Origin of the sequence: Agromyces allii (assembly GCF_009749385.1) — a bacterium.
Classification (GTDB): domain Bacteria; phylum Actinomycetota; class Actinomycetes; order Actinomycetales; family Microbacteriaceae; genus Agromyces; species Agromyces allii.
In genome coordinates this window covers 1-112,062 of record NZ_WBIN01000016.1, presented here as the reverse complement: position 1 = coordinate 112,062, position 112,062 = coordinate 1, and the positions used below count along the sequence as shown (strand labels likewise).

Annotated in this window: 104 protein-coding genes, 1 rRNA gene and 1 pseudogene; 56 read left to right on the top strand and 50 right to left on the bottom strand. The window is 71.4% G+C overall.

Annotated features, from left to right (window positions below):
• From rrf to GQR16_RS18185, 4 genes are all read left to right on the top strand, one after another.
• Window positions 1-117: ribosomal RNA gene (rrf, locus tag GQR16_RS18200) — 5S ribosomal RNA — on the top strand.
• 171 nt (window positions 118-288) lie between these two features.
• Window positions 289-843 carry a TetR/AcrR family transcriptional regulator gene (locus GQR16_RS18195; protein WP_157416581.1) on the top strand — a complete coding sequence of 185 codons (555 nt, stop codon included), beginning with the start codon at window positions 289-291 and terminating at the stop codon, window positions 841-843.
• Between the two features lie 196 nt (window positions 844-1,039).
• Window positions 1,040-2,551, top strand: a complete 1,512-nt coding sequence (locus tag GQR16_RS18190; RefSeq protein ID WP_157416580.1) for an APC family permease — start codon at window positions 1,040-1,042, stop codon at window positions 2,549-2,551.
• Window positions 2,552-2,626: 75 nt separating this feature from the next.
• The gene (locus GQR16_RS18185) at window positions 2,627-3,949 is read left to right on the top strand and encodes a flavin monoamine oxidase family protein (protein WP_157416579.1); all 1,323 of its coding nucleotides are present in this window, start codon (window positions 2,627-2,629) and stop codon (window positions 3,947-3,949) included.
• A gap of 4 nt (window positions 3,950-3,953) precedes the next feature.
• Here GQR16_RS18185 and GQR16_RS18180 read toward each other — a convergent pair whose 3' ends face one another.
• From GQR16_RS18180 to GQR16_RS18160, 5 genes are all read right to left on the bottom strand, one after another.
• Window positions 3,954-5,072, bottom strand: a complete 1,119-nt coding sequence (locus GQR16_RS18180; protein WP_157416578.1) for a beta-eliminating lyase-related protein — start codon at window positions 5,070-5,072, stop codon at window positions 3,954-3,956.
• 95 nt (window positions 5,073-5,167) lie between these two features.
• Window positions 5,168-7,270, bottom strand: coding sequence for an alkaline phosphatase family protein (locus tag GQR16_RS18175; RefSeq protein ID WP_246200923.1), 2,103 nt, complete (start codon window positions 7,268-7,270; stop codon window positions 5,168-5,170).
• Window positions 7,271-7,575: 305 nt separating this feature from the next.
• Window positions 7,576-8,679, bottom strand: a complete 1,104-nt coding sequence (locus GQR16_RS18170; protein ID WP_157416577.1) for an ABC transporter permease — start codon at window positions 8,677-8,679, stop codon at window positions 7,576-7,578.
• Entirely contained in the window at window positions 8,676-9,560 is an 885-nt protein-coding gene (locus GQR16_RS18165) for an ABC transporter ATP-binding protein (RefSeq protein ID WP_157416589.1), read from the bottom strand. The genes GQR16_RS18170 and GQR16_RS18165 overlap by 4 nt, the downstream gene beginning before the upstream one ends.
• Window positions 9,561-9,723: 163 nt before the next feature.
• Window positions 9,724-10,734 (bottom strand): Lrp/AsnC family transcriptional regulator, encoded by a 1,011-nt coding sequence (locus GQR16_RS18160; RefSeq protein ID WP_157416576.1) that lies wholly within the window; start codon window positions 10,732-10,734, stop codon window positions 9,724-9,726.
• A gap of 96 nt (window positions 10,735-10,830) precedes the next feature.
• On the opposite strand from GQR16_RS18160, the gene GQR16_RS18155 reads away from it, so the two are divergent.
• The 3 genes from GQR16_RS18155 to GQR16_RS18145 all read left to right on the top strand — a co-directional run bounded on the left by GQR16_RS18155 (window position 10,831) and on the right by GQR16_RS18145 (window position 15,096).
• A complete protein-coding gene (locus GQR16_RS18155; protein ID WP_170298566.1) occupies window positions 10,831-12,324 on the top strand; it encodes an MFS transporter in 1,494 nt (497 codons plus the stop codon).
• On the top strand, window positions 12,321-13,571 hold the full coding sequence (locus GQR16_RS18150; protein WP_157416574.1) for an amidohydrolase: 1,251 nt from the start codon (window positions 12,321-12,323) through the stop codon (window positions 13,569-13,571). Before GQR16_RS18155 ends, GQR16_RS18150 begins: the two co-directional genes overlap by 4 nt.
• A gap of 154 nt (window positions 13,572-13,725) precedes the next feature.
• Window positions 13,726-15,096, top strand: a complete 1,371-nt coding sequence (locus GQR16_RS18145) for an MFS transporter (RefSeq protein ID WP_157416588.1) — start codon at window positions 13,726-13,728, stop codon at window positions 15,094-15,096.
• On the opposite strand, the gene GQR16_RS18140 is transcribed toward GQR16_RS18145, so the two are convergent.
• The 6 genes from GQR16_RS18140 to GQR16_RS19795 all read right to left on the bottom strand — a co-directional run bounded on the left by GQR16_RS18140 (window position 15,081) and on the right by GQR16_RS19795 (window position 19,486).
• Window positions 15,081-15,659, bottom strand: a complete 579-nt coding sequence (locus GQR16_RS18140) for a dihydrofolate reductase family protein (RefSeq protein ID WP_157416573.1) — start codon at window positions 15,657-15,659, stop codon at window positions 15,081-15,083. The genes GQR16_RS18145 and GQR16_RS18140 overlap by 16 nt on opposite strands.
• The gene (locus GQR16_RS18135; protein ID WP_157416572.1) at window positions 15,659-16,132 is read right to left on the bottom strand and encodes an SRPBCC family protein; all 474 of its coding nucleotides are present in this window, start codon (window positions 16,130-16,132) and stop codon (window positions 15,659-15,661) included. The genes GQR16_RS18140 and GQR16_RS18135 overlap by 1 nt, the downstream gene beginning before the upstream one ends.
• Window positions 16,125-16,466, bottom strand: coding sequence for an ArsR/SmtB family transcription factor (locus tag GQR16_RS18130; RefSeq protein WP_157416571.1), 342 nt, complete (start codon window positions 16,464-16,466; stop codon window positions 16,125-16,127). The genes GQR16_RS18135 and GQR16_RS18130 overlap by 8 nt, the downstream gene beginning before the upstream one ends.
• A 150-nt stretch (window positions 16,467-16,616) precedes the next feature.
• Entirely contained in the window at window positions 16,617-17,219 is a 603-nt protein-coding gene (locus GQR16_RS18125; protein WP_157416570.1) for a class I SAM-dependent methyltransferase, read from the bottom strand.
• An 84-nt stretch (window positions 17,220-17,303) separates the two neighbouring features.
• Window positions 17,304-18,056, bottom strand: coding sequence for a response regulator (locus GQR16_RS19800; protein WP_157416569.1), 753 nt, complete (start codon window positions 18,054-18,056; stop codon window positions 17,304-17,306).
• Window positions 18,053-19,486 (bottom strand): sensor histidine kinase, encoded by a 1,434-nt coding sequence (locus tag GQR16_RS19795; RefSeq protein WP_157416568.1) that lies wholly within the window; start codon window positions 19,484-19,486, stop codon window positions 18,053-18,055. Before GQR16_RS19795 ends, GQR16_RS19800 begins: the two co-directional genes overlap by 4 nt.
• 102 nt (window positions 19,487-19,588) lie before the next feature.
• On the opposite strand from GQR16_RS19795, the gene GQR16_RS18110 reads away from it, so the two are divergent.
• Together GQR16_RS18110 and GQR16_RS18105 are read left to right on the top strand one after the other, a co-directional pair.
• Window positions 19,589-20,170, top strand: a complete 582-nt coding sequence (locus GQR16_RS18110; RefSeq protein WP_157416567.1) for an EXPERA domain-containing protein — start codon at window positions 19,589-19,591, stop codon at window positions 20,168-20,170.
• A 46-nt stretch (window positions 20,171-20,216) separates the two neighbouring features.
• Complete coding sequence (locus GQR16_RS18105) at window positions 20,217-21,656, top strand: FAD-binding oxidoreductase (protein ID WP_157416566.1); 1,440 nt, start codon at window positions 20,217-20,219, stop codon at window positions 21,654-21,656.
• A 41-nt stretch (window positions 21,657-21,697) separates the two neighbouring features.
• On the opposite strand, the gene GQR16_RS18100 is transcribed toward GQR16_RS18105, so the two are convergent.
• Both GQR16_RS18100 and GQR16_RS18095 read right to left on the bottom strand, forming a co-directional pair.
• Window positions 21,698-22,513: an alpha/beta fold hydrolase gene (locus GQR16_RS18100; protein ID WP_157416565.1), complete on the bottom strand. Its 816-nt coding sequence runs from the start codon at window positions 22,511-22,513 to the stop codon at window positions 21,698-21,700.
• 155 nt (window positions 22,514-22,668) lie between these two features.
• Window positions 22,669-23,514 (bottom strand): PIG-L deacetylase family protein, encoded by an 846-nt coding sequence (locus tag GQR16_RS18095; RefSeq protein ID WP_170298564.1) that lies wholly within the window; start codon window positions 23,512-23,514, stop codon window positions 22,669-22,671.
• Between the two features lie 189 nt (window positions 23,515-23,703).
• Between GQR16_RS18095 and GQR16_RS18090 the strand changes: the two genes are divergently transcribed.
• Window positions 23,704-25,065, top strand: a complete 1,362-nt coding sequence (locus tag GQR16_RS18090) for an MFS transporter (RefSeq protein ID WP_157416563.1) — start codon at window positions 23,704-23,706, stop codon at window positions 25,063-25,065.
• Window positions 25,066-25,157: 92 nt separating this feature from the next.
• Here the strand turns inward: GQR16_RS18090 and GQR16_RS19680 are convergent, their stop codons facing one another.
• On the bottom strand, window positions 25,158-25,541 hold the full coding sequence (locus tag GQR16_RS19680) for a phage holin family protein (RefSeq protein ID WP_170298563.1): 384 nt from the start codon (window positions 25,539-25,541) through the stop codon (window positions 25,158-25,160).
• Between the two features lie 106 nt (window positions 25,542-25,647).
• Here GQR16_RS19680 and GQR16_RS18080 point away from each other — a divergent pair, with 106 nt between their 5' ends.
• Window positions 25,648-26,706 carry a hypothetical protein gene (locus GQR16_RS18080; protein WP_170298562.1) on the top strand — a complete coding sequence of 353 codons (1,059 nt, stop codon included), beginning with the start codon at window positions 25,648-25,650 and terminating at the stop codon, window positions 26,704-26,706.
• A 127-nt stretch (window positions 26,707-26,833) separates the two neighbouring features.
• On the top strand, window positions 26,834-27,406 hold the full coding sequence (locus GQR16_RS18075; RefSeq protein ID WP_157416560.1) for a hypothetical protein: 573 nt from the start codon (window positions 26,834-26,836) through the stop codon (window positions 27,404-27,406).
• Here the strand turns inward: GQR16_RS18075 and GQR16_RS18070 are convergent.
• Window positions 27,403-28,263 carry an alpha/beta fold hydrolase gene (locus tag GQR16_RS18070; protein ID WP_157416559.1) on the bottom strand — a complete coding sequence of 287 codons (861 nt, stop codon included), beginning with the start codon at window positions 28,261-28,263 and terminating at the stop codon, window positions 27,403-27,405. The genes GQR16_RS18075 and GQR16_RS18070 overlap by 4 nt on opposite strands.
• A gap of 24 nt (window positions 28,264-28,287) precedes the next feature.
• On the opposite strand from GQR16_RS18070, the gene GQR16_RS18065 reads away from it, so the two are divergent.
• Window positions 28,288-28,971 carry a TetR/AcrR family transcriptional regulator gene (locus GQR16_RS18065; RefSeq protein WP_157416558.1) on the top strand — a complete coding sequence of 228 codons (684 nt, stop codon included), beginning with the start codon at window positions 28,288-28,290 and terminating at the stop codon, window positions 28,969-28,971.
• A 51-nt stretch (window positions 28,972-29,022) separates the two neighbouring features.
• Here GQR16_RS18065 and GQR16_RS18060 read toward each other — a convergent pair whose 3' ends face one another.
• Both GQR16_RS18060 and GQR16_RS18055 read right to left on the bottom strand, forming a co-directional pair.
• Entirely contained in the window at window positions 29,023-29,697 is a 675-nt protein-coding gene (locus GQR16_RS18060; RefSeq protein ID WP_157416557.1) for an SDR family NAD(P)-dependent oxidoreductase, read from the bottom strand.
• 109 nt (window positions 29,698-29,806) lie between these two features.
• Window positions 29,807-31,273 (bottom strand): DUF6421 family protein, encoded by a 1,467-nt coding sequence (locus GQR16_RS18055; protein WP_157416556.1) that lies wholly within the window; start codon window positions 31,271-31,273, stop codon window positions 29,807-29,809.
• Between the two features lie 213 nt (window positions 31,274-31,486).
• On the opposite strand from GQR16_RS18055, the gene GQR16_RS18050 reads away from it, so the two are divergent.
• Entirely contained in the window at window positions 31,487-32,293 is an 807-nt protein-coding gene (locus GQR16_RS18050) for a DNA alkylation repair protein (protein ID WP_157416555.1), read from the top strand.
• Window positions 32,294-32,303: 10 nt separating this feature from the next.
• Here GQR16_RS18050 and GQR16_RS18045 read toward each other — a convergent pair whose 3' ends face one another.
• Window positions 32,304-32,933: a TetR/AcrR family transcriptional regulator gene (locus GQR16_RS18045; RefSeq protein WP_170298561.1), complete on the bottom strand. Its 630-nt coding sequence runs from the start codon at window positions 32,931-32,933 to the stop codon at window positions 32,304-32,306.
• A gap of 88 nt (window positions 32,934-33,021) precedes the next feature.
• Between GQR16_RS18045 and GQR16_RS18040 the strand changes: the two genes are divergently transcribed.
• Window positions 33,022-34,524: an MFS transporter gene (locus GQR16_RS18040; RefSeq protein ID WP_157416553.1), complete on the top strand. Its 1,503-nt coding sequence runs from the start codon at window positions 33,022-33,024 to the stop codon at window positions 34,522-34,524.
• 161 nt (window positions 34,525-34,685) lie between these two features.
• On the opposite strand, the gene GQR16_RS18035 is transcribed toward GQR16_RS18040, so the two are convergent.
• The 7 genes from GQR16_RS18035 to GQR16_RS19675 form a co-directional block, all read right to left on the bottom strand.
• Window positions 34,686-34,979, bottom strand: coding sequence for a DUF4190 domain-containing protein (locus GQR16_RS18035; protein ID WP_157416552.1), 294 nt, complete (start codon window positions 34,977-34,979; stop codon window positions 34,686-34,688).
• A 131-nt stretch (window positions 34,980-35,110) separates the two neighbouring features.
• Complete coding sequence (gene acs / locus GQR16_RS18030; RefSeq protein ID WP_157416587.1) at window positions 35,111-37,129, bottom strand: acetate--CoA ligase; 2,019 nt, start codon at window positions 37,127-37,129, stop codon at window positions 35,111-35,113.
• A 53-nt stretch (window positions 37,130-37,182) separates the two neighbouring features.
• Window positions 37,183-38,148 (bottom strand): ABC transporter permease, encoded by a 966-nt coding sequence (locus GQR16_RS18025; protein ID WP_211373578.1) that lies wholly within the window; start codon window positions 38,146-38,148, stop codon window positions 37,183-37,185.
• A 9-nt stretch (window positions 38,149-38,157) separates the two neighbouring features.
• Complete coding sequence (locus GQR16_RS18020; protein ID WP_157416551.1) at window positions 38,158-39,195, bottom strand: aliphatic sulfonate ABC transporter substrate-binding protein; 1,038 nt, start codon at window positions 39,193-39,195, stop codon at window positions 38,158-38,160.
• A 121-nt stretch (window positions 39,196-39,316) separates the two neighbouring features.
• Window positions 39,317-40,207: an ABC transporter ATP-binding protein gene (locus GQR16_RS18015; protein WP_211373577.1), complete on the bottom strand. Its 891-nt coding sequence runs from the start codon at window positions 40,205-40,207 to the stop codon at window positions 39,317-39,319.
• A 151-nt stretch (window positions 40,208-40,358) separates the two neighbouring features.
• Window positions 40,359-41,693, bottom strand: a complete 1,335-nt coding sequence (locus tag GQR16_RS18010) for an RNA polymerase sigma factor (RefSeq protein ID WP_157416550.1) — start codon at window positions 41,691-41,693, stop codon at window positions 40,359-40,361.
• 57 nt (window positions 41,694-41,750) lie between these two features.
• A complete protein-coding gene (locus tag GQR16_RS19675) occupies window positions 41,751-42,104 on the bottom strand; it encodes a YciI family protein (RefSeq protein WP_170298560.1) in 354 nt (117 codons plus the stop codon).
• Window positions 42,105-42,299: 195 nt separating this feature from the next.
• Here GQR16_RS19675 and GQR16_RS18000 point away from each other — a divergent pair, with 195 nt between their 5' ends.
• Window positions 42,300-43,016, top strand: coding sequence for a DUF998 domain-containing protein (locus tag GQR16_RS18000; RefSeq protein WP_157416548.1), 717 nt, complete (start codon window positions 42,300-42,302; stop codon window positions 43,014-43,016).
• Window positions 43,017-43,056: 40 nt separating this feature from the next.
• On the opposite strand, the gene GQR16_RS17995 is transcribed toward GQR16_RS18000, so the two are convergent.
• From GQR16_RS17995 to GQR16_RS17985, 3 genes are all read right to left on the bottom strand, one after another.
• Complete coding sequence (locus GQR16_RS17995; protein WP_157416547.1) at window positions 43,057-43,656, bottom strand: GNAT family N-acetyltransferase; 600 nt, start codon at window positions 43,654-43,656, stop codon at window positions 43,057-43,059.
• Between the two features lie 179 nt (window positions 43,657-43,835).
• Entirely contained in the window at window positions 43,836-44,555 is a 720-nt protein-coding gene (locus GQR16_RS17990) for an NAD(P)H-dependent oxidoreductase (protein ID WP_157416546.1), read from the bottom strand.
• A 3-nt stretch (window positions 44,556-44,558) separates the two neighbouring features.
• Complete coding sequence (locus GQR16_RS17985) at window positions 44,559-45,032, bottom strand: MarR family winged helix-turn-helix transcriptional regulator (RefSeq protein WP_157416545.1); 474 nt, start codon at window positions 45,030-45,032, stop codon at window positions 44,559-44,561.
• 112 nt (window positions 45,033-45,144) lie between these two features.
• Between GQR16_RS17985 and GQR16_RS17980 the strand changes: the two genes are divergently transcribed.
• A complete protein-coding gene (locus GQR16_RS17980) occupies window positions 45,145-45,984 on the top strand; it encodes an SDR family oxidoreductase (RefSeq protein WP_157416544.1) in 840 nt (279 codons plus the stop codon).
• A 184-nt stretch (window positions 45,985-46,168) separates the two neighbouring features.
• Here GQR16_RS17980 and GQR16_RS17975 read toward each other — a convergent pair whose 3' ends face one another.
• From GQR16_RS17975 to GQR16_RS17945, 7 genes are all read right to left on the bottom strand, one after another.
• Window positions 46,169-46,651, bottom strand: coding sequence for a GNAT family N-acetyltransferase (locus GQR16_RS17975; protein WP_170298559.1), 483 nt, complete (start codon window positions 46,649-46,651; stop codon window positions 46,169-46,171).
• A 70-nt stretch (window positions 46,652-46,721) separates the two neighbouring features.
• The gene (locus tag GQR16_RS17970) at window positions 46,722-47,174 is read right to left on the bottom strand and encodes a hypothetical protein (RefSeq protein WP_157416542.1); all 453 of its coding nucleotides are present in this window, start codon (window positions 47,172-47,174) and stop codon (window positions 46,722-46,724) included.
• Window positions 47,171-48,478 (bottom strand): serine/threonine-protein kinase, encoded by a 1,308-nt coding sequence (locus GQR16_RS17965; protein ID WP_157416541.1) that lies wholly within the window; start codon window positions 48,476-48,478, stop codon window positions 47,171-47,173. Before GQR16_RS17965 ends, GQR16_RS17970 begins: the two co-directional genes overlap by 4 nt.
• Before the next feature lie 88 nt (window positions 48,479-48,566).
• Complete coding sequence (locus tag GQR16_RS17960) at window positions 48,567-50,150, bottom strand: hypothetical protein (protein WP_157416540.1); 1,584 nt, start codon at window positions 50,148-50,150, stop codon at window positions 48,567-48,569.
• Window positions 50,151-50,160: 10 nt separating this feature from the next.
• Complete coding sequence (locus GQR16_RS17955; protein WP_157416539.1) at window positions 50,161-51,003, bottom strand: exodeoxyribonuclease III; 843 nt, start codon at window positions 51,001-51,003, stop codon at window positions 50,161-50,163.
• 85 nt (window positions 51,004-51,088) lie between these two features.
• Complete coding sequence (locus GQR16_RS17950; RefSeq protein WP_157416538.1) at window positions 51,089-51,595, bottom strand: DUF6328 family protein; 507 nt, start codon at window positions 51,593-51,595, stop codon at window positions 51,089-51,091.
• 70 nt (window positions 51,596-51,665) lie between these two features.
• Complete coding sequence (locus tag GQR16_RS17945) at window positions 51,666-52,145, bottom strand: DUF6264 family protein (RefSeq protein ID WP_246200926.1); 480 nt, start codon at window positions 52,143-52,145, stop codon at window positions 51,666-51,668.
• An 11-nt stretch (window positions 52,146-52,156) separates the two neighbouring features.
• Here GQR16_RS17945 and cofE point away from each other — a divergent pair, with 11 nt between their 5' ends.
• From cofE to GQR16_RS17910, 7 genes are all read left to right on the top strand, one after another.
• Window positions 52,157-52,936: a coenzyme F420-0:L-glutamate ligase gene (cofE, locus tag GQR16_RS17940; protein ID WP_157416537.1), complete on the top strand. Its 780-nt coding sequence runs from the start codon at window positions 52,157-52,159 to the stop codon at window positions 52,934-52,936.
• Window positions 52,937-53,010: 74 nt separating this feature from the next.
• Window positions 53,011-53,793: a GntR family transcriptional regulator gene (locus GQR16_RS17935; protein WP_157416536.1), complete on the top strand. Its 783-nt coding sequence runs from the start codon at window positions 53,011-53,013 to the stop codon at window positions 53,791-53,793.
• A gap of 285 nt (window positions 53,794-54,078) precedes the next feature.
• Window positions 54,079-55,077 carry a TIGR03557 family F420-dependent LLM class oxidoreductase gene (locus tag GQR16_RS17930; RefSeq protein ID WP_281351406.1) on the top strand — a complete coding sequence of 333 codons (999 nt, stop codon included), beginning with the start codon at window positions 54,079-54,081 and terminating at the stop codon, window positions 55,075-55,077.
• Window positions 55,074-56,048 (top strand): coenzyme F420-0:L-glutamate ligase, encoded by a 975-nt coding sequence (locus GQR16_RS17925; protein WP_157416535.1) that lies wholly within the window; start codon window positions 55,074-55,076, stop codon window positions 56,046-56,048. The genes GQR16_RS17930 and GQR16_RS17925 overlap by 4 nt, the downstream gene beginning before the upstream one ends.
• A complete protein-coding gene (cofC, locus tag GQR16_RS17920; protein WP_157416534.1) occupies window positions 56,042-56,821 on the top strand; it encodes a 2-phospho-L-lactate guanylyltransferase in 780 nt (259 codons plus the stop codon). The genes GQR16_RS17925 and cofC overlap by 7 nt, the downstream gene beginning before the upstream one ends.
• Window positions 56,818-57,852 carry a glucose-6-phosphate dehydrogenase (coenzyme-F420) gene (fgd, locus tag GQR16_RS17915; protein ID WP_157416533.1) on the top strand — a complete coding sequence of 345 codons (1,035 nt, stop codon included), beginning with the start codon at window positions 56,818-56,820 and terminating at the stop codon, window positions 57,850-57,852. Before cofC ends, fgd begins: the two co-directional genes overlap by 4 nt.
• A gap of 142 nt (window positions 57,853-57,994) precedes the next feature.
• Window positions 57,995-58,912 carry an NAD(P)-dependent oxidoreductase gene (locus GQR16_RS17910; protein WP_157416532.1) on the top strand — a complete coding sequence of 306 codons (918 nt, stop codon included), beginning with the start codon at window positions 57,995-57,997 and terminating at the stop codon, window positions 58,910-58,912.
• Between the two features lie 40 nt (window positions 58,913-58,952).
• Here GQR16_RS17910 and GQR16_RS17905 read toward each other — a convergent pair whose 3' ends face one another.
• The 4 genes from GQR16_RS17905 to GQR16_RS17890 are packed head-to-tail and all read right to left on the bottom strand — an operon-like array spanning window position 58,953 to window position 62,772.
• Window positions 58,953-59,726, bottom strand: a complete 774-nt coding sequence (locus tag GQR16_RS17905; protein WP_157416531.1) for a hypothetical protein — start codon at window positions 59,724-59,726, stop codon at window positions 58,953-58,955.
• 60 nt (window positions 59,727-59,786) lie between these two features.
• Window positions 59,787-60,632 (bottom strand): ABC transporter ATP-binding protein, encoded by an 846-nt coding sequence (locus GQR16_RS17900; protein WP_157416530.1) that lies wholly within the window; start codon window positions 60,630-60,632, stop codon window positions 59,787-59,789.
• Window positions 60,629-61,795 carry a putative F420-0 ABC transporter permease subunit gene (locus tag GQR16_RS17895; RefSeq protein ID WP_157416529.1) on the bottom strand — a complete coding sequence of 389 codons (1,167 nt, stop codon included), beginning with the start codon at window positions 61,793-61,795 and terminating at the stop codon, window positions 60,629-60,631. Before GQR16_RS17895 ends, GQR16_RS17900 begins: the two co-directional genes overlap by 4 nt.
• Window positions 61,795-62,772 carry a putative F420-0 ABC transporter substrate-binding protein gene (locus GQR16_RS17890; protein WP_246200922.1) on the bottom strand — a complete coding sequence of 326 codons (978 nt, stop codon included), beginning with the start codon at window positions 62,770-62,772 and terminating at the stop codon, window positions 61,795-61,797. The genes GQR16_RS17895 and GQR16_RS17890 overlap by 1 nt, the downstream gene beginning before the upstream one ends.
• Window positions 62,773-63,074: 302 nt before the next feature.
• Between GQR16_RS17890 and GQR16_RS17885 the strand changes: the two genes are divergently transcribed.
• The 8 genes from GQR16_RS17885 (at window position 63,075) to GQR16_RS19670 (ending at window position 69,860) form a co-directional block, all read left to right on the top strand.
• The gene (locus GQR16_RS17885) at window positions 63,075-64,025 is read left to right on the top strand and encodes an alpha/beta hydrolase (protein ID WP_157416527.1); all 951 of its coding nucleotides are present in this window, start codon (window positions 63,075-63,077) and stop codon (window positions 64,023-64,025) included.
• Window positions 64,022-65,434 (top strand): dihydroorotase, encoded by a 1,413-nt coding sequence (locus GQR16_RS17880; protein WP_157416526.1) that lies wholly within the window; start codon window positions 64,022-64,024, stop codon window positions 65,432-65,434. The genes GQR16_RS17885 and GQR16_RS17880 overlap by 4 nt, the downstream gene beginning before the upstream one ends.
• A 2-nt stretch (window positions 65,435-65,436) precedes the next feature.
• Window positions 65,437-66,429 carry an LLM class flavin-dependent oxidoreductase gene (locus GQR16_RS17875; RefSeq protein ID WP_157416525.1) on the top strand — a complete coding sequence of 331 codons (993 nt, stop codon included), beginning with the start codon at window positions 65,437-65,439 and terminating at the stop codon, window positions 66,427-66,429.
• A 173-nt stretch (window positions 66,430-66,602) separates the two neighbouring features.
• Window positions 66,603-67,448: an ABC transporter ATP-binding protein gene (locus tag GQR16_RS17870; RefSeq protein WP_157416524.1), complete on the top strand. Its 846-nt coding sequence runs from the start codon at window positions 66,603-66,605 to the stop codon at window positions 67,446-67,448.
• Window positions 67,445-68,281, top strand: a complete 837-nt coding sequence (locus GQR16_RS17865; RefSeq protein WP_157416523.1) for an ABC transporter permease — start codon at window positions 67,445-67,447, stop codon at window positions 68,279-68,281. The genes GQR16_RS17870 and GQR16_RS17865 overlap by 4 nt, the downstream gene beginning before the upstream one ends.
• On the top strand, window positions 68,278-69,114 hold the full coding sequence (locus GQR16_RS17860) for an ABC transporter permease (RefSeq protein WP_157416522.1): 837 nt from the start codon (window positions 68,278-68,280) through the stop codon (window positions 69,112-69,114). The genes GQR16_RS17865 and GQR16_RS17860 overlap by 4 nt, the downstream gene beginning before the upstream one ends.
• Entirely contained in the window at window positions 69,114-69,587 is a 474-nt protein-coding gene (locus tag GQR16_RS17855) for a RidA family protein (RefSeq protein WP_157416521.1), read from the top strand. Before GQR16_RS17860 ends, GQR16_RS17855 begins: the two co-directional genes overlap by 1 nt.
• Window positions 69,588-69,716: 129 nt before the next feature.
• Window positions 69,717-69,860: a hypothetical protein gene (locus GQR16_RS19670; RefSeq protein ID WP_170298558.1), complete on the top strand. Its 144-nt coding sequence runs from the start codon at window positions 69,717-69,719 to the stop codon at window positions 69,858-69,860.
• Window positions 69,861-70,009: 149 nt separating this feature from the next.
• On the opposite strand, the gene GQR16_RS17850 is transcribed toward GQR16_RS19670, so the two are convergent.
• Window positions 70,010-70,852: a helix-turn-helix transcriptional regulator gene (locus GQR16_RS17850; protein WP_157416520.1), complete on the bottom strand. Its 843-nt coding sequence runs from the start codon at window positions 70,850-70,852 to the stop codon at window positions 70,010-70,012.
• A 144-nt stretch (window positions 70,853-70,996) separates the two neighbouring features.
• Here GQR16_RS17850 and GQR16_RS17845 point away from each other — a divergent pair, with 144 nt between their 5' ends.
• A complete protein-coding gene (locus tag GQR16_RS17845; RefSeq protein WP_157416519.1) occupies window positions 70,997-71,941 on the top strand; it encodes an SDR family oxidoreductase in 945 nt (314 codons plus the stop codon).
• Between the two features lie 96 nt (window positions 71,942-72,037).
• Here the strand turns inward: GQR16_RS17845 and GQR16_RS17840 are convergent, their stop codons facing one another.
• Entirely contained in the window at window positions 72,038-73,120 is a 1,083-nt protein-coding gene (locus GQR16_RS17840) for an ABC transporter substrate-binding protein (protein ID WP_157416518.1), read from the bottom strand.
• Window positions 73,121-73,419: 299 nt separating this feature from the next.
• Between GQR16_RS17840 and GQR16_RS17835 the strand changes: the two genes are divergently transcribed.
• From GQR16_RS17835 to GQR16_RS17815, 5 genes are read left to right on the top strand one after another with little or no spacing between them, the layout of a single operon-like run.
• A complete protein-coding gene (locus GQR16_RS17835) occupies window positions 73,420-74,424 on the top strand; it encodes an alcohol dehydrogenase catalytic domain-containing protein (protein WP_170298557.1) in 1,005 nt (334 codons plus the stop codon).
• Between the two features lie 51 nt (window positions 74,425-74,475).
• Window positions 74,476-75,732, top strand: a complete 1,257-nt coding sequence (locus GQR16_RS17830; protein ID WP_157416516.1) for a CaiB/BaiF CoA transferase family protein — start codon at window positions 74,476-74,478, stop codon at window positions 75,730-75,732.
• Complete coding sequence (locus GQR16_RS17825) at window positions 75,729-76,592, top strand: amidohydrolase family protein (RefSeq protein WP_157416515.1); 864 nt, start codon at window positions 75,729-75,731, stop codon at window positions 76,590-76,592. Before GQR16_RS17830 ends, GQR16_RS17825 begins: the two co-directional genes overlap by 4 nt.
• 41 nt (window positions 76,593-76,633) lie before the next feature.
• A complete protein-coding gene (locus GQR16_RS17820) occupies window positions 76,634-77,479 on the top strand; it encodes a DODA-type extradiol aromatic ring-opening family dioxygenase (RefSeq protein ID WP_157416514.1) in 846 nt (281 codons plus the stop codon).
• The gene (locus GQR16_RS17815) at window positions 77,476-77,823 is read left to right on the top strand and encodes a hypothetical protein (RefSeq protein ID WP_157416513.1); all 348 of its coding nucleotides are present in this window, start codon (window positions 77,476-77,478) and stop codon (window positions 77,821-77,823) included. The genes GQR16_RS17820 and GQR16_RS17815 overlap by 4 nt, the downstream gene beginning before the upstream one ends.
• A gap of 43 nt (window positions 77,824-77,866) precedes the next feature.
• On the opposite strand, the gene GQR16_RS17810 is transcribed toward GQR16_RS17815, so the two are convergent.
• Genes GQR16_RS17810 through cofD form a run of 3 tightly spaced genes read right to left on the bottom strand, consistent with a single transcriptional unit; the run spans window position 77,867 to window position 79,961 of the window.
• Window positions 77,867-78,430, bottom strand: coding sequence for a GNAT family N-acetyltransferase (locus GQR16_RS17810; protein WP_157416512.1), 564 nt, complete (start codon window positions 78,428-78,430; stop codon window positions 77,867-77,869).
• Between the two features lie 2 nt (window positions 78,431-78,432).
• Complete coding sequence (locus GQR16_RS17805; protein ID WP_157416511.1) at window positions 78,433-78,906, bottom strand: nucleoside/nucleotide kinase family protein; 474 nt, start codon at window positions 78,904-78,906, stop codon at window positions 78,433-78,435.
• A 17-nt stretch (window positions 78,907-78,923) separates the two neighbouring features.
• Window positions 78,924-79,961 (bottom strand): 2-phospho-L-lactate transferase, encoded by a 1,038-nt coding sequence (gene cofD, locus GQR16_RS17800; RefSeq protein WP_157416510.1) that lies wholly within the window; start codon window positions 79,959-79,961, stop codon window positions 78,924-78,926.
• Window positions 79,962-80,151: 190 nt separating this feature from the next.
• Here cofD and GQR16_RS17795 point away from each other — a divergent pair, with 190 nt between their 5' ends.
• A complete protein-coding gene (locus GQR16_RS17795) occupies window positions 80,152-84,435 on the top strand; it encodes an HYR domain-containing protein (RefSeq protein WP_157416509.1) in 4,284 nt (1,427 codons plus the stop codon).
• Between the two features lie 6 nt (window positions 84,436-84,441).
• On the opposite strand, the gene GQR16_RS17790 is transcribed toward GQR16_RS17795, so the two are convergent.
• Together GQR16_RS17790 and GQR16_RS17785 are read right to left on the bottom strand one after the other, a co-directional pair.
• Window positions 84,442-86,634 carry a bifunctional lysylphosphatidylglycerol flippase/synthetase MprF gene (locus GQR16_RS17790; RefSeq protein ID WP_157416508.1) on the bottom strand — a complete coding sequence of 731 codons (2,193 nt, stop codon included), beginning with the start codon at window positions 86,632-86,634 and terminating at the stop codon, window positions 84,442-84,444.
• 63 nt (window positions 86,635-86,697) lie between these two features.
• Window positions 86,698-88,107, bottom strand: a complete 1,410-nt coding sequence (locus tag GQR16_RS17785; protein ID WP_246200921.1) for an aminotransferase-like domain-containing protein — start codon at window positions 88,105-88,107, stop codon at window positions 86,698-86,700.
• A 260-nt stretch (window positions 88,108-88,367) separates the two neighbouring features.
• On the opposite strand from GQR16_RS17785, the gene GQR16_RS17780 reads away from it, so the two are divergent.
• The 9 genes from GQR16_RS17780 to GQR16_RS17740 all read left to right on the top strand — a co-directional run bounded on the left by GQR16_RS17780 (window position 88,368) and on the right by GQR16_RS17740 (window position 98,600).
• Window positions 88,368-89,216 carry a nitrilase-related carbon-nitrogen hydrolase gene (locus GQR16_RS17780; RefSeq protein WP_157416506.1) on the top strand — a complete coding sequence of 283 codons (849 nt, stop codon included), beginning with the start codon at window positions 88,368-88,370 and terminating at the stop codon, window positions 89,214-89,216.
• An 11-nt stretch (window positions 89,217-89,227) separates the two neighbouring features.
• Window positions 89,228-90,670, top strand: a complete 1,443-nt coding sequence (hydA, locus tag GQR16_RS17775; RefSeq protein WP_157416505.1) for a dihydropyrimidinase — start codon at window positions 89,228-89,230, stop codon at window positions 90,668-90,670.
• 47 nt (window positions 90,671-90,717) lie between these two features.
• Window positions 90,718-91,734, top strand: coding sequence for a TIGR03842 family LLM class F420-dependent oxidoreductase (locus GQR16_RS17770; RefSeq protein WP_157416504.1), 1,017 nt, complete (start codon window positions 90,718-90,720; stop codon window positions 91,732-91,734).
• Window positions 91,731-92,720: an ABC transporter permease gene (locus GQR16_RS17765; RefSeq protein WP_157416503.1), complete on the top strand. Its 990-nt coding sequence runs from the start codon at window positions 91,731-91,733 to the stop codon at window positions 92,718-92,720. Before GQR16_RS17770 ends, GQR16_RS17765 begins: the two co-directional genes overlap by 4 nt.
• A complete protein-coding gene (locus GQR16_RS17760) occupies window positions 92,717-93,607 on the top strand; it encodes an ABC transporter ATP-binding protein (RefSeq protein WP_157416502.1) in 891 nt (296 codons plus the stop codon). Before GQR16_RS17765 ends, GQR16_RS17760 begins: the two co-directional genes overlap by 4 nt.
• Window positions 93,607-94,461, top strand: coding sequence for an ABC transporter permease (locus tag GQR16_RS17755; protein ID WP_157416501.1), 855 nt, complete (start codon window positions 93,607-93,609; stop codon window positions 94,459-94,461). Before GQR16_RS17760 ends, GQR16_RS17755 begins: the two co-directional genes overlap by 1 nt.
• A gap of 48 nt (window positions 94,462-94,509) precedes the next feature.
• Window positions 94,510-95,661 carry an ABC transporter substrate-binding protein gene (locus GQR16_RS17750; RefSeq protein WP_157416500.1) on the top strand — a complete coding sequence of 384 codons (1,152 nt, stop codon included), beginning with the start codon at window positions 94,510-94,512 and terminating at the stop codon, window positions 95,659-95,661.
• Window positions 95,662-95,763: 102 nt separating this feature from the next.
• Entirely contained in the window at window positions 95,764-97,104 is a 1,341-nt protein-coding gene (locus tag GQR16_RS17745) for an aspartate aminotransferase family protein (protein WP_157416499.1), read from the top strand.
• A 2-nt stretch (window positions 97,105-97,106) separates the two neighbouring features.
• A complete protein-coding gene (locus GQR16_RS17740) occupies window positions 97,107-98,600 on the top strand; it encodes a CoA-acylating methylmalonate-semialdehyde dehydrogenase (RefSeq protein ID WP_170298556.1) in 1,494 nt (497 codons plus the stop codon).
• A gap of 133 nt (window positions 98,601-98,733) precedes the next feature.
• Here GQR16_RS17740 and GQR16_RS17735 read toward each other — a convergent pair whose 3' ends face one another.
• Both GQR16_RS17735 and GQR16_RS17730 read right to left on the bottom strand, forming a co-directional pair.
• A complete protein-coding gene (locus GQR16_RS17735; RefSeq protein WP_157416498.1) occupies window positions 98,734-99,519 on the bottom strand; it encodes an enoyl-CoA hydratase/isomerase family protein in 786 nt (261 codons plus the stop codon).
• Window positions 99,520-99,575: 56 nt separating this feature from the next.
• Window positions 99,576-101,942 carry an arylsulfatase gene (locus GQR16_RS17730; protein WP_157416497.1) on the bottom strand — a complete coding sequence of 789 codons (2,367 nt, stop codon included), beginning with the start codon at window positions 101,940-101,942 and terminating at the stop codon, window positions 99,576-99,578.
• A gap of 183 nt (window positions 101,943-102,125) precedes the next feature.
• Here GQR16_RS17730 and GQR16_RS17725 point away from each other — a divergent pair, with 183 nt between their 5' ends.
• From GQR16_RS17725 to GQR16_RS17720, 3 genes are all read left to right on the top strand, one after another.
• Window positions 102,126-102,599 (top strand): DUF6325 family protein, encoded by a 474-nt coding sequence (locus GQR16_RS17725; protein ID WP_157416496.1) that lies wholly within the window; start codon window positions 102,126-102,128, stop codon window positions 102,597-102,599.
• A gap of 1 nt (window position 102,600) precedes the next feature.
• The gene (locus GQR16_RS19665) at window positions 102,601-102,762 is read left to right on the top strand and encodes a hypothetical protein (protein WP_170298555.1); all 162 of its coding nucleotides are present in this window, start codon (window positions 102,601-102,603) and stop codon (window positions 102,760-102,762) included.
• A gap of 64 nt (window positions 102,763-102,826) precedes the next feature.
• Entirely contained in the window at window positions 102,827-103,045 is a 219-nt protein-coding gene (locus GQR16_RS17720; protein WP_157416495.1) for a hypothetical protein, read from the top strand.
• Here GQR16_RS17720 and GQR16_RS17715 read toward each other — a convergent pair.
• Window positions 103,017-105,677 (bottom strand): winged helix-turn-helix domain-containing protein, encoded by a 2,661-nt coding sequence (locus GQR16_RS17715; RefSeq protein WP_157416494.1) that lies wholly within the window; start codon window positions 105,675-105,677, stop codon window positions 103,017-103,019. The genes GQR16_RS17720 and GQR16_RS17715 overlap by 29 nt on opposite strands.
• A 329-nt stretch (window positions 105,678-106,006) precedes the next feature.
• Here GQR16_RS17715 and GQR16_RS17710 point away from each other — a divergent pair, with 329 nt between their 5' ends.
• On the top strand, window positions 106,007-106,402 hold the full coding sequence (locus GQR16_RS17710) for an SHOCT domain-containing protein (RefSeq protein WP_157416493.1): 396 nt from the start codon (window positions 106,007-106,009) through the stop codon (window positions 106,400-106,402).
• Between the two features lie 148 nt (window positions 106,403-106,550).
• Here the strand turns inward: GQR16_RS17710 and GQR16_RS17705 are convergent, their stop codons facing one another.
• Window positions 106,551-107,492 (bottom strand): LysR family transcriptional regulator, encoded by a 942-nt coding sequence (locus GQR16_RS17705; RefSeq protein ID WP_157416492.1) that lies wholly within the window; start codon window positions 107,490-107,492, stop codon window positions 106,551-106,553.
• A gap of 20 nt (window positions 107,493-107,512) precedes the next feature.
• Between GQR16_RS17705 and GQR16_RS17700 the strand changes: the two genes are divergently transcribed.
• The 4 genes and pseudogenes from GQR16_RS17700 to GQR16_RS17685 all read left to right on the top strand — a co-directional run.
• Complete coding sequence (locus GQR16_RS17700) at window positions 107,513-107,752, top strand: hypothetical protein (protein WP_157416491.1); 240 nt, start codon at window positions 107,513-107,515, stop codon at window positions 107,750-107,752.
• A 249-nt stretch (window positions 107,753-108,001) separates the two neighbouring features.
• Window positions 108,002-109,399, top strand: coding sequence for a threonine/serine exporter family protein (locus GQR16_RS17695; protein WP_157416490.1), 1,398 nt, complete (start codon window positions 108,002-108,004; stop codon window positions 109,397-109,399).
• Between the two features lie 51 nt (window positions 109,400-109,450).
• Complete coding sequence (gene pyrE / locus GQR16_RS17690) at window positions 109,451-110,023, top strand: orotate phosphoribosyltransferase (RefSeq protein WP_157416489.1); 573 nt, start codon at window positions 109,451-109,453, stop codon at window positions 110,021-110,023.
• Window positions 110,023-112,062: pseudogene (locus GQR16_RS17685) on the top strand (hypothetical protein); the annotation flags it as partial. The gene pyrE and the pseudogene GQR16_RS17685, both read left to right, overlap by 1 nt.

Here is a 112,062-nt window from a genome sequence, read left to right as displayed (position 1 = left end):
TTCGGCGGCCATAGCGCGAGGGAAACGCCCGGACACATTCCGAACCCGGAAGCTAAGACTCGCAGCGCCGATGGTACTGCAGGGGGGACCCTGTGGGAGAGTAGGACACCGCCGGACAACCATTACCAGGAAGGCCACCCCAGAGGGGTGGCCTTCCTGCATTTAACGCCACGTACGCGAACGCCGGGCCCCTCGAGGGCTTCGCGACGTGCACGCCGAAGGCCGCCCGATGGGCGGCCTTTCCTCGTTGAGGCGGCACGGCGCCTGCGCGCCTCGTACGATGGCCAGATGATCACCGTCGAGGGGCCGGCCGGCCGCGTGCTCACCGCCTACACGGATCTCCTGGTGGAGCGCGGCATCCGCGATGCGACCCTCGAGAGCGTGGCGCGTCGGGCCGGCCTGTCGAAGTCCGGTGCGCTGCACCACTTCTCGTCGGTGAGCGCCCTGCGCTCGGCGCTTTTCGTCGAGCTCCGGGCCCAAGCGCGCCGCGACGCCGAGATGATGCGCTCCACGCCGGAGGGGGCGGTCCGCTACTACCTCACCTCCTCGCTCGATCGCGACAGCGAGCTCGAGCGGCTCTTCGATGCCGCCTACCGCATCGCCCAGACCGGCGATGAGGGCGCCCTCGAGGTGCTGCGCGCGTGCCGCGACGACTGGTTCGAGGTGCTCGTGGCGGCGACGAACGATCCGGGGCTCGCGCGCCTCGTGCTCTTCGCCGGCGACGGCATGAACTACAACGCGCTCATGAGCCGCCCGGAGGGCGACGACCTCCTCACGGCCGACCACGTCGGCGCCCTCGTCGGCACGCTCGAGGGCTTGCAGGGCGGCGGTCCCGCGGCCTGATTCCCGGGCCCCCTCCGCATCCGTGCGGCCACGCCAGGGCGGCGCCGCACCCGGAGTGCACCGGATGAGATCCACTCGCCGCGGAGCCATTCGTCCCGCGTACCGACCGACTAGTCGGTCGGGCGTGTAGAGTGTTGCGACAGCATCTCCCGGATTTCCCCGAGAAGCACCGCACTCGACGGCGAGAAGGTACCCGATGAGCACTCCAACGGCTGGCGCCGCGGCATCCACCGATCCGACGCCCACGAAGGGACTGGCGATCGACAAGCTCGGGCTCTGGGGCTCGACGGTCATCGGCATCGCCTCGACGGCCCCGCTCTTCTCGCTCGCGGCCACACTCGGCTACGTCATCATCGCGGTCGGCGCGCAGGCGCCCGTCGCGTTCATCCTGGCGTTCGTGCCGATGCTGTTCACCGCGTTCGCCTACCGGGAGCTCAACAACGACGTGCCCGACTGCGGCACCGTGTTCACGTGGGCGGCGAAGGCGTTCGGTCCGCGCACGGGCTGGCTGGCCGGCTGGAGCATCGCGGTCGCGGGCGTGCTCGTCATGGCGAACCTCGCCGAGATCGCCTCGGTCTACCTGCTCAGCCTGATCGGCGACGGATCGCTCTCGGACAACCGCTTCATCGTCACGGCCTTCGGCTGCGTGATCATCGCGGCCATGACGTGGATCTCGCTCCGCGGCGTCGAGATCGGCGAGCGGATGCAGCAGGTGCTGCTCGCGATCCAGTACCTCGCGATGGCCGCGTTCGTCGGCGGATGCCTCATCGGCTACTTCAGCGGCAACGCCCCCGATCCGACCCCGGTCTCGCTCGACTGGTTCAACCCGTTCCTCGCCGACGGCACCGGCATGGTGCAGGCGATCCTGCTCGCGCTCTTCATTTACTGGGGCTGGGACACCTGCCTCGCGCTCACCGAGGAGACGAAGGATCCCCGGCGTACGCCCGGGCGAGCGGCGACGCTCTCGACGCTCGTGCTGCTCATCACCTACGTGGGCGTGACCGTCGTCGCGATGATGTACGCCGGACTCGGCGACACGGGCACCGGACTCGCGAACGAGGCGCACGCCGACGACGTGTTCTCGGGCCTCGCCGGCATGGCGATGGGCCCGCTCGGGTGGTTCCTCGTGATCGCCGTCGCGATCTCGGCGCTCTCGTCGTCGCAGACGACGATCCTGCCGACGGCGCGCGGCACCTTCGCCATGGGCGTCTACAAGGCGCTTCCGGCCCGGTTCGCGAAGGTGCACTCGGTGTCGAAGACGCCGACCTTCTCGACCACGCTCATCGGCGTCATCGCCATCATCTACTACGCGGGCATGAACGCGATCTCGACGAGCGTGCTCGCCGACTCGGTGCTCTCGATCGGCCTCGCCATCGCGTTCTTCTACGGCATCGCGAGCTTCGCGTGCATCTGGTACTTCCGGCGCAACCTCTTCGACAGCTGGCGGAACGCGTTCTACCGCTTCGTGTTCCCGCTGCTCGGCGGCGTATTCATGGCCTGGGCCTTCGTGCAGTCGGCGATCGACATGGCGAACCCCGACTACGGGTACTCCCAGCTCGCCGGCATCGGCAGTGCGTTCCTCATCGGCGTGGGCTCGCTCGTGCTCGGCGTCGTGCTCATGTTCGTGTGGGCGCTGTTCCCGAACTCGCGCGACTACTTCGAGAAGCGCTCGCTCAACCGCGACACCGAGGTGCTCGCACCCGATTGAGCGCGAGTGCACGCCGGCGGGCCACGCCGGGTACCGGACTTCCCCATCTCCTCTGAACCGAAGGACCCGAATCCCATGTTCGACACCGTCATCGTCGGAGCTGGCGTCGCCGGCCTCACCGCGGCCCGCCTGCTTCACGCGGCCGGCCAGCGCGTCGTCGTCGTCGAGGCGCGCGACCGCATCGGCGGCCGCACGTGGACCGACCGCTCTCCGGGCTTCAGCGTCGACCGAGGGGCCTCGTGGATCCACGGCCTCGACGGCAACCCGCTCACCGACCTCGTCGAGGCGTTCGGCATGGAGACCGCGGAGTTCACCGTCGGCAGCTTCCAGGCCGGCGGTCGCCCGATCGCGAACTACGACGAGTCGCACGCCGAACTCGACGCGCTCGCGACCGATCGATGGGTCGCGGATGTCGCGGCCGCCGACGAGCGCCTCGCGACCGTGGTCGCCGAGACGGAGCACGGCGAGAGCTACGCGCAGGTCGCCGAGCGCGCACTCGCCGGTCTCGGGTGGGACGCCGCGCGCACGGAGCGGGTGCGCGGGTTCTACCGTCACCGCACCGAGGAGCAGTGCGGCGCGGACAACGAGGAGGTCGACGCCCACGGCCTCGACGAGGACGCGATCGACGGCGACGAGGTCGTGTTCCCGGGCGGCTACGACGCGCTCGCGACCGGGCTGGCCCGCGGGCTCGACATCCGGCTCGAGCAGCGGGTCACCGCGGTGACGTGGTCGGCATCCGGGGTTCGGGTCGTCACGGACTCGGAGGAGTTCGAGGCGGCGCAGGTTGTCGTCACCGTGCCCCTCGGGGTGCTCAAGGCGGGCGCGATCGCGTTCGAGCCGGCGCTTCCGGAGACGGCGGCCGGGCCCATCGAGCGGCTCGGCATGGGCACGTTCGACAAGGTGTTCCTGCAGTTCCCCGAGCGCTTCTGGCAGGAGGACGCCTACGCGATCCGCCAGCTCGGCCCCGAGGGCGTTCCGTGGCACTCCTGGTACGACGTCTCCGCCGTGAGCGGCACGCCGATGCTGCTGACCTTCGCGGGCGGCGAGTGGGCGCGGCGCATCGAGGAGATGGACGACGACGAGATCGTCGGCTCGGTGCTCGAGGCGCTCCGGCGCAACTACGGCGACGCGGTCGGGGAGCCGACCGGGCACTGGATCACCCGGTGGGGAATCGACCCCTTCAGTCTCGGGTCGTACTCCTACGTGGCGCGCGGCGCCTCGCACGACGACCACGACGCGATGTCCACGCCGATCGGGGGCGTGCTCCACCTCGCCGGAGAGGCGACCTGGAGCACCGACCCCGCGACCGTGCACGGTGCGCTGCTCTCGGGGCACCGCGCGGCCGAGCGGATCCTCGGCGTCGCGATCCCGATCGAGCGCATCGCCGACCCGAGCTGAGACGCTAGGCGGCCGCGAGCTCCTCGCGGATGCCGGCGACGAACGCGTCGATGTCGGCCTCGCTCGTGTCGAACGAGCACATCCAGCGCACCTCGCCCTTCGCGGCATCCCAGTCGTAGAACTTGAATCCGCGGTCGCGCAGGCGGTCGGCGACGCCGAGGGGCAGCACGGCGAACACGCCGTTGGACTGGGTGGGCTGGCTGAAGCCGAGCCCGGGCAGCTCGCCCGCGGCGATGCCGGCGTCGAGGGCGTCGCGAAGGCGCCTGGCCATGGCATTGGCGTGCGAGGCGCTCTCGATCCACAGGTCGCCCTCGAGCAGCGCGATGAGCTGCGCCGACACGAAGCGCATCTTCGAGGCGAGCTGCATGTTGAGCTTGCGCAGGTACTTGAGTCCTTCGGATGCCGCGGGGTTCAGCACGACGATGGCCTCGGCGCCGAGCGCGCCGTTCTTGGTGCCGCCGAAGCTCAGCACGTCGACGCCGGCATCGCGCGTGAACGCGCGCAACGGCAGGTCGAGCGATGCGGCGGCGTTCGAGAGGCGGGCGCCGTCCATGTGGAGGAACATGCCGCGCTCGTGGGCGTGGTCGGCGATCGCGCGCACCTCGTCGGGCGTGTACAGCGTGCCGAGCTCGGAGGTCTGCGTGATCGACACGACGAGCGGCTGCGCGCGGTGCTCGTCGCCCCAGCCCCACGCCTCTTCGTCGATGAGTTCGGGGGTGAGCTTGCCGTCGGGCGCGACGACCGTGAGCAGCTTCATGCCGCCGACGCGCTCGGGCGCACCGCCCTCATCGGAGTTGATGTGCGCCGTCTTCGCCGAGATCACGGCGCCCCAGCGCGGCAGCATCGACTGCAGGCCGGTCACGTTCGCGCCCGTGCCGTTGAAGACCGGGAACGCCTCGACGCCCTCGCCGAAGTGGTGCGCGAACACCTGCTGCAGGCGCTCGGTGTACGCGTCTTCGCCGTAGGCGATCTGGTGTCCGCCGTTGGCCGCAGCGATCGCGGCCAGGACCTCGGGGTGCACGCCCGAGTAGTTGTCGGAGGCGAAACCACGAATGGTGGTGTCATGCAGGGGGCTGTTCTCGAGGCTCACCGAACCATCCTGCCACTTGCGTCCCGGCGGCATCGTGTCGGCGGCGCACGGAACGCGCGTCGGCCGCGCAGCACGCGCACGGATGCCGCGGGCAGCCGCCCGCGGCATCCGCTCGCCGTGCTCGAGGGTCAGCCGAGCAGCGTGAACCCGACCGTGCGGGTGTTGCCGGCGACGTCGTGCACGACGAGGGTGTTCGCGCCTGCGATCGCGCCGAAGACGCCCGGCTTCACGAAGTTGAGGTCGGACCAGGCGTTGTCCGTCAGGTCCTTGACCACGCCGTTGAGCTCGACCTTGTCGATCTTGCCGGCGTCGAAGAGCTTGAAGCTGACCTTCTCGTAGGTGCCGTCGGCGCCGACCGTCTCACCGGCGCCCGTCTTCACGGTCGCGGTCGGCGCGGTCGCGTCGATCGTGAACGCGGACGTGCCCGTCTTCGCGATGTTGCCCGCGAGGTCCTCGGCGTTGAACTTCACGGTGTACGCGCCGTCGGGGAGCGTCACGGTCGCACGGTGGGTGCCGCTCGTCGCGCCGCCGACCGGGGTCTGCGTGCTCTTGACGAGGGTGCCGTCGCGGTAGACGTTCGCCACGATGCGCTTCAGGCCGCGGTCGTCGGTCGCGTCGACCTGCACGTCGAACGCGCGGAACGGCCCGCCCGTGGTCGGGGTCACGAGCGTCGCGACGGGCTTCGTCGTGTCGGGTGCGACGGGTGCCGCAGCCTGCTCGAACGCCACGCGGTCGACCGTCCAGAAGGCGCTGTTCGTGCCCGTGTAGTGGAAGCGGAACTGCGCGGTGCGGGCGCCGGCCGGCACGTCGAAGGCGAGACGCTCGTTCGCGTTGGCGTTCACCGAGTACGACTTCAGCGACTGCGGCGCACCGCCGTCGAAGCTCACCGACACCTCGGCCGACTGCGGGCCGTCGATGAAGTAGTTCGTCGCGTACGCGAGGGTCGCGGTCGCGGCGCCGGTCAGCGCGTACGCCGGGCTCACGAGGGTGGAGTCGAACTGGCCCGCGGCGTGCGACTTGTCGTCCCACTCGTCGGAGTCGGCGACGGCGAACACGTTTCGGCTGCGCACGCTCGTCTCACGACGCTGGCCGAGTTCGACGTTGGTCCAGAAGTCGTCGGTCGCGAACGACCATCCGGCCCACTCGGTGACGCCGCCGGCGGGCATCTTCGAGTTGTCGATGCTCCAGCCCTCGGGCGTCGCATGCGTCCAGCCGACCGTGCCCGCGGCGGGACGCGTCTCGTCGACCTTGCCCTGCAGCACGGGACGGAGCGAGTCGAAGTCGTCGGCCTTCAGATCGCCGAGGGCCGTGCCGTCGAGCTTCCAGGAGGCGTCGGCGGCGATGCCGGCGGCGGCGAGCACGGTCGGCGCGATGTCGGAGATCTTGACGTCGTCGCGCACCGAGCCGGCGGCGATGCCGGGGCCCGCAGCGATGACGAAGACCTTGCGCTCGGCGGGCGAGCTGCCGCCGTGACCGCCGGTCGGGGTGTGGCCGTGGTCGGCCGTGACGATGATCGTCCAGTCCTCGGCGGCCCGGGTGGGGCGGGCCTCGACGGCGGCGAGGATCTCGCCGAGCTGGGCGTCGGCGCGCTTCAGCGCCGCGCCGTACGCGGCGCCGTTGGTGCCGACCGAGTGCCCGGCGCCGTCGACCTCGTCGAGGTGCACGAACACGTCGTCGGGGTTGCCGGTGGAGAGGGCCGCCACGGTCCTCGCGGTGGTGCCCACGTCGTTGCCGCCCGCGATGCGCTGGTCGACCTTCGGGCCGAAGATGGTCCCCGGGATCGGGCCCCAGGTGCCGATGACGAGCGTCGAGCGCTCGGGCTTCGCGGTCTCGATGCGCGTGAGGTAGTCGGGGTACTCGCCGTAGTTCGGGTTGCTGAAGTTGTTGTCGGGAACCCGGTGCTTGTCGGGCCAGACGCCCGTGGCGATGGTCGACCAGCCCGCGCCCGAGACGGTGCCCGCCATCGGCTGCGCGTAGAGGTTGCTCGCCGCGGTCAACCCCGCGGAGCGGAGCGAGTCGAGGTTCGGCATCTCGGCCGCCTCGAGGAAGTCGAAGCTCGCACCGTCGATGCCGACCACGAGGGTCTTCGCGGTGCGGGAGCCGTCGGCGGCGGGTGCGGCGGGTGCGGCCGGTGCGGCCGAGGCGGCCTGCGCGCAGATGGGCGCCGCGACGAGGGCGGCGGCGAGGAACGTGGTCGAGACGGCGCGGATCGCGCGGTTCGGCGATGGCATGAAAGCTGGGCCTTCCGGTGGGTGTCGCGGCGACGGATGCCGCCGCGAGCCCAGTCTTCGGCAGCCGCGATGGCCGGGCACCGGGATTCGGAAGTTGTCGAGACATGTTCGCCGCCGATTCACGCGGTCCGCCCGCGACCCGCCCGCTTCGCGGTGAAAGGCAGGTGAACACGAGCGCCGAGCGGGCAATCGCTGTCGATACAACATCCGGTGCGCCGGGTCGGCGAACCGCTGCCCGATACGACGCACGGATGCCGCGGGCCCCCGCCCGCGGCATCCGCTCGCGCTGTTCGTGCTCGGTGCGCTCAGCCGCGCAGCGCGTCGCCGAGCTTCACGCGGGCACCCGTCTTGAGGAGCGAGTTGCGGTAGATGCGCTCGCCGATGAGCACGGCGGCGATCGTGGTGGCCAGCAGGATCGCGAGCGAGACGATCGGCTCCCACCACTCGGCCGTGCCGAGGAACACGCGCATGGGCATGCCGACCGGCGCCGAGAACGGCACGTAGCTCATGATCGCGAGCACCGTGGGGTTGTCGTTGAAGAAGATGACGAGGAAGTACGGCAGCATCACGAGCATCGTCACGGGGGTCGTGACGGAACCGATGTCCTCGGCGCGCGAGACCATCGCCGCCGTCGCCGCGAAGAGCGCCGCGAGCATCACGAAGCCGATCGCGAAGAACACGATGAACCAGACCACCGACGTGCCGAGACCGCCGAGCAGCACCTTCTGGCCGGTCAGCATGAGCCCGAGCAGGGCGATGACCGCGATCGCGAGGATCTGCCCGAACGCGAGCACGCTGTTGCCGACGACCTTGCCCGTGAGCAGCGCCCGCGCCGAGACGGTCGAGAGCAGGATCTCGACCACGCGGGTCTGCTTCTCCTCGACGACCGACTGGGCGATGGTCGATCCGAACGTCAGCGCCGACATGAAGAACACGATGCCGAAGCCGAAGGCGACGAAGTACGCGAGCATCGGGTCGACCGCGGCCGGCTCGAGCAGCTCGACGCTCGGGTAGACGGCGAGGGCCGAGGCGACGCCGCTCGGGGTCTGGTCGAGCCCGATCACGGTGATGCCCAGCGGGTCGGATGTCGAGGGCACGACGATCGCGTCGACCTCGCCGTCGCGCAGCAACTGCTCGCCCGCGGCCTGGTCGTCGACCGGCACCGGGTCGAGCGCGGCGTTGCCGTCGACGACCGACGAGGCGCCCGCCACGACGGCGACCTTCGTCGCCTCGTTCTGCCCGCCGAACAGGCTGCCCAGCACGACCGACGCGAGCACCGCGAGCATGAGCACGCCCGTGGAGATGAGGAACGTCTTGCTGCGCAGGCGCATCGTGATCTCGCGGCCGGCGATGAGGCTCGCGCTGTCGACGAAGCGGGGGGTCGCGGGGCGATCCAGGGTGGTGCTCACTGCACGACCTCCTTGAAGATCTGGGCGAGCGACGTGCGCTCGCGGGAGAAGCTGACGAGGCCGCCACGCGAGACGGCCTCGGTGAGCGCGGCCTCGCGTGCGGCATCCGACTCGGCCTCGAACACGGCCCAGCCGCCGTCGAACTCGACGACGCTGATGCCAGGCTGCTGGCGCAGCCACCCGGCGTCGCCCGCGACGAGCAGCTCCCAGCGCTCGGTTCCGTGCTGCGTGCGCAGGGCCTCGCCGGTTCCGGATGCCGCGATGCGCCCGCCCGCGATGATCACGAGGTCGTCGCAGAGGCGTTCGACGATGTCGAGCTGGTGCGACGAGAACAGGACGGGCACGCCGGTGGCCGCGACATCCGCGAGCACGGCCTGCACCGTCTCGACCGCCATCGGGTCGAGGCCCGAGAACGGTTCGTCGAGCACGAGCATCTCGGGGCGGTGCACGAGCGCCGCGGCGATCTGCGCGCGCTGCTGGTTGCCGAGCGAGAGCGACTCGATGGTGTCGTCGGTGCGCTCGCCGAGGCCGAGGCGTTCGAGCAGTTCGAGCGCGTTGGCCCGTGCGGCGGCCGGAGCCCAGCCGTGCAGGCGGGCCAGGTAGACCGTCTGCTCGAGCACCTTCATCTTGGGGTACAGGCCGCGTTCCTCCGGCATGTAGCCGAAGCGGCGCCGGTCGGCCGCGCCGACGGGCGCGCCGTCGAGCAGCACGGTTCCGCCGTCGGACGCGAGCACGCCCAGGATGATCCGCATGGTCGTGGTCTTGCCGGCGCCGTTGCCGCCGACGAATCCGGTGAGCCGACCGTCGCCGACGGCGAAGCTCACGTGATCGAGGGCGAGGCGCTCGCCGTAGCGCTTGGTGACGTCGTGGAGTTCGAGCATGCCCTCACGGTACGGATGCCGCGGGGCCGCGGCATCCCCCGCACGGATGGTCGTGGGCGTGCTGCGGGTCGAGCGCTCCGCCTCGCGGGGGATGGCCGGCCTGCTCAACGTGGGCGATCGGATGGCCGGGCCGGCAGGATCAGGTCGGGCCGACGGGATCAGGTCAGGCCAGCGGGATCGATTCGCCCGTGGCGAATCCCTCGGGGGAGATCAGGCGCCCGAGGTGCTTGTGCACGCGCAGCACCATCGACCGGTCGACGATGCGCGCCCCGGGGAGGCTGCGTTCGAGGTCGGCCTCGCGGCGCACGACCTCGGCGCGGGACTTCGAGCTGACGGCGACGATGACGTTGTACGGGCCGGTCACGACGGTCGCGAACTGCACCTCTGGCATCTCGGCGAGCTTCGCGGCGCTCGACTCGATCGTCGCCGTCGGGGCCTGGATGAAGAACCACGACACGATCGGCCACGTCGAGTACGGGCCCGAGACGTCGGCGCGGATGAGCAGCCGATCGGTCTGCCGGAGCCTCGCGAGGTAGTCGCCCGCGCGCTGCGGGCTGATGCCGAGCCGCTCGGCGATCGTGCCGTACGAGGCTCGTCCGTCGCGCTCGAGCACGCGCCGCATGCCCTCGACGACGGTCGGATCGACGTGCCTGGCCGAGCCGGCCCTCGGCGGGCGGGGTGCGGGGATGCGGTCGACCTGCGCGTCGGACAGCGCGCGAACGGTCCAGTTCGAGCCGAGTCGCAGGGTGAGGTTGACGATGTGCGACTGCACCGAGCGCACGCCGGTGAGCCGACCGAACCGCTCGATGACGGCTTCCGCGAGCTCGGCGTCGTTCGGCGCGACGAGCGTGGCGACGAGGTCGCGACGCCCGCTGGTGAGGTCGATCGAGTACACCGACGGGTCGAGCGAGAGCTCCTCGGCCGTGCGTGTCGCCTGGCCGGGCGCGCAGCTGAACTCGATGATCGCGGCGGCGCTCTCGTCGGCACTGCCCGGCAGCGTGGTGAGCCACGCGAACCCCGCGCGCTCGATGCGCGCCCAGCGTCGTGCAAGGGTCGCTGGATCGCTGCCGAGGATCGGGGCGAGCGCGGTCCACGGCACGCGGGGCTCGACCTGCAGCGCGTGGAGAATCTGCAGATCGAGGTCGTCGAGGCCGGATGCGCGCATGATCACCATCGATTCTGTGAATATCCGGCATCCTAACCGGGGAATGCGTGGGACGCGCAGAATCTTGCGAACACCGCAATCACCGTCGATCGAAGTGGACCCGTCGTGACCGTTCAACCCCTTGCAGCTGCCGACCTCCGGGTCGGCCGCTTCCTCGTTCCCGTGCTCATCACCCTCGAACTCTTCAGCGGCCTGATCCAAGGATGGATCGTGCCCCTGCTCGGCAACATCGCCGACCACTACGCCGTGTCCGGCGGCGCCGTGAGCTGGGTGCTCACCGTCGGCCTGCTCTCCTCGGCGGTCTCGGTGCCGCTCATGGTCGTGCTGGCCGACCGCTTCGGCCGCCAGAGGCTGCTCGTCATCGCCGTCGTGCTCTCGGCCGCGGGCTCGGTGCTCATCGCGTTCGCCCCGGTCTTCCCGCTCGTGCTCCTCGGCGCTGTCATCCAGGGCCCGGTCGCCGCCTGCCTCCCCCTCGAGATGGCCCTCCTCAAGCACTTCCGGCCCGCGCGCGCCAACCGCATCATCGGCTACCTCGTGGGCATGCTCACGATCGGCGTCGCGCTCGGCGCGGTGCTCGGCGGCGTCGCGATGGACGCGATCGGCAACCTGCCCGTCGTGCAGTTCCTGCCCGCGGCCGTGCTGGTGCTCTTCATCCCGATCGTCTGGACGCTCGTGCCCCGCGACGCGGGCGACGCGACCCGCGCCGTCGACTGGCTCGGCGCGACGACCCTCGGCATCGCGCTCGTCGGCGTCATGTACGGCCTCTCCGAAGGGCCGGCCGCGGGCTGGGGCTCGATCTCGGTCGTGCTTCCGCTCGTCATCGGCGTGCTCGCGCTGGTCGGCTTCTTCATCGCGGAATCGCGCGTCTCGACGCCGCTCGTCGACGTGAAGGCGCTCAAGGGCGCGCGCCTCCTGCCCGCGCTCGTCGTCGGGTTCCTCGCGTCGATGGCACTGTTCGGCAACCAGACGCCCACCGTGCTCTACTTCACCGCCGACCCGGGTGCCGTCGGCTACGGCCTCGGCGGTTCCGCGGGCCTCGTCGGCCTCGTCTTCGGCGCGACCGCCCTGTTCTCGAGCGCGGGCGCGTTCCTCTCGTACCGCGTCGCCAAGGGCATCGGCTCGCGCTTCGCGGTGGCGATCGGATGCCTCTGCATCGCGATCGGCGTCGGCGGCATGGTGTTCGCGCCCCGCGAGCTCGTCATCGTGGTCGGGCTCGGTGCGCTCTCGGCGTTCGGCTCGGGCATCGCGTTCGGCATCCTGCCCGGACTCGTCGTCGAACGGGCACCGGAGTCCTCCGCAGCCTCCGTCTCGGGCGTCTACAACACCACCCGCACGCTCGGCGGTGCGCTCGCCGGCGCCTTCGTGGCCTCCGTGCTCGCCGCCGTCCTGCTCTCGAGCAGTGGGGCGGATGCCGCGGCGCCGCCCGCGCCCGCACTCGCCGCGTTCCAGCTCATCTGGGGCGTGTTCGCCGGCCTCAACGTCGTGGCCGCGGTCGTCGCCCTCTCGCTCGGCCGCTCACGCGTGGACGAGGCATCCGCCGCGCCCGCACCGGAACAGACCTCCACCGACGACGCACTCACGATCGGAGCCACCTCATGACCATCACCGCCCCCACCGCCGCCGGCACTGCCGCCGCGCTCCGCACGAACGCCGAGCTCGAGGCATCCGTCACCGCAGCCATCGAGGCACGACGCGACGAGCTCGTCTCCCTCAGCCACGCCATCGGCGAGGACCCCGAGCTCGCGTTCGAGGAGCACCGTGCGGCCGAGCGGGTCGCCGTCGCGCTCGAGGCGAACGGGTTCGAGGTCGAACGCGGAGCCTACGGGCTGCCGACCGCCGTCGAGGGCGTCTACGGCAGCGGCGACGTCACGGTCGCCTTCGTCTCGGAGTACGACGCGCTGCCCGGCGTGGGGCACGGTTGCGGACACAACCTCATCGCCGCAGCGGGCGTCGGCGCCGCGATCGGCCTGCGGGCGGTCGCCGACGAGCTCGGCATCCGCGTCAAGCTGCTCGGGTCGCCGGCGGAGGAGCTCGGCGGCGGCAAGATCCTGATGCTGCGCGAGGGCGCGTGGAACGACACCACGTTCTCGCTCATGGTGCACGGCGGCGGCGCAGACCAGTACCGTACGGCGCCGATGACGACGATGGCGCTCGAACGCATCATCGTGCGGTTCACCGGACTGCCCGCGCACGCCGCCGCCGGCCCGCACGAAGGTGTGAACGCGGGCGACGCGGCGACCATCACCCAGGTCGCGCTCGGCCTGCTGCGCCAGCAGCTCAAGCGCGGCACGGTGCTCTCGTCGTTCGTGCGCAACGCGGGCGAGGCGGCGAACATCATCCCGGCGCACGCGGAACTCGAGATCGAGATGCGGGCCGCGAACGCCGAGGACTGGGCGGTCGTGCGCCGCCGTGTGCGCGAGTGCCTGGCGGGCGCCGCGCAGGCGAGCGGCTGCACGCTCGAGATCGAGCTGCCCGAGCTGCCGTACGGCGTGCTGAAGCAGGACGAGCGCCTCGCCGAGCACTTCGACGACGTGCTGCGAGAACTCGGCTACGAGCTGAGGGACCTGCCGCACGACGCCCCCTCGGGGTCGACCGACATGGCGGACGTCTCGCAGTACCTGCCGGCGATCCACCCCATGATCGCGATCCGCGGCATCGACGCGGCCACGCCGGGCCACAGCCCCGAGTACGCGGCGATCGCGCTGACGCCCGCGGCGGACCGGGCCCTGCTCGACGGGGCGATCGGGCTCGCCGTCGCGGCCGCACGGGTGGCGGCGAACCCGGAGCACCGGGCGGAGCTGGTCGCGGCCCAGGCCGCGCGTGCGCCCTACGCCTGGGAGGACTGAGCCCCGCCTGCATCGTGAGCGCCGACCGATTGGACCGGTCGGCGCCCATGCATGCAAGGGGGTTCCGGATGTCGGCGGTGCTGGTTAGCCTCGCAAGGTGAACGAGGCGGAGCAGGACAAGACGCAGCCGGAGGTGGTGCCGCCGCCGAACGGCATGCGCACGTTCCTGCAGGTGCTCGTGAACACCGCGATCGCCAACGTCACCACGAGCTTCCTCTGGTTCGCGCTCACGTTCTGGGTCTACCTCGAGACCCGCTCGGTGCTCGCGACGGGCATCATCGGCGGTGCCTACATGTTGCTCATCGCGTTCTTCGCGATGCTCTTCGGCTCGATCGTCGACCGGCACCGCAAGCTCCAGGTCATGATCTTCTCGAGCTTCGTGACGCTCGGGGCGTTCGTCATCGCCGGGGTGCTCTACCTGCTGCAGCCCGAGTCGGCGCTGCTCGACCTCGGCGGCCCGTGGTTCTGGGCGTTCTCGGGCATCATCCTGCTCGGCGCGGTCGTCGAGCACATGCGCAACATCGCCCTCTCGACCACGGTCACGCTGCTCGTGCCGGTCGAGCGGCACGCGAACGCCAACGGTCTCGTCGGCACCGTGCAGGGCCTCGCGTTCATCGTCACGAGCGTGTTCAGCGGCCTCGCGATCGGCCTGCTCGGCATGGGCTGGACCCTCGTCATCGCGATCGCGCTGACGCTCGTCGCACTCGTGCACCTGATGTTCCTCAGGGTTCCCGAGGCGCAGCCCGTGCCGGCCGAGGGCGAACGCGCCTCGACCATCGACCTCAAGGGCAGCATCGCCGCGGTGCGGGCGGCGCCCGGGCTGTTCGCCCTCATCATCTTCTCGACGTTCAACAACCTCATCGGCGGCGTCTACATGGCGCTCATGGACCCGTACGGCCTCACGCTCTTCCCGGTCGAGGTCTGGGGCATCGTGCTCGGCGTCTCGGCGACGGGGTTCGTCATCGGCGGTCTCGTGATCGCGAAGTTCGGGCTCGGCAAGAACCCGATCCGCACGATGCTGCTGCTCGTCGTCGCCATGGGCCTGCTCGGTGCACTGTTCACGATCCGCGAGTGGTGGGTGCTCTACGGCGTCGGCATCTGGCTCTACATGACGCTCATTCCGGCCGTCGAGGCGGCCGAGCAGACCGTGATCCAGAAGGTCGTGCCGTTCACGCGGCAGGGGCGCGTGTTCGGCTTCGCGGCGGCGATCGAGTCGGCGGCCGCGCCGATCACGGCGTTCCTGATCGCACCCATCGCCGAGTTCGTCATCATCCCCTACATGAGAACGGATGCCGGTCAGGAGGCGTGGGGCTGGCTGCTCGGCGACGGCGAGGCCAGGGGCATCGCGCTCGTGTTCCTGGTCTCCGGGCTCGCGATGGTCGTGCTCGCGCTCGCCGCCTTCGCGACGCGCGCCTACCGGCTGCTGTCGGCGGAGTACCAGGGCGGCGCGGCGTCGGAGACCGCCGAACCCGAACCCGATGCCGGAGCGGACGCCGACGCCGACGCGCCTCAGCGCAACGCGTAGGTCAGGTTCACGACCCCGCCGGGCCGCGCGTCGACGTGCCGGAACTCGAGGGCGCGTTCGTCGATGCGCGCCGGTGCGAACGACCGCCCTCCTCCGAGCAGCACGGGCACGACGCGCAGGTGGAGCTCGTCGACGAGTCCGGCGCCGAGGAGCGCATCGGTCAGGGTGAGGCTTCCCCAGACGAGCACCGTGGCGAAGCGCTGTCTCAGGTCGGAGGCCGCGTCGACGCCGTCGCCGCGGAGGATCTCGATCTCGCCGTCGCCCCATGGGGCCGCGGGCAGCGTGTTCGACACCACGAACTTCGGCAGGCGGTCGATGAGCTCCGAGACCTGCTCGACCTCGGGGTCGACCCCGGGCCAGTAGTCGGCGAACATGCGATAGGTCGTGGCGCCGAAGAGGATCGCGTCGGCCTGTTCGACGTAGGCGAGCTGTTCGGCGTCGTTGAAGTCGACTTCGCCGTCGGCGTTCGGGCGCACGAGCGCTTCGAAGAAGGCGATGCCGCCGTCGGGGTCCGCCGCGTACCCGTCGGCCGTGACGACCTGCTCGACGATGAGGCGGCCCATCAGCGGCCCCCTGAATCGAGGCGCTCGACGAGCAGGTCGAAGGCCGAGTCCCACCCGTCGTAGACGTTCCGATCGCCCGGCACGCCGTCGATGCCCTGCACGTGGAAGGTCATGAGGGTCTGCTGGCCCGCGTCGCCGTGCTCGGCGAGATCGATGCTGATCACGGGCGCGAGGTCGACGGGGTCGCCCGGCGAGCCCCACGTGAACACGAGCCGCGAGGGCGGGGTGATCTCGCGGTAGACGCCGGCCGTCGGGTACGTGCTGCCGTCGGGCGCGATCATCGTGTAGCGGTAGCTCCCGCCGATGCGCGCGTCGATCTCGACCGATTCGCGTGGGGTCTCGATGCCGCGCGGGTGCCACCAGACGGCGGCTTCGTCGGGGTCGGTCCACGCGTTCCAGACGACCTCGCGCGGGGCGTCGAAGACGCGGGTGATGGTGAACTGCTTCGATCCGGTGGCGGTCTGCTCAGGCATCCGTCTGTCCTTTCAATGCTCGGAGTCGTTCGCTCAGCAGGTCGAAGCGCTCGTTCCATTCGCTACGGTGCCGGTCGACCCAGGCGGATGCCTCGTCGAGCGGTTCGGTGCGGAGGGTGCAGGTGCGCCACTGGGCGTTCGCGGTGCGCTCGATGAGGCCGGCCCGTTCGAGCACCTTCAGGTGCTGCGAGATCGCGGGGCGGCTGATCGCGAACGGCTCGGCCAGGTCTCCGACGGTCGTCGGCCCCTCGCGGAGCCGCGAGAGGATCTCGCGTCGCGTCGGGTCGGCCAGCGCCTGGAACACGATGCTGAGCTCGTCGTGCGCATCACTCAATGTAAGTGACTCCTTAATTAATGAAGTGCTTAAATGTAGGCCGCGGGTACCCCGGCGTCAAGGGGCTGCGAGACGTGAGGCGTCGAGAGCTCGAACGGCACGTGTGCCGAGGTGCGTGAGGTGCGCCGGGCCGAGGTCCGTCGGGTGCGCCTACGCGGCGGGTGCCAGCCGACAGAGGATCGCGCCCAGCGGGCGATGACCCTGGCCGGTGCGCAGGTGGGTCTCGATGATCTCGAAGCCGCGCTCCTCGAGGACGCGCTGCAGTTCGGGTGCCGGCCATCGCCAGGCGGGTGTCACCGCGTGGTCGAACTCCTCGAGTACGGGGCCCTCGAAGAAGCCCAGCACGAGCACACCGCCCGGACGGAGCACCCTGGCGAACTCGCCGATCGGCACGGCGATGCGCGACGGGTGGTGGTGGATCGTCGAGAACCACGAGAGCACGCCGCCGAGCGAGTCGTCCGCCTGCTCGATCCGGTCGATGCTCCCGATGTCGAACCGGACTCCGGGGTGGGTCGCGCGGGCGTGCTCGAGGAAGCCGGGAACGAGGTCGATGCCACGGGCGTCGAGTCCGCGGCCCGCGAGGTAGTCCGTCCAGTGCCCCGGTCCGCAGCCCGCGTCGAGCACCGGGCCGTCGACGAGCTCGATCCAGTTGTCGATGAGCTGGCGATCCGAGGGGTGCACGGCGCTCATGGAACCGAGCCGGTCGATGTACTCGGCGGCTCGGCGGGAGTACGCCTCGGTGGTCTCGGCCATGGCGTCGAGCGTAGCGCCGTGCGCCAGACGTTCGAACGGCCGACCGGCTGACCGGTCGACCGACCGAGGCCGTTGGCTCGGGCGTCAGCTTCCGGGGCGCACGACCCCGTGCTCGTAGGCGTAGACGACCGCGTGCACGCGGTCGCGGAGCCCGAGCTTCATGAGCACCTTCGACACGTGCGTCTTCACCGTGGCCTCGCCGACCCACATGCGCTGGGCGATCTCGGCGTTCGAGATGCCCTCGGCGAGGAATTCGAGCACCTCGCGCTCGCGATCCGTGAGGGTGGCGAGTTCTGGCCGTTCGGAATCGGGCGCCGCGGCCTTCGACGATGCGCTCGCACCGCTCTCGGACGCGGAGGTCACGGCGGCGGCCGTGGCGGCCACGGCGCCTGCACCCGGCATCCGCCCGCCGCGGCTCGCGACGGCCTCGATGACCCGGCGTGTGACGTCTGGCGAGAGCAGCGCGTCGCCGCGGGCGACGACCTGCACGGCCTCGATGAGCTGTTCGGGGCTCGAGTTCTTCAGGAGGAACCCGCTGGCGCCGGCCTCGAGGGCCTCGAAGAGGTAGTCCTCGCGGTTGAACGTGGTGAGCACGAGCACCGCGGCGGTCGTGGTCGCGTCGGCCGTGATGCGGCGGGTGGCCTCGAGGCCGTCCATGCCGGGCATCTGCACGTCCATGCAGACGACGTCGGGCTCGAGAGCTGCGACCTGCGCGATCGCGGCCGCGCCGTCGGACGCCTCGCCGACGACCTCGATGCCGTCTTCGGAGTCGAGGATCGTGCGGAAGCCGGCGCGGACGAGGCTCTGGTCGTCGACGACGAGCACGTGGATGCTCACGAGGCGACCCCCTCGCGACGCAGCGGGAAGCGTGCGCGCACGAGGTACCCGCCCCGCGCCCGCGGGCCCATCTCGACGGTTCCGCCGGCGGCGCTCGCCCGCTCGCGCATGCCGAGCTGCCCGAGTCCCCCGGTCTGGCCCGACGGCGGACGTACCCCGGTCGACGCGGTCGACGCGGCAGCCGTGGCCGAGGTGGAGGACGCTCTCGGCGCCATGGGCGAGGACGCGACCCGCGTCGCGGCGCCCGTGTTCGTCACCTCGACCTCGACGGCGTCGGAATCCCAGCGCACCCGCACCTCGGCGGTCGCCGCCGACCCCGCGTGCTTGCGCACGTTCGTCAGGGCCTCCTGGGTGATGCGGTAGGCGCTGAGGTCGACGACGGCCGAGACCGGGCGGACCTCGCCGACCACCGACAGGCTCACCGGCAGCCCACCGGATGCGCTCTCGGCGACGAGCTCCTCGATGCGCTCGATGCATCGCGTCGAGGTGCTCGTGGTCGCCGGGCCGTCGCCGGAAGGGCGCTTCGACGCCGCCGTGATCGCGTCGAGCTCGACCGCGCCGGTGTCGCCCTCGCCGCGAAGGGTGCCCAGCAGTCCGTGCAGCTCGTCGACGGCGTCGCGTGCGCTGGACTCGATGGCCGAGAGCGAGGCGGCCGCGGCATCCGGATCCTTCGCGAGCACCCGCCGGGCGGCACCGGCCTGCACGCCGATGACCGAGACGTGGTGCGCGACGACGTCGTGCAGCTCGCGCGCGATGCGCAGTCGCTCGAGCGCGACCGCCTGCACGCGGGTGCGCTCGCGCTCGGCCGCCAGTTCGGCGGTGCGCTGCTCGAGTTCGGCACGTGCACGCGCGGACCGGTAGGCGGCATCGCCGAAGTACCAGGCGCCGCCGAAGTAGAGCAGGTTCGTGAGCACGTTGATGAGTCCGAACGCGACGTACGGCGAGAGCAGGCCCTCGCGCGGCAGCTCCGGCAGGTAGTCCTGCATCGCCGAGTAGTAGATGAGGCCCCAGAAGAGCCAGCCGAACATCGCGACGACGATCAGGCTGCGCACGATGAGCGCGACGCGTCGGCTGCGACTCCACGCGCCGACCGAGTAGATCGCGATGAACAGCGCGATGTTCGAGAACAGCAGCTCCAGGACTTCGGTGACCGATCCCACCACGAAGGCGACGGATGCCACGACCGCCACGATCTCGGGCCAACGGCGCCGCACGGCGAGCGGCAGGGTCATGGCGGCGACCCAGATCGCGGATCCCCACCAGGGGGCGTTCTCTCCGAGGCCGGTCGTGCGGTAGAGCATCACGCTCGCCCCGGTGCCCGCGGCGAGCACGAGCGCGAGCACGACGTCGTTGCGGAGGGAACGACGGCCGGGGCGCGGGCGCACCCACTCGACGCCGTCGATGACGGGCGGTGCGGCGGTGTCGGTCATGCGTCAACGCTAGCGAGCGGACGCGGCGACCGGATCCGTCGTGCGGCGGAGTTCATCGCGACGCTCGCGCACACCGCGGCCGAGCCAGTACGCTCATGGCCCATGACCGCCGCGACCCCGCCCGAAGCCGCCACCGAGGCAGGGGCGGCGGCCGCGGCATCCGTCGACACGACCGTCGATCCGTGCCGGCCGCCGAACCTGGGCCTCCGAGAGCGCCGGTTCGACTGGTTCTTCATCGTGATGTTCTCGTTGTTCACGATCACGAGCCTGATCAGCGACCTGCTGCCGTCGATCGGGGTCGACTTCTCGCAGCCGTCGTCGAACTTCTTCGTGAACTCGAACTGGTGGTACGCGCACGACACCGACCCGCTCTTCATGGAGCCGCCCACGTGGATGCGCATCGTGACCGGCCTGTCGGCGTTCGTGTACATGCCGTTCTACATCGTGCTGGTGATCTCGCTGATCCGCGGGTGGAACTGGATCCAGCTGCCGAGCGTCATCTACGCCACGATGATCTCGACCATCACGGGCATCATCGTGTTCGGCGTCGAGTTCTTGGGCGAGCCCGAATGGGTCACGCCCAACCCGGTCAAGTTCCTCGCGTTCAACCTGCCCTACGTGCTGGTGCCGATCCTGCTGCTCGTGCGCATGCGCAAGCCGCTGCCGTTCGCGCGAAGGTTCTGAACGGGCGGCATCCGGACTCCCGGCGTGCGCGGTTAGGCTCGCACGCATGAGCGACGCCGCATCCGGGAACCAGGCCGCATCCGTCGATGGTCGCCAGGTCGTCGACCGAGGGGCGGTCGTCGCGGAACTGCAGCGGCTGCTGCGCGCCGACCAGGTGGTGACGGATGCCGCGGCGCTCGCCTCGTACGCGCACGACGACGCCGAGTGGGCGCCGTTCGAGCTCCCGCTCGCCGTGGTGCTCGCCGAGCACGAGGAGGACGTGGTCGCCGTCGTGCGCCTGGCCGCGGCATCCGGAGTCCGCGTCGTTCCGCGCGGTGCGGGCACGGGACTCTCGGGCGGAGCCAACGCCGTGGCCGACGGCATCGTGCTCTCGCTCGAGCGCATGACCCGCATCGTCGAGATCGATGCTGCCGAGCGGTTCGCGGTCGCCGAGGCGGGCGTCATCAACGACACCCTGCGGCAGGCGGTGGCCGAGCAGGGGCTCTGGTATCCGCCCGATCCGGCCAGCTACCGCATCTCGACGATCGGCGGCAACGCGGCCACGAACGCGGGCGGCATCTGCTGCGTGAAGTACGGCGTGACGCGCGACTACGTGCTCGGGCTGCGCGTCGTCCTGGCCGACGGCGAGATCGTCGACCTCGGCCGGCGCACGGCGAAGGGCGTCACGGGCTACGACCTGACCGCGCTCATGGTGGGGTCGGAGGGCACGCTCGGCGTCATCACGCAGGTCACGGTGAAGCTCCTGCCGCTCGCGGGCCGCGAGGAGCGCGCGATCGTCGGCGCCTTCGGGTCGCTCGTCGCCGCGGGCGACGCGGTGGCGGCGATCAGCGCCTCGGGCATCGTGCCGTCGGCGCTCGAGATCCTCGACCGCACGTGCATCGAGGCCGTCGACGCGTGGCAGTCGCTCGGGCTCCCGCACGGGGTCGACACGCTGCTGCTCGCCAAGGTCGACGAGGTCGGTGCGCTCGGCGAGCGGAACGCGGCATCCGTCGCCGAACTCATGACCGGGGCGGGCGCGCTCTCGGTCGAGCAGGCCGTCGACGCCGACGAGGTCGACCGGCTGTTCGTGGCACGTCGGCTCGCGTATCCGGCGCTCGAGCGGCTCGGACCCGTGCTCACCGAAGACGTCTGCGTGCCGCGCGGCGCCGTGCCAGAGATGCTCGCGCGCATCCAGTCCGCGGCGGCGGAGTACGACGTCGTGATCGCGAACATCGCGCACGCGGGCGACGGCAACCTGCATCCGCTCATCATCGCGCCCGAGGGCGACGACGCGGCGAAGGCCAGGGCGAAGCTCGCGTTCGACCGCATCGTCGACGAGTGCCGCGCGCTCGGCGGCACCGTCACGGGCGAGCACGGCGTCGGACTGCTGAAGCTGCCCGGTGCGCGCGCCGAGCTCGGCGATCGGGTGATCGCGATGCACGCCTCGATCAAGCAGGCGCTCGACCCGAGGGGCACGCTCAACCCGGGCAAGGCGTTCCCGGGCTGAGCCGCCCGTCGGGCTGAGCCGTGCGCCGAGGCGTGTGCGGGTCAGCGCGCGAGGAAGGCCAGCAGTTCGTCGTTGAAGCGCGCGGGCTGCTCGATGTTCGCCGCGTGCCCGTCGTGCTCGATCACGGTCGAACTCGCGAGCGGGTTCAGATCTGCGGATGCCGCGGCGTGCGCCGAGGGCCAGAACTCGCTCTCGGCGCCGGCGACGAAGAACGCGGGCACCGTGGCTGCGGCGATCGCGGGCCGCCAGTCGCGTCTCGCGTGGTCGTTCAGCAGCGCGAGCTCGGCCTCGCTGAACGTCGGCTTGCCGCCCTTCGGGAGCTCCATCGCGCGCAGCACGCGGGCGATGCGCACGAGGCCCTTCGTCTTCAGCGGGAACCGGCCCGGATCGGGGATGCCGGTCGCGAACAGGGTGTCGGCGTTCGCCTCGTCGTAGTCGTAGAAGCCGTGCGGCCAGTCGTCGGAGTTCAGCATCTTGGGCGTCTGGTCGACGATCACGACGTCGCGGACGCGGCGCGAGCCGGTCGAGCCGAGCAGCGCCCAGATCGCGTTGCCGCCGAGCGACTGCCCGACGAGCGTCGCCTCGACGAGTTCGAGCCCGTCGACGAGCTCCCCGATGTCGGCGCCGTGCCGTTCCATGGTGTGGCCGGCTTCGGCGCTGCCCGCCTGCGAGAGTCCGTGGCCGCGGCGGTCGAACGCGATGACCCGGTACCCCGCCCGCTCGAGCGCCTTCACCTGGTAGTGCCAGCTCGTCGCGGCGGCCTTGAATCCGGCGATGAGCACCACGGGCCGGCCTTCGGGGTCGCCCGATTCGACGTAGTTCAGGCGGATGCCGTCGGAGCTCGTGATCGTCGGCATCGTCGTCTCGTTCCTCGAACGTTCCGCCGGGGCATCCGGCGTGTGGATCAGTCTGGTTCTGCGGTGACCTGCGAGCAAGCCCGGACGACACATGGGCACGCCCGGGCCTCGACCGCCCAGCCGGGCGGCCCAGCCGGGCTGCCCAGCCGGGCGGCTCAGCCCAGCGGGTCGGCCGCGAGGTCGCGCGTGCGGTAGAACTCGTGGTCCCAGAGGGAGTAGATCGCCCACGTGGGCAGGATGTACGACTCGGGCATGAAGTCGCGCTGCGAGGCGTGGATCTGCCAGCCCTCGAACTTCGTGCCGACCTCGGCCGGCATGGCGTAGTTCGGCTCGGGCTGGTTGGCGACGACGAAGGCGCCGACCTTGCCGCCGAACGCGACGAGCGCCTTGGTCGGGCTGATCGTGTAGACGATCTGGTCGGGGCCGGTGTACGAGCCGCCGGCCTCCTCGAGCTGGGCGATCGCGAGCTCGGTCACGTGTCCCATCTGCATGTGGTCCTTGTGGCCGGTGGCGCCGCTCGCGGGCCAGAACGTGACGACGACGTCGGGCTTCACGCGGCGCATCGTGTCGGCGACGCGGTCGACCAGCTCGTCCTCGTCGACCTCGGGAACGCCCCCGTCGGGGTAGTCCCAGACCTCGTGCTCGTCGACGCCGAGGTTGAAGCTGTTCTTCAGGGCCTCGGCCTTGCGGATGTCGCCGAGGTCCTCCTGTCGCCCGACCACGGGCCCCTGCTCGCCGGCCTCGCCGCGCGTCGCCGTGATCATGGCGGTGTACGCGCCGTCGCGGTGCTTGGCCCGGTAGAACAGGCCGTTCACGGTCTGCTCGTCGTCGGGGTGGGCGAAGACGCCGAGCACGCGGGTGCCGCCGACCTCGCCGACGACGGACTCGACGCCCTTCGCGGAGGGCTCGTGGAAGAGGTCGCGTCCGGCCCAGTAGACCCCGCCGGCGAGGGCGAGGACGACGGCCGAGACGATGATGAGCGCGACGGTGCGCTTGCGCATGGGGGTGCTTTCGGGTCGAGCGGATGCCGCGCGGCGGCGTGGGTACGCCGGATGCCACGGGCGTGGGGGTTGCAGCATGCTACCCCGCGGCATTCGGGTGACCGAACCGTGCTCGGTTTCGAGTGACCGGCGACGGGTGGCGGCGCGCGCCTCGCAGGCGGAGGATGGGCGGGTGAGCCGGATCGCGCCATGAGCTCGCCGACGGCAGCGACGCCGTCGGCGCCGACCTCCACGCCGGGCCGCGTGCAGGCCGTCTACTTCACGCTGCTCATCGGCAACACGCTCGCGGCCTCCTTCATCTGGGGCATCAACACGCTGTTCCTGCTCGACGCGGGGCTGACGAACCTCGAGGCGTTCGCCGCGAACTCGTTCTTCTCGATCGGCATGGTCGTGTTCGAGGTGCCGACGGGCGTGGTCGCCGACACGCTCGGCCGCCGGGTGTCCTACCTGCTGGGCACGGTGACGCTGGCCGTGACGACGGTGCTGTACTACCTGCTGTGGGTGTGGCACTCGCCGTTCTGGGCCTGGGCGCTCGTGTCGGTGCTGCTCGGGCTCGGGTTCACGTTCTTCTCGGGTGCCGTCGAGGCGTGGCTCGTCGATGCGCTCACCGCGACGGGCTACACGGGCAGCCTCGAGCAGGTGTTCGGGCGCGGGGTCTCGGTGGCGGGCGTCGCCATGCTCGGCGGCTCGACGCTCGGCGGCGTCGTCGCGCAGGCGACGGATCTCGGGGTGCCGTTCCTCATGCGCGCGGGCGTGCTGGTGCTCATGTTCGCGGTCGCGGCGCTGCTGATGCGCGACCTGGGGTTCACCCCGGTGGATCGGGGACACCCGATCACGGCGACGAAGCACGTGCTCGTGGCATCCGTGAAGTACGGGCTCGGCAGGCCGGGCGTGCGCTACATGATGCTCGCGTCGGCGTTCACCACGGGCGTCGGCTTCTACGTCTTCTACGCGTTGCAGCCGTACCTGCTCGAGCTCTGGGGCGACGAGGGCGCGTACTCGATCGCGGGGCTCGCGGCGGGCATCGTCGCCGGCTCGCAGATCATCGGCGGGCTGGTGGCGCCGTGGCTGCGCCGTCGGTTCCGCAAGCGGACGACGTCGGTGATGCTCGCGGTCGGGGTGAGCGCGGGCATCCTCGTCGTGCTCGGCGTGAACCGCAGCTTCTGGGTCGCCCTCGCGCTGCTCGTGCTGTGGGCGCTCATCGACGCCGCGGCCGGCCCGGTGCGCCAGGCGTACCTGAACGACATGATCCCGTCGAGCCAGCGGGCCACGGTGCTCTCGTTCGACTCGCTCATCGGCAGCACGGGCGCTGCGGCGATCCAGCCCGTGCTCGGGCGGTCGGCGGATGTCTGGGGCTACCCGTTCTCGCTCGCCCTGAGCGGGCTCGTGCAGGCGATCGCGGTGCCGTTCGTCTGGCTCAGCCGGCGCAGCGGCGAGGCGGCGGATGTCGCGACGGTCACCGGCGAGGCGGCGGAGCCGGGGGAGCCCGCGGCGACGGACGCCGCGACGGACGCCGCGCCCGACGGGCCGGGCGCCTCGCCTGGAACTTGAGCGGCGGCATCCGCTCGGCGATCAGGGACCGGCGCGACCAGCAGTCGGCGCGATCAGCGACCGGTGCCGGTGGTCAGCGCTCGGCGGGGTGGTCAGCGCTTGGCGGGGCGGTCGAAGCGCGGCGTGATGAACTTCGCGGCGACCCAACCGAGGACCGCCGTGACGACCCAGACGACGACGGTCGCGAGGATCCAGGCGCCGATGCCGTCGAAGCTCACGCCGCTGAAGAGCGAGGTGATGAGCAGGGCGAGGAAGGTCGAGAGCAGGCCGGCGATGCCCGCGACGGTGGGCGCGGACTTGTGGAAGAGGCTCTGCACGAGCCATTCGACGAACACCTGCGCGATGGCGAACACGATGATCGCGACGACGAAACCGCCGGGATGCACGTGGAAGCCCGGAATGAGCAGGGAGGCGAGGAGCAGCGCGATCGCTGCCGTCGCGAGGAAGATCGCCAGATTCACCAGGGTGCGCACCATGCCGCGAGCGTAGCGCCCTGGGGCGGATCCGCGCGGGAGAGACATGCCCTGAGCATGCCCTGAGAGAGGTTGTACCCCGAATGGGGGGTGTTGATACCCTTGAGTGATGTCACTGCGTCGTGGAATCTCCCGCCGCCGACAGGCGCCGACGACCCGCACCCCGAGAGGTGCGGGGCGGCAGGGAGCCCGCACGAACTCGGCCCGTGGCCTCAGCGCCCGCACGATCGGCTTCGGCGCGGCGGGTGTGCTGGCGCTGTGCGCACTGGGTGCGACGGCCGGCGTGCACGCGGCCGGAGGCGACGACGCGTCACCTGCCGTGCTCCTCGCGAAGGTGCTCGGCCCCGACCGCGCCTCGGAGGGGGACATCGGCACCGACGCCTCCGGTGTGCGGCAGATCGGCGGCGGTGCGAGCGGCGAGGGCGGCGAGGATCCCGGCCGGGCGCCGGTGCAGACGCCCGCGCCCGCGCCCGTGCCCGCGCCGACTCCCGACGCCGCACCAGAGCCGACGCCGAACCCCGACGACGATGCGCCGGGCCCGCCCGACGCCCCCCTCGACCCGAGCGATCCCATGTCGCCCGATTACAACCCGTACCTCGTGCCCGGCGACCCCGCGTTCGTGAGCGACGACGAGAAGTCGGCCTGGCTCGGTCGCGAAGCCGTCGTGCGCACGTGCATGGCCGACGCGGGCTTCGAGTACCTCGACTGGCAGTGGTGGCTCGGCGGCAGCCCGCAGCCGGCCGACCTCACGGCCGACGAGGCGCTCGCCTGGTCGAATGCGCTTCGAGGGTCGTCGACCGCAGACGACGGATGCCGCGCGCAGGCCATGACCGCCGCAGAGGCCGCCGAGGCGGCCGGCACGCCGCTGAGCGCGCCCGTCCCGGCACCGCCGGGGCCCGAGGTGCCGACCGAGCGCGAGAACTGGCTCGGGTTCCAGGCCGCCGTGCGTTCGTGCATGGCCGAGCTCGGTCTCGAGTACCGCTACTGGGAGTACTGGAACCCCGCCTACGACTCGACCGACGGCTCGCCGGCGCGCCCGACCGGGCTGAGCGACTCGGCGAACGCCGAGTGGAACCTCGCGGCGTTCGGCGACACGAGCGACACGAACGCCGGGGGCGGGTGCTGGGCCACCGGGCTCGGTTCGAGCGGCTATCGCACGTTCGACTGAGGTCCGATCCGATCGATCGCGACCGTCGCGGTCGGGCCGCATCAGGGCTGTCCCTCTTCCGAGGCGGGGTGAACGTCACTAGCCTGAGTCGACCGCGCCGCCCTCCCGGCACGGAGGGGGAGGCGTCATGATGCGCACGAGCGGACTCGCGATCGGGCTGCTGGCCGTCGTGCTGCTGAGCGGATGCGCCGCGGGCGCGGCAGACGTGGCGGGCTCCGCGGAGGCGCCCGAGGCCGTCGCGCACACGTCGACGCCGTCGCCCTCGGCCGGCCCGGCCCGGGCGGTCGAGACTCCGGGCCCCGCGACGGACTCGGCCGGGTCCGCGCCGGCCGACACGGTCGAGGTCGAGCCGATTCCGCAGGAGCCTGCGGTCGGGCAACCGGTCGAACAGCCCGTCGAGCAGCCGGCCGAGGAGCCGGCCGACGACTGGATGCCGACCGCCGAGGAGCAGCGGGACTGGCTCGCGCACCAGCAGATCGTGCGGGACTGCATGGCCGAGGCCGGCCAGGAGTACCTGTACTGGGAGTGGTGGTCGAACCCGTCGGGCGCCTTCGCCGCGATGCCCGTCGACCTCACCGAGGAGGAGCGCGCCGCGTGGGAGCTCGCCCTCGACGGAGCGGCCGGAACCGGCGCCGACTACCGCTGGCAGGACGCGGGCTGCTGGGGCCTGGCCGCCGAGCTCACGGGCTCGACGAACTAGGGACGGCCGTCGTCCGCTGCGAGCCCGCTCCAGAATTCGAGCAGCTCGCGAGCGACCGCCTCGGGCTGCTCGAGCGGCACCAGCGTGCGGGCGCCGGAGATCGTGTGCGCCCGCGCCCTCGGGGTGAGCGAGGCGGCGCGTTCTGCGTCGTCGGGGGACCAGTCGCCGCGATCGTCGCTCGCGAGGTAGAGGCTCGGCGTGCCGATGCGGGGCAGGATCGACGTCACGTCGACCCGGTCGAGGATGAACGAGCGGAGGGCCAGGGCCATGCTGGCCCGGGGCGGTCTCGTGAGGCTCTCGATCACGACGCCGCGGATCGCCGGGTCGGCGGCCGAGGCATCCGTCAGCATCGCCTCGATCACGGCCGAGCGCACCGGGCCGACGGCGCCGAAGGCCCGCAGCAGCGGCTTCAGCACCTGGATCCGTCGGCGAAGCGCGGGTGCGATCGGCTCGACCGGGGCGCTGATCGCGACGAACGATCGAAGCACGCGCGGCTGCGCTGCGAGTTCGTAGCCGACGTGACCGCCGAAGGCGTTGCCCACCCAATCGACGGGCTCCGGGACGGCGAGCGAGTGGAGCGCGTCGCGTGCGGCGGAGGCCGCCTCGACGATCGTGCTCCGACGGTGCAGCGGCTCGCTGCGCCCGAGTCCGGGCGGGTCGATCAGCAGGTACCGGCGGTCGGGGGCCTCGCGGAGCAGGATCGGCAGCATGCGATCCCAGGTGTGGCTGTCGACGAACATCGACGACCAGAGCACGGTGGGGCGGCCGTCGGCGGGCCCGACCGCCCGCACGGAGAGGTCGCCCAGGCGAGTCGGGGCGACGAGGAGTTCCTCATTTGATGTAAGTGAGACTGACATGAATATGATGTTAACCTGAGGCACATGAAAAGTCGAGCGGCATCTCCGAGCGCATCGGGCGAGCCGACGCGCGCGTACCGGATGTCGGCTCGCGCCGAGTCCGCGGGGCGGACCGGCGAGCGCATCCTCGACGCGATGCTCGCCCGCTTCGCCGACTCGCCGTACGAGCACATCCGCCTCGACGACGTGGCGGCCGACGCGCAGGTCACCGTGCAGACCGTCATCCGCCGGTTCGGTGGAAAGTCCGGGCTCATGGTCGCGGTCGTCGAGCGCGAGCTCGGGCGCATCGTCGAAGCTCGCGAGCTCGTCGCGAGCCCCCAGCCGGACGTCGTGCTGGCGGAACTCGTGCGGCACTACGAGCGGTACGGGGCGCTGATCCTCAAGATGTACGCCGAGGCCTCGCTCGTGCCTGGGCTCCCCGAGCTTGCGGTCCGCGGCCGGGTCTACCACGTCGACTGGTGCCGTCGGGTCTTCGCCGACCGGCTTCCGGTCGAGGGGTCCCTGCGAGCGCGCCGCCTGGCGCAGGTGGTCGCCGTCTGCGATGCCACGACGTGGCGCATCCTCCGCGCCGATGGGGGGCTCGCGCCCGCCGAGGTCGAGGTCGCGCTCGCGGAGCTGCTCGACCCGTTGCTCGATGCGCCGCGCGATCAGCCGCACGATCGGGCTCCCGGCCAGACCGGCCGGACCGGCCAGGCCGGCGCGAGCTAGCCGCCCGCCGTTCGGGTGCGGCCGAGTGGCGGGTGTCGCGAGCGGGCTCGCCTACTCGGCGAGCTCGACCACGGCTCCGTTGAGTTCGCGCGCGGCCGCGGCATCCGTGTTCCAGAGCTCGATGACGGAGGTCGCGAGCCGCCCCTCGAGCCCCGCGAGCGACTGCACGCGGAAGGTCACGGCCGCGGCCGGAGCCTCCGCCTTCGAGATGCCCTGCGCGAGCGATCGCATCCAGGACTCGCTCGCCGCCTTGACGGCCGTGTAGTTGGCGCCGCCCGCGGTCGGCGCCGCGACCGTCGTCGACGAGACCATCGCGATGCGGCCCGCGGTCGACGCGAGGAGGTCCTCCCAGAAGGCGCGGCTCACGTAGCGGAGCGCCGTGAAGGAGCGCTCGAGCACGCGGTAGTCCTCTTCGGTCTGGCCCGGGATGCCGCCGCCGCCGCGCCATCCGCCGACGAGGTGGATCACGCCGTCGACGTCGCCGACGCCCGCGTGCACGCGCATCGCGAGCTCGAGCACGTCGTCGCCGTCGGTGAGGTCGGCGCGCTCGCCGACGACGCCGGGGATCTCGGTTTCGAGGGCGTCGATGCGCGCCTGGTCGCTGCCGACCGCGATCACCCGTGCGCCCGCGTCGAGCAGGGCCCGCGCGAGCACCCGGCCGGAGGCGCTCGTGGCCCCCGCGATCAGGATGGTGCGGCCATCGACGCCGGTGAGTTGGTCGGTCATGTCGGCTCCTCTTCGAGCGTCGGGAGTTCAGGCGAACGCACGCTGCTCAGGCCGGAACGCTTCGATCGGTCCTGAGCAGCGTACGTCGTCCTGATCTGCGGGTCGACCGTCAGGCCGTGGCGCCCGTGATGCCGACCGTCGACTCGATGACGGGCTTCATCTTCTTGTCGAGCGCCTCGAAGAACATCGACAGCGGGAACTCGTCGTCCATCACGAGGTCGGTGTACCCCTTGGGCGGGCCGGCGAGCACCTCGCGCGGCAGGCCCTCGGCCCACGCCGACGCCGGGTTCGGCGTGACGACGCTCGTGACGAGGTCGTAGGCGGCGAGCCAGTGCACGGTCTTCGGACGGTCGATCGACTTCCAGTAGAGCTCGTCGATCGCGTCGCCCAGCTCGACGACCGCGTCGGGCACGGCATCCCAGTCGAAGGTGAGCTTCACGTCGGTCCAGTCGAGCACGTGCTTGCGGTGCAGCCACGCGAACAGCAGCTGGCCGCCGAGCCCGTCGTAGTTGCGCACGCGCGAGCCCGTGATCGCGAAGCGGAAGATGCGGTCGAAGATCACGGCGTACTGCACGAGCTTGCCGGTCGAGCGCATCTGCTCCTCGACCTCGGTGAGCTCTTCGCCGGCTGCGAGACGCGCGTCGAGCGTGCGCTGGATCTTGACCGACTCGCGGAACGCGGTGAGGTCGCAGCGCAGCTCCTCGAGCGAGTACAGGAAGAACGGCATGCGCTGCTTGATCATGAACGGATCGAACGGCAGGTCGCCGCGCATGTGCGTGCGGTCGTGGATGATGTCCCACATCACGAACGTGCGCTCGGCGAGCTCCTGGTCGTCGAGCAGCGCGGCCGCGTCGGCGGGCAGGTCGAGCTTCGTGATCTCGGATGCCGCGCGCACGACCCGGCGATAGCGGGCCGCCTCGCGGTCCTGGAAGATCGCGCCCCACGTGAACGGCGGGATCTCGCGCATCGCCATGGTCTCGGGGAAGAGCACCGCCGAGTTCGTGTCGTAGCCGGGCGTGAAGTCGACGAGTCGGAGGCTCACGAAGAGCTTGTTGCCGTAGTCGCCGGCCTCGAGCGCCGCGATGAACTCGGGCCAGATCGTCTCGACCACGAGCGCCTCGACGTGGCGGTCGGGCGAGCCGTTCTGCGTGACCATCGGGAACACGACGAGGTGACGGATGCCGTCGATGCGGTGCTGCTGGGGCTGGAACGCCACGAGCGAGTCGAGGAAGTCGGGCACGCCGAAGCCCTCGGCCTGCCAGCGACGGAAGTCCACGACGGATGCCGCGAGGTAGGCCCGCTCGTGCGGGAACCGGGGTGCGAGCGTGTCGATCGACGCGACGATCGCGTCGACGAGCTCGCCGGCGCGTGCATGGTCGGATGCCTCGGGAACCGAGCCGTCCTTGACCTGCAGCGACTGGATCTCGGTGGCCGCGGCCTTGAGCGCGAGCCAGGCCGGGTCGGTCTCGACGCCGGACGCGAGAGCGAGGTCGGCGGCGGAGATCGCGGCGGGGCCGGCGGCGTCTTCGAGGACCTCGGGTTCGCCGATGATGGCGTCGGCAGCAGTGGTCGACATATGAACCTCCGTTCCTCGGGAATCGTGCCGATCGGCACTGGACGCGCGGTGGGAATCGCCGTGCCATTCAAGGCTACGAGGCATTCGTGTGCGATTGATTGAGAACCCGCGCACGATTGCTGCGTTGCGGCACGGTTCGGCCGAACGGATCGCAGGTCGGCGAAACATGCGTGCGCGGGCGGCTCGAGCGTTCGCGGCGGTAGCATCCGCAGCATGACGGATGCCGCATCGAACGCAGCCGCGTCGAGCCCCGCCTCGCGGGCCCGGTCGGACCCCGCACTGACGGCCGGCGCGCTCGCCGCCGCGCTCGACGCGGCCGGCGATCCGGTCGACGCGGAGTTCCTGCAGCGGTTCTTCAAGACCGGCCCGGGCCAGTACGGCGAGGGCGACGTCTTCGTCGGGGTGCGCGTGCCGGCGACCCGGGCCATCGTGAAAGGCTTCGAGCGGATGCCGCTCGCCGAGGCATCCGCCCTGCTCGAGAGCCCGGTGCACGAGCATCGTCTCGCGGCGCTCTTCGTGATGGTGCGGCGGTTCGAGGTGGCGGGCAGGCCGCGCACGCGCGACGACGCGGCGCGCGCCGAGCTCCACGCGGCGTATCTCGACGCCGTGCGCGCCGGGCACGTGAACAACTGGGACCTCGTCGACTCGTCGGCCGAGTATCTGGTCGGGGAGTTCCTGCGGGCGGACGGCCAAGGCGGCGGCCTGGCGCTGCTCGACGAGCTCGCGGCATCCGGCTCGCTGTGGGATCGTCGCGTGGCCGTGCTCGCGACCTTCGCGTTCATCAAGGCGGGCGACGCCGGACCGATCCTGCGGCTCGCGCCGAACCTGCTCGACGACCGCGAGGACCTCATGCACAAGGCCGTCGGGTGGATGCTGCGCGAGACCGGCAAGCGGGTCGATCGCGACGTGCTCACCGAGTTTCTCGACGAGCACGCCCCGCGGATGCCGCGCACGATGCTGTCGTACGCCACCGAGCATCTCTCGCCCGAGGAGCGCGCCTTCTACCGGGCGCTGCGCTGAGCGCCCCGCGTCACCAGGGCTCGCCCACCTTCGGCAGGAACGCGCGCACCTTCTCGAGCGCGTCGGGGAAGCACTCGTCGAGCACCTCGGTGGCGCTGACGCCGGTGCCGTAGTCGTCGGTGAGGCGGAGGCCGACGACGGCGTTGATGAGCATGCCCGTGGCGAAGAAGCCGCGGGTCTCGTCGGCCGAGAAGCCGGCGTCGACTCGGATGAAATGCCACAGGCTGCTGAAGCCCTCGCGGGCGACCTGCCCGATCTCGGTCTCGCCGCCCATCTGCGTGGATCCGGCGATGACGGGCAGCATTCCGCGTTCGGCGAGCAGGCCCGTGTAGGCCGCGCCGAGTCGTGACGCGCGCTCGTCGACCGGGCCGGGCAGTGCGGCCGCGAATGCGTCGAGCAGGTGGGCGTACGCGCGCTGGATGACCTCGATGTAGAGCTTCTGCTTCGTGCCGAACAGGCGCACGACGTATGGCTGGCTGACCCCGGCCGCTCGGGCGACCTCGTCGGTCGTCGTGCCGACGTAGGTCTTCGCGCCGAACACCGCGGTCGCCGCGACGAGGATCTGCTCGCGTCGATCGGTGGCGCTCATGCGGCCCGCCGGGGCGGCGGATTCGAGGACTTCGGCGGCTTCGGGACTCATGCTTGACATGTTATCAGTCGATTACTACAGTGCAAGAGTCGTAAGTAATCATCCGATAACAACAACCTCGAATCCAAGGAGTCGTGCCATGTCCACCACGGCCGAACCGACCATCCAAGACCAGACGACGGATGCCGCGCGCGGGCCGGGCGGCACGGCGGGAGACCCTGCCGGCCGCGGGCCGGGCGGCGACTCCGCGGCATCCGGTCGTCGTCCCCGCGCGCTCTGGCTCGTGCTGCTGGCCTCCGCGTTGCCGATGTTCATGGCGACGCTCGACAACCTCGTCATGACGAACGCGCTGCCCGTGCTGCACGCCGACTTCGGAGCATCCGTCGAAGAGCTGCAGTGGTTCATGAACGCGTACACGCTCGCGTTCGCGAGCACGATCCTCATGGCGGTGGCGCTCGGCGACCGCTACGGGCGCCGCACGGTGTTCGTCATCGGCATCGTCGTCTTCACGCTGAGCTCCGCGCTCGCGGCCCTCGCAAGCGACCCGGGCCAGCTCATCGCGGCGCGTGCCGCCCAGGGATTCGGCGCCGCGGCGATCATGCCGCTCTCGTTGACGCTCCTCGCCGGGTCCGTCTCGCTCGCACGGCGTCCGCTCGCGATCGGCATCTGGGGCGGCGTCGCCGGCCTCGGGGTCGCGGTCGGTCCGCTCATCGGCGGCGCGGTCATCGAGGGGTGGTCGTGGCAGGCGATCTTCTGGATCAACGTGCCCGTCGGTGTCGCCTCGGTCGTGCTCGCCCTGCTCGCGCTGCCGAACAGCTTCGGCGCCCGGCTTCGCGCCGACGTCGTGGGTCTGCTGCTCTCGGGCCTCGGCCTGCTCGCCCTCGTCTACGGCATCGTGCGCGGCAACGAGGCGGGCTGGGACAGCACCGAGGTGCTCGCCGGCCTGATCGGCGGCGGCGTGCTGCTGCTCGCCTTCGTGTTCTGGGAGACCCGCGCGTCGGCGCCGCTGCTGCCACTGCGACTGTTCCGCGACCGGAGCTTCTCGGTCGCCAACATCGTCGGCTTCGGCTTCAGCTTCGGCGCGTTCGGGTCGATCTTCATCCTGATCCAGTTCCTGCAGGTCGTGCAGGGCGCGAGCCCCTTCGAGGCGGCGCTGCAGACCTCGCCGTGGACCCTCGCCCCGATGGTCGTCGCGCCGCTCGCCGGCATCATCGCCCCCCGGGTCGGCACGCGCACGCTCATCGTCGCCGGACTCGCGCTGCTCGGCGGGGCGCTGTTCTGGCTGACCACCCTGCTCGAACCGGGCGTGGAGTACGCGTCGTACGTCGTGCCGTTCATCGTGGCCGGCGTCGGCATGGGCCTCGTGTTCGCCCCGTCGGCGACCGCCGTGCTCGCGACCATGGCACCCGTCGACCACGCCAAGGCGAGCGGCACGAACTCGATGCTCCGCGAGGTCGGCGTCGCACTCGGCATCGCGGTCTCGACCGCCGTCTTCACCGGCGCGGGCGGGGAGCTCGTGCCCGACCTCTACACGGTGGGCGCCCAACCCGCGGTGGCGGTCGGCGCGGCGGTGCTGCTGGCCTCGGCGCTCGTCGGGCTGCTGCTGCCGTCGGGTCGACGGGTGGCCTCGCCCGTCGACTAGCGGGCCTCCTCCGCCGGTCGAGTAGGCGCCCCGGCGCCGTATCGAGACCACCCCGCACTTCGGCGCTGGTCTCGATACGCTTCGCTACTCGACCGACGGCGCGAGACGACGAAGCCCCCGCCCCGGAGCATCCGGAGCGGGGGCTTCTGTGAGCGTGCGACTCAGTAGCTGGTCACGGCGCCGGTCGTGGCGAGCGCCGAGACGAACACGATGGTCAGGATGATGCCGAGCACGATCGACGCGAAGCCGATGATGACGGCCGCGAGGGCGAGGCCGCGGCCGCGCTCGCCCGTCTTCTTGACCTGGCTGAGGCCGATGAAGCCGAGGACGATCGCGACGACGTTGAAGCCGATGATCGACAGCACGAAGCCGACGATCGACAGGACGTTCCACTTCTCGGACGGCGCGACCGCGGCGGCGGGCTGGGCTGCGGGGGCGGGAGGCAGGTCAGACATTCGAGATTCCTTCGGGGTCGTGGCGCCGAGTAGCGCAGCATGCAGCGTGGCAGGTCGGGTCGTCGCCCGTCAATGGGGAGTTCTGTCCGGCCGTCACGCGATGACGTGCGGCGTCACGCCCGGCGCGGCGCTCAGCGCGCCAGCACCGCGGCGATCGCACCCGGCACCCGGTCGTCCTGCAGCGAGGTCGTGTCGCCGAGCGGACGCCCCTCTGCGAGGTCGACGAGCAGTCGCCGCATGATCTTGCCCGAGCGGGTCTTGGGCAGGTCGGCCACGAACACCACCTCGCGCGGCTTCGCGATCGGGCCGATGGCGCCGGCAACGTGCGAGCGCAGCGCCGCGGCGCGTTCGGCCGCCGTGCCGGTTTCGGTGCCCGTGCCGGTCAGGGCGTCGGATGTCACGACGAACGCCACGATCGCCTCGCCCGTCGTGGCATCCGACACGCCGACGACCCCGGCTTCGCCGACGGACGGGTGCGCGACGAGCGCGGACTCGATCTCGATCGTCGAGAGCCGGTGCCCCGACACGTTGATGACGTCGTCGACGCGCCCGAGGAGCCAGATGTCGCCGTCGGCGTCGACCTTGGCGCCGTCGCCCGAGAAGAAGTATCCGCGGTCGGCGAAGCGGGCCCAGTACGCGTCGCGGTACCGCTCGGGGTTGCCCCAGACGGTGCGCGCCATGCCCGGCCAGGTGCCGTCGACGACGAGGTAACCCCCATGGCCGGGCGCGACATCCGCCCCGTGATCGTCGACGACCCGCGTCGTGAGCCCCGGCAGTGCGCGCAGCGAGGAGCCGGGCTTCAGCGTCGAGACCCCTGGCAGCGGGGCCATGATCGCGGCCCCCGTCTCGGACTGCCACCAGGTGTCGACGATGGGCGCGGCATCCGCCCCGATCTGCTCCCGGAACCAGACCCACGCCTCGGGGTTGATCGCCTCGCCGACCGATCCGAGCAGTCGGATCGACGACAGGTCGTGGCCGCCGGCATCCGGACCCGGGATGCCCTCGGGGAACCACGTCATGAGCGAGCGGATGAGGGTGGGCGCCGTGTAGTACGTCGTGACGCCGTAGCGCTCGATGATCTCGAAGTGCCGGCCCTGGTGCGGCGTGTTCGGCGTGCCCTCGTAAAGGACGCTCGTCGTGCCGGTCAGCAACGGCCCGTAGTGCACGTAGCTGTGCGCCGTGACCCACGCGAGGTCGGCCGTGCACCAGTAGACGTCGTCGGGCTTCGCGTCGAAGACCGCCCAGTAGCTGTAGGCGACGTGCGTGAGGTAGCCGCCGGTCGTGTGCACGAGGCCCTTGGGCTTTCCGGTCGTGCCGCTCGTGTAGATGATGAACAGCGGATGCTCCGCGTCGAAGCTCTCGGGCTCGTGCACGTCGGGCTGGCGGTCGACGACCTCGTGCCACCACACGTCGCGGCCCGGCCTGAACGGCAGGTCGGGGGTCTCGTCGCCCGTTCGGCGGATCACGAGCACGTGCTCGACGGATGCCACGCCCTCGACGGCGGCATCGACGGCCGCCTTCACGGGAACCGCGGCGCCGCGGCGGAACTGGCCGTCGGTCGTGATGACGAGCCTGGCCCCCGTGTCCTCGACGCGGAACCGCAGCGCCTCCGACGAGAACCCGCCGAACACGAGCGAGTGCACCGCCCCGATGCGCGTGATGGCGAGGGTCGCGATGACGGTCTCGAGCAGCACGGGCAGGTAGACCACGACGCGGTCGCCCGCGACGATGCCGAGCTCGGTGAGCGCGTGCGCGGCCTTCGCCACCTCACGCTGCAGCTCGGCATAGGTGATCGAGCGGCGGTCGCCGCGCTCGCCCTCGAAGTGGAAGGCGACCTTGTCGCCGCGCCCGGCCTCGACGTGCCGGTCGACGGCGTTCACGCTCGCGTTCAGGCGCCCGCCCGCGAACCACTCGGCGCGCGGCACGGTGAGTTCGCCGGTCTCCGCGTCGGGGAGGGCCGGATGCCACGTGTGGGCGGTGTGCCACGGCTCGGCCCAGTCGAGCCGCACGGACTGCTGCTCCCAGAACCCGACCGGATCGGCGTCGGCCGCGGCGCGGAGGGCGTCGGCATCGGCCGCCGTGACGTTCGCCTGCGCGGCGAACGCGGGGGGCGCCGGGAAGCGGCGGTGTTCGTCGAGTAGCCCGGAGATCGTCGGCCGGACGCCCTGGGTGCCGGTCGGCACCGCGGCGGCCGCGGCATCCGTCACGCCCACTTGCGCACAGCCCAGCGCTCGAAGAGGCCGACGAGGGCGTCGGTGAGCTTGCCGAGCACCGCGAGCAGGATGATCGCGAGGAAGATGCGGTCGATGCGACCGTTCTGACCCGAGTCGAGCAGGAGGAACCCGAGGCCCATCGAGCTCGCGATGAGCTCGGCGGCCACGAGGAACAGCCACGCCTGGGCGAGCGCGAGGCGCAGCGCCGAGATGACCGACGGCACGACCGCGGGCAGCTGCACGGCCGTGAACAGGCGGATGCCGCGAAGGCCGTACGCGCGTCCGGCCTCGAGCAGCTGCCGATCGACGTGGCGCAGGGCCGCGGCGACGATCGTGTAGACCGGGAAGAACGCGCCGATCGCGATGAGGATGATCTTCGAGTCCTCGGCGATGCCGAACCACAGGATCAGCAGGGGGATCCACGCGAGCGACGGCACCGCGCGGACCGCGCCGAGCGTCGGCGAGAGCAGGATGTCGCCGAGCTTCGAGAGGCCGACGATGGCGCCGACCACGAGGCCGAAGACGGCGCCGATCGCGAACCCGATGAACACGCGCTGCGTCGAGATCGCGATGTAGAGGCCGAGCAGCCCGCGCTGGGCGAGGTCGACGGCCGCGAGCCAGACCATCTCCGGGCTCGGCAGCATCGAGACGGGCACGAGGCCGCTCGTCGACACGAGCTGCCACGTGAGGAGCAGCGCGACCGGGATGATCGCGCCGCCCACGATCACGAACCAGCGGCGGTCGACCAGGCGGCGACGGCCGCCGGATGAAGCAGGAGGGACGGATGCCTCGCGCGCAGGCCGGTCGACCCCGGAGGGTCCGAGCGGTCCGGCGGTCGCGACGGCGAGCCCGCCGTCGGTCACCGGCGAGGCGAACCGGCGGTCTGCCGAGGTCACGGCGTTCGCCGCGGCATCCGCTCGCTCGTCGGTGCTCGTCGTGCGCGAGGCATCCGTCATCTCAGGTTCCTACTCGAAGCGCGACGGGTCTGCCGCCGTCGCGAACTCGTCGTTGATGAGGGTGTCGAGCGCGTCGTCGACCTGCTCCTGCGAGGGGACGTCGCCGAGTTCGACGAAGATCGGGCCGATCTTCTCGAGCACTGCGACCTGCGCGTCGCCGGGAACGTTGTCGACGCCGAGGTTCGTGCGCTCGGTGATGACCTTCGTGGCGACGGCCTCGTCGAGTCCGGCGACCTCGGCGAGGATCGAGGCGGTCTCCTCGGGGTTCTCTTCGGCCCATGCGCGAGCGTGCTCGTAGGCGTCGACCACGGCCTGCGCGACCTCGGGCTTCTCGGCGATGAACGACTCGGTCGCGTTCAGGAAGCCGTAGGAGTTGAAGGCGACGTTGCGGTAGAAGAGCGAGGCGCCCGCCTCTTCGGCGCCGGCCATGATCGGGTCGAGGCCGGCCCAGGCGTCGACGGAGCCGTTCTGGAGCGCGGCCCAGCCGTCGGCGTGCTGCAGGTTCTGCACCGTGATGTCTTCGGGCGCCAGGCCCTCGGCCTCGAGCGACTGCAGCAGGAAGAAGTAGGGGTCGGTGCCCTTGGTCGCGGCGACCTGCTTGCCCTTGAGGTCTTCGACGGACTCGACGCCCGTGCCGTCGGTCGTGACGAGGGCGGCCCACTCGGGCTGCGAGAAGATGTCGATGACCTGGATCGGCGAGCCGTTCGAGCGTGCGAGCAGCGCGGCCGAGCCGGCGGTCGAGCCCACGTCGATGGCCCCGGCGCGCAGCGCCTCGTTGGCCTTGTTCGAGCCGGCGGACTGCACCCAGTTCACGGTGAGCCCGGCGTCTTCGAGCCAGCCCTGGTCCTTGATGACGAGGCTCAGCGGGTTGTAGGTCGCGAAGTCGATGTTGAGCGTCTGGCCCTCGAGCGAGACGGCCTCGCCGGATGCCGCGGGCTCGGGCTCAGCGGCCTGGCCCTCGCCGGCGACGCAGCCCGAGAGCAGCAGTGCGGAGGCGGCGGCGCCCGCGACGAGCGCGGATCGCAGGAACGGTGCGGTGCGGGACATGGGATTCTCCTCTGGGATGCGACGCGCATGCTGTGTGCGTCGAAACGGATGGTGCGTCGGTGGGGCGGTGCGTCGGGTGCGTTTCGGGCGCCCGTGTGGTGCGTCGAGTGCGTGTGGTGCGTCAGTAGGGGTAGTGCGGGATGGTCGTGCCGGTCTCGATGCCGCGCGCGGCGCCGTGCCGGTCGATGCCGAGCCCGTCGAGCAGGCGCCCGCGGAGCTCGGCGAGTTCTGCGGAACCGCGGTCGCGCGGTCGGTGCCCGGGCACGATGACGGTCTGCACCACGACGGCGCCCTGCGTCGCGGGGGGCGCGCCGTCGGCGCCGGCCTCGTGGCCGAGCAGGATCACGCGGTCGGCGAGCTGCAGCGCCTCGTCGACGTCGTGCGTCACGAGCAGGATGGTCGCCGGTTCGGCGGCGTGAACGTCGAGCAGGAGGTCCTGCATCTTCAGGCGGGTGAGGGCGTCGAGCGCTCCGAACGGCTCGTCGAGCAGCAGCACGGCTGGGTTGCGCGCGAGGGCGCGTGCGAGCGAGGTGCGCTGGGCCATGCCGCCCGACACCTCGCGCGGCCGGTGGCCCGCGAAGTCGGCGAGCCCGACGAGGTCGAGCAGCCGCGCGACCTGTTCGCGCCCGGCGGCGCGCGGGGTCGACTTCGGCAGGCCGAGGGCGACGTTGCTGGCGAGCGTGCGCCACGGCAGCAGGCGCGGCTCCTGGAATCCGACCGCCGAGCGTGCGTCGTACGGCTTCACGGGCTCGCCGTCGATGAGCGCCTCGCCCTGCGTCGGACGGTCGAGTCCGCCGGCGATGCGCAGCAGCGTCGACTTGCCGCATCCGCTCGGTCCGAGGATCGCGACGATCTCACCGGCCGCGATCTCGAGGTCGATGTCGCGCAGCACCTGACGCGAGCCGCCCTGCGACGCGAACGCGCGGCCGATGCCGCGGAGCGAGACGGGTGCTGCGGCCGCCGAGTGCGCGATCGGCGAGGCTTCGCGAGCGGTGGCGGATGCCGCGGCCATGGCGTCTCCTCGACGTGCGGTGGCTGGTGGGGGTGCCTCGACGGTATCCAGACGGGGAAGCGCTGTCAGGCGCCGCTGACCCGGGGCGTAACACGGCGGGTTCTCGTGTGACGCGGCGAGACGTCGAATATCCTGCGATCCGGCTCGGTGCTCAGTCGGAGCGGACGGCAGGGTCTTCGATCGACGACCGCTCGTCGAGGGCCTTCGCCGCGGTCGCCCGACGAAGCAGCAGGTCGCGCTCGCGGGCGTTCGAGGCCATGGCGGCGGCCCGTTCGAACTCGGCGGCGGCGTCCAGAGGTCGGCCGAGCCGCTCGAGCAGGTCGCCGCGCACGCTCGGCACGAGGTGGTAGCCGCGCAGGGCGGGCAGGTCGGCGAGCTGGTCGAGCAGCGCGAGTCCGGCCTCGGGTCCGCGCGCGCGTCCGAGGGCGACGGCACGGTTGAGTTCGGCGACCGGGGATCCGGTGCGGTGTCCGAGGCGTTCGTAGAGCTCGGCGATCGCCGCCCAGTCGGTCGTCTCGACGGATGCCGCGCGCGCGTGCTCGTCGGCGATGGCGGCCTGCAGCACGTACGGGCCGGGTTCGGCCGAGGGGCTCAGGGGCGGCTGGCCGACGAGGATGGCGTCGGCCCGCGCGAGGGCGTCCTGGCCGCGGCGGATGCGCGCGGCATCCCACGCCCTGCGGTCCTGCTGCTCGAGCAGCACGGGCTCGCCGTCGGCGCCGACGCGGGCGGCGAGCCGTGACGACTGCAGTTCCATGAGCGCCGAGAGGCCGTGCACCTCGGGGTCGTCGGGCACGAGCGCCGTGAGGATGCGGCCGAGCCGCACGGCCTCGTCGCAGAGCGTCGGGCGCACCCAGTCCTCGCCCTCGGTCGCCGAGTACCCCTCGTTGAAGAGCAGGTAGACGACGCCGAGCACCGTCTGCAGCCGCTCGGCCCGCTCGTCGACGCTCGGCTCCTCGATCGCGGCGCCGGCCTCGGCGAGGGTGCGCTTCGCTCGCGACACCCGTTGCGCGACCGTCGCCTCCGGGGCGAGGAACGCGCGGGCGATCTCGCGCGTCGAGAGCCCGGTGACGAGCTTCAGGGTGAGCGTCGTCTGCGCCTCGACCGTGAGCGCGGGGTGGCAGCAGATGAACATGAGCCGCAGCACGTCGTCGTCCACGTGGTCGATGCCCGCACCGGGGTCGCCCTCGACGGCCTCGTCGAGTTCGCGCGCGAGCACCGCGAAGGCGGCGTCGTGCTTCGCCCGACGTCGGAACTCGTCGACGGCTCGACGCTTCGCGGTGGTCATCAGCCAGGCTCCGGGATTGCTCGGGATGCCGGTGGCGGGCCACTGCGCGAGCGCCGCGACGATCGCGTCCTGGGCCACGTCCTCAGCGAGCCCGACCTCGCGCACGATGCGCACGAGCGCCGCGATCAGGCGCGTCGACTCGAGTCGCCAGACCGCCTCGATCGCGGCGCGCGTCGTCTCGTCACCGGTGCGATCGCTCACGTGGGCATGAGACCACGCGCGCCGCGCCGACGCAAGGATGCCCGGCGCGAGCCGCGCTCAGAACTCCGCGATCTGCCGGATCTCGACGCTGCCGACGAAGCCCGGCCAGTGGTCGACGTGGATCTGCATGAGCCGCCGCCCGAGCTCGAGGGCCTCGTCGCGGGAGCGCACGTCGATGACCGCGTAGCCCCCGACGAGCTCCTTCGCCTCCGTGAACGGCCCGTCGACGGCCTTGATCGCGCCGTCGGCGAGCGAGACGATCGCCCCGGCCTCGCTCGGCAGCAGGCCCTGGCTGTCGACGAGCACGCCCGTCTCGCGGCCCCAGCGGTCGTACTCGGCCATGGCCTCGTAGACGGCGGGCGGGGTCTCGCCCTGGTGCTCGTCGGACTTCATCAGGCACAGGTAACGCATGGGATTCCTCCTCGGTGAGGCGCGCCCCGTCGGCGTGCCCTCACCATAGCGTCGGCGTTCGGCATCCGTTCTCGACATGGGTTCCGAGATTTCCCGCGATCGGGTTCGAGGGCGATGTCGAGAACGGATGCCGCGCCGCGACGTCTTGGTGAACGACCCGATCGAGCGGGTCGCCGAACCGGAAGGACGTTCACCATGGACACCGCACTTCGCACCTCGCCCGGGGAGGCCGCGCAGGCCGCGCCCGCGCTGACCCACGTCGTCTCGCACCCTCCGGCCCACGCGGCCGACCCGACCACGAGGGCGCTCGTCTGGGCCGGGATCGTGGCCGGGCCGCTCTTCGTGGTCGCCGGTCTCGTGCAGGCGCTCGCGCGTGAGGGATTCGACCTGTCGCGGCATCCGCTCAGCCTGCTCTCGTTGGGCGACCGCGGATACCTGCAGATCACGAACTTCATCGTGGCCGGCGTGCTCATGCTCGCGTTCGCGGTCGGCGCTCGCCGCAGCCTCGGCGACGGACCCGGCCGCGTGTGGGCACCCGTGCTGTTCGGGCTCTACGGCGTCGGCCTCGTGCTGGGCGGCGCGTTCACGGCCGACCCGGCGCTCGGGTTCCCGCTCGGCACGCCCGACGGGTATCCGACCGAGTGGACCTTCCACGGGGGCGTGCACGCGTTCGCCGCCCCGCTCGCCTTCCTCGCGCTCGTGGCCGTCACCTTCGTGGTGGCGAAGCGCCTGCGTTGGGAGGGGCACCGCGCGGCGGCCGCGTGGTCGATCGTGATCGGGATCGCGTGCCTCGTGCTGTGCATCCCGTTCGGGCCGGCGGCGAGCATCCGCCTGTTCGTGGGCGTCTCGCTCGGGTTCGCGTGGATCGCGGTCTACGCGGCGTCGTTGCTGCGCGACCGCGCCGCGCGCTGACCTCGGCTCGGCTTGGCTCGGCCGGCTTGGCTCGGGCCGGTCAGGCGTCGACGGGGCGCCACATGGTCGTGATCGGGGCTGCGTCGTCGAGCGGGGAGGTGAACCCGCCGACGGCGCGGAACCCCGCGCGTTCGTAGCGGCGGTCGTTCACCGGGTTCGTGGACTCGAGGTAGGCCGCCAGCCCCGACTGCGCGAAGTCGCGCACGTTGCCGGCCAGCATCTGCTGTGCGAGCCCCTCGCCCCGACGCGACGGATGGGTCGCGAGCAGGCTCAGGTACCAGTGCGGCGCATCGTGTGGGTGGTGCTCCTCGAAGCGCTGCATGAGCACGTCGAACGCGCTCCGCTGCTCAGGCGAGAGCACCTCGTCGACGATCGCCTGCACGCGCGCGAACTGCTCGTCGGTCATCTCGTCGCCGCCCGGCGGGATCCACACGGCGGCCGAGGCGCCGTCGTCGGCGATCCACACGGTGTCGTGGAGCAGCGCACCCTCGACGAACGGCGTCCAGAACGGGATCAGGTGATCGGTCGAGCCGTCGGCCCGCCGCAGCACGGGCGCCCAGACTGGATCCGCGGCGAACGCGAGCGCGACGGTCTCGGCGACGGCCGGGACATCGGCTTCGGTGGCGAGTCTCACGTGCACGCGCTCATGCTCTCACGACGCCCGCCGCGCCGACAGGCCGGCCGGGGGGGCCACGGGAGGAGCGCGGCCGCAGGGGAGGACGATTCGCCGGGAATCGTCCTCCCCTGCCCGCGAACTCCTCCCGCCGAAGCGCTCGGGTGGGCGGATGTCGCGGGCGGGCGGATGTCGCGGGGCGCCGCCTACTCGGCGGCGGCGCCCGTGGCGGCGACCGCTACGGGCGCGGGCTGGCGGCGGCGGGCCCTCGCGGCATCCGTCACCCCGAGCCGGCGCACCGACTCGAGCCAGGCGGCGCGCTTCTCGGGGGTCGAGAACCGCACGGGCGTGAACCGGGTGATGCCGATCGTGCGCACGCCGCAGTAGGCGAGCGTCGCCCGCTTGAGCGAGGTCTCGGCCGCGTTGCGGTAGACGAACCGGTTCCACGCGACGGGCGAGTCCATGGTCATGACGATGCGCGCCGTCTTGCCCGTGAGCAGTCGCGTCGAGATCTGGCCGCGGCCGTACTTGAAGGCCGTGCCCGAGAGCACCGCGCGGTCGAGGAACGCCTTCAGCACGGCGGGGTACGTGCCCCACCACTGCGGGAAGAAGAACACGAGGTGGTCGGCCCAGGCGACGTCGTCGATGAACGCGCGGATGCGCGGCTCGAGGTGGGAGGTGTCGCCGTCGGGCGCGCGCAGGTCGCCGCGGTCGGCGGGCAGCAGCTCGAACTCGCGCTCGGCGAGGTCGATGACGCGCACGTGCGAGCCGTCGGACGGGCCGCCGGTCGAGGGGTCGACGGATGCCGCGCGCAGGCCGGCCGCGTACTGCTCGGCCAGGGCGTGGTTGAAGCTGCCCGAGTTCGGGTGCCCGATGATCACGAGCGTGTTGGTCACGGTGCTGTTCGGCGAGGTGCTGTTCGTCATGGTTCAGTGCTCCTTGGAGTCGAGGTGGCGGATGACGGCCTTGAGGTCTTCGTGCAGCGCGTCGAGGTCGGGGGAGGCGAGGTCGTCGAACTCGTCGGAGAACGAGGCGCCGAGCACGGGCAGCGCCTCGGCGAGCAGTTGCCCGGCCTTCGGGGTGATCGAGAGCAGCACGCGTCGGGCGTTCGCCGGGTCGGCGCTGGTCTGCACGAGGCCGGCCTCCACGAAGCCGGGCACGCGCTTGCTGACGGCGGCCTTGCTGACGCCGAGGCAGTCGGCGAGGAACGTGATGTCGGGCGGCGACGGCAGGTTCGCGATCACCGCGATGAACTGGAACTGGCTGAAGCTGATGCCGTAGCGCGCCTGCAGCAGGCCGTCGGCGAAGCGGTCCATGCGATCGACGAGCAGGTGCAGGGTGACCGTGAGGTGGTCGCCCAGCGGTCCGCCGGGTTCGGGGAGGGCTTTCGGTTCGGGGCTCATGTGATGAGTAAACCTGTTGACACGTCGAATGTCAACAGGTTGACGAAAAAGAGTCAACATGTTGACACGGTGACCGTCCGGCGCACGGGAGCGCGCGGGGGAGAATGGTCGGATGACGAGAACGGTGCGCGGAGCCAGACTGCTCATCACGGGCGCCGCGGGCGGCATGGGACGCATGTACGCGCAGCGCGCGGTCGCCGAGCACGCGGCATCCGTCACCCTGTGGGACCGCGACGCCTCGGCGCTCGCGCGCACGGTCGACGAGCTCGGCGCCGTCTCGAAGGGGCGCACGCGCATCCACTCGTACGTCGTCGACCTCGCCGACCTCGGCTCGATCGCCAAGCACGCGCAGAAGGTGCGCCGAGAGGTCGGCAATCCCGACGTGCTCATCAACAACGCCGGCATCGTGCGCGGCAACGAGTACTTCTGGCAGACCGACAACGGCGACGACACCCGCCCGACCATGCAGGTCAACGCGCTCGCGCCCATGTACGTGACCCGCGAGTTCCTTCCGGGCATGATCGCGAACGCCTACCGCGCAGCGCGCATCGTGAACATCGCCTCGGCCGCGGGCACCCTCGCGAACCCGCGCATGGCGACCTACGCCGCGTCGAAGGCCGCCCTCATCGGCTGGAGCGACTCGCTGCGCCTCGAGCTCGAGCAGGCCGACCACGGCAACGTGAAGGTCACGACGGTGACCCCGAGCTACATCTCGACGGGCATGTTCGCTGGAGCTCGCGGGCCGGTGCTCGCGCCGATCCTCGAACCCGAGTACGTGGTCGACCGCGTGTGGCGGGCCATGCTCAAGGGGCGTCCGCTGCTCGAGCTGCCCTGGAGCGTCGGTCTGTCACGCGCCCTTCGCGGTCTCCTGCCGACGCGCGTCTTCGATCGCGTCGTGGGCGACGGCTTCGGCGTCTACCGATCGATGGAGCGGTTCACCGGCCGACGCTGAGCGTCGGAGTGCTGAGCGTCGGAGGATCGCACGCGAACCGGCTGAGGTCGGCGCCGCAGCGCGACGAGGCCGAGCAGCATCGGGCCGACGACGGCCGAGAGGCAGATGGCCGCGAGCCAGGATTCCGGGTTCATGCGGCGAAGCTACGCCCGAAGCCTGAACGCCGGCCGCGAATCGCCGGTGCTCAGAGCTCCTTGCGCATGTGCAGCGCCGCCGTGAGGTAGCCGAGGCTCTCGTACAGCGAGATCGCCGGCACGTTGTAGGCGAACGCGTTGAGGCCGAGGCTCTTCGCGCCGCCGTCGCGCGCGATCGCGTCGGCGCGCTGCATGACGATGCGGGCGATGCCGCGACGCTGGAACTCGTCGTACACGCGGATGTCGTAGATCCACCAGTCCTCGGTGCCGGTGCCGTTCCACGGGCCGAGCCAGAACCAGCCGACGTCCTCCCCTGCGAGTCGCACCGTGAACAGCAGATGCCCGTCGATCAGGCGGCCACCCGGAAAGAAGCGTTCCTCCGACAGGACGCGAGCCGCATCGGCGGCCTCGGCGCTGTCACCGGCCTCGAGCCGGGACTCCTCGTACTCGCGCATCGCGACGGGCAGCCAGGCGGCGACCTCGTCGGGGGTCTTCGGGTCGAGCGTGATGTCGTCGGGGTTCGCCTGCGTCATGCCTCCATGGTGGCGGATGTCGCGGGCGGATGTCTCGGGCTGCCCTGTCGTCGGGGCGCCCGGCATCGGGTCAGTCGTCCTTGCCCTTGTCCTTGTCCTTCCCGTTGCCCTTGCCCTTGTTGCCGCCGCTGTTGCCGGGGGAATCATCTGAGTTGCCCGAGTCGTCGGAATCCTCCGAGTCGTCGGTCGCAGGGGTCGGAGTGGGCGTCGTCGCGACCTCGGCGGCCACGAGGTCGGCCCGGACGAGCGCGATGGCCTCCCGGATCTGCTGCTCCTGGGCGGGGTCGAGGGCGCCGTCGGCGGAGGCCGCGTCGACGTCGGCCTCGAGGAGGTCGAGCTCGGCGAGGGCGCCGGCGTAGTCGGCCGACGCCGCGCGTTCGGAGACGCTGACGACGGACGCGTGCATCGCCGCCGCCGTGTCGTCGTTCGGCGGGGCGCACGAGGTGAGGCCCAGTCCGAGCATGAGCGCGAGGGCGGCGGTGGCGACGATCGTCGCGGGTCGTCGCGTGAGGTGGCGCATCACGGGTTCACCGCCTCGTCGAGCTGCTCGAGGTGCACGCCGAGTTCGCCCGGAACACTCGGCAGCGGTTCGGGGGCGGTCGCCGGCGGCGCAGCGAGGGGCGAGATCACGAACCAGAGCAGCGTCACGACCACGGCGGCGAGCAGCACGGCCACGGCGGCGCGGGATGCACGGGCCGCGCGTCTCGGCTTCGCCGGGTGGTCGGTCGGCTCGGGCGGCGAGGTTCGCGTCGGCTGCGGGCTCGGCCCGGGCGGCGTCGACGTCGGCACCGGGAGCACTCGCGTGAGCCGCTCGCCGACGGACTCGCCGACGGACTCGCCTCCGGCCGCCTCGGGCATCCGCACGGTCGGGATCTCGTCGGCGGAGGTCGCGGCCTCCGTCATCGCGACGGTCGGCGTCTCGGCCACCTCGCCGAACGCGACCGTGGCCGCCGTCGCGCCGGCATCCGCCCTTCGCGACACGTCGAGCGCGGATGCCGCGACCACGATCTCGAGCGCCGTCGGGCGGTCGCCGGGTTCGCGGGCGGTCATCGCACGCAGGAGCTCGCCCCAGTCGTCGCCGAGCTCGGCCGGAACGACGGGGGCGCGCACCAGCCGGGCGCTCGCCGACTCGGCGGCCGGACCGGGGAACGCGGCCTGCTGCGTTCGCGACTCGAGCACGAGCAGTCCGAGCGCGTAGACGTCGGCGGGTGGGGCGGGCACGGCCCCGGTCACCTGCTCGGGGCTCACGTAGCCCGGCGTGCCGACGAGCAGTCCCGTGCTCGTGAGCCGGGCGTCGTCGATGAGCCTCGCGATGCCGAAGTCCGCGAGCTTCGCGTTCCACGTGCGGCTCGGCAGGCGCGCGGGCTCGAGCAGCACGTTGGCGGGCTTGATGTCGCGGTGCACGATGCCGCGCTCGTGGATCGCGTGCAGCGCCTCGGCGAGGTCGGCGAGCATCGACGCGGCGTCGGCCGAGCCGAGCGGTCCCGATCGCAGCGTCTCGCGCAGGTCTCGGCCGTCGACGAGCTCCATGACGAGGAACTCCCGGCCGCTCGAGGGATCGTGGCCGGCGTCGTAGAGCCGCACGAGCGCGCGGTGCGAGAGGCTCGCGAGCAGCGCGATCTCGGAGGCGCGGCGGTCGCGGTCGTCGAATCCCTCGGCCGCGGCCCCGAAGACCTTGACCGCCACGGGCCGGTGCAGCACCAGGTCTTCGCCGCGGTAGACGACGGCCATGCCGCCGCGGCCGATGAATCCGTCGAGGCGGTATCGGTCGGCCATCGTGATCCCGATGAACGGGTCTCCGACGACGCGTTCGGGAGAGGTCGTCACCCTTCGAGCGTAGATCCACCGGCCGGGAATCGCCCATCGGGCTCGAGGGCTGGCTCGAGCGCGGCCGATGCGGTAGGCGGCGAGATGCTCACTGGTACGAGACGAGGTCGGGCGCCGGAACCACCTCGGTCATCGTCTGCTCGGGCGTGAGCATCGGGGCGTCCTCGTCGATGAAGTTCTTCCACCCCCATGCGGCCTCGGATGCGCCCTCGCGCAGGGCCTTCCAGGTCGCCTGCTTCGCGGGCTGGGTGCCGTTGCCGTCGACGTGGAAGAGCACGCTCACCTCGGGCCGGTCGACCTCGACGCGTTCGCGGTGCAGGATCATGTCGTTGCGGAACTGATGCAGCACGAGCAGCTTCGGCGGCAGGTCGTGCTCGTCGCAGATCGCGGCGAGCTCGTCGATGACCTGGTTCACCTCGTTCGCCTCGACCTGGCCGATGTCGACCAGGTGATGCTGGTTCGCATCGAGCCGCCACTCGGGGTCGAGCGCGAGCCCCACCCACGGGTACTCGAGCAGAGAGCGGTATTCGTCGAGCTGCTTCGGAAACGTGTCGCGCCCCGGCTGGAGGTCGAGGATCACGTACTGACCGGCGGCGCCGGCGGCCTCGACCCACGGCACGAGGTCGGCGGCCTCCGGCTCGCTCGAGTAGTCGCCGTCGGGCGTCGGCGCGCCGGAGGCGAGGGTCGTGATGATCTCGAGCGCCGGCATCACCGTGCGGTCGGTCAGCGCGTCGTAGGTCGACGCGACCTTCGCGGCCCGCTCCACCGTCGCGTCGATCGGCTGTTCGCCGAGCACCCCCAGCGTCGGCGAGTCGGGCTTGCCGTAGAGCGCCACGAGCATGCGGTCGGGGAAGAGCACCTGACCGCCGCCGGGCAGCTGCACGCCGGTGCGCGCGGTGCGCACCTGCCAGTCGAGGGCGTCGGATGCCGCGAACTCGGGCCCGATCGCGAGCACCGGGGCTCCGTCGGCCGTGTGAAGCGCATCGATCGCGTCGGGTGAGCGCTGGGGGTTCGGGTCGGCGGCCGGCAGCGGAAGCACGGTCGCGCCCGCGGCCCGCGCCGTCGCGGCAGGGGCGCCGTCGACGTCGGTCACGAGCGCCACGACCCCCGACGGCTCGGCGGGCGCCTCGACGTCGGGCAGCTCGTCGGCGGCATCGGATGCGGCGCTCGAGCCCTCGACGTGAACGATCCGCCGATCGCCGAGGTCGGCGTCGGCATCACCGGAGCCGCCGTCGCCGTCGCCCGTCGTGCCGACCGACACGACGTCGGTGACGCCGAGCCGGTCGAGCTCGGCGAGGAGCGCGGCGCCGTCGCCGACGGGAGGCGTCGTGGAGGTGGGCGACGCCGACGGGACCGCGCCGCCGTCTTCGCCGGATGACGTGGTCGGTGCGAGGAGCAGCGGGACCCCGAGTTCGACCGCGATCTCGGAGCTCTCGGGCAGGTCGGACGTCGAGCCGACGACCGCGACCGGCGACGAGGCGAACAGCGCGGCGCTCGTCGCGATGGCGGCGGCCGCGGCATCCGCCTCGTCGACGACCGTGAGCGGAGCGTCGGGCTCGTGCAGGGCGACGACCGAGGGCTCGGCCCGTTCGGGTGTCGGCGTGCACCCCGCGACCCCGATCACGGCACCGAGTGCGACGAGTGCCGTGCACGCCCTGCGGACCGTGTTCATGTCGTCACGCCTACAGGAACATCGGCCGATCGAACTCATCGTCGTCGCCGCCCAGGTCGAGGTCGACGAGCACGGGCACGTGATCGCTCGGAGCGGTGCCCTTGCGCTCGTTGCGGTGGATCGATGCGCCGGTCACGGCGTGCGCGAACGCCTCGGAGCCGAGGATGAAGTCGATGCGCAGGCCCTCGTTGCGCGGGAACCGCAGCTGCTTGTAGTCCCAGTAGGTGAAGCCCTCGGGCACGAGCGGACGCACGACGTCGGTGACGCCGGCACCCTCGAACGCGAAGAACGCCTCGCGCTCGGCGGGCGAGACGTGCGTCGTGACGCCCTCGATGACGGTGGGGTCGCCGTTGTCGTGGTCGAACGGCACGATGTTGAAGTCGCCCATGAGCGCGAACGGACGCGTGGGGTGCGCGGCGGTCTCGGCGCGCGTGTAGTCGGTGAGCGCCGCGAGCCAGTCGAGCTTGTAGGTGTAGTGCGGGTCGTCGAGCGAGCGGCCGTTCGGCACGTAGAGGCTCCACACGCGCACGCCGTCGATGGTCGCGCCGAGGGCGCGCGCCTCCTTCGGCAGGTCGGGGCCCTCGTGGCCCTTGAGGAAGCCGGGCATGCCCGGGAACTCGATCTGCACGTCTTCGATCGGCGCACGGCTCGCGATGGCGACGCCGTTCCACTGGTTCAGGCCGTGGATCGCGAGCTCGTAGCCGGCCGCCTCGAACGCCTCATGCGGGAACTGCTCGGGCTTGCACTTGATCTCCTGCATCGCGAGCACGTCGACGTCTTCGCGCACCATCCAGTCGACGGTGCGTTCGACGCGGGTGCGGATCGAGTTGACGTTCCAGGTGGCGATGCGCATGGGATCAAGCCTACGGTCGGCGTGCGACACCGAGGGACGGGCGACGGATGCCGCAGACGGCCGCCCGTGGCATCCGCTCGCCGTCTCAGGCGGGCAGTTCGGGCTCGTGATCGGTCGCCTTGCGTGCGAGCGGCAGCACCACCCACGCGCCGACGACCACGACCGCGCCCACGCCGAGCGCCCACCACCCCGCCTCGCGGGACACGGCGACGTCGAACACGAGCGACGTGACGCCGACGAGCAGGAGCCCCACCACGACGAGGTGCCCGATGAGCAGTCGGTTGCCGGTCAGCACGAGCCGCTCCTTGACCTTCCGGCGGAACAGCGCGCGGTGCAGCGTCACGGGCGCGAGGCCGATGACCGTCGCGAGCCCCGCGAGCGAGACGAGCACGAGGTACAGCCGCAGCTGGTACGCGTCGAGCTCGTCGAAGCGCGGCTGGAACGCCACCGCGATGAGGAAGCCGCCGATCAGCTGCGTGCCCGTCAGCGCGACCCGCAGCTCCTGGAGGATCTCGTTCCAGTTGCGGTCGCTGCGCTGGTTCGCGGTCTCGTCGCGACCGTCACCGGGCACGACGTCGAGGTGGTCTTCCATGGTCGATCGTAGGCAGGGCGGATGCCGCGGGCGCAAGCCCCTGCGTCGTGCGGGCCTCGACGGGCGCCGCTCACGACGTCGACGGGACGCCCGATGCCGTGATCGCGGCACCCGCGACGAACACGCCGATCACGAGCACGATGCCCACGAGCGGGATCCAGAACGCGATCCGCTTGAGCACCAGCACGATGACGGCCGCCACGAGCGCGATGAACGCGGCGGTGATGGGCCCGGCGAACGCGATCACCATGCCGGTGCCCATGACGTCGTAGTCGCACGGACCGGCGGCGCCGCACGAGTCGCCCGCGAAGGCGAGGAGGAAGGACAGGAACATCGCGACCACGGCGACGCCGATCATCACGACGAGGAGCACGATCGTGAGCACCAGGTCCCACACGATCACCCGGCGCTTCGCCGGTGCGGATGCCACGGACATGTCACGCAGTCTGGCAGCGTCGGGTGCGCCACGGCAACGGTCGGCGCTCGTGCGCGGGCGCGCGACCTGCGAAGATCGTTCGAGGCGCGAAGACCGGGGTGCGCCGGGTGAGATCGGGGGTTCCCATGGGATTCAGCATCGACGGCGTCGAAGGGCTGCCCGAGATCGCGAAGGGCGCAGACCTCGCCGCGATCATCGTCGGGGCCACGAGCCTCGAAGAGGGCGACATCCTCGTGATCACGTCGAAGATCGTCTCCAAGGCCGAAGGGCGGGTCGTCGCCGCAGCCGACCGCGAGCAGGCCATCACCGACGAGACCGTGCGCGTGGTCGCGACCCGCGAGTACGAGGGCGGCGTCACGCGCATCGTCGAGAACCGCCAGGGCATCATCGGCGCCGCGGCCGGGGTCGACGCCTCGAACGCGCCCGACGGCACCGTGCTGCTGCTGCCGATCGACCCCGACGCGTCGGCGCGGGCGCTCGCCACCGGCATCCGCGCGCTCACCGGCATCTCGATCGGCGTGATCCTCTCGGACACGCTCGGCCGTCCGTGGCGCGACGGGCAGACCGACATCGCGATCGGCGCGGCCGGCGTGCACGTCTTCGACGACCTGCGCGGGGCGACGGATGCCGCGGGCAAGCCGCTCGCGGTCACCATGCCGTGCGTGGCCGACGAGATCGCGGGCGCGGCCGAGCTGGTCAAGGGCAAGTCCGCCGGGGTTCCGGTCGCCGTCGTGCGCGGCCTGGGCCGGTACGTCGGCGAGCTCGACCTGCCCGGGGCCCGGAGCATCCAGCGACCGCCCGAGCGCGACCTGTTCCGGGTCGGCGCCGACGAGGCGTACGACAACGGCTACCGCGACGGCTTCGACGAGGCGCAGAACGAGGGACCGCTGCGGCGGGATCTGTAGCTCTTCGACGCAGTTCGTGGTTTTTGGATCCAGAACAGCGTGATCGGAGCGGTTATCCGCTACGTTCAGCATCTATGAGCGCGCAGAACGCAGCCCCCCGGGGCACCACGGCCGCACCGGCATCCTCGGCCGACGGCGGAGCCGCCGCCCTCAAGCAGCTCGCGGGCCAGCACGCGACCGGATACCGATCGGTCGGCGTGATGGTCTACGACATCCTCAAGGACGCGATCCTGAGCGGCGCGCTGCTGCCGGGCCAGAAGCTGCGCCAGGAGACGCTCGCCGAGCTCATCGGCGTCTCGCGGCTGCCCGTGCGCTCGGCACTGATCCAGCTCGAGGCCGACGGGCTCGTCGAGTTCCACGACCGCCGCGGCGCGGTCGTGAAGTCGCTCTCGCCGGCGCAGGCGAAGGAGGTCTACGACATCCGCGTGCTGCTCGAGGTCGAGGCGCTGCGGCTCACGATGGCCGCCCTCACCGACGCCCGCGTCGCGCGCCTGCGCGAACTCGGCAAGGCCGCCGACCGGCAGCAGGAGGGCTCGGACTTCGTCGACGCCCGCACCGAGTTCTACGCCGAGCTCTACGACGCCGAGCAGCGCCCCGTGCTCTGGGAGATGATCGAGCAGCTCCGGCTCAAGGTCGGCCGCTACGTGCTCGGCTGGCGCCTCGTCGGCGATGCCGAGCACAGCCACACGCACGAGCAGCTCATCGAGGCCGTCGCCTCCGGCGAGGTCGACCGGGCCGTCGACGTGCTGCGCGACCACCTCGTGGGCGTGCGCGATGCGGTGCTCGAACTGCTCGAGGCCGAGTCGACGGCGGCGGATGCCGCGGCGCCGGCGTCGCGGGGGCGCTCGCCGCGCTAGCGGCTCGCCGACGATCCCTGCCGGTCGAGAGTGAACTGATCCCGCCGGTCGAGGAGCGGAGCGTCTCGAGACCCAGCCAGCTGCCATCGGGGTCTCGAGACGACGCTGGCGCGCCTTCTCGACCGGCAGAACCCCCACCGCCCGCCCGCGACATCCGATCTGCGTATTGCTTTTTGGATCCAGAATCCGAAATACTGAACCTGTCGGGATGCCGACGACCTGAACGGGCCCGCAGAATGTTCGAATGCGTGCCCCGGCCCCGCGCGGGAGCGGGAGGATGGAGGGGTGTCAGTGCACATCGGATACGCCGCCATGCTCGAGCAGTTCCCGCCCGCCGAGGCGGTGGCGCTCGCCGCGTTCGCCGAGCAGCACGGCTTCACGGGGGTCATGGCCTCCGACCACTTCCAGCCCTGGCTGCCGCAGCAGGGCGAGTCCTCGTTCGTGTGGAGCGTGCTCGCGGCGCTCGGTGAACGCACCTCCGGTGACCTCGGCCCCGGCGTGACCACGCCGACGTTCCGCTGGCACCCGGCCATGGTCGCGCAGGCCAGTGCGACGCTCGCATCGATGTACCCGGGTCGGCACTGGCTCGGCATCGGCTCTGGCGAGGCGCTCAACGAGCACATCGTCGGCGAGTACTGGCCCGAGGCGCACGAGCGCATCAACCGCATGTTCGAGGCCGTCGACGTCATCAAGAAGCTCTTCAGCGCGTCGATCGCGGGGCGCGAGGTGCGCCACGCCGGCCCGCACTTCAAGCTCGAGACCACCCGCCTCTGGACGATGCCGCCCGTCGCCCCCGAGATCTTCGTCGCGACCCAGGGGCCGGTCACCGCGAAGCGCGCCGGCCGTCAGGTCGACGGCATCATCACGACGGGCGCCGACGACGAACGCCTGCGCGTGCTGCTCGCGAAGTTCGACGAGGGTGCTCGAGAGGGCGGCCGCGATCGCTCGAAGCTCACGCGCGTGCTGCAGCTGCACCTCTCGTGGGCTCCGACCGACGAGGAGGCGATGGCGAACGCGCTGCGCGAGTGGCCCATCGCGGGCATGCGCTTCGCCCGCGGCGACATCCGCTCGCCGTTCGAGTTCGAGCAGCTCGCGCGCTCGGTGCGGCCGGAAGACTTCACGGGCCGCCTCACGGTCTCGAGCGACCCCGACGTGCACCGAGCGCACATCCAGCGCCTGATCGACCTCGGGTTCGACCGCATCTACCTGCACAACGTCGGACGCAACCAGCGCGAGTGGCTCGAGGTCTTCGGGCGCGAGGTGCTGCCGAGGCTCGTGCGATGAGCACCGCGTTCGCGACCGAACCCGACGCCCGCGCGCAGCGGGCGGCGACCGATCGGGCGACGGATGCCGCAGCCATCACGGTCCGTGCCCTCGCCGGCCTCGGCGAGATCCGCCCCGGCGACGACCTCGTCGACCTCATCGCACGGGCCGCCGCGGCCGCCGGCGGGCTCCACGACGGCGACATCCTCGTCGTGACCTCGAAGATCGTGTCCAAGGCCGAGGGGCGCATCGTGCACGCGGCCGATCGCGAGCAGGCCATCACCGACGAGACCGTGCGCGTCGTCGCGACCCGGGCGCACGAGGGCGGCGTCACGCGCATCGTCGAGAACCGCCAGGGCATGGTCGCCGCCGCGGCCGGCGTCGACGCGTCGAACACGCCCGACGGCACCGTGCTGCTCCTGCCCGTCGACCCCGATGCCTCGGCGCGCGCGCTCGCGGCCGGACTCCGCGAACGCACCGGCGCGCACGTCGGCGTGATCCTCTCCGACACGCTCGGCCGACCGTGGCGCGAGGGCCAGACCGACGTCGCGATCGGCGCAGCCGGCGTGCACGTCGTCGACGACCTCCGCGGCGGCACCGACGCCGCCGGCCGAACGCTCACCGTGACCATGGCCTGCCTCGCCGACGAGCTCGCGGGCGCCGGCGACCTCGTCAAGGGCAAGGTGAGCGGATGCCCCGTGGCCGTCGTCTCGGGCCTCGCGCGCACCGTCGGACCGCTCGACCTGCCCGGTGCGGCCTCGATCGTGAGGCCGTCCGACCGCGACCTGTTCCGGCTCGGCACCGACGAGGCCGTCGAACTGGGGCGCCGCGACGGACACGAGGCCGGGTTCGCCCGTGGGCGGGCCGTCGGGCAGGCCGAGGGGTTCGCCTCCGGCTACGCCGAGGGCGTCGCGGCCGCACGCACCGAGGCGCTCATGGCGCGATCGCGCGTCTCGCCGGCCGTTCCGGCGGCGGAGGCGACGACATGCTGACGTACGACGTCGTGGTGCCCGTGAAGCTGCTCGCCGAGGCCAAGACGCGCCTCGCGCCCTCCCTCGACCGCACCGCGCGCGCCGACCTGGCCAGGGCGTTCGTGCTCGACACCATCGATGCCGCGCTCGCCGCCGACCGCGCCGCACGGGTGATCGTCGTCGGCGACCTCAGCGGGCACGTCGACGAGGTGCCCAACGGTGTCGTGGTCGTCGCGGAGCCCGAGCCCCGGTCGCTCTCGGCGGCGATCCGCCACGGCATCGCGGAGGCCAGGCGCATCGCCGCCGATGAGCGCGTGCCGGCCTCCGCCGGCGGCCGCCCGGCCCGCAGCCACCGGGGCATCGCCGTGCTGCTCGGCGACCTGCCCGCGCTGACCCCGCAGGCGCTCGATGCCGCGCTCGACGCCGCGTCGCGGCATCCGCTCGCCTTCATGCCCGACGCGGAGGGCACCGGCACGACCCTCGCGACGGCCGCCGCGCACACGCGGTTCGAGCCAGCGTTCGGCGCCGACTCGGCGCTGCTGCACCGCGCGCTCGGGTTCCACGACCTCGCGCACGAGGTGCCCGCGGCCCTCGCCGAGCGCATGCGCCGCGACGTCGACACGGTCGACGCGCTCGACGCCGCCGTACGACTCGGACTCGGCCCGCACACCACGGCGGCCCTCGCCGCACGCGACACCCCGGCCGTGCCCGACGCCCACCGACCCGACGCCCACCGACCCGACGCGCAGGCGTCGTCACGCCCGACCGACTCCACCAGAAAGGGAGCAGCATGACCCTCACCCTCGGATACAAGGCCAGCGCCGAGCAGTTCGACCCGCGCGAGCTCGTCGAGATCGCCGTCGCCGCCGAAGCGCACGGCATGGAGTCGGTGTTCACGAGCGACCACTTCCAGCCGTGGCGCCACACCGGCGGGCACGCGCCGTTCTCGCTCGCGTGGATCGCCGCCGTCGGCGAACGCACGTCGACCATCAAGATCGGCACCTCGGTGCTCACGCCCACGTTCCGCTACAACCCGGCCGTGCTCGCCCAGGCGTTCGCGACCATGGGTGTGCTCTACCCGGGGCGCGTCGTCCTCGGCGTCGGCTCGGGCGAGGCGCTCAACGAGATCGCCACGGGCTTCCAGGGAGCGGGCGAGCAGGAGTGGCCCGAGTTCCGCGAGCGCTATGCGCGCCTGCGCGAGTCGGTGCGCCTCATGCGCTCGCTGTGGCTCGACGACGGCCAGGTGAGCTTCGACGGCGAGTACTACTCGACCCACGACGCGTCGATCTACGACCGGCCCGACGGCGGCGTTCCGATCTACATCGCCGCGGGCGGACCCCAGGTCGCGAAGTACGCCGGCCGCGCGGGCGATGGCTTCATCTGCACCTCGGGCAAGGGCGCCGAGCTCTACGCCGACCAGCTCATGCCCGCCGTGAAGGAGGGGCTCGAGGCCCGAACCGACGGGCGCACCTTCGACGAGTACGACCGCATGATCGAGATCAAGCTCTCGTACGAGGAGGACCTCGAGACCGCGCTCGACAACACGCGCTTCTGGTCGCCGCTCTCGCTCTCGAAGGAGCAGAAGCACGACATCACCGACCCCGTCGAGATGGAGCGCGCCGCCGACGCCCTGCCGATCGAGACGATCGCCAAGCGCTGGATCGTGGGCACCGACCCCGACGAGGTCGTCGAGCAGATCGGCCAGTACATGGACTGGGGCTTCAACCACCTCGTGTTCCACGCGCCAGGGAACGACCAGCGTCGGTTCCTGCAGCTGTTCGAGCGCGACCTCGCGCCGCGGCTGCGCGCACGCGCGGCGAAGTAACTCCGCCGCGCCGCGCCTGCGGGCGCACGGCAGCAGAGCCCAGGGCGCCCCGGTTCGACGACCGGGGCGCCCTGTCGCGCATCCTGGGCGTAGCGTGGAAGATGCGGGCGACCGCGGCGACAGCGACGTCGGAGGAGGGGCCATGGCGGTCATCGGATGGATCGGACTCGGGCACATGGGCGGCCCCATGTCGGCGCACCTGGTCACGGCCGGGCACGAGGTGCGCGGATTCGACCTCGACGAGGCAGCCTGCCTGGTCGCGGCCGAGCGCGGCGTTCGCGTGTGCGAGAGCATCGCCGAGACCGTCGCGGGCGTCGACGCCGTGTTCACGTCGCTGCCGCGCAACGAGCACGTGCGCGAGGTCTACGCGGCGACCGCCGGCGTCTGGGCCACGGCGCCGGCGGGCGCCCTGCTACTCGACACCTCGACGGTCGACGTCGACACCTCGCGGTGGTGCCACGCCGAGTCGGCGGCGAACGGGTTCCGGTTCGTCGACGCCCCGATCTCGGGCGGCATCGCCGGAGCGATCCGCGGATCGCTGACGTTCATGCTCGGCGGCGACCCAGACGCCGTGGCGGCGGCCCGCCCGCTCGTGGAGCCCATGGCGGCGCACGTCTTCGACCTCGGCGGGCCCACGCTCGGCATCGCGTCGAAGCTCGCCAACAATCTCATGCTCTTCGTCTCGCTCCTCGGCGTCGCGGAGGGGGCTGCGCTCGCCGCATCGCTCGGGCTCGACCCCGCGCGGTTCCACGAGGTCGCGTCGGCCTCGTCGGGCGACTCCTGGCCGCTCCGCACCTGGTACCCGGCTCCCGGCGTCGTCGAGACCAGTCCTGCGAACCGCAACTTCGACGCCACGTTCTCGGCTGCGCTCGCCGAGAAGGACCTCTCGTTCGCGGTCGCGGCGGGCGAGGCATCCGGATTGCACATCCCGGCGGCGGAGCTCGCGCTCGACCAGTTCCGACTGCTCGCGGCAGAGGGGTACGCGGACAAGGACGCGAGCCTCGTCGCCAAGTACCCGCCCGCCGACGGCACGGTGCCGGGGTTCGACCCCTCGGCCTGACCGAACGGGCCCTCGGCGCGGCGCCCGGCCGATCCGTCGGTCAGCGGATCTCGGGATGCGCCTGCAGGTAGGTGTCGGGGTCGGGGCAGGCCGTTCGGATGGCCGTCTCGAGCTCGAAGGTCATGTCGCGGAACCGGGGGTCGTCGAAGTACGACGGGAACCAGACGTAGCCGGGATACGTCTCGACCCAGACGTCGCGGCCGGGAGGCGGCGGTACGGCGATGCCGTTGGCCTCGTAGCACGGAGCATAGAACGCGACCATGTAGTCGTAGATCCAGCCGAGCTGGGCGTCGTTCGCCGATGGCTGGGTGATCTTCGTGGGATGCATCATCTGGCAGGCGTAGGCGGCGACCATCTCGGCCTCGGTGTTCGTCGACCAGCCGATCGAAGGCGGGGCGTCCGGGTCCAGCGAGTGCCCCTCGTCGATCGTGATGCCCGCGGCCTCGACGCACGAGCGCAACAGCGGCTTGCGTTCCTCCTCGGTCAGGTAGCCCGCGAACGGGTCGGCCGGTCGAACGGCATCCGGGTAGGTCGCGAGCACGCCCTGCCACTGCGCGTCGGCATCTGCGACGCGTCTCGCCTCGGACTCGGCCTCGGAGAGCGGCGGGTCGGGTTCGGGGTACGGAGCGAGGTCGGGCATCTCGATCGTCACGATCGAGGCGGCCACCTCGGCCGGCGTGCTCGGAGTGGGCGGAGGCGCCGACGGTTCGGCGGCGGTCGAGGGCGTCGCGCACGACGTGAGGAGGCTGACGGATGCCGCGGCGAGGGCGAGGCATCCGGCGACGCCGAGGCGGCGTCGATCGGGTCGGGTCACGGTCCGATCGTGGCAGAGCCTGTGGCCGCAGGACAAGGGTGCGGCGCCTCTCGCCTCGTCCTAAGAGCCGCGGTGAGGGGTCGGGGCGGCCCCGGCAGCGGCCGACAGGGGAATCGGCACCGGTGCCGACGTCGCAGCGCTCGCGACGGCGATGAGCGGGCGACCCGTGAGCGGGTGCGTGAGCACCTCGGCCCGCACGCCGTAGACGTCGTGCACGAGCTCGGAGGTCAGCACCTCGGCGGGCGGCCCGGCCGCGACGACCCGGCCGGACGCGAGCACCACCACGTGGTCGGCGTAGGCGGCGGCATGCGAGAGGTCGTGCAGGGCCGCGACGACCGTGAGGCCGTCGCGGGCGAGTCCGGCGAGCAGGTCGAGGGCGACGAACTGCGAGCCGAGGTCGAGGTGGTTCGTCGGTTCGTCGGCGAGCAGCAGGGTCGGCTCCTGCGCGATCGCCCTGGCGAGGGTCACGCGCTGCCGTTCGCCGCCCGAGAGCGAGTCGAGGTGGCGTTGGGCGAACTCCGCCGCGCCGACCGCGGCGAGTGCGCCGTCGATGATCGCGCGGTCGCGGGGGCCGGCGACGCCGAACGCGCCGAGGTGCGGGGTGCGCCCGAGGGCGACGGATGCCTCGACGGTCAGCCGCCCGTCGACCTCGGCCTGCTGCTCGGCCAGCGCGACGATCCTGGCGCGTTCGCGTCGTCGCATGCCGTCGAGCGACCGGCCGTCGAGCCGGAGTTCGCCGTCTCGTGCTCGCTCGACGGCGGCGATGAGGTGCAGCAGCGTCGACTTGCCCGCGCCGTTCGGCCCGATGAGGGCGGTCAGGGCGCCGTGGGGCAGCGTCGCGTCGACGCCGTCGATGATCGTGCGTCCGGCGCGGTCGAAGCGCACGCGCGACAGGTCGAGGCTCATGCCGTCCTCCTCGTGCGAAGCAGCAGCCAGGCGAAGACCGGGCCGCCGACCAGTGCGGTGATGATGCCCACCGGGAGTTCGCGCGGGTCGAACAGGGTGCGGGCGGCGGTGTCGGCCCAGACGAGGAAGATCGCGCCGGCGAGGGCCGAGAGCGGCAGCAGCGCGCGATGACCGGGGCCGGTCACGAGTCGCACCGCGTGGGGGAGCACGAGGCCGACGAAGCCGATCGATCCGCTCACCGCGACGAGGGCGCCCGTGAGCAGCGCGGTGCCGCCGAGCAGCAGCACTCGGGAACGTGCCACGTGCACGCCGAGCGCGGCCGCACCGGCCTCGCCGAGGGCGAAGGCGTCGAGCGTGCGGGCGCTCGCGAGGAGCGGCACCCCGACGACGACGAGCGCGGCGCCGCTGATCGCGACCGAGCCCCAGTCGGTGCCCGCGAGCGACCCGAGCAGCCAGTTGAGGATCTCGCGGTAGCTGTCGCCCGTCGCGCTCCAGAAGATGACGAGGCTCGTGATCGCCCCGAACACGCTCGACACCGCGATGCCGGCGAGCACCGTGGTGGTGGGGTCGAGCCGCGCACCGCGCCCCGACCTGGCGGAGGCGGCCATGGCGAGTCCGAGCGTCGCGACGAGTGCCGCGAGGGCGCCGGCGAACGCCGCGAGCGGGAGCAGCAGCCCGACGCCGAGCACGATCACGACGACCGCGCCGACCGAGGCGCCCGACGAGAGTCCGAGCAGGTAGGGGTCGGCGAGGGTGTTGCGGGTGACGGCCTGCATGACCGCGCCGCAGAGCGCGAGCCCGGCGCCGACCACGGCCGCGGTGAGCACGCGCGGCATCCGCAGCTCCCAGACGATGCCGTCGCGGATCGTCGAGAGGGTCGGCTCGCCGAACCCCAGGTGCGCGGCGATGCTCGCGAACACGTCGGACGGCGCGATCGGCGCGGGGCCGATGGTGACCGCGACGATGACGGATGCCGCGAGCACCGCCGCGAGCAGCAGGCCCCAGGCGAGCGCGCGCCCGCCTCTCGCCGGTCGAGTAGGGAGCGCAGCGAGCGTATCGAGACCCGCCGGGGCCTCTGGCGGGGTCGGGTCTCGATACGGCGCCGGCGCGCCTCCTCGACCGGCGGGGGTCGCCGCGTTCGCTCCTCGACCGGCGGCGGTCATCAGTACCCCAGGGCTCCGAGCTGCTCGACGGTCGAGGCCACGGCGCCCACGTTGCGCACGCCGGCCTCGGTCGACGGGAAGTCGAGCACGACGTAGCGCTTCTGCTGCACGGCGGGCAGGGCCGCGGTCGCGGGGTTGGCCTCGAGCTGGGCGATCTTCTGGTCGGCCGTGTTCCACGCGGCGTCGACGAGCACGATGACGTCGGGGTTCGCGTCGACGATCGCCTCCCAGCTCATCGAGGTCCAGGTGTCGTGCACGTCCTTGGCGATGTTGTCGAGGCCTGCGGCGCCCATGATCATCTGGGGTGCGCCGATGCCGGCTCCCACGTAGGGCGTCTCGTCGCCGGAGCTGTACCAGAGGGCGGTGAGCCCGTCGGCGTTCGGCTCGATCGCGTCGAGCGCGGCCTGCTGCTCGGCGACGAGGTCGGCTGCGGCATCCGGAACCCCGAAGAGGTCGCCGGCCTCGCCGAACTCGCGGAAGACCTCGTCGAAGGTCAGCGGGTCGGGCATGTAGCCCTCGGCCTTGCACGCGGCCGGGGCGACGTAGGTCGCCACGCCGAGCTTCGCGAGGTCGTCGCGCTCGCCGGCGCCCTCGGCCGAGAGGTTCGACTCCCAGCCGGCGTAGACGAGGTCGGGTTCGAGTGCGAGCGTCGCCTCCTGCGAGGGCACCTTGTCGGAGACGACCTCGATGCCGGATGCCGCGTCGGCGACCTCGTCGGGGACGGGGCCGTCGCTGAAGGCCGAGCCGATCACGCGGTCGGCCAGGCCCAGCGCGAGCATCAGCTCGAGCGTCGAGGACTTGATGGTGAGCACGCGCTCGGGCGCGGCGTCGAGGGCGACCTCGGTGCCGCAGTTGTCGACGGTGATCGGGTACGCGGATGCCGCGGCCTCCGCCGAGGGGTCGGCGCCGCCCGTCGAGGCGGCGGTGGGAGTCGCGCAGCCGGCGAGGAGCAGCACGGCGGCGGGGATCGCGAGCACGGCGGCGAGGCGCGCAGGGCGTGCGGGGCGCGCAGGGCGTGCGGGGCGCGCAGGGCGAGCAACGGCGAGTGGGTGACGGCGGGAAATGGGCATGGTTCCTCCGGGACGGTTCGGTGCGGACTTCGACAGCTGTCGAGGACTCACGGCCCAATCCCGGGCCATCACAACCGATCAAGACGGATCGGCGGTCGTGTTCATCCTAGGGCGACGATCGATTCGGAATCAATACTGGATTCTGGATCCAGAATACGCAATGATGACTGGGCACCGCCGCTTCGCCGATCCGAGAGGACCCGCACCACATGATCACCACGAACGTCGAGTTCTACAGCTCCGGCGACCGCCTCGCCGCGATCTGGCGAACCCCCGAGACTCCCGGCCCCTACCGCGCGATCGTGCAGGGCCCGGGCTGGCTCGGCCTGAAGGACGCCAAGCTCTACGTGCGCTACCACGAGGCCCTCGTCGCGGCCGGGTTCGCGGTGCTCATCTTCGACTACCGCGGATTCGGCGACTCCGAGGGCGATCGAGGCATCCTCTCGCCGGCGCGCCAGCTCCAGGACCTCGTGAACGCGGTCACCTACCTGACCACGCGCGACGACGTCGTGGCCGACGCGATCGGCGTCTTCGGCACGGGCGGCACGGGCGGCGGCAACGCCGTGCTCCTCGCCGACGTCGATCCGCGCGTCAAGGCCGCCGTCAGCCAGGTGCCCGTCGCCGACGGCACCGACTGGCTGCACCGCATGCGCCAGGAGCACGAGTGGCTCGCGTTCCTGGCGAGCCTCGACGAGGACCGCCGCCTGCGGGTCACCACCGGCGAGGGCCGACTCGTGCACCCGCGCGAGGAGATCATGGTGCCGACGCCCGAGCGTCGCGCGACCACCATCAAGGCCGACGTCGACGACCGCATCCCGAGCGCGATCCCGCTCTCGTGCGCCGAGGAGATCCTCGCGTACAAGCCCATCGCGGCCGCCGAGCGGTTGACCACCCCGCTGCTCGTGATCGGCGTCGAGGGTGACGCGACCACGCCGACCGACCACGCCGAGGCGCTCTACGCCGCGGCCAAGGGGCCCAAGCAGCTCATCATGCAGCGGCACACCACCCACTACGCGGCGTACGACCGCTACTGGGAGCAGACCACCCCGCGCATCGTCGACTGGCTCGACCGCCACGTGCGGCCCGCCCACGTCGTCGTGCGCACCACCGACCCCGCCGCACCCGGCGAGACCCTCGAACACACGGAGGCACCCCAGTGAGCATCGACCTCAGAATCAGCGGCGGCACCGTCGTCACCCCGAGCGGCCCGGTCGCCGGCGACCTGCTCGTGCACGACGGCAAGGTCGCGGGCATCGTCGCCCGTGACGTCGCCGTCGACGCCGAGCGAACGATCGACGCGTCGGGCCGGCTCGTGCTGCCCGGCATGGTCGACGTGCACGTGCACACCCGCGAGCCCGGCTACGAGCACAAGGACGACATCCTCACGACCTCGCGGCAGGCCGCGGCCGGCGGCGTCACGACCATGTTCGGCATGCCGAACCTGAAGCCGCCGACCGTCGACGTCGAGACCCTCACCGACGTGTTCGAGCGCTACACGTCGAGCTCGATCGTCGACTGGAACCACAACCCCGCGCCGACGAAGTTCGACGAGATCGTGCCCATGGCCGAGATGGGCATCAACGCCTTCAAGATCTACATGGTCGTCGACACGGGCCGCGACTACCCGCACCCGTCGGGCACCGGCATCCACGACCACGGCCACCTGCTCGAGATCATGGACCGCATCGCCCCGACCGGCAAGCGGTTCATCGTGCACCCCCACGACCAGAAGCTCATGGACTACATCGAGGGCGCGGTGCTCGCCAGCGGCGACAACACCCCCGAGGGCTACGCGTCGGCCTACGCGGCCCGCGAAGGCGTCATCTGGGACACGGCCATCGACGTCGTGCTTCGCCTGGCCGAGGCATCCGGATGCCCCGTGCACATCGCGCACATCCAGACGCGTCGCTCGATCGAGGCCGTGCGCCGGGCGAAGGCGAACGGCGTCGACGTGACGTGCGAGGTCAACCACTGGGCGCCGTTCCTCTCCACCTGGGAGGACGTGCAGACCCTCGGCCCGTACGCGCTGTCGTACTGGGTGCCCGACGAGAACCGCCTCGCGATCTGGGAGGGCATGCGCGACGGCACCATCGACGTCGCGAGCTCCGACCACGCGCCGCACACGCGCGAGGAGAAGGAGATCGGCTGGACCCAGATGTGGAGCGCCCACACCGGCACCCCCGGCATCCAGTACTACTACGAGCTCATGCTCGACGCCGTGAACCGCGGTGAGCTCGACCTCGACCGCGTCGTCGAGATGGTCGCCGAGGTGCCGGCCGACAAGTTCGGCCTCGCGGGCGTCAAGGGCACGCTCGAGGTGGGCGCCGACGCCGACATCGTGATCGCCGACATGGCGCACCAGTGGACCATTACCGACGACGACGTGCTGTCGAAGATCGGCTGGACCCCCTACAACGGCCGCACGATCAGCGCGCGCATCGAGCGCACGCTCGTGCGCGGCCACGACGTGTATGTCGACGGCGTCGTCGTCGGCGAGCCCGGATTCGGGAAGCTCGCGGCCGCTCCGGCCGCACGATCGGCCGAACTGGCCGCAACAGAAGGGAAGTGACCATGAAATTCGGTCTGCTGCTGCCGCACTTCGGCGAAGAGGCGAGCAAGGAGAAGCTCCTCGAGGGCTCCCAGCTCGCCGAGAAGATGGGCTTCGACTCGGTCTGGGTCCGCGACCACCTGGTCTTCGAGCCCCACGGCGAGATGGAGAAGCCCAACCGCACGTTCTACGACGCGCTCACGACGCTCACCGCGATCGGCGCCGTCACCGAGAAGCTCGAGCTCGGCACCGGGTCGCTGATCCCGTTCCGCCACCCGCTCGTGACCGCGCTCATGGCCGGCACGATCACCCAGCTCGTCGGTCCGCGCCTCATCCTGGGCTTCGGCGCGGGCACCTTCGACCACGAGTTCGAGGCCGTCGGCTGGGGCGACATGAACCGGGTCGAGGCGGTGCGCTCGAACGCCGAGATCCTGAAGCGCGTGTTCACCGAGAACGACGTCACCTACGACGACGGCATCTTCTCGTTCGAGAACGTGACGATCGAACCGAAGCCCGTCGGCGGCCCGGTGCCGTTCTGGTACTGCGGCGCGACGCCCGCCTCCGCCCGCCTCGCGGCCGAGTACGCCGACGGCTGGATGCCCGGCCGCATCTCGCTGCGCACCATGGAGAAGCGCATCGCGACCATGCGCGACATGACGGATGTCTCGGGCCGGCCGATGCCGACCATCGCCGTCATTCCGCCGACCTCGATCGAGGAGACCCGCGAAGAGGCGCTGAAGCACGTCAACATCCCCGGGCTCCTCGCCTGGGCCAACAAGGCGCGGTTCACGGTCAAGCCCGAGTCGGGCAGCTTCCAGACCGTCGAGGACCTCGAGGGCCAGCTCATCGTCGGCAGCCCCGACGAGGCCGTCGAGGAGATCCGCAAGTTCGAGGCCGTCGGCACCGAGCACCTCGTGTTCGACTTCCGGTTCAAGTTCGACCGGTTCTTCGAGCAGATCGAGCTGCTCGGCACCGAGGTGCTGCCGAAGCTGCGCGAGAACGCGGCCGCGGCCTAGTCTCACCCCGCTGGTTGAGCAGCGCCGAAGCGAAGCGGCGACGCGTATCGAAACCCGGTGCTCGGCTCTCGAGCCCTGGCCGCCAGGTTTCGATACGCATCCTCGTTCGTCGGGTGCTCCTCAACCGGCCCGAATGATCGACCGAGACCGATGTGGAGAGACAGGACATGACGATGACGACGACCGCCGCCGATTCCGGGCCGGCCGAGCCCGCGGCATCCGCCCCGCTGATCTCGGTGCGGAACCTGACCGTCAGCTACCACGTGGCCCGCACGGGGGCGACCCTCACCGCCGTCGAGGGCGTCGACCTCGAGGTGCACGAGGGCGAGTTCGTCACCGTGCTCGGCCCGTCGGGCTGCGGCAAGACCACCGTGATGAACGTCATCGCGGGCCTCGTGAAGCCCACGTCGGGCGAGGTGCTCGTCGACGGCCGCCCCGTGACGGGCCCTGGCCCCGACCGCGCGGTGGTCTTCCAGGACTACGCGCTGCTGCCGTGGCGCACGGTCTTCGACAACGTGAAGTTCGGGCTCGAGATGCAGAAGCACCTCAAGGGCGACGGATGGCGCGACCGCGTGCAGGAGGCGATCGAGCTCGTCGGCCTCCGGGGGTTCGAGTCGTCGTACCCGAAGGAGCTCTCGGGCGGCATGCAGCAGCGGGTGGGCCTGGCGCGGGCGATCGTCGCCGAACCGCGGATCCTGCTCATGGACGAGCCGCTCGGCGCCGTCGACGCGCTCACCCGCGAGGTCATGCGCGACGAGATCGAGAAGCTCATCGCCGCGACCGGCAAGACCGTGCTCTTCATCACGCACTCGATCGAGGAGGCCATTCTGCTCGGCGACCGCATCGTCGTGTTCAAGAGCCATCCCGGCGCGATCAAGGAGGTCATCGAGACCGGCCTCGCGCGCCCGCGCTCGGAGCGCAGCGTGCAGTCCGACCCGAGGTTCCTCGAGCTGCGCGACCACCTGTGGGACGCCCTGCAGGCCGAGGCGACCCAGGCCGCGGTGGCGGGCGGATCATGAGCGTGCTCTTCGCGACCGGCGGCCCGCGCGTCGGTCGTGGCGGGGCCGCCGCGTGGCTCGCCGGGCTCTCGACGGGCGGCAAGGCCGCCGTCATCGCGGTCGAGGTGTTCCTCGTACTGCTCGTCTGGCAGCTCGTGGTCGGGTACTGGGGGCTCATCAACCCTGTCTTCTTCCCGCCGCCGCTCGCGATCGCGCAGGGCTTCGCCGAGATCGTCGCCAACGGCACGCTCGCCGCGAACGCCGCCGTCTCGCTGCAGGCCTGGCTCACGGGCTTCACGATCGCGGTGATCGTCGGCATCCCGGTCGGGCTGCTCATGGGCGCCTCGCTGCCCGTCGACAAGGTCGTCGGGCCGATCGCCTGGACCATCTACGCGACCCCGGCCATCGCCTACCAGCCGCTCGCGAAGGCGTGGTTCGGCTTCGGCATCGGCCCCGTGATCTTCCTCGTCGTGGTCAGCGCGCTGTTCCCGATCATGTTGAACATCGCGGCCGGCATGCGCACGACGAGCCCGTCGCTGCTTCGCGCCGCACGCGTCTACGGCGGCTCGCAGCTCGACCTCTACCGACGCGTGTTCCTGCCCTCGACCGTGCCGTTCCTCTTCGCCGGGCTCAGGCAGGCCGTGGTGCTCGCGACGATCGGCATGGTCGTGGCCGAGCTCTCGGGCTCGTCGAGCGGCATGGGCGCGCTCATCATCCGGGCCGCCAACACCTATCAGACCGACCAGGCGTTCGCCGCGATCGGCGTCGTCGTGTGCTGGAGCGTCGGCATGACGGGCGTCGTGACGCTCATCGAGCGCCGGGTCGCCCCCTGGACGAGGAAGGGCAGCCGATGACCGCCACCGTCTCGATCGAGGCGCTGAACGCGCCGGCCCCGCGCCGTCCCCGCGCCGGCCTCAGCCGGTGGACGTGGCTCCTGCTGGGCGTGATCGCCGCGATCCTGCTCATCTGGGAGGCCGCGGTCTCGTGGCTGCACCTCGTGCCCGAGGCGTTCCTGCCGCCGCCCACGGCGGTGTTCGCCGCGTTCCTGCAACTGCTCGTCGACCCCGAGTTCTGGCAGGCGTTCGCCTTCAGCATGCAGAACCTGCTCATCGGCCTCGTGCTCGCGGTGGTCGTCGGCGTCACGGTCGGCCTGGCGGTCGGCTGGTCGCCGGTGCTGCGGTTCACCGTCGCGCCGTTCCTCTGGCTGCTCTACTCGACGCCGAAGGTCGCGCTCGCGCCGCTGTTCATCCTCGTGCTCGGGCTCGGCAACGAGTCGAAGATCGCGCTCGTGTTCCTGCTCGCGGTGTTCCCGATCATCCTGAACACCATGGAGGGCGCGGTCACCGTGCACGCATCGCTGGTCAGCGCGGGGCGCGTGTACGGCGTGAACGGCGTCGCCCTCGGCTGGAAGGTGATCCTGCCGGCGACCCTGCCGTACAGCCTCGCGGGCATCCAGCGCGGTGCCGCGCTCGGCTTCACGGGCGAGGTGCTCGGCGAGTTCCTCGGCGGCACGGGCGGGCTCGGCCACATGCTCGAGTTCGCGGCGTACCAGTTCCAGATGGACGAGGCGATCGCGATGGTCATCGTCATGGTCATCATCGCGAACCTGACGCTCGCGCTCATCGCGGTACTGCGCAAGAGGCTCGCGCCCTGGTACGACGACCGCCAGATCATGGGGCGCACCTGATGTCCGGGCAGCAGGTGCCCGAGCAGGGCCCGGTGCCGGTGCCGGAGTCGGTGCCGGTGCCCGCGCCGCGCAAGCAGGTCATCGTGCCCGAGGGCGTCTATCCGCCGACCGCGGCGTTCAGCCAGGCGATCCGCGTGCCGGCGGGCGACCTGCTGTTCGTCAGCGGCATCATCGGCATGCGGCCCGACGGCACGATGCCCGAGAGCTCGCGCGAGCAGATCGAGCTCGCGTTCGAGAACCTCGTCGCGGTGCTTCGAGCAGCGGATGCCGCGCCCGACGACGTCGTGAAGGTGAACGTCTTCATCGGCGAGGCGTTCGAGCTCGTGCGCGACGACCTGCGTGAGATCCGCGCCCGGCACTTCACCCGGGACTTCCCGGTGTCGACGCTCGTGCAGGTCGCCGGATTCGCCTCCCCGGCGTACCGCTTCGAGATCGAGGCGATCGCGGCGCTCCCACCGGCCGGCGCCGCCTGAGGCGCCCCAGACCGCCGGCCCCCGCGTCATGCGCGACAGCGGGGGCCGGCTTCCTGCATGCCTGCGCAGCATCACCGCGTAGGGTGGCGCGCACGGGGCCGTCCGAGCTCCCGATCAAAGGTCGTCACCATGTCCGACAAGTCCCCCAAGAAGTCCGCATCGAAGACCGCGGCCACCCGCACGCTCAAGGAGAAGCGGGCAGACAAGAAGACGAAGGCCGCCGGACGTTCCTCCGGCAGCGACATCACCGAGGCGACGCACCGCAAGAAGTAGCACCAGACGTTCGAAGAGCCCCCGCCGAATGCGTTCCGGCGGGGGTTCTTGCGTTCTCGGCGTTGCGGCCGCCGCGCGGAGATCTGCGTCAGTGGCGTGGTGCGGAGCGTGCAGCGCACCGGCGCTCGGCGCGCACGGTACCCGCGTGCTCAGCTCAGCGCCTGGGCGCCGAGCACCGAGAGCAGTTGGAGCTTCTCGGCGCTCTCGCTCCCGGGCACCGCGGTGTAGACGAGCAGCGCGTGGGATTCGACCGGGTCCACGAGCGATTGGCAGGAGACCTCGAGGCCGCCGAGCTCGGGGTGGACGAAGTGCTTCACCTCGGCGGGCCGGACGCCGACCTCGTGCGTCTCCCAGAGGGCTCGGAACTCCGCGCTCTCCCCGAGGAGCGACTCGACGAGCTTCGCCGCTCGCGAGCCGGGTCCACGGAGCGTCACGACCTCGCGCAGCCCCGAGGCGAACACGCGGCCGAGGTGGGCGTGATCGGCGGGGTCGTAACGCCGACGAGTGCCGGGATCGGTGAACCAGCGATAGCCGATGCTGCGTGCGGGGCCGCTCAGGCCCGTGAGGTCGCCGCTGAGCGCGACGCCCAACGGGGTCTGCCGAAGGGTCTCGCCCAGTTCGGTCACGATCTCCGCGGGCGTGTCCTGCAATCGGTCGAAGATCCGCAGCAGGCCGGGCCCGATGTGATCGCTGCTCGCGCCGCGCGGCGGCGGCTGGTGCCCGGCGAGACGGAACAGGTGGTCGCGCTCGTCGAGCGACAGGTGCAGGCCCTGGGCGATCGAGGCGATCATGCCCTCCGACGGCTGCGGTCCGCGCTCCTGTTCGAGCCTGGAGTAGTAGTCCGTCGACATGTGCGACAGCGCGGCGACCTCCTCGCGCCGGAGCCCGCTCGTGCGCCGGCGCTGGCCGCGCGGGAGCCCGACGTCATCGGGCTGCAGCGCCTCGCGCCTGCGCCGGAGGAACTCCGCGAGTCCGCCTCGGTCGATCTCCATGCGGCCTCCTTCGCTGCGCGATACCTGTCTACCGCGGATGTCGCCGCGCATCCACGGATCGCCGATCCCTGGATCGAGCGGGCCTGAATGCCGTCGGCGCGCTCGATGAGACTGGACGACGTCATCCGACCAGGAGGAGATCCCATGCCCCGCAACACCCCGGACATCAGCGTTCCCGACCTGACCGGGAGGCGAGCCCTCGTCACCGGCGCGAGCGACGGCATCGGCCTCGGACTGGCTCGCCGGCTGGCTGCGGCGGGAGCCGAGGTGCTGCTTCCGGTGAGGAATGCGGAGAAGGGCAGTCGCGCGGTCGCTGCGATCCGCGAGCATGCGCCCGATGCGAGGGTCGAACTCCACGACCTCGATCTCGCCTCACTGGCATCGGTCGCCGCGCTCGCCGAGACGCTCCGCGCAGACGGGCGCCCGATCCACCTGCTCGTCAACAACGCCGGCGTGATGACCCCGCCCGAGCGACAGGAGACCGCCGACGGCTTCGAGCTGCAGTTCGGCACCAACCATCTCGGCCACTTCGCGCTCGCGATCGGACTGCTGCCGCTGCTGCGTGCCGGCGGAGCGAGGGTGACCTCGCAGGTCAGCATCGCGGCGAACAGCGGCCGCATCAACTGGGACGACCTGAACTGGGAACGCTCGTACGACGGCATGGTCGCCTACAGCCAGTCGAAGATCGCGCTCGGGCTCTTCGGCCTCGAGCTCGACCGCCGCAGCCGCGCCGAAGGGTGGGGCATCTCGAGCAACCTGTCCCACCCGGGCATCGCCCCGACGAACCTGCTCGCCGCGCGGTCGGAGCTCGGTCGCGACCAGGAGGTGTCCGGACGGCGGATCATCCGCATGCTGTCGAGCCGCGGCATCCTGCTCGGCACGGTCGAAAGTGCGATGCTGCCGGCGCTCCTGGCCGCCACCTCGCCCGACACGGCGGGCGGCAGTCTCACCGGGCCGCGCGGCCTCGGCCACCTCGGCGGTGCGCCAGGTCCGCAGAAGCTCTACTCGCGCCTGCGCAGCGAGGAGGAGGCGGCGCGCGTCTGGCGGGTCTCGGAGGAGCTCAGCGGAGTCCGGGTGCCGACCGCCTGACGGCCGCCCGCGGCATCCGTCGCACGACGAAGCCCCCGTCGGCATGCGCTCCGGCGGGGGCTTCGATGATCGGGGCTTCGGTGAGCCGGGCCTCGATCAGGGGTAGGGCAGCGTCTCGGGGCCCGAATTGTCGATGCCGAGCAGCTCCTGCGCCTTCTCGAGGTACACGAGCTGCGCCGTGTCGAACTCGATCGGCTCGAGCGACTGGGTCTCGATCGTGGTGTCCCATGCCTCGGTGTCGAAGTAGAGGTTCGAGCACGCGAGGTGGCCGTCGAGCACCCAGGGGCTCTCGCTGTCGCGGAGGGCCGCGACGTCGAAGTCGTTGGCCTCGTAGATGTCGAGCACCGAGTCGACGTTCTCGGGGAACTCGCCGGGCATCGGCGCCGTCATGTAGTCGGTCGCCTTGAGCGTCGCCCGCAGGAAGCGCACGAGCGTGTTGGGGTTCTCGGCGACCCAGCCGCTGCCGGCCACCTGCACGTCGTTCGCCCAGTTGCGCAGCGACTCGACGATGACGTTCGCCCCGTGCTCCTCGAGCGCGGGAAGGTCGTCGGCGTAGAACGGCTGCATCGAGATGCGGTCGTTCACGAAGAACTCGGTCCACGACTCGGAGCCGGGGCCCGGGTAGACGACCTCGGTCTGCACGGTGTCGAGATCCCAGCCCTCCTCCTTCAGCACCAGCTTGCGCTGGAACTCGGCGGGGTCGCCGGGGGTGCCGGCGAGCACGATCGACGTGCCCTCGAGGTCCTCGACCTTCGTGATGCCCTTCTGGGCGGCGAAGTCGAAGTTCTGACGGCAGTAGTGGCCGCCGACCAGGTCGACCTCGACGCCGCCTCGGATCGCCTCGATGACGGTGCCGGTGGACTCGACGCCGATGTCGGCGCTGCCGCTGGCGACGGCGGCCGTGACGTTGTCGGCCGTGATGACCTCGACGGTGAGGCCCTCCTCCTCGTAGTAGCCGAGGTCGGTCGCGAGCACGTACATCGAGTACATCGTGATGTCGGGGAAGGGGATGGCCACCGTGATCTCGGTGTCCTCGGCGGGGCCGGGCTCGCCGTCACCGAGCGTGACCGGCTCGGCTTCGGCGGCGTCACCGCCGGGGGCGGCGCATCCGGCCAGCAGCGTGAATGCTGCGAGGGCGGCGGCCGCGGTCAGGCCGTATCGGCGGATGGATCTGCGCATGACTCTCCATTCTCAGCGGGTGTCTCGAACGGGACCTGCCGCACAGTACGGGGCCTCGTGCGAATTGACGGATACCGTATCCAAAATCCCCCCGAGTGTCCATGATTCCGGGCGAAGCCGATGGTTACGGTTGGATTGCGCCGTCGCCCGGGCGGGTTCGCGGGCCCCGGCGCAGGGTGATCCGAGGCGATCGGATGCCGGCGCCTGACGGCGGTACGGTGGACACGTCGTCGCAGATTGGATACGGTATCCAGAAATCACGACATCGAACGTCGTGACCGATGCGGGAGCGAGGGCGGATGCGAGCGGCACGACTGCAGACCAACGGCCTCGAGGGCCTGCACGTCGTCGACGTGCAGCGCCCGGCTCCCGGGCCCGGCGAGGTGCTCGTCGCCGTCGAGGCCGTGAGCCTCAACCAGCTCGACCTCAACGTCATCGCGGGGCACGGCCCCGGGCGCGCTGCGCGCCTGCCGCGCGTGCTCGGCCTCGATCCCGCCGGCGTCGTCGTCGAGCTCGGCGAGGGTGTGGACGCCGGTCGACTCGGTCAGGCGGTCGTGGCGAAGCCGAACATCCCCTGCGGCGACTGCGTCCACTGCGCCATCGGTCACGAGGCCGACTGCCCGTCGCAGACCGTGCTCGGGGTGCACCGCGACGGGGGAGCGGCGGAGTTCGTCGTCGTGCCCGCCCGCAACGCGTTCGACCGCCACGAGCTCGACGCCGCGACCGCGAGCGCGACCGTGCACAGCCTGCCGATCGTCATCAACGCCTTCGACGCCGCCGCCGTCACCGCCGCCGACCGCGTGCTCGTCACGGGGGCGGGCGGCACGCTCGGCCACGCGGCCGTCGCCTACGCCCGGCTCCTGGGCGCGACGGTCGTCGCCGCGTCGCGCAGCGAACTCCCCCGCACCGACGGGATCGAGCGGGTCGTCGCCGCCGATGCCGGCGAGCTCGCCGAGCGCCTCGCCGAGGCCGGACCGTTCGACGTCGCGATCGACGTGAGCGGCCACGGCGCCACCATCGCCGCCGGCGTCGCCGCGCTCGGCTGGGGCGGACGAGCCGTCTTCTGCTCGGCCTCCGTCGACGCGCGCCTCGAACTCGACGCCCGCGACCTGTACCTGAGGCGCAAGCAGCTGCGCGGCGTCGCGAGCGCCGACTTCGAGCACGTGCGCCGCGCGTTGCGGCACGTGCAGAACGGCGCGATCGCGCCGATCATCGGCTCGAGACATCCGCTCGACGAGATCGTCGGCGCGTACCGCGACTTCGGCGCCTCGCCGAGGGGCAAGGTGGTCATCGATGTGGTGTGACGCCCGCCCCGCCCGTGCACGAGCCCGAACCCGTCGAGAGGATCCGACCCGATGAACACGCACCAACCCGAGGCCGGCCCGCTCAGCGGCATCCGCGTGATCGAGCTCGGCCAGTACATCTCGGGTCCGTACGCCGCGAAGCTGCTCGCCGACCTCGGCGCCGACGTCGTCAAGGTCGAGGCGCCGGAGGGCGACCCGATGCGGCGCTGGGAGGGCAGCGGCACCATGAGCCCGCAGTTCGCGGCCTACAACCGCGGCAAGCGCGCCGTGACGCTCGACCTGAAGACCGACGACGGGCTCTCCGAGCTGCTCGAGCTGGCGCGCACGGCCGACGTGCTCATCGAGAACTTCCGCCCGGGCGTCGCCACGCGTCTCGGCTTCGGGCCCGAGGTGCTGCACGCCCTGAACCCGCGGCTGATCACGTGCTCGATCACGGGCTTCGGCGCCGACGGGCCGTATGCGAAGCGTCCCGCCTACGACACCGTCATCTCGGCGGTCGGCGCGATGTACAGCCAGGTCGTTCCCGCCGAGACCCTGCGCCCGCTCGGGCCCGCGTTCTCCGACCTGCTCTCGGGCATGTCGGCGTCGCAGGCCGTGCTCGCGGCGCTGCACGCACGGGACGCCCGCGACCGCGCCGGCGACGGCAACGGCAGAGGCGACGGCACGGGCGAGGGCGAGCACCTCGAGGTGTCGATGGTCGGCTCGCTCATCGACTTCCTCACCGAGGCCGCGTCGACCTACCTCGAGACCGGCCAGGTCGCGGGGCCCGACTCGCGGCCAAGGCGGGCGCAGGCCTACGCGTGCGTCGGGTCCGACGGGCGCGCGTTCGTCATCCACATGTCGGTGCCCGAGAAGTTCTGGGTCGGACTCGTCGAGGTGCTCGAGACGCCGGCGCTGGCATCCGACCCCCGCTTCGCGACCCGCGAGGCGCGCGTGCGCAACTACGACGAGCTCGACGTCGAGCTCAAGGCCATCACCGAGCGGATGCCGCGGCAGCACTGGCTCGACCGGCTCGCGGCCGCCGACATCCCGCACGGCCCGCTGAACACCGTCGCCGACCTGTTCGACGATCCGCAGATCGCGTCGATGGGCCTCGTCGAGGAGATCGTCGGACCGGATGGCGCGGCGCTGCGGGTTCCCGCCCCGAGCACGAGGTTCCACCGCAGCGGCCGGCCCGAGCTGCGTGCGGCGCCCCGCCTCGGCGCGGACAATGGGGCCGTGCTCGGCGGCGCCGACGCCGCCCGAGCCGAGCGCGCCGCCGCGACATCCGCCCCCGCAGCCTTGCCCACCGAAGGGACCACCGCATGAGCGCCATCGACGACCTCGTCGCCATCGACGTGCACACGCACCCGCAGACCGAGGAGTTCCTCGTGGCGATGGGGCAGCGGCACCAGCAGATGGCCAAGCACTTCGGGCGGGAACGCCCGGTGGTCAGCTTCGCCGAGCAGGCCGACCAGTACCGCGACCGCAGGATGATGGCGGTCATCGTGAACTCCGACTCCGAGACGACCTCGGGCATCAAGGGCGCGCCGAACGACCTGCTCGGCCAGGCGCAGGTCGACCACCCCGACGTGTTCCTCGCGTTCGCGGGCATCGACCCGTGGAAGGGCGAGGCGGCCATCGCCGAGATCCGGCGCATGCACGCCGAGTACGGCATCAAGGGCGTCGGCGAGCTGAACCCGTCGCGGCAGAAGTTCCTCGCGAACGACCGGCGCTTCTTCCCGATCTGGGAGACGTGCGCCGAGCTCGGGCTCGTCGTGATGTTCCACTCGGGCTTCCCGGGCGCCGGGGCCGGCACGCCGGGCGGCGGCGGGTACCGCCTCGAGAACGCCAGGCCCGTGCCCTACATCGACGACGTCGCAGCAGAGTTCCCCGAACTGAAGATCATCAGCGCGCACCCCGCCTGGCCGTGGCACCTCGAGAACCTCGCGATGGTCTGGCACAAGTCCAACGTCTACCTCGACCTCTCCGGCTGGGCGCCGAAGTACCTGCCGCCCGAGGTCGTGCGCTACGCCGACTCGCTCATCAGCGACCGCGTGCTCTTCGGCTCCGACTGGCCCGTGATGACCGCCGACCGGTGGATGACCGAGTTCGACGAGCTCGGCCTCAAGCCCGAGTCGCGGCAGAAGATCCTGCTCGACAACGCCCGCACGCTGTTCGGGCTCTGAGCCCCGACATCCGAGAACCGAGACGCTGAGAGAGACTGCACATGGCACAGCTCGTGATGGCGGCGGCCACGCCCCACAACCCGCTGCTCTGGCGCGCGATGCGCGACCCGATGCCCGATGATCTGGCCGGGGTCGCGGCGAACTTCGCCCGGTTCCGGCAGTCGTTCGCCGACCACGACGTCGACGTGGTCGTCGTGATCGGCACCGACCACCTGCGGCAGTTCTCGTACGACCACTCGCCCGCGTTCGTCGTCGGCAAGGCCGAGTCGTACCACGGCACGTGGGAGAACGAGGTGCGCACGTTCGGCATGGAGTACGTCGAGCTCGAGGGGCACCGCGAGCTCGCCGACGAGATCACGGGCCGTCGGGTGCAGCCCGAGACGATCGACCTCTCGGTGAGCCTCGAGTGGCGGCTCGACCACAGCTTCGTCATCCCGCTGCAGTACGTGCGGCCCGAGCTCGACGTGCCGGTCGTGCCGATCCACACGAACGCGTCGATGCCTCCCGTGCCGTCGGTGCGCCGGTTCGTCGCGCTCGGCGAGCACGTGCGGTCGGCGGTCGAGTCGTGGCGGTCCGATGCCCGCGTGGCCCTGCTCACCTCGGGTCACATGGCGAACGACGTTGGCGGGCCGCGCACCTTCGCCGGCTCGCCGGACCCCGAGTTCGACCGGGAGGCCGCCGCCTGGATGCGCGACGGCGACCTCGACGGCGCGATCGCCGGCTGCGGCGACTTCGACCGCATGCTCGACGCCGGCTGCATGACCTACCAGTACCTCAACGCCGTCGCCGCGCTCGCCGCGATGGGCGGTCGCCCCGCCGACTTCGCCGACGTGACCGAGTCGCGGTTCGCGTCGAGTCCCTTCTTCCTGTGGGAGACCCGCCGATGAGCCGTTACATGGTCGACAAGTTCATGCGCTTCGTGGAGCTTTCCGACGAGCGCGTCGCCGAGTACGCCGCCGACCCCGCGGCCTACGTCGAGCGCTGGCTCGGCGAGGCCGGTGGGCCCGACGGAGCGACCGACGACCGGGTGCTCACCGATGCGGAGCGGGCCGCGTTCGCCGCCCGTGACGTCGAGGCGCTCTACGTGCTCGGCGCGCATCCGTACCTGCTCTGGCACTTCACGGAGGCGGTGCACGCCCACGAGTTCACGCCCCAGTCGGGCTGGCGCGAGCTCGTCGAGCGCTACCGCGCCGCCGTCGCGCCGCACGGGGTGGTCGACTACATCCCCTGATCGGGCCGGTCGCGCAGCGATCGGGCCGGTCGCAGGGTTCGGTTCAGTCGCGAAGACCGACCGCGTCGTGCGCCCAGAACGGCCAGGCGTAGACGATCGTCCCGGTCATGCCCTGCTCGTGCCCGCGAAGCGGATGCACCTGAAACGCCGCCTCGGGGATCCGCAGCGACGGTCGGCGGAAGCCGAGCCCGCCGGCCGCCACGAACCCGAGCCGCGAGTAGTACTCGGGATCCCCCTCGAGCACGACGAACGGCGATCCGGCCTCCTCGGCATGCTCGAGTGCGCGACGCACGAGTGCGGAGCCGATGCCCTCGCCCTGCCGCTCGGGCGCGACGGCGAGCGGGCTCAGCACCGGCGCCGAAATGAGGCGCTCGGGCGCATCGAGCAGGCTCATCGTGATCATGACGTGGCCGACGATCCGGCCGTCGCGATCATCGTCGCCGCTCCCGCCGTCCACGGCCACGAACGAGCACCCGCCGAGCTCGGCGATCGTCGGCCGGAGGTCGTGCACGATCGCGTTCACGACGGCGCCGTGCTCGCCGAACGCCGCGAGGTGCAGTGCTGCGACGGCCGCGGCATCCGTCGGTCGCTCGCGCCTGAGCCGCACCGTCAGCGGAGTTCCCCGACGCTCGGCGGCAGCGCGCAGTAGTCGTAGAAGAAGCGCCTGGGCGTTGACTCGAGGGTCGCGTCGACGATGACGTTGACGCCGGCGTGCGGCAGTTCCTCGCCCGCGAGCACCCACACGGTGAAGTGCCAGATGCCGCGCACCTTCTCGTTCAGCAGGCGGCGCCCGTCGACCACGAGCACGGTGTCGGGGTCGTCGGCACCCTCGAGCGCGCCCGCGCGGAACGGCTCGACCGTCTCGGCCCTCAGCGTCGCCTCGTCGACATCGCCGAGCGATCGTCGGGCCACGGTCTGGCCCTGCACCTCGAGCGCTGCCGCGAGGTCGTCGGCGAACCGCGCGGCACGCACGGGGTCGAGGCCCTCGATCGCGACGAGCCGTCGTCCTCGCGGGGTCAGGTGCAGGAACTCCCGGGCGACCCCGTCGAGCAGGTCGTGGCGGGTCTCGCTGAAGTACGCCATGCGGCAACGCTACGCGCTCAGGCGCTCCGTCCGGCGGTTCCGAGGTCGATCGCCGCACCGGCGAGGTCGGCCGAGCGGTCGAGGTCGTGCATCCAGAGCGGGGCGGATGCCGCGAGCAGGCCGTCGGCCGTCAGCGAGCCGGCCGCCGCGGCATCCGTCTCGTCGACGAGCCATGCGTCGAGGAGCCCGCCGTCGCGACGGAAGCCGTAGTGCCGGCCGACCGCCTCGGCGCTCGTCTCGACGCCGATCGCGGGAAGGCACGCGTCGGCCATGCCGCGGACGACCTTGCCGCCGATGATCGGCGAGACGCCGACGACGGGAGCCGTGGTCGCCGCGAGCGCCTCGCGCATGCCGGGCACCGCGAGGATCGTGCCGATCGACACGACCGGGTTCGACGGGGCGACGAGCACGAGGTCGGCGTCGGCGATCGCCTCGGCCACGCCGGGCGCCGGGCGCGCGTCGGCGATGTTCTGCTGCCGGAACGCGAGCGCGGGCAGGGTCGCGTGGTACCGCGTCCACCACTCCTGGAAGTGCATCTCGCGCTTGCCACGCGTCTCGGCGTCGGATGCCTCGGGGTCGGATGCCTCGGGGTCGGCGACGCGTACGTGCGTGTCGACCTCGGTGTCGGTCGCGGGCAGCAGGCGCACCCCGAGCGGCCAGCGCTGCTGGAGGCGCTCGGTGATCTGCGACGGCGTGAGTCCCTCGCGCAGCCACGCGGTGCGGGCCAGGTGGGTGCCGAGATCGAGGTCGCCGAGCGTGAACCAGGGCCAGCCGACGCCCCACTCGCGCAGCTCGGCGGCGACCCGCTCGGTCTCACCGGCGCGACCCCAGCCGCGCTCGGTGTCGTTGACGCCCGCGAGCGAGTAGAGCAGCGAGTCGAAGTCGGGCATGAGGCGCACGCCCGAGAGCCAGATGTCGTCGCCCGTGTTCACGACGACGGTGACGGATGCCTCGGTGCCGCCCTCGCCGTCGGGCCACCGCCTCGCGCATTCCTCCCGCACGCCGCGCACGAAGCGCGACCCTCCGACGCCGCCCGCGAGCACTGTGATCCGCACCCCGCAAGCCTAGGCGGATCGCAGTGCAGGCCGGGGCGTCCGGGGCGTCCTGCGGCGCGCACCCGAGGCGGCACCCCCCCCGAACTGGGTGCACGCCGAGCGAGCAGAACTGAGGAATCCTCTTGACGCTCCGGGTCGGCGGCTGCTTGTCTCGGGGTGAGTTCCCCGCGCCAGACCACAGGAGGTCGGGATGTCCGAACGCGTCCCAGGGCAACAGGCCGATTCGGCGAGCCTGCAACCGAGCGCTGGGGCGGTGAGGCGCGGCATCCGCTCGCTCTCGCCGGTGAAGGCACTGCTCGCCGTGCTCGCGAGCGCGGCCCTCGTGGTGCTGTCGATCGGCGCGCCGGCGTTCGCGGTCGCGCCCTCGCTCGTCGAGCCGCCCACGCGCCTCTACATGGCTCCGGCCGGGTCGCTGCCCGTCACGATCCCCGACGGATTTCCGACACTGATCCCTGAAGGGGAACTGAAGTTCGACGGCGGCACCGACCTCATCTCGCAGGACGTGCGCACGATCGAGATCGAATCAGGTGAGGTGGGCTGCGCCCTGGCGGCGCCCGACTGGAACCAGGGCGGCTGCACCGCCGTGCAGCTCTCGGTCTCGCACGGCACCCTGACGTTCGACCCGTTGCCGTCGGTGGAGGACGACGGCGACAGCGACTTCGACGTGCTGAAGTTCGCCGACGGCGCGCTCGAGCGCGACAAGCACGAGCTCGGCGAGCTGCCCGCCCCGGCGGTCGCGATCATCGGCACGACCGCGCAGGTCAACGCGGCGCTCGCGACGCTCGTCTACACGCCCGACACCGACGATGACGGCGACGGCACGGCCGACGACCCCTACTACTACAACGGCTCCAACCCCGAGTCGATCGACCTGCTGATGGCACCCGGTGACTCGACGATGGACACGGTGAACGCCGACATCGAGATCCGCGTGCAGCGGATCAACGAGTTCCCCGAGGTCACCGTGCCCGACCAGGTGTTCCAGGTGCCCTCGGGCGGCACCGGCTACCTCGGCGACGCCGGCGACGACACGGGCCAGCCCGACGAGGAGGACTGGAACGTCGTCGACGAGGACAACGACGAGAACGACGAGAACGACACGCTCGACGGGCCGGGCGACGAGTGGCTGCTCATCTCGTGGGCCGACTGCGGCACGTTCTCGATGCCCGCGTCGCCGTTCACGATCTACGACGACCTCGAGCAACTGTTCGAGGACGCGCTCGATCTCGGGCTGGAGCCCGACCCTTCCGACCCCGAGTACGCCGAGTACCAGACCAACAAGACCGCGCTCATCGATGCGGCGATGGCCGCCCTGCCCGACGAGGTCAAGAACCTGCCGTTCGCGACCGGCAACCCGAGCGACCCGCACAGCGCGTTCGCCGGCGTGGTCAGCGGACTGAACGCGATCGATTCCCTCAACTACGTGCTCGACAACGTCGAGTTCCAGGCGACCGGGCTTGCCGACGTGACCTGCACCGTGCGGTACCTCGTGAGCGACCTCGGCAACAACGGACTCCCCGTGCAGTTCCTCGGCGATCCGCCCTACGGCATCCAGGTGCCGTTCTTCGGGTTCGACTTCGACACGAACGACTTCCCGACGGTCGAGAAGGTCGTCGTCGAGGTCGGCGACGGCGAGACCATCGAGGTGTCGCTGCCGACGGATGTCTCGGTGCCCGAGGGCGGCGCGACCACGGTGCCGCTCACGGTGTCGCCCACGACGCATCCGGCCTTCGACGTCACGATCTCGACGACCGCCGTGCCGCCGACCGGTGCGGCCGACTTCACCCCGATCGCGGCGCAGTCCTTCACCGTGCCCGAGGATGCGGCGTCGATCGACATTCCGGTGGACGCCCTGCAGGACCTCGACCTCGATCCGGGCGAGACCTACACCGTGACGATCGACGGATTCCCGGCCGACCCGCCCTTCCCGGCGGGATTCGACGCGGCCATCACCGATGGGTCGGCCACGGTGACGATCATCGACGACGAGGTGCCCGACGCACTGCTCGAGCTCTCGCTGCCGACCGACGTCGCGGTGGCGGAGGGCGCAGCGACCACCGTACCTCTGGCGGTGTCGCCGGCCGCGCATCCGGCGTTCTCGGTGACGGTGTCGACGCAGGTGGTCGCCCCGACGACCGCCGCCGACTTCACGCCGATCAACTCGGTCGCCTTCCCGGTGCCGGCCGACGCGGCGTCGATCGACATTCCGGTGGACGCCCTGCAGGACCTCGACCTCGATCCGGGTGAGACCTACCAGATCATCATCGACGGCGTGCCGGCCGACCCGCCCGGGTTCGACGTGGCGATCACCGATGGCTCCGCGACAGTGACGATCATCGACGACGAGACCGAGGACACCATCGCCCCCACGGTGACGATCGAGCAGGGGGCGGCGCAGGTCGACCCGACGGGGGCGTCGCCGATCGTGTTCGAGGTGGAGTTCAGCGAGCCGGTGACCGGGCTCTCGAGCTCCGACGTGGTGCTGAGCGGGTCGGCGAACCCGACGACCGCGGCCGTGTCCGGAACGGGAGCGAGCTACACGGTCGAGGTGTCGGGCATGAGCGCGAACGGGCTCGTGATCGCGGAGATCGCGGCGGGTGCCGCGATGGATGCCGCGTCGAACCCGAGTGCGGCGTCGACCTCTGTCGACAACGAGGTGACGTTCACCGGGATCGACGAGGTGGCGCCCACGGTGACGATCGAGCAGGGCGCCTCGCAGGCCGACCCGACGGGCACCTCGCCGATCGTGTTCGAAGTCGAGTTCAGCGAGCCGGTGACCGGGTTCTCGAGCTCCGACGTGGTGTTGAGCGGGTCGGCGAACCCGACGACCGCGGCCGTGTCCGGAACCGGAGCGAGCTACACGATCGAGGTGTCGGGCATGAGCGCGAACGGGCTCGTGATCGCGGAGATCGCGGCGGGCGCCGCAACGGATGCCGCGTCGAACCCGAGCGAGGCGTCGACCTCCGTGGACAACGAAGTCACGTTCACCGGGATCGACGAGGTGGCGCCCACGGTGACGATCGAGCAGGGGGCCGCCCAGGCGGATCCGACGACCGCGTCGCCGATCGTGTTCGAAGTCGAGTTCAGCGAGCCGGTGACCGGGTTCTCGAGCTCCGACGTCGTGTTGAGCGGGTCGGCGAATCCGACGACCGCGGCCGTGTCCGGAGCCGGAGCCAGCTACACGGTCGAGGTGTCGGGCATGTCCGCCGACGGCCTCGTGATCGCGGAGGTGGCTGCCGGCGCCGCGATGGATGCCGCGTCGAACCCGAGCGAGGCGTCGACCTCTGTCGACAATGAGGTGACGTTCACCGGCCTCGACGAAGTGGCGCCCACGGTGACGATCGAGCAGGGCGCGGCGCAGGCCGACCCGACGGGTACCTCGCCGATCGTGTTCGAAGTCGAGTTCAGCGAGCCCGTCACCGGGCTCTCGAGCTCCGACGTGGTGTTGAGCGGGTCGGCGAACCCGACGACGGCCGCCGTATCCGGTGCGGGCGCCAGCTACACGGTCGAGGTGTCGGGCATGTCCGCCGATGGTCTCGTGATCGCGGAGGTGGCTGCCGGCGCCGCGATGGATGCCGCGTCGAACCCGAGTGAGGCGTCGACCTCCGAGGACAACGAGGTCACGTTCCAGTACGACGAGGGCGACGTGACGGCCCCCACGGTGACGATCGAGCAGGGCGCGGCGCAGGCCGACCCGACGGGCACCTCGCCGATCGTGTTCGAGGTGGAGTTCAGCGAGCCAGTCACCGGGTTCACGAACTCCGATGTGGTGTTGAGCGGGTCGGCGAATCCGACGACGGCCGTGGTGTCCGGTGCGGGCGCCAGCTACACGGTCGAGGTGTCGGGCATGTCCGCCGATGGTCTCGTGATCGCGGAGGTGGCTGCCGGCGCCGCGATGGATGCCGCGTCGAACCCGAGTGAGGCGTCGACCTCCGAGGACAACGAGGTCACGTTCGAGGAAGGCCTCCCGCCCGCACCGCTCACGATCACGGCGCCCGACGACATCGTCGTCGAGGTGCCCTTCGGCGAGACCGGCGACACCGTCGACTTCGATCCGCCGACGACCACCGGTGGCGTCGCCCCGGTCATCGTCGACTGCGACGCGGACTCCGGCGACTTCTTCCCGGTCGGTGTCACGACGGTGACCTGCACCGCGACCGATTCGGCGCCCGCCGAGGAGATCGTGCTCTTCGCGGTCGCCACCGACTCGTTCACCATCACGGTCACCGAGGGTGAGGAGCCTGATGGCGAGGAGCCGCCGCCCACCGGCGGTCCGACCGATCCGGGCACGACGCCGGGAGGCGGCTCGACGGGCGGTACCGGCGGCACGGGCGGGGGATCGACGAGCGGCTCGATCGCCTCGACCGGTGTCGAGTCGATGCCGGCAACGCTCGTCGCCCTCGGGCTGCTGCTCCTCGGCGCAGCGGCGATGCGGTTGCGGACGCGGCGAGCCGCGGCATCCGCCCGCCGCTGATTCGGCCTACTTGCCGATCGAGAGGCCGGCGCGCACGAGCTGCGGCACCGACGCGTCGGGCAGGTAGGCGCGCACGAGGCCGACGCCGATGCGCGCGAGGTCTGCACCGTCGCGGTAGAGCAGGTACATGGGCTCGCCGCGCGGGTTGAACTTCTGCTTGAACCGGTGCAGGGAGCGGAAGCCGTAGGCCGGCTCGAGGATGCCGCCGAGCTTGTCGAGGATCACCTCGATCTGCCGTTCGTCGTCGGGCGAGTCCGAGCGGGCGAGGGGAGCGCCGGAGAGCGAGAGGAACTCCGCTTCCTCGTCGCGGAAGGCGAGCGCCGACGACCCGATCAGGTACTCCATGACGGGCGGGAACGCGCCGCCGTCGCGACGACGCATGAGGTCGAGCGTCCATCCGCGCACGCGCCCGCCTGGTGCGTACACCGGCAGCCAGCTCAGGAACCCCTGCACGGTGCCGTCGGCGGACTCCGCGATCGCCATGCGCACGGCGGGGTCGAGGGCCTCGTCGATCGAGCCGAGCGTGAAGCGCATCTCGGGCAAGCCCTTGTCGCCGACCCACTGCTCGGAGATCTCGGAGATCTGCGCGCGCACCGATCGCGGCTCGGTCGCGAGCGACGCGAGCCGGAACCGCACGCCGTCGCGCTCGCCGCGGTTCAGCGCCGTGCGCACCGCGCCCCACTTCTTGCCCGTGAACTCGAGGCCGGGCAGGTCGACGATCGTGTCCTCGGCGACCTGCAGGGCGTGCCACCCCTCGGGGAGCGCGTCGCGCGCCGCGCTGTCGGCGCCGAACACGCACACCACGAACCCGGCCCGCTCGGCCGTGTCGATGAACTCCGTGAGCGTCTCGCCGAGCTTCTCCGGCGCGGCGATCGGATCGCCGAGCACGAGCGCGACGCCCTGGTGCGTCTGATAGGCGACGACCGTCTCGGGGTCGGAGCCGAAGTAGTGCCGGTTGTCGCGCCAAGTGGCCATCCAAGAGAGGGCGCCGCCGCCGGCCGTCTGCACCACGTGCCGTACCTCGTCGAGTCGGGCGCCGGGTCGGTCGGCGCCGCGGTCGCCGCTCAGGCGCCGACGCAGCCGAGCCCGGAACGCGCGCGCGCACGCCACGAGCCACACCAGCATCACGGCCCACAGGAATCCGGATGCCGCGGCGAACGCCAGCCCCTCGCGCTCGTCGTAGGCGGTGGGCCCACCGAACAGTTCGGGGTGGGCGATGACGAAGACCGAGAAGGCGCCGACGAGCACGTTGAGGGAGGCGAGGATCACGGCGACGACCCAGGCCGCCCGGTACCCGCCGCGCAGCCCGGTCGCGACGATCACCGCGATGACGGTATCGAATAGCACGTCGAAGACATCGGTGCCGCCGACGTGGGTCATGCCGAACGGACCGTACGTCGGCACGATCGATGCCACGATCTGCACGACGGTGAGCGCGATGATCATGACGAAGGCGACGTACCGCTGCTCGCGCAGGGTCGGCTTGCTGAACGAGCCGGCGTTGATGAGCAGCACCATGCCGACGGCCATCGCGTGCTCGACGTCGGCGACGGTGCCGAGGAAGAGCACGCTCACGAGCGTGAAGGCCGTGAGGATGAGCAGCGCGCGACCGCGCCACGGAGACCAGAGGCTCGCCGAGGCCGCGGCGATGCATGCGAACACGCCGCCCGACGGACCGACGTCGACCTGTGTGACGAGCGCCTCGGCCCAGTGCGAGCCCATCTCGGCGAAGCCCGCGATGACGATCGCCGAGCCGATGACCGCGAGCGCCTGCCCGCCGAAGAAGTAGGCGGCGGCCCGGCCGGTGCCGCGCCGGAACTCGAGCCACCCGACGCCGGCCGCCGTGAGCAGCAATACGAGGTAGCCGATGGGCTGCGCCACGAGGAAGGTGCCGGTGAGCGTCGTCCACCAGCGTCCGTCGGCGAAGGACGGCGCCCCGTAGGCGAACGTCTCGTACCAGTCGGCCTCGGTGATGGGCGAGGTGAAGCCGCCGACGAGGATGCCCACGACGATGAGCGTCGCCAGCAGCGCGATCGTGAACGGCACCCGCCCGAGGAACCTGAACACCCTGCGGGCGCGTGACGGTGCGGCCGGTGCGGCATCCGACGGCGTCGCCCTCGGTGGCGCGCTCGCCGATGGCTGCGTCGGGTTCGGTGCCACGGATGCCGCGTCCGCCGTCGTGCTCGTCGAGTCGGTCATCCGGACTCCCCCCATGCGACCGCATTCGGGGGCAGACTATCGCAGCCCCTCGCCGTGTGGGCCTCAGTAGCCGCCGGCGGCGAGGTGCGTCGCGGCGGAGGCGAGGTCGTCGGCCACGGCGTCGGCGTTCTCGCGCACCGCGCCGACGGTGACCCGCACGAAGTCGCCTCCGGCGCGCTGGCGCATGCCGTTCGCGGCGTCCGTCGCGTCGGATGCCGCGAGGAACGGCGTGCCCGCCGCGACCCTGATGCCGGCCGCCGCCAGCTGCACGAGCGCGGATCGCTCGCCGAGCACCGGCATCCACAGGTTGATGCCGTCTGCGGGCGCTGCGGCGACCCCGCGGGATCGGAGTGCGTCGCCGAGTGTGCGCTGGCGCGTGTAGTACTGCCGGCGGGCCTCGGTGACGGTGTTGATCGCGGTGCCGTCGACGAGCAGGTCGAGGAGGATCGTCTGCAGCATGCGCGAGGTCCAGCCGGGGCCGAGCATGCGGCGGCCGGCGATGTGCTCGACGAGGTCGCGGGGGCCGCCGAGGGCGGCGATGCGCAGGTCGGGGCCGTGCGACTTCGAGAAACTGCGAACGTGCACGACCCGGTCGGGCAGCCAGGTGCCGAGGGTCACGTCACCCTCGATCGAGATGAGCCCCGAGTGGTCGTCCTCGATGACGACAAGGTCGTCGACGCGTTCGGCGCCCTCGATCGTGCGGGCGAGGGCCTCGGCGCGGGCGGGCGTCATCGACGCGCCGGTGGGGTTCTGGGCTCGCGGCTGCAGCAGCACGGCGACGGGCCGCTTGCGCAGCGCGGCGGCGAGGGACTCGGGGCGCATGCCGCTCTCGTCGAGCCGCACGGGCACCGGCACCGCGCCGAGCACCTCGAGGAGGTCGAGGAACGGCGGGAATCCGGGGCTCTCGACGACGACGCGGTCGCCGAAGCGCACGACCTGCTCGAGCGTGCGCGAGATCGCGTCGAGCGCGCCGTCGACGACCATGATCGCCTCGGCGTCGCTCGGCCAGGAGTCGCGCAGCACCCGCGCGAGCGCAGGGATCACGGGCTCGGCCTGGTAGCTGCCGGTCTCGGCCTTGGCCGAGACGCGCGAGAGCGCCGGACCGAGGGCCGGCAACAGCAGCGGGTCGGGCGTGCCGCGCGAGAGGTCGAGGCGCACGGGGTCGTCGGGGGCCGCCATGCCGCGCATGCGCGGCGCGAGTCGGGCGGAGGCCGCACCGCGTACGAAGCTGCCGGCTCGGCCGCGGCTCTCGATGAGGCCGGCGCGTGCGAGCGCCTGCCAGGCCTGGCTGATCGTCGCTGGGCTCACGCCGAGTTCGGCCGCGAGTTCGCGCACCGTCGGCAGCCGTTCGCCGGCTGCGAGCTCGCCCGCGTTCACGAGCCGGGCGACCGCCGCGGCGATGCTGCGCGGCGAGGAGTCGGCGAACTCGGCGAGGTCGATCAGTCGAACGGCATCCACACGAATACCTGACACCACCATTGCCTCCAGCGTGCGCGAGGGACAGGATGTTTAACCACAGCGTCACAGAGTGAAACAGAAGAGAAATGTTCAAGCCGAACAATAACAGAACGGGCCACAAGCCCGGTCTCGCGCAATCCGTTCGGCAGTTCCACCGGCAGTTCCATCGGTACATCTCGGCGTCGCAGCAGCACCCGATGAACACCTGACACGAGCACCACGCCAGGCGATCCTCGAGTGAACGGCAACGGCGCCGCCCGACTCAGGAGACATTCATGACGATCGTCAGAGCGGCCATCACGCAGACCACGTGGACCGGCGACAAGGAGTCCATGCTCGACAAGCACGAGCAGTTCGCCCGAGACGCGAAGGCGCAGGGTTCGCAGGTCGTCTGCTTCCAGGAGCTGTTCTACGGGCCGTACTTCGGCATCACGCAGGACCAGAAGTACTACCGCTTCGCCGAATCGGCCGAGGGCCCGATCGTGCAGCGCTTCGCCGACCTCGCGAAGGAACTCGGCACCGTCATGGTGCTGCCGATCTACGAAGAGGCCGAGACCGGCGTCTACTACAACACCTCCGTGCTCGTCGACGCCGACGGCACGATCCTCGGCAAGTACCGCAAGCACCACCTGCCGCACCTCGACCGCTTCTGGGAGAAGTTCTACTTCCGCCCCGGCAACCTCGGCTATCCGGTCTTCGACACCGCCGTCGGCCGCGTCGGCATGTACATCTGCTACGACCGGCACTTCCCCGAGGGGTGGCGCGAGCTCGGCCTGAACGACGCGCACATGGTCTTCAACCCGAACGCCACGAAGCCCGGACTCTCGAACCGCCTCTGGGAGGTCGAGGGGCCGTGCGCCGCCGTCGCGAACGGCTACTTCGTGCTCCAGCCGAACCGCGTCGGCCGCGAAGACAACGAGTACGGCGACCTCGCCGTCGACTTCTACGGCACGAGCCAGGTCATCGACCCCCGCGGCAACTTCGTCGGCGAACGCGGCTCCGGCACCGACGAGGAGATCCTCGTGCGAGACCTCGACCTCGACATGGTGCAGCAGATGCGCGACGACTGGCAGTTCTACCGCGACCGTCGGCCCGACTCGTACGCGAAGATCGCGAAGCCGTAAGGGGAGACGCCATGACCACCACCCTCATCACCGGCGGCACCGTCGTCAGCGCCACGGGGCGCGCGGCGGCCGACGTGCTCGTCGACGGCGAGACGATCCGCGCGGTGCTCGCCCCGGGCAGCACCCTGCTCGGAACGGATGTCGCGGCATCCGTCGACCGCGTGATCGACGCCACCGGCAAGTACGTGATCCCGGGCGGCATCGACGCGCACACCCACATGCAGCTGCCGTTCGGCGGCACCGAGGCCTCCGACACGTTCGAGACCGGAACGCGGGCGGCCGCGCACGGCGGCACGACGTCGATCATCGACTTCGCGGTGCAGACCTACGGCCAGCGCATCGAAGACGGCCTCGCCGCGTGGCACGAGAAGGCCGGCGGCAACTGCGCGATCGACTACGGGTTCCACCAGATCGTCGGCGACGTGAACGCCGACTCGCTGGCCGCGATGAGGCGACTGCCCGACGAGGGCATCTCGAGCTTCAAGCTGTTCATGGCCTACCCGGGCGTCTTCTACTCCGACGACGCGCAGATCTTGAAGGCCATGCAGGTCTCGCGCGACACGGGCCTGATGACGATGATGCACGCCGAGAACGGGCCGGCGATCGACGTGCTCGCCCAGCAGCTCGTCGACGCCGGCAACACCGACCCGTACTACCACGGCATCGCTCGCGCCTGGGAGATGGAGGAAGAGGCGACGCACCGCGCGATCATGCTCGCGAAGCTCACCGGCGCCCCGCTCTACGTGGTGCACGTGAGCGCGAAGCAGGCCGTCGAGCAGCTCGCCTGGGCGCGCGACAAGGGCCAGAACGTGTTCGGCGAGACCTGCCCGCAGTACCTCTACCTCTCGCTCGAGGACCAGCTCGGGGCATCCAGCGACGAGTGGGGCGCGTTCGAGGGTGCGAAGTGGGTGTGCTCGACGCCGCTCCGCTCCCGCGAAGAGGGCCACCAGCACTCGATGTGGCAGGCGCTGCGCACGAACGACCTGCAGATGGTCTCGACCGACCACTGCCCCTTCTGCATGAAGGACCAGAAGGAGCTCGGGCTCGGCGACTTCCGCAAGATCCCCAATGGCATCGGCTCGATCGAGCACCGCATGGACCTCATGTACCAGGGCGTCGTCACGGGCGAGATCACGCTCGAGCGCTGGGTCGAGCTCACGAGCACGACCCCCGCGCGCATGTTCGGCCTCTACGGGCGCAAGGGCGTGATCCAGCCGGGGGCCGACGCCGACATCGTCGTCTACGACCCGAACGGCCACACGTCGATCGGCTATGGCGAGGGCAAGAAGCACCACATGAACATGGACCACTCCGCGTGGGAGGGCTACGAGATCGACGGCAAGGTCGACACCGTGCTCTCGCGCGGCAAGGTCATCGTCGAGGGCGACCGGTACCTCGGCGCCAAGGGCGACGGGAAGTACCTCAAGCGGGGGCTCAGTCAGTACCTCATCTGAGGCGACCCCGACCTGACCCCCACCGCCCCCATCGAACGGAGCCCCTCATGGATTTCGGCGTCGTCCTGCAGACCAACCCGCCCGCCTCCCGCACCGTGCACCTCGCCAAGCTCGCCGAGCAGTACGGCTTCAGCACCGCGTGGACCTTCGACTCGCACCTGCTCTGGCAGGAGCCCTACGTGATCTACAGCAAGATCCTCGCCGAGACGCATCGCATCAAGGTCGGTCCGTTCGTCACGAACCCGGCCACCCGCGACTGGACGGTGACCGCGTCGATCTTCGCGACGCTGAACGAGATGTACGGCAACCGCACGATCTGCGGCATCGGCCGCGGCGACTCGGCCGTGCGCGTCACGAACGGCAAGCCCGTGTCCATGTCCGAGCTCCGCGAGTCGATCCACGTGATCCGCGAGCTCGCCAACTCGCGCAGCGTCGAGTACAAGGGCTCGCAGTTGCAGTTCCCGTGGTCGAAGGGCTCGGAGCTCGAGGTCTGGGTCGCCGCGTACGGCCCGATGGCGCTGAAGCTCACGGGCGAGGTCGGCGACGGCTTCATCCTCCAGCTGGCGGATGTCGACATCGCCGCCTGGATGATCAAGACCGTCCGCGACGCCGCCGAGGCGGCCGGGCGCGACCCGATGTCGATCAAGTTCTGCGTCGCCGCACCGATGTACATCGGCGACGACTGGAGCCACATGCGCGACCAGTCCCGCTGGTTCGGCGGCATGGTCGGCAACCACGTCGCCGACATCGTCGCGAAGTACGGCATGCACGGCACGGTGCCCGACGCCCTGACCGACTACATCCGCGGGCGCGAGGGCTACGACTACAACTCGCACGGCAAGGCCGACAACGACCACGTCGACTTCGTGCCCGACGAGATCGTCGAGCGCTTCTGCATCCTCGGGTCGGCCGACCAGCACATCCAGAAGCTCAAGCAGCTCGCCGACCTCGGCGTCGACCAGTTCGCCGGCTACCTCCAGCACGACAACAAGGAGGAGACGCTGCGGGTCTACGGCGAGACGGTCATCCCGGCCATGAGCGAGCACATCACGGCGAAGGCATGACCGACGTCGACGTGCGCAGCACGACCCCGGCGACGGATGCCGCGGGCGGCCCGCCTGCGCGCGGCATCCGCTCGGGCGGGTCGGCCCGGTCGTCGCGGCGAGGCGGGTCGCTCGCCCGCCGGCGTCTCGCCGCGGTCGGCTGGGGCGTGCTCGGAGTGCTGCTGCTCGTCGCGCTGTGGGAGGGGTACAAGCTGGTCGCTCCCGCCGACGGCGTGCTGATCGGCGAGACCCGCGTGCTGCCGCGCCCGACCGACCTCGCGATGCCCCACGTGTGGGACATGATCGGGCGTCTCGGCGAACCCGTGACCAGGTCTCCCTCGGCGCAGGCGCTGTGGCTGGTGATCCTGCTCGCGGCGCTCACGACCCTCGGCATCGCGGCCGCCGGATGGCTGGTCGGCGTCGTCGTCGGCATCGGGCTCGCCCTCGTGATGCAGCGGTGGCGGCTCGCCGAGTGGGGCCTGCTGCCGTGGATCGTGCTGAGCCAGACCGTGCCGCTGATCGCGTTCGCGCCGATCGTCAAGAGCTGGGGCTCGCGCGTCGAGATCGGCTCGTTCGAGTGGCAGGACTGGATGTCGGTGGCCCTGATCGCGAGCTACCTCGCGTTCTTCCCGATCGCGATCGGCGCCCTCAAGGGCCTGCAGTCGCCCGACCGCATCCACGAGGAGCTCATGCAGACCTACGCGGCCGGCTACTGGGCGACGCTCGCGAAGCTGCGGTTTCCCGCCGCGGTGCCGTACCTCCTGCCCGCGCTGCGGCTCGGCGCGGCCAACGCCGTCATCGGTGCGGTCGTGGCCGAGGTCTCCACGGGCCTGCAGGGCGGCATCGGCCGACTGCTCATCCAGTTCGCCGGGCAGGCCTCCGGCGACCCGGCGAAGGCCTGGGCCCCGATCTTCGGCGCCATCGTCCTCGGGCTCGTGGCCGCAGGCTCGGTCGCGCTGCTCGGCGCGATCCTCAAGAACTACCGACGAACGGAGGAAGCCGCATGAGTGCTCCCGAGAACGCTGCCGCCCCCGAGCCGGCGGCCGCCGCAGCCGCCCCCGCGACCGCCGTTCGGGTCGCCGGCGTCAACAAGGTGTTCGAGACCCGCGGCGGCCTCGTGCACGCGCTCGAGGGCATCGACCTCGAGATCGCGGCCGGCGAGTTCGTCTCGCTCATCGGCCCGAGCGGGTGCGGCAAGTCCACGCTCATGCGCCTGATCGCCGACCTCGACGCACCGTCGGCCGGGACGATCACGGTCTTCGGCAAGACGCCGACGCAGGCCCGACTCGACCAGGAGTACGGCATCGCGTTCCAGCAGGCCGGACTGCTGCCGTGGCGCACGGTCGCCGCGAACGTCGCACTGCCGCTCGAACTGCACGGCGTGGCATCCGCCCCCCGCAAGGCCAAGGTCGAGGAGCTGCTCGACATGGTCGGGCTCGCCGACTTCGCCGACCGCTACCCCGACCAGCTCTCGGGCGGAATGCAGCAGCGCGTTGCGATCGCCCGCTCGCTCGCCGAGCAGCCGCGCCTGCTGCTCATGGACGAGCCGTTCGGCGCCCTCGACGAGATGACGCGAGAGAAGATGCAGTCCGACCTCGTGCGCATCTCGGCCGAGACCGGTGCCGCGGTGGTCTTCGTCACGCACTCGATCCCCGAGGCCGTGTTCCTCAGCGACCGCGTCGTCGTCATGTCGCCGCGGCCCGGCCGCATCCGCGAGATCGTGCCCATGCGGCTCGGTGCGTCGAACGCTGCGACGACGGATGCCGCGGCCCGCGCCGCGCGCACCGACGGCCTGCGCGAGGACCGTTCGTTCTTCGAGATGGTCACCGCCGTGCGCGAGGCGCTGCACGGCGCCCCGGTCGCCGCCGGCGCACGCGGAGTGGAGACCCGCTGATGAGCGCCCACCTGACCCCGCGCGCCGAGACGACGCTGCGGATCGTGGCGCCGCTCGCGGTGGGTGCGTTCGTGCTGGGCGTCTGGCAGTTCCTCGTGAGCGTCGTCGGCATCTCGGACTACCTGCTGCCGAGCCCGGCGTCGATCCTCGAGGAGATCGTCGCCTCGTGGGACTCGATCGTGTCGGCCACGCTCATCACGGGCACGAACGCCCTCATCGGACTCGTCGTCGGCACGTTGCTCGGCATCACCCTGGCCGCGCTCGCCGCGAGGTGGCGCGCGGTCGACCAGATGAGCGCACCGGTCATCGCCTCGCTCGCGGTCGTGCCGATCGTGGCGCTCGCGCCAGTGCTGAACTCGATGTTCGGCGCCGACAGCCAGTTCGGCCGGCAGGCGATCGCCGCGATCGCCTCGTTCGTGCCGATCTTCATCAACACGCTGCGCGGGTTCCGCCAGACCACGCCCGTGCACCGAGAGCTCATGCGCGCCTACGCCGCGACGCCCGGGCAGGTCCTGCGAACGCTGACCCTGCCGACCGCGCGACCGTTCATCCTCACCGGCATCCGCATCGCGTCGTCGCTCGCCGTGATCTCGGCCCTCGTCGCCGAGTACTTCGGCGGACCCAGAGGCGGACTCGGGAGCCTCATCTCGACGTCGGCCGCCTCGAGCGCCTACGCCCGCGCCTGGGCGTACGTCGTGGCATCCATCGCCCTCGGCCTGCTCTTCTACCTCGTGACGCTCGGCCTCGAGCGGCTCGTGCTCCGAACCCGCACCATCCAACCCGACCGCACCACCGGAACCGGCACCACCAGCACCAGCACTCGCTCCACCACCAGCACCACCGTTTCGCACTGAGGGGTCCCGCACCGGGCGTCCTCGAACTGAGAACCAGGAAGGACTGACATGAAGCACAGCACACGCCGCGGAATCGCGGCCGGAGCGTTCGCCGTCACGGCCGCGCTCCTCCTCGCCGCCTGCTCGTCCGGAGACTCGGGCTCCGGCGGCGACGCCACCGACGACTCGGCGCTCACGCCCGTCAAGCTCCAGCTCCAGTGGCTCCCGCAGGGCCAGTTCGCCGGCTACTTCGCAGCCGTCGACCAGGGCTTCTTCGAGGACGAGGGCCTCGACGTCGAGATCATCCCGTCGGGCGGCGACATCGTTCCGCAAGACGCGCTCGCCAACGGCGACGTCGACTACGCCATCGCCTGGGTGCCCAAGGTGCTCGGCTCGATCGAGCAGGGCGCCAACCTCACCGACATCGCCCAGATCTTCCAGCGCTCGGGCACCCTGCAGGTGTCATGGGCCGACTCGGGCATCGACTCGGTCGCCGACTTCGAGGGCAAGAAGATCGGCTCGTGGGGCTTCGGCAACGAGTGGGAGATCTTCGCGGCCATGGCCGCAGAGGGCCTCGACGCCTCGACCGTGCAGATCATCACGCAGGACTTCAACATGAACGCGTTCCTGCAGGGCGACATCGACGCGGCCCAGGCCATGACGTACAACGAGTACGCGCAGCTGCTCGAGACCGTGAACCCCGACACGGGCGAGCTGTACCAGCCCGAGGACTTCAACGTCATCTCCTATGAGGACACCGAGGGCGCCATGCTCCAGGACGCCATCTGGGCCGACACCGAGCGCCTCGAGAGCGACACCGAGTACGCCGACACGACGGTCAAGTTCCTCAAGGCCGTCATCAAGGGCTGGGCGTTCGCCGCGGCCAACCCGCAGGACGCCGCCGACATCACCATCGCGGCGGGCTCCGGCTGGGGCCCCAGCCACGAGCTGTGGATGGTCAACGAGACGAACAAGCTCATCTGGCCGTCCGACAAGGGCATCGGCGTCATCGACGAGACCGCGTGGGACAAGACCGTCGCGGGTGCGCTCTCCGCGGTGAACGAGGCCGGAGATCACCTCATCACCGAGGAGCCGCCGGCGAGCGCCTGGTCGAACGAGTACATCGAGAAGGCCCTGTCCGAGCTCGAGGGCGAAGACCTCGACCTCACGGGCGCCGACTGGTCGCCCATCGACGTCACCCTCGAAGAGGGCGGCAACTAGCCGGGCGGATGCCGCGCCGCCGGCGCAGCTCGTCGGCGGCGCGGCATCCATCATCCGCATCGATCACCTGAAAGATCGATCACCTGAAAGGCAGCGAAGCCCATGACCGAGAATCTCGCCGGAGACCTCGACGACCTCGACGATCTCGACGACCTCGCCAGGCAGCTCGACCACGAGCACGTCTTCCACTCGTGGTCGGCGCAGGCGCAGAGCCCGCAGCTCGTCATCGCGAGCGGGCGCGGAAGCCGCGTCTGGGACCATTCGGGGCGCGAGTACCTCGACTTCTCGAGCCAACTCGTGAACGTCAACATCGGCCACCAGCATCCGACCGTGGTCGAGGCGATCCGCGAGCAGGCCGAGCTGCTCACCACGATCGCGCCGTCGACCGTGAACCTCGCGCGCGGCCAGGCCGCCAAGCGCATCGTCGGGCGAGCGCCCGACGGATTCCGCCGCGTGTTCTTCACGAACGGCGGCGCCGACGCGAACGAGAACGCGATCCGCATGGCGCGGCTGCACACGGGCCGCGACAAGGTGCTCTCGACCTACCGCTCGTACCACGGCAACACCGGGGCGGCCGTCGTGTCGACGGGCGACTGGCGCCGCATCCCGAACGAGTTCGCGCGCGGACACGTGCACTTCTTCGGGCCCTACCTGTACCGCTCCGAGTTCTGGGCGACGACGCCCGAGCAGGAGTCGGAGCGCGCTCTGCAGCACCTCCGGCGCATGATCGAGGCCGAGGGGCCGTCGTCGATTGCGGCCGTGCTGCTCGAGTCGATCCCGGGCACCGCGGGCATCCTGCTTCCGCCGCCCGGCTACCTCGCCGGTGTGCGCGAGCTCTGCGACCGGCACGGCATCCTGCTGATCCTCGACGAGGTCATGGCGGGCTTCGGCCGCACCGGCCGGTGGTTCGCGTTCGACGGCTACGACGTGCGCCCCGACCTCATCACCTTCGCCAAGGGCGTGAACTCGGGCTACATCCCCGCTGGCGGCGTGATCATCTCCGACCCCGTGGCCGAGACGTTCGACGAACGCGTATTCCCCGGCGGACTCACGTATTCGGGGCACCCGCTCGCGATGGCGTCGATCGTCGCGACGCTCGACGCCATGCAGGCCGAGGGCGTCGTCGACAACGCGCGCAGCGTCGGCGAGACCGAGATCGGTCCGGCGCTCGCCGAACTGGCCTCGAAGCACGAGGTCATCGGCGAGGTTCGCGGCGAGGGCGTCTTCTGGGCCCTCGAGCTCGTCGCCGACCGCGAGACGCGCGAGCCGCTGGCCGCGGCGGCGATGGGCCGCCTCAAGACCGGCATGGTCGAGCGCGGGCTGCTGCCGTTCGTGCAGGACAACCGCATCCACGTGGTGCCGCCGTGCGTGGTCACCGCCGACGAGGTCGCCGAGGCCGTGTCGATCTACGACGAGGTGCTGAGCACCGTAGGGGAGAACTGATCATGACCACCACCATCGAGCACTGGATCGACGGGGCGCCCGCGACGGGCGAGTCCGAGCGCACCGGGCCGGTCTACAACCCGGCGCTCGGCGTCGAGCAGAAGCGCGTCCGGCTCGCGTCGACCGACGACGTCGACGCGGCCGTGCAGGCCGCCGCGCGTGCCTTCCCGGCCTGGCGCGACACCTCGATCGCGAAGCGGCAGCAGGTCATGTTCGCGTTCCGCGAGCTGCTGAACGCCCGGTCGGGCGACCTCGCGGCGATCCTCACGAGCGAGCACGGCAAGGTCACCTCCGATGCGGCCGGCGAGATCGCGCGCGGCCTCGAGGTCGTCGAGCTCGCGTGCGCGATGCCGGGCTACACGAAGGGCGAGTACTCCGAGAACGTCTCGACCGGCGTCGACGTGTACACGCTCAAGCAGCCGGTCGGCGTGGTCGGCATCATCAGCCCGTTCAACTTCCCGGCGATGGTGCCGCTGTGGTTCTTCCCGCTCGCGATCGCGGCCGGCAACACGGTCGTGCTGAAGCCCTCCGAGAAGGACCCGTCGGCCGCCGTCTGGATGGCCGAGCTGATGAAGGAGGCCGGACTGCCCGACGGCGTGCTGAACGTCGTTCACGGCGACAAGGTCGCGGTCGACGCGCTGCTCGAGCACCCGGTCGTGCGCTCCATCTCGTTCGTCGGCTCGACTCCCATCGCGCAGTACATCTATTCGACGGCCTCGGCCAACGGCAAGCGCGTGCAGGCCCTCGGCGGCGCGAAGAACCACATGCTCGTGCTGCCCGACGCCGACCTCGATCTCGCGGCCGACGCGGCGGTGAACGCGGGCTTCGGTTCGGCGGGCGAGCGCTGCATGGCGGTCTCGGTCGTGCTCGCGGTCGATGCGGTCGCCGACGAGCTCGTCGCGAAGGTGAGCGAGCGGATGTCGCGGCTCACGACCGGCGACGGCACCCGCGGGTGCGACATGGGCCCGCTCATCACGCGCGAGCACCGCGACAAGGTCGCCGGGTACCTCGACGTCGCGGTCGACGACGGTGCGACGCTCGTCGTCGACGGCCGCGACCCGGAGGTCGACGGCGCGCCCGACGGCTTCTGGCTCGGACCGACCCTCATCGACCGGGTGCCCACGTCATCCGTCGTGTACCAGGACGAGATCTTCGGCCCGGTGCTCTCGATCGTGCGCGTCGACGGCTACGAGCAGGGCCTCGAGATCATCAACGCCTCGCGGTACGGCAACGGCACGGCGATCTTCACGAACGACGGCGGTGCCGCCCGGCGGTTCCAGCGAGAGGTCACGGTCGGCATGATCGGCATCAACGTGCCGATCCCGGTGCCGGTGGCGTACCACTCGTTCGGCGGATGGAAGGACTCGCTGTTCGGTGACGCGAAGGCGTACGGCCCGAAGGGCTTCGACTTCTTCCTGCAGGAGAAGGCGGTCACCTCGCGGTGGCTCGACCCGAGCCACGGCGGGCTGAACCTGGGGTTCCCGCAGCACGACTGACGGCCTCACTCGCCTCGTCAGGCGATCAGGAATTCGCGCGCTGCTCAGGACGATTCGCCCGAATCCGTCCTGAGCGGCGCGCGTTCGCCCGAGCAGCGTGCGACCCGTGCGGCGGCACGAGGTGCGGCGGCGGTCAGCCGCGTGAGCTGCGACCGGCGAACGCGGCGACGCGCGCTGCCGCCTCGGGGCTGTCGAACGCGGCGCCGATGGTGCGGGCCTCGTCGTCGAGCGCCTCCTGGAACGGGCGCCCGAGCCCCGAGCGCACCAGGCGCTTGGCCTGTCCGTAGGCCGCCGAGGCGCCCTGCAGCCAGACGTCCGCGATCTCGCGGGCGCGGGCGTCGAGCGCCTCGGGTGCGACGACCTCGGCGACGAGCCCCCAGTCGAGCGCCTCGGGGGCCGAGAGCGTGCGCGAGGTGAGCGTGAGCTCGAGCGCGCGCCGGGTGCCGACGGCCTCCGGCAGCAGCGTGCTCACACCGCAGTCGGGCGTGAGCCCGATGTCGGCGTAGCGGCTCGCGAACGTCGCCCGGTCGGATGCCACGATGACGTCGGCGACGAGCATGAAGCCGAGCCCGCCGCCCGCGACGGGGCCCTGCACGGCGGCGACGATGGGCTTGGCGCTCTCGCGCAGCATCCGGTGCCCGTCGTGGATCGCGTCGGCGAGTTCGGTGACGACCTGCCCGGCCGAGGTGCCGTCGCCGCCGAGCTCCGACATCGCGCGCACGTCGCCGCCGGCGCAGAACGCGCGCCCGTTGGCGTCGAACAGCACGGCGCGGATGTCGTCGCGGTCGGCGATCTCGCCGGCGTACCGGTGCCAGAGCGCGATCGCGTCGGGCCCGACGGCGTTCAGGCGCTCGGGGCGATTCAGGGTGAGGTGCGCGAGTCCGTCGCGCACGTCGAACAGGAGGGCGTCGTCGCTCATGGTTGGGCAGTCTAGCCCCGCCGGCGCAGGCGGCCGGGGGAGTTGTCGATGTCCGACTACTGGCGGGCCATCGCGATGCGCATCCGCTCGTCGGGATCGATGAAGTGGTCGTGATCGTCGTCGCCGAGATCGATCTGCACCCACTCGATGCGACCGGTGAACCGGCTCGTGGCGGTCGTGTAGTCGGGGCTCACGGCGGTGCCGGACTCGTAGCCGATGTCGGTCGTCTCGTCGGCCGAGAACACCATCGCCTGCGTGGCCCCGACGCGGCCGGTGCCGACGGCATCGCCATCGACGTACAGCGTGACGCCGCCGCCCTTGGCGAGCCCGCCGCCGTCGTACGCGAACTCCATGCGCACCTGGTGCTTGCCGGCGGGCACAGGAGCATCGGCAACGGTTTCGAACGATTGGATGCCGAGCACGTTGTAGACGAACTTCGGACGCCCCTCGTGCAGGTAGAAGGTCCACCCCCCGAACCGGCCGCCCTGGGCGATGAGCACGCCGTTCGCGCCGCCCTCGGGCACCTCGACCTCTGCGGTCACCGACCACGACTTGTTCTTGATGCTGACGACGCTGTTCTCGGAGAGGCGCCCCATGCCCGGGAAGAACTGCTGGGACGTGCCGTGGATGAGCGTCGGCCTGCCCGCGAGTTCGGGGCTGAGGCGTTCGCCCGTGCGGTCGTCGATCGGGAGCACGTTGTACTTGACCGCCTCGATGAGCCACAGGCGCTGCAGGGCGTGCAGTCGATCGGGTTGCTCGCCGGAGAGGTCATGGGCCTGGCTGTAGTCGACGCTGCCGTCGTAGAGCTCCCACACATCGTCGTCGAAGGCCGGAACGGTGCCGCCGACCAGCTCCCACGGCGTGCGGTGCTTCGTCACGGCGCTCCACCCCTTGTGGTAGATGCCGCGATTGCCGAACATCTCGAAGTACTGCAGGTCGTGGCGCTCGGTGGCATCCGCGTCGGTGAAGGAGTAGAGCATCGAGGTGCCCTCCATCGGCGATTGCTGCACACCGTTGACCATCGTCGGCTCCGGCAGGCCGGCGGCTTCCAGGATGGTCGGTGCCACATCGATCACGTGGGTGAACTGCGACCGCTGGCCACCCTGCTCGGTGATGCCGGCGGGCCAGGACACGATGGTGCCGTTGCGGGTGCCGCCCCAGTGCGAAGCGACCTGCTTGGTCCACTGGAACGGGGCGTCCATCGCCCATGCCCAGCCGACGGCGTAGTGGTTGTAGGAGCTCGGCGTGCCGAACTCGTCCATCTTGGAGTTCATGAACTCAGTCGTCTCGAGCGCGGCCATGCCGTTGAAGTTGGCCATCTCGTTGAAGGCGCCGTTGACGGTGCCCTCGGCGGAAGCCCCGTTGTCGCCGATGATGTAGTAGATCAGCGTGTTCTCGAGCACTCCGAGGTCCTCGATGGCGTCGATGACCCGGCCGACGTGGTGGTCGGTGTGCTCGAGGAACCCCGCGTAGACCTCCATCTCGCGTTCGAGCACGGGCTTGAGGTCGGCGGGCATGTCGTCCCACGCCGGGATCTCGTGATGCCGCGGAGTGAGCTCGGCCTCCGCCGGGATGATGCCGAGCTCCTTCTGCCTGGCGAACGTCGCCTCGCGCTGGGCGTCCCAGCCGTCGGCGAACTGCCCCTTGTACTTGTCCGCCCACTCCAATGGAACGTGATGCGGGGCATGCGTCGCTCCCGGCGCGAAGTACACGAAGAAGGGCTTGTCGGGCATGAGCGCCTTCTGGGTGCGGATCCAACTCACCGCGTGGTCGGCGAGGTCCTCGGTCAGGTGGTAGCCCTCCTCCGGTGTCTTCGGAGGCTCCACCGGAGTGGTGCCGTCGTACAGCGCCGGGTCGTACTGGTTGTTCTCGCCGCCGATGAAGCCGTAGAACGTCTCGAATCCGCCACCCCCCGACGGCCAGGCATCGAACGGTCCCATCGGAGAGGACTGCCACACCGGCACTTCATGGCACTTTCCGAACTGCGCCGTGGAGTACCCGTTGAGCTTCAGGGTCATCGCGATCGGGGCCTTCGTGTTCGGTTTCAGCGAGCTGTTGCCGGGTGCCGAGGTCGCCGTCTCGGTGATGCTGCCCATCCCGACGGAATGGTGGTTGCGGCCGCTGAGCATCGCCGCCCTGGTCGGGGCGCAGAGCGCCGTGGTGTGGAACCGGTTGTACGCCAGCCCGCGTGCGGCGAGCTTCTCGGCGTTGGGCGTGCGGCACGGGCCGCCGAAGGCGCTCGACGCTCCGAAGCCGGTGTCGTCGATCAGCACGATCAGCACGTTCGGGGCACCCTCCGGCGGCAGCAGCGGAGTGATCGGCGGATACGTCGTGTCGGGGTCCTTGGCGTCGTACGTGGTCAGCCCCGGAGCCGGTCGATCGGGGATCGGCAGCATCGTGCGGGCATGGCGATCTGGTCTCATGATCTCTCCAAGTTCAGGGCTGTTGGTCGCCGCGGCGCCCCACGCCCCGGCGAGCACACGGTAGCGAAGCCCCGTCGTCGCCGAATCATCCGGATCGGGTGACGCGCCCGCGCGGCGTCGCGAGGAACCTGAGCCACGGTGCGGACTCGCATCGTTCGGAACGCGACACGGAGGATGGTTGAGATGGCCGAAGTTGAGATCGCCGAACACGCACTGGACGACCTCGGACCGGTCGACTACCTCGTCATCGAGTTTCCCGCCGGTCACCAGACCTTCACGGGCGAGATCGCGGAGGAACTCGTGAGGCTCGTGGACGCCGGCACCATCCGGCTCATCGACGCGATCGTCCTGACGAAGGACGAGAACGGCGACATCGATGCCGTGGAGCTTTCGGACGCAGGCGACCTCGGCCCGCTCGTGCAGCTCGAGGCCGACCTCGCCGAGCTGCTCGCGGCCGACGACGTGATCAACCTCGCGAATGCGATGGATCCGGGCAGTGTCGCGGGCGTCATCGTCTACGAGAACGTCTGGGCAGGGCCGTTCGCGGCAGCGGCACGTCGTGCCGGCGGTCAGCTCATCGCGAACGGCCGCATCCCGATCCAAGCGATCATCGCCTCCATCGAGGCCGATGACGCACTCGATGAGAACGGAGCGTGACATGCCTCTCAGGCCAGCACGAATCGGACGGGTCGGCGTCGTCGGCGCACCCGTCGCCAAGGCCGCCGTCGTCAGCGCCGCGGTGCGACCGGGGCCGGCACCCGTGGCGAAGGCCGCAGTGGTCGGCGCCGCCATCACGCCCGGACGCAGACGCCGGATCTAGCCGCCCCGGGGCGCGTTCGAAGCAAGGAAGCACGAGGTGCTCTTCGTGCGGGGCGGAGGGTCCGATGGGGGCGGAGAAGTTCGACATCCTGGTGCGCGGGGAGCTCGGGTCGATGATCACCGACGAACTCGTCGGCTTCGACGTGGTCGCGAGGGGCGACGGCTCGACGAGGCTCCGGGGCGAGGTGCCGGATCAGGCCAGGCTGCTCGGCCTGCTCGACCTGCTGCGAGGCCTGAACGTCGAGATCGAGGCGGTCACGCACCTGCCTGATCCGAGCGACTGAGCTGGGGGGCCAGGACGCCGAGTTCGCGCGCCCTGGCGATCGCGGCGCTCCGGCCGTTCACGCCCAGCTTGCGATAGATGTGGGCGGTGTGGGTCTTCATCGTGTTGATCGAGACGAAGCACCTGCCGGCGAGCTCGGCCGTGGTCGAGTGATCGGGCAGGTAGCCGAGGATCTCGAGTTCGCGATCGGTGAGGGGCTCGGTCAGCCCGCTGTTGGCATCGGCGAGTGCGCGGTGCGGCGACAGTGCGACGATGGCCTCGGCCAGGCCCCCGCGTTCCGCCGCGAGTTCCGCGACGAGGTCGAGCACGACCGGGTCGGACTCGAGGAACACCGCCGTGAGCCCGTCCGGTTCGGCCTGGTCGAGGGCCGCCTCGACGAACTCGAGTGCCGTCGGCCGTGAGCCCCGGGCAGCGGCGAGCCATCCGTGGAGCATGAGCCGTTGGGTCTCGAGCCGCGGGTGCGCTGCTCCACTCCCGGCCCCGCCGGCGTCGACGGGTTCGGACAGCAGCCGCTCGGCCGTCTCGGATCGCCCGAGCGCGAGCGCGGCGGCGGCGGCCTCCTGCGCGACGGCCGGAGCCGAACGGATGCCGCGGCGATCGGTGGTGTGCAGCCGCAGCGCCTGCTCCGGCCGGCCACTGCGACGCAGCACGCTCATGCGGGCCGCGATGAGCCGCTCGTAGACCAGGGGAGCGGGGGGCGCGGTCGCCTGCGCGGAGAGGTCGGTGAGCTCGAGCGCTTCCTCGAACCGCCCCTCGAGCGCGGCGACGAGCGCCGCGAGGGTGCGCGCGATCCACGTCATCTGGGTGCGGGCGTTCGCCTTCGCGCTGAGGGCGCCGTCGCCGAGCGGCGCGGTCGCGGCATCCGTTCGGCCGTGCTCGTAGGCCGCCTGCGCCTGCGCGAGGTAGGCGTCGGCCATGACCGGATGCGCGAGCAGCGAGGCCGCGTTCGCGGTCTCGATCGCCTCGACGGCGAGCAGTTCGGCGTCGACGGTGCGGCCCGTCCAAGCCTGGAGCAGTGCGAGCGAACCGAGGAGCCCGATGCGGAAGGGCGGATACGCCGCGCCCTCGGTGGCGAGGGCCCGGTCGATCCACGCCTCGGCCTCGGCGTGGTCGCCCAGCAGGAAGTGCGAGCGCCCGGCCGATCCCGTCGCCAGCGTGCGCAGCAGCGTCGGGGTCGTGAGGCGCATCAGGTCGGGCACGGAGAACCCGGCGGGGTCTGCGAGCTCGTCGAGGGCACGTTCGGCGGCCCTGAGCGTCTCATCGGGTCGGGCGCTCCACTGCGCGGTCGCCGAGATCCAGGTGTCGACGATGGTGCGCTCGCCGCGGGTCGCGCGCGGGTCGCTCGCGACGCTCCTGAGCGTCTCGACCGCGAGCACCGGCTCGCCCTGCATGCCGACGAGGATGCCCAGTTCGAGCTGCACGTCGAGGCGCTCGGCGCGGGCGTGTTCGGGGACTGCGGTGATCCACCGGATCACGGTGCGCATCTCGCCGCGTTCGAAGACCTCGCTGCCGCGGGTCATGATCGCGTCGAGGGCGCGATGCCAGTCGCCGGCCCTGAGCAGGTACTCGACGGCGGATGCGAGCTCGCCGCGTGCGAGGTGGAAGTCGGCGGCGCGGGCGAGCAGTCGGCGCTCCTCTGCGGCATCCTCGGCGCGCAGGCGATAGCGGAGCAGGTCGCGGAACAGCTGTTGGAACCGCACGCGGCTGCGGTTCCGGTCGATCGCCACGAGGAACATCGACTCGTGCTCGAGTCGTTCGAAGAGCAGTCGGGCGTCGGTGCGTTCGAGCACATGGTCGACGAGTTCGGCCGTCATCGCGTCGAGCGGCGCCATGCGGAGCAGCAGCATCCGCCAGTTCTCGGGAAGCGCGTCGAGCACCTCCTCGGTGAGGTACTCGGCGATGAGCCGATCGCTTCCGTTCAGCTCCGTCACGAAGTCCGCCGAGGGTGAGGGCGACTGGAACTTCAACGTCAGTCCGGCGAGCTGCAGGCCCGCCGCCCAGCCCTCGGTGCGCGACATGATCGCATCGACGGTGCCCGCGCCGAGGTCCCTGCGGGTGATGCGCCGGAGCAGCTCCGCGGACTCCTGCCTCGTCATCGCGAGGTCCGACTGCCGGAGCTCGAGCAGCCGGTTGCGCAGGCGGAGTCGGCTCCACGCGATCGGTGGATCGACCCGCGTCGAGATCACGAGGTGCACGTTCGGAGGGATCGAGGCGACGAGGCGACCGATATCGGCCAGGAGTGCGCCGTTCGAGAGGTGGTGCAGGTCGTCGAGGACGATCACCGTCTGCGGGGCAGACGCGAGCGCGGTCGAGAGGCGGTCGAGCAGGTTGCCACCGAGTCCTCCCGGGCTCAGCGCCGCCAGGTGTTCGAGCCCGCCGACGGCCGCTCCGGCTCCGGCGAGTGCGTCGATGAGACGCCGGGAGAACCGCATCGGGTCGTCGTCCTCGCGCTCGATGTCGAGCCAGGCCACGGCCGCACGGGGCATCGTCGCGACCCACTGCTGCAGCAGCACCGTCTTTCCGGCGCCGGCCTGGGCGACGACCATCGTCAGGGGCAGGTCGAGCGCGAGGTCGATCCGGCGCAGGAGGTCGGGTCGATCGACGAGGTACTGCGACGACACGTGTTCGGACATGGCCCACCCCCTGCCGGCCGAGGCTGCTCGCTCCCCAGCAGACGAGTGCCGGTCGGCCCCCGGTCAGTATGCCACTGGCAGCGCTCTCCCTCACCGGTGTTCCGCCCCCTGTTCGGGGCTCAATGGGTTCCGGTCGGCGGGGCGGCACCGGTCGGCGGGAGCCATCGGCCATCGCCTCCGGCCTCGTCACCGTCGCCGTCACCGGCCTCCGTCGGGCGTCGATGCGGATCGGAGTCATCCGTTCGGGGTGATGCGGTGCCGGCGGCCGCGAGAATACCGTGCTGCTCACGCGGGCGTGATGCGCATGCCCGGATCGAAAGGGAACCACCGTGAACCTCTGGGATTTCTTCGTCTGGCTGTTCTGGTTCTACGTGCTCATCTCGTGCATCTGGATCTTCATCACGGTGATCGTGGACGTCTTCCGCGATCCGACGCTGAACGGATGGGCGAAGGCGCTCTGGGTGGTGTTCCTCGTCTTCCTCCCGTTCCTGGCCGCCTTCATCTACCTCATCGCGCGGGGGCGCAGCATGGGTGAGCGGCGGCTCGCCGAAGCGCAGGCCGCCCGTGCGCAGAGCGACGAGTACATCAGGACGGTCGCAGGGGCATCCTCGTCGTCGTCCTCTGCGGCGTCCGAGATCGAGTCGGGCAAGCGGCTCCTCGACTCGGGAACGATCACGCAGGCCGAGTTCGACGCGCTGAAGGCGAAGGCCCTCCAGAACGCCTGAGCCCGTACGCCGAGTGCACGACGGCGGCGCGCGACGATCTGCTCTGCGGATGTCGCGCGCCGCCGTCGTGCCCCACGTGCGTCGAGAGGCGTCGCGCCGTCCTCGTCGGTAGGCCGGCCGGTCGCGTGCCGCCCGCGTCCCGCCCGCGTCAGTCGGTCGGGCTGCCGCCACGCGAGGGGTGGGCGTAGGACTGCTCGAGCCGGGTGGCGCGGGCCGTCAGCACGTCGAGCACCGTGCGCACGGCCAGTCGCTCCGCGACATCCGGTCGCACGAGGGCGACGATCTGCCTGGCCGAGGTGACGCCTCGGATCGGCTTCAGCACGACCCCCTCCGGCACCGCGCCCGAGGTGAAGCGCGGCACGAAGGCCACGCCCTGGCCCGCGGCGATGAACGCCTCGATGATGCGCATGTCGCTGAAGCGCTGCGAGACGTGCACGCGCTTGCCGCCCTGCTGCTCGATGGAGTGCAGGATGCGCTCGAACGGGAAGCCGAGCGGAACCCCGAGCCACGTCTCGTCGACGAGGTCTGCGCTCGTGACGTGGGAGCGCCCGGCGAGGCGGTGGTCGCTCGGGATGCCGACGTCGAGCGGCTCGGTCAGCAGGGGGACCACCGTGAGTCCGCGACCGCCCCACGGCAGCTCGCCCGGCATGGAGTGCGCGAGCACGATGTCGTAGTCGGAGGTCAGGTCGGGGAACCCTGCGAGCTCCGGATCGAGGTCGGTGCAGTGCACCACGAGTCCGGCGACGCTCGCCAGGTCGGTGAGCACGCCGGGCAGCAGGCTGGCTCCGATCGTCGGGAAGGTCAGCAGCGTGACCTCACCGCTCGGGTGGTTGCGGAACTCGTCCCACAGGGCGGTCGCGCGTTCGAGCGCGATGGCGACGTCGGCCGCGCTGCGGGCGAGCGCGTGGCCGGCGCTCGTGAGCACGAGCCCCCGGCCGCTGCGCTCGGTCAGCGGCATGCCGGCTTCGCGCTCGAGCACCTTCAGCTGCTGCGAGACGGCCGACGGGGTGCGCCCGGTCGCCTCGGCCACCGCGGTCACGCTGCCGCGCTCGGAGAGTTCTCGGAGGAGGTCGAGCCGGTTCACATCCATGTAGCCAGCCTACATATTCATTGCAGTTCTGTGAGCTTGTGCTGCATCGTTTCGAGGAGGATGATGGACATGTCGAAGGGTTGCAACGGCGCAACGATCCGCTCGATCACTCAGCCGTCACCGTTCGAAAGGGAACCATCATGGCCACGCTCATCTTCGTCGCAGCAGCATCCGTCGCCGGCATCGTCGGCACGATCGTTCTCGCCGCCCGCGACGGCTACCGCCGTCAGCCGAACGAGACTTTCGCGCGCACCGTCTAGAGGTCGCGCGAACACCCCCGGCATCGCCGGGTCCAGGGCCGCCCACGGAGAGGGACACTCCGCCGGGCGGCCCTTCATCGTGCGTCCGCGGCGCATCGGCATGCACTGGGGGGATGCCGATGCGCCGCGTGTGCTCGCCGATCCCGGTGCGGAGCGGCGCTACCGTGAGCCTCGACGCGAGACGGCCGGACCTGGGACGGCCGGACGCGAACCGGTGAGACGCGTGCCGGCCTGACGCGAGGGGGAGAGATGACCGACGTCGTCGCCGATCAGGCGGTGCTGCGCCGCTTCCTCCTGGGACTCGCCCAGGGCATGAACGCCGCCGGCGAGTCCGTCGACAAGATCGGCGAGACGATGGCCGTCGTCTCGAAGGCGTACGGGCGGGCCGACACCGACGTCATGGTGCTGCCGACCGTGGTGCTCATCGAGACCGGTGCCGGAGAAGACGGCCGGGTCGCGATCCGCTCGGCGGTCAACGTGTCGTTCCGCTTCGACCAGATCGCCGCGCTGTACCGCCTCATCGAGACGGCCAGGGCCGGCGCGATCGATCCGCTCGACGGCATCAACCGGCTCAACGACATCGGCGCGATGCGCCAGCGCTTCGGGTGGCCGGTGCGCGTGTTCGGCCACGCCGTGCTGACCACCGCGCTCGCGTTGCTGCTCGCGCCGACGTGGCAGGGTGCGATCATCGCGTTCGCACTCGGGGCGGTGCTCGGCCTCCTGAAGCTCGTGCGCTCGCCGACGCTGCAGCTCGTGTTCCCGGTGTTCGCGGCCTTCGTGTGCGCGCTGGCGGTCTTCCTCATCGCCCCGTACGTCGAGATCGGCGACCCGATCCGGCTGCTCATCGCCCCGCTGGCCACCTTCCTGCCCGGCGGGGTGCTGACCACGGCGACCGTCGAGCTCGCGGCCGGCCAGATGGTCGCCGGCGCCTCCCGCCTGGTGTTCGGGCTGGTGCAGCTCGCGCTGCTCGCGTTCGGCATCCTCGCCGCGGGCACCCTCGTCGGCGTGGACGATTCGAGCTACCTGCCGCTCGAGACATCCGCGACCCTGCCGTGGTGGATCCCCGCGATCGGCGTGGTGCTGTTCGCGATCGGCAACTACCTGCACTTCTCGGCTCCGAGGGGCGCGTTCGGCTGGGTGCTGCTCACCCTGTTCGTCGCGTTCACGGGGCAGCAACTCGGCATCGCGCTCGTCGGGCAGACCGTGAGCGGCTTCATCGGGGCGCTCGCGATGACGCCCGTCGTGCTCTGGATCGCGACCCTGCGTCGGGGCGCCCCCTCGCAGCTGACGTTCCTTCCGGCGTTCTGGCTGCTCGTTCCGGGGGCCGCCGGACTCGTCGGCATCACCGAGGCCGTCGGCACGAGTGCGGGCCTCGAGAACTTCGCGAGCGCCCTCACCTCGGTCATGTCGATCGCGCTCGGCGTGCTCATCGGCACCGCGCTCTACCGGGTGGTGCACCACGGGGCCGAGGAGATCGCGCAGTTCCACATCGACGTGCCCGCGGCGCTCACCGAGGCCGAGGAGCCGCCGTTCTGGGCGCGCATCCTGCCGGGCACGCCGCGGTCGTTCTGGGGGCATCGCCCGAAGGCACGACGGGCGGATGCCGGTGCGCAGGCGGGGCGCGACGACCCCGGCTCCGACCGCTGAACCCGAAAATACGGACCTTCTTCTCAGGCGAGTGCGCCGTAGAGTATTCGGGTGACGCTCACAGACCCCCACAGCAGCGCCGACGCCCGTCAGCAGCTCATCGACTACATCTCCGCCGATGCGGTGTTCCACGGCGACTTCACGCTCACCAGCGGCAAGAAGGCGACGTACTACGTCGACCTCCGCAAGGTGAGCCTCGATCACCGCGTGGCGCCGCTCATCGGCCAGGTCATGATCGACCTCATCGCCGACGTCCCCGATGTCGCCGCGGTCGGCGGTCTCACGATGGGCGCCGACCCGATCGCGTCGGCCGTGCTGCACCAGGGGGCCGCGCGCGGCCTCGAGTACGACGCGTTCGTCGTGCGCAAGGAGCCGAAGGACCACGGCCGGGGCCGTCAGGTCGAGGGCCCCGACGTCGCGGGCAAGCGCGTCATCGTGCTCGAAGACACGTCGACCACGGGCGGTTCGCCGCTCAAGGCCATCGAGGCGCTCCGCAAGGTCGGCGCAGAGGTCGTCGCCGTCGCCGTCGTGGTCGACCGTGCCACCGGGGCACGCGAGGTCATCGAGGCCGCCGGCGTGCAGTACCTCGCGGCGATCTACCTGGAAGACCTGGGCCTGGCCTGATGTCGGGCGACCGACTGGGCGGCAACGACGCCGACTGGCTCCTCGCGCAGCTCGCGGCAGGCGGAGGCAGCGGTGAACCGCGCCCGCAGCATTCCGTGACGCCGCCGTCGTTCGCGCAGCCCGCGGCGCCGGCCGCGCCCGTGCCGCCCGCCGCCCCGGTCGCGCCCGCTCCGTCCTTCGGCGCCCCGTCGCCCGCTGTTCCGTCGCCCTCCTCCTCGGCGCCCGCACCTCGTCGGAACGACGAGGTGCTCGACTGGTTCTCGCTCGCCGAGCCGCCCGCTCGCGACACGGCGACCCGCGCGCTGCCCGTCGTCGGCGAGCCGATCCAGCCGCAGGCGCCCGCCGCCCCGATCCATCCGCAGGCGTTCCCGGCCGTGTCGCCGCTGCCCGTCGCGCCGCCGTCGTGGCAGGCAGGGGCTGCTGCCGCTCCCCCCGCCGCGGCCTGGCCCCCGGCAGCACCCGCACCCGCTGCACCCGTGGCGCCCGCACCGCCGGCGTCGCCGTTCCCGACCTGGAACACGCCCGCCGCGCCGGCTGCCCCGCCCGCTTTCCCGCCGGCCCCGGCTTCGCATGCACCGCTCACCGTCGAGCCGCCCGTCGGCCAGCAGCGCGCCGCCCAGTCCGCCGAGCCTGCGCCCTCCGCCTGGGACGCCGCTGCCGCTGCCGCTGGCGCCGCCGCCGCACCGCAGGCCTTCGAGCCGACGCCGCCCGTCGTGCCCGGCCCCGCAACCCCGACCGCGCCGTTCGCGCTCACCTGGGGTGAGCCCGATGGCGGCTCGTTGACCTCCGAAGACGCCCTGCGCGAGGCGTTCCGCCGTCTGTCGCAGCCCGAGGCCCCCGTCGACTCCGCGCAGCCGGTCGCCCCTGCGCAGCCGGTCGCGCCCGCTGCACCGACCTTCGAGCAGCCGACCGCGTTCGACTCGACGACGGATGCCGCGCCCGACGCGTCGCCGTTCGCAGGGTTCGCGCCGCCGAGCGTCGCCCGCAGTTCCTTCACGCCCGTGGCGCCCGCACCGACTGCCGAGTACGAGGCGGACCTCTGGTCGGCACTCCAGGAGCCCGAACCCCAGTACGCCGCAGCCGCACCGGCCGCAGCCGAGCTGACGCGCCGCGAACGTCTCGCACTCGAGCAGCAGCGCGCCGACGCCGAAGCAGAGGCGCAGGCCGCTGCCGAGGCGAAGGCGGCAGCCGAAGCTCAGGCGGCAGCCGAGGCGCAGGCACTCGCCGCCGCCCGGGCCGCGGCCGAGGCACGGGCCGCCGCTGAGGCGCAGGCTGCTGCAGATTCGCGTGCGGCGGCAGAGGCGCGTGCCAAGGCCGAAGCCAACGCGGCCGCCGAGGCCGCTGCCGAGGCCGAGTTCCTCGCGGCGCAGACGCGCGCCCTCCCGACCGTGACGCCCGCGGCAGGCCCCGACGCGCCACGCATGCCGTTCCCCGCCTTCGCGACGGCGCCCGCGGCATCCGCCCCCCTCGCGCCGCAGCCGGTGCAGCCGGTCGACGACCTGCTCGCCGCGCTCGGCGGCGGTGCGGCGGCGACGGCCTTCGAGCAGGCCGCTCCCGAGCCCGTCGCGCCTGAGCCCGACCTCGGTCGGTTCGCCGCGTTCGCCGCCGAGACCACGCCGTTCGCGGCGCCCCGGGCGGTGCCGGCTCCGCAGCGCGCCGAGCAGCAGTTCGCCGAGCAGCCGTTCGGCGAGCAGCCGTTCGGCGAGCAGCCGTTCGGCGGCTCCCAGGCCGATGACGAGACCGACGGGCTTGCGGGCCTCGGCCTCGAGTTCGACGACGAAGGCGAGCCCGACGCTCGTGGTGATGGTCGGGCAGACGCCCCGTTCGTGCCCCAGTACGGCGCCGCGCGCGCCTGGTCCGCGGTGCCCGACGACGAGCGGTCCGCCGACCAGGAACCCGGCGTCGACGACGAGGAGCCCGTCTACCAGTGGGGCATCAGCCCCGACCCGACGGCCGACGACCCCCGCGCCGACGAGCCCGCGGGCTCGCCGCTGCGCGCGCTCGCGTTCGGCGGTGCGGCTGCGGCCGGCGTCGCCGGC

Excerpts from the sequence above, each read along its gene's own strand:
- GQR16_RS17935 (WP_157416536.1), top strand. The coding sequence starts at position 53,011 with ATGAGCGCGCAGAACGCAGCCCCCCGGGGCACCACGGCCGCACCGGCA.
- GQR16_RS18065 (WP_157416558.1), top strand. The coding sequence starts at position 28,288 with ATGAAAAGTCGAGCGGCATCTCCGAGCGCATCGGGCGAGCCGACGCGC.
- GQR16_RS18050 (WP_157416555.1), top strand. The coding sequence starts at position 31,487 with ATGACGGATGCCGCATCGAACGCAGCCGCGTCGAGCCCCGCCTCGCGG.
- GQR16_RS17705 (WP_157416492.1), bottom strand. The coding sequence starts at position 107,492 with ATGGATGTGAACCGGCTCGACCTCCTCCGAGAACTCTCCGAGCGCGGC.
- GQR16_RS17835 (WP_170298557.1), top strand. The coding sequence starts at position 73,420 with ATGCGAGCGGCACGACTGCAGACCAACGGCCTCGAGGGCCTGCACGTC.
- GQR16_RS17865 (WP_157416523.1), top strand. The coding sequence starts at position 67,445 with ATGAGCGTGCTCTTCGCGACCGGCGGCCCGCGCGTCGGTCGTGGCGGG.
- GQR16_RS17815 (WP_157416513.1), top strand. The coding sequence starts at position 77,476 with ATGAGCCGTTACATGGTCGACAAGTTCATGCGCTTCGTGGAGCTTTCC.
- GQR16_RS18195 (WP_157416581.1), top strand. The coding sequence starts at position 289 with ATGATCACCGTCGAGGGGCCGGCCGGCCGCGTGCTCACCGCCTACACG.
- GQR16_RS17990 (WP_157416546.1), bottom strand. The coding sequence starts at position 44,555 with ATGACGAACAGCACCTCGCCGAACAGCACCGTGACCAACACGCTCGTG.
- GQR16_RS18035 (WP_157416552.1), bottom strand. The coding sequence starts at position 34,979 with ATGTCTGACCTGCCTCCCGCCCCCGCAGCCCAGCCCGCCGCCGCGGTC.
- GQR16_RS18190 (WP_157416580.1), top strand. The coding sequence starts at position 1,040 with ATGAGCACTCCAACGGCTGGCGCCGCGGCATCCACCGATCCGACGCCC.
- GQR16_RS17850 (WP_157416520.1), bottom strand. The coding sequence starts at position 70,852 with ATGGAGATCGACCGAGGCGGACTCGCGGAGTTCCTCCGGCGCAGGCGC.
- GQR16_RS18000 (WP_157416548.1), top strand. The coding sequence starts at position 42,300 with ATGGACACCGCACTTCGCACCTCGCCCGGGGAGGCCGCGCAGGCCGCG.
- GQR16_RS18140 (WP_157416573.1), bottom strand. The coding sequence starts at position 15,659 with ATGGGCCGCCTCATCGTCGAGCAGGTCGTCACGGCCGACGGGTACGCG.
- GQR16_RS18110 (WP_157416567.1), top strand. The coding sequence starts at position 19,589 with ATGACCGCCGCGACCCCGCCCGAAGCCGCCACCGAGGCAGGGGCGGCG.
- GQR16_RS18070 (WP_157416559.1), bottom strand. The coding sequence starts at position 28,263 with ATGTCAGTCTCACTTACATCAAATGAGGAACTCCTCGTCGCCCCGACT.
- GQR16_RS18135 (WP_157416572.1), bottom strand. The coding sequence starts at position 16,132 with ATGCCTGAGCAGACCGCCACCGGATCGAAGCAGTTCACCATCACCCGC.
- GQR16_RS19665 (WP_170298555.1), top strand. The coding sequence starts at position 102,601 with ATGCCTCTCAGGCCAGCACGAATCGGACGGGTCGGCGTCGTCGGCGCA.
- GQR16_RS18125 (WP_157416570.1), bottom strand. The coding sequence starts at position 17,219 with ATGGCCGAGACCACCGAGGCGTACTCCCGCCGAGCCGCCGAGTACATC.
- GQR16_RS18015 (WP_211373577.1), bottom strand. The coding sequence starts at position 40,207 with ATGGCCGCGGCATCCGCCACCGCTCGCGAAGCCTCGCCGATCGCGCAC.
- GQR16_RS18075 (WP_157416560.1), top strand. The coding sequence starts at position 26,834 with ATGATGCGCACGAGCGGACTCGCGATCGGGCTGCTGGCCGTCGTGCTG.
- GQR16_RS17825 (WP_157416515.1), top strand. The coding sequence starts at position 75,729 with ATGAGCGCCATCGACGACCTCGTCGCCATCGACGTGCACACGCACCCG.
- GQR16_RS17725 (WP_157416496.1), top strand. The coding sequence starts at position 102,126 with ATGGCCGAAGTTGAGATCGCCGAACACGCACTGGACGACCTCGGACCG.
- GQR16_RS17925 (WP_157416535.1), top strand. The coding sequence starts at position 55,074 with ATGAGCACCGCGTTCGCGACCGAACCCGACGCCCGCGCGCAGCGGGCG.
- GQR16_RS18185 (WP_157416579.1), top strand. The coding sequence starts at position 2,627 with ATGTTCGACACCGTCATCGTCGGAGCTGGCGTCGCCGGCCTCACCGCG.
- GQR16_RS18060 (WP_157416557.1), bottom strand. The coding sequence starts at position 29,697 with ATGACCGACCAACTCACCGGCGTCGATGGCCGCACCATCCTGATCGCG.
- GQR16_RS17760 (WP_157416502.1), top strand. The coding sequence starts at position 92,717 with ATGAGTGCTCCCGAGAACGCTGCCGCCCCCGAGCCGGCGGCCGCCGCA.
- GQR16_RS17770 (WP_157416504.1), top strand. The coding sequence starts at position 90,718 with ATGGATTTCGGCGTCGTCCTGCAGACCAACCCGCCCGCCTCCCGCACC.
- GQR16_RS17765 (WP_157416503.1), top strand. The coding sequence starts at position 91,731 with ATGACCGACGTCGACGTGCGCAGCACGACCCCGGCGACGGATGCCGCG.
- GQR16_RS18045 (WP_170298561.1), bottom strand. The coding sequence starts at position 32,933 with ATGAGTCCCGAAGCCGCCGAAGTCCTCGAATCCGCCGCCCCGGCGGGC.
- GQR16_RS17910 (WP_157416532.1), top strand. The coding sequence starts at position 57,995 with ATGGCGGTCATCGGATGGATCGGACTCGGGCACATGGGCGGCCCCATG.
- GQR16_RS18165 (WP_157416589.1), bottom strand. The coding sequence starts at position 9,560 with ATGCTCGAACTCCACGACGTCACCAAGCGCTACGGCGAGCGCCTCGCC.
- GQR16_RS17840 (WP_157416518.1), bottom strand. The coding sequence starts at position 73,120 with ATGCGCAGATCCATCCGCCGATACGGCCTGACCGCGGCCGCCGCCCTC.
- GQR16_RS18145 (WP_157416588.1), top strand. The coding sequence starts at position 13,726 with ATGCGCACGTTCCTGCAGGTGCTCGTGAACACCGCGATCGCCAACGTC.
- GQR16_RS17885 (WP_157416527.1), top strand. The coding sequence starts at position 63,075 with ATGATCACCACGAACGTCGAGTTCTACAGCTCCGGCGACCGCCTCGCC.
- GQR16_RS17745 (WP_157416499.1), top strand. The coding sequence starts at position 95,764 with ATGACCGAGAATCTCGCCGGAGACCTCGACGACCTCGACGATCTCGAC.
- cofC (WP_157416534.1), top strand. The coding sequence starts at position 56,042 with ATGCTGACGTACGACGTCGTGGTGCCCGTGAAGCTGCTCGCCGAGGCC.
- GQR16_RS18105 (WP_157416566.1), top strand. The coding sequence starts at position 20,217 with ATGAGCGACGCCGCATCCGGGAACCAGGCCGCATCCGTCGATGGTCGC.
- GQR16_RS17805 (WP_157416511.1), bottom strand. The coding sequence starts at position 78,906 with ATGGCGTACTTCAGCGAGACCCGCCACGACCTGCTCGACGGGGTCGCC.
- GQR16_RS17985 (WP_157416545.1), bottom strand. The coding sequence starts at position 45,032 with ATGAGCCCCGAACCGAAAGCCCTCCCCGAACCCGGCGGACCGCTGGGC.
- GQR16_RS17955 (WP_157416539.1), bottom strand. The coding sequence starts at position 51,003 with ATGCGCATCGCCACCTGGAACGTCAACTCGATCCGCACCCGCGTCGAA.
- GQR16_RS17900 (WP_157416530.1), bottom strand. The coding sequence starts at position 60,632 with ATGAGCCTCGACCTGTCGCGCGTGCGCTTCGACCGCGCCGGACGCACG.
- GQR16_RS17975 (WP_170298559.1), bottom strand. The coding sequence starts at position 46,651 with ATGACGCAGGCGAACCCCGACGACATCACGCTCGACCCGAAGACCCCC.
- GQR16_RS19680 (WP_170298563.1), bottom strand. The coding sequence starts at position 25,541 with ATGGTGCGCACCCTGGTGAATCTGGCGATCTTCCTCGCGACGGCAGCG.
- GQR16_RS17740 (WP_170298556.1), top strand. The coding sequence starts at position 97,107 with ATGACCACCACCATCGAGCACTGGATCGACGGGGCGCCCGCGACGGGC.
- GQR16_RS17780 (WP_157416506.1), top strand. The coding sequence starts at position 88,368 with ATGACGATCGTCAGAGCGGCCATCACGCAGACCACGTGGACCGGCGAC.
- cofE (WP_157416537.1), top strand. The coding sequence starts at position 52,157 with ATGGGATTCAGCATCGACGGCGTCGAAGGGCTGCCCGAGATCGCGAAG.
- GQR16_RS18180 (WP_157416578.1), bottom strand. The coding sequence starts at position 5,072 with ATGCCGCCGGGACGCAAGTGGCAGGATGGTTCGGTGAGCCTCGAGAAC.
- GQR16_RS17870 (WP_157416524.1), top strand. The coding sequence starts at position 66,603 with ATGACGACGACCGCCGCCGATTCCGGGCCGGCCGAGCCCGCGGCATCC.
- GQR16_RS17735 (WP_157416498.1), bottom strand. The coding sequence starts at position 99,519 with ATGAGCGACGACGCCCTCCTGTTCGACGTGCGCGACGGACTCGCGCAC.
- GQR16_RS17875 (WP_157416525.1), top strand. The coding sequence starts at position 65,437 with ATGAAATTCGGTCTGCTGCTGCCGCACTTCGGCGAAGAGGCGAGCAAG.
- GQR16_RS17845 (WP_157416519.1), top strand. The coding sequence starts at position 70,997 with ATGCCCCGCAACACCCCGGACATCAGCGTTCCCGACCTGACCGGGAGG.
- GQR16_RS17750 (WP_157416500.1), top strand. The coding sequence starts at position 94,510 with ATGAAGCACAGCACACGCCGCGGAATCGCGGCCGGAGCGTTCGCCGTC.
- GQR16_RS19795 (WP_157416568.1), bottom strand. The coding sequence starts at position 19,486 with ATGACCGACACCGCCGCACCGCCCGTCATCGACGGCGTCGAGTGGGTG.
- GQR16_RS17695 (WP_157416490.1), top strand. The coding sequence starts at position 108,002 with ATGACCGACGTCGTCGCCGATCAGGCGGTGCTGCGCCGCTTCCTCCTG.
- fgd (WP_157416533.1), top strand. The coding sequence starts at position 56,818 with ATGACCCTCACCCTCGGATACAAGGCCAGCGCCGAGCAGTTCGACCCG.
- GQR16_RS18090 (WP_157416563.1), top strand. The coding sequence starts at position 23,704 with ATGAGCTCGCCGACGGCAGCGACGCCGTCGGCGCCGACCTCCACGCCG.
- GQR16_RS18095 (WP_170298564.1), bottom strand. The coding sequence starts at position 23,514 with ATGCGCAAGCGCACCGTCGCGCTCATCATCGTCTCGGCCGTCGTCCTC.
- GQR16_RS17830 (WP_157416516.1), top strand. The coding sequence starts at position 74,476 with ATGAACACGCACCAACCCGAGGCCGGCCCGCTCAGCGGCATCCGCGTG.
- GQR16_RS18020 (WP_157416551.1), bottom strand. The coding sequence starts at position 39,195 with ATGTCCCGCACCGCACCGTTCCTGCGATCCGCGCTCGTCGCGGGCGCC.
- GQR16_RS17980 (WP_157416544.1), top strand. The coding sequence starts at position 45,145 with ATGACGAGAACGGTGCGCGGAGCCAGACTGCTCATCACGGGCGCCGCG.
- GQR16_RS17795 (WP_157416509.1), top strand. The coding sequence starts at position 80,152 with ATGTCCGAACGCGTCCCAGGGCAACAGGCCGATTCGGCGAGCCTGCAA.
- GQR16_RS18175 (WP_246200923.1), bottom strand. The coding sequence starts at position 7,270 with ATGCCATCGCCGAACCGCGCGATCCGCGCCGTCTCGACCACGTTCCTC.
- GQR16_RS19675 (WP_170298560.1), bottom strand. The coding sequence starts at position 42,104 with ATGCGTTACCTGTGCCTGATGAAGTCCGACGAGCACCAGGGCGAGACC.
- GQR16_RS18080 (WP_170298562.1), top strand. The coding sequence starts at position 25,648 with ATGTCACTGCGTCGTGGAATCTCCCGCCGCCGACAGGCGCCGACGACC.
- GQR16_RS18160 (WP_157416576.1), bottom strand. The coding sequence starts at position 10,734 with ATGGTGATCATGCGCGCATCCGGCCTCGACGACCTCGATCTGCAGATT.
- GQR16_RS17820 (WP_157416514.1), top strand. The coding sequence starts at position 76,634 with ATGGCACAGCTCGTGATGGCGGCGGCCACGCCCCACAACCCGCTGCTC.
- GQR16_RS17950 (WP_157416538.1), bottom strand. The coding sequence starts at position 51,595 with ATGGAAGACCACCTCGACGTCGTGCCCGGTGACGGTCGCGACGAGACC.
- GQR16_RS17730 (WP_157416497.1), bottom strand. The coding sequence starts at position 101,942 with ATGAGACCAGATCGCCATGCCCGCACGATGCTGCCGATCCCCGATCGA.
- GQR16_RS18150 (WP_157416574.1), top strand. The coding sequence starts at position 12,321 with ATGACCATCACCGCCCCCACCGCCGCCGGCACTGCCGCCGCGCTCCGC.
- GQR16_RS17960 (WP_157416540.1), bottom strand. The coding sequence starts at position 50,150 with ATGAACACGGTCCGCAGGGCGTGCACGGCACTCGTCGCACTCGGTGCC.
- GQR16_RS18055 (WP_157416556.1), bottom strand. The coding sequence starts at position 31,273 with ATGTCGACCACTGCTGCCGACGCCATCATCGGCGAACCCGAGGTCCTC.
- hydA (WP_157416505.1), top strand. The coding sequence starts at position 89,228 with ATGACCACCACCCTCATCACCGGCGGCACCGTCGTCAGCGCCACGGGG.
- GQR16_RS18040 (WP_157416553.1), top strand. The coding sequence starts at position 33,022 with ATGTCCACCACGGCCGAACCGACCATCCAAGACCAGACGACGGATGCC.
- GQR16_RS18025 (WP_211373578.1), bottom strand. The coding sequence starts at position 38,148 with ATGACGGATGCCTCGCGCACGACGAGCACCGACGAGCGAGCGGATGCC.
- GQR16_RS17715 (WP_157416494.1), bottom strand. The coding sequence starts at position 105,677 with ATGTCCGAACACGTGTCGTCGCAGTACCTCGTCGATCGACCCGACCTC.
- GQR16_RS17755 (WP_157416501.1), top strand. The coding sequence starts at position 93,607 with ATGAGCGCCCACCTGACCCCGCGCGCCGAGACGACGCTGCGGATCGTG.
- GQR16_RS18100 (WP_157416565.1), bottom strand. The coding sequence starts at position 22,513 with ATGCCGACGATCACGAGCTCCGACGGCATCCGCCTGAACTACGTCGAA.
- GQR16_RS17855 (WP_157416521.1), top strand. The coding sequence starts at position 69,114 with ATGTCCGGGCAGCAGGTGCCCGAGCAGGGCCCGGTGCCGGTGCCGGAG.
- GQR16_RS17860 (WP_157416522.1), top strand. The coding sequence starts at position 68,278 with ATGACCGCCACCGTCTCGATCGAGGCGCTGAACGCGCCGGCCCCGCGC.
- GQR16_RS17720 (WP_157416495.1), top strand. The coding sequence starts at position 102,827 with ATGGGGGCGGAGAAGTTCGACATCCTGGTGCGCGGGGAGCTCGGGTCG.
- GQR16_RS19670 (WP_170298558.1), top strand. The coding sequence starts at position 69,717 with ATGTCCGACAAGTCCCCCAAGAAGTCCGCATCGAAGACCGCGGCCACC.
- GQR16_RS17790 (WP_157416508.1), bottom strand. The coding sequence starts at position 86,634 with ATGACCGACTCGACGAGCACGACGGCGGACGCGGCATCCGTGGCACCG.
- GQR16_RS17895 (WP_157416529.1), bottom strand. The coding sequence starts at position 61,795 with ATGACCGCCGCCGGTCGAGGAGCGAACGCGGCGACCCCCGCCGGTCGA.